Source organism: Pectobacterium zantedeschiae, from assembly GCF_004137795.1.
GTDB lineage: Bacteria > Pseudomonadota > Gammaproteobacteria > Enterobacterales > Enterobacteriaceae > Pectobacterium > Pectobacterium zantedeschiae.
Genome location: NZ_NWTM01000001.1, coordinates 2,886,035 through 3,001,377, shown reverse-complemented (window position 1 = coordinate 3,001,377; position 115,343 = coordinate 2,886,035). Strand labels below are relative to the sequence as shown.

93 protein-coding genes, 1 tRNA gene, 1 other RNA gene and 3 pseudogenes (1 of these 98 cut by a window edge) are annotated in these 115,343 nt (G+C 51.4%); 52 read left to right on the top strand and 46 right to left on the bottom strand.

The window, feature by feature from the left end; translation table 11 throughout:
* The 5 genes from CLR69_RS13495 to CLR69_RS13475 all read left to right on the top strand — a co-directional run.
* On the top strand, positions 1-522 hold the 3' portion of the coding sequence (locus CLR69_RS13495; RefSeq protein ID WP_129702677.1) for an NADP-dependent oxidoreductase. 516 nt of this gene lie to the left of the window's left edge; 522 of the gene's 1,038 nt are visible here — the last part of the coding sequence; the start codon falls outside the window, past its left edge; its stop codon occupies positions 520-522.
* A gap of 87 nt (positions 523-609) precedes the next feature.
* Complete coding sequence (locus CLR69_RS13490) at positions 610-1,434, top strand: AraC family transcriptional regulator (RefSeq protein WP_129713432.1); 825 nt, start codon at positions 610-612, stop codon at positions 1,432-1,434.
* A gap of 199 nt (positions 1,435-1,633) precedes the next feature.
* Positions 1,634-3,004 carry an aspartate aminotransferase family protein gene (locus CLR69_RS13485; protein ID WP_129702679.1) on the top strand — a complete coding sequence of 457 codons (1,371 nt, stop codon included), beginning with the start codon at positions 1,634-1,636 and terminating at the stop codon, positions 3,002-3,004.
* A 10-nt stretch (positions 3,005-3,014) separates the two neighbouring features.
* Complete coding sequence (locus tag CLR69_RS13480) at positions 3,015-4,169, top strand: iron-containing alcohol dehydrogenase (protein ID WP_129713431.1); 1,155 nt, start codon at positions 3,015-3,017, stop codon at positions 4,167-4,169.
* An 84-nt stretch (positions 4,170-4,253) separates the two neighbouring features.
* Positions 4,254-5,657, top strand: coding sequence for an APC family permease (locus CLR69_RS13475; protein ID WP_129713430.1), 1,404 nt, complete (start codon positions 4,254-4,256; stop codon positions 5,655-5,657).
* A 72-nt stretch (positions 5,658-5,729) separates the two neighbouring features.
* On the opposite strand, the gene CLR69_RS13470 is transcribed toward CLR69_RS13475, so the two are convergent.
* The 8 genes from CLR69_RS13470 to CLR69_RS13435 form a co-directional block, all read right to left on the bottom strand.
* Positions 5,730-6,026, bottom strand: a complete 297-nt coding sequence (locus CLR69_RS13470; protein WP_129713429.1) for a DUF2645 family protein — start codon at positions 6,024-6,026, stop codon at positions 5,730-5,732.
* Positions 6,027-6,032: 6 nt separating this feature from the next.
* Positions 6,033-6,335, bottom strand: coding sequence for a DUF2645 family protein (locus tag CLR69_RS13465; protein WP_012773149.1), 303 nt, complete (start codon positions 6,333-6,335; stop codon positions 6,033-6,035).
* A gap of 79 nt (positions 6,336-6,414) precedes the next feature.
* Complete coding sequence (locus CLR69_RS23190) at positions 6,415-6,705, bottom strand: DUF2645 family protein (protein ID WP_129713428.1); 291 nt, start codon at positions 6,703-6,705, stop codon at positions 6,415-6,417.
* A 12-nt stretch (positions 6,706-6,717) separates the two neighbouring features.
* The gene (gene tssD, locus CLR69_RS13455) at positions 6,718-6,981 is read right to left on the bottom strand and encodes a type VI secretion system tube protein TssD (protein ID WP_242451606.1); all 264 of its coding nucleotides are present in this window, start codon (positions 6,979-6,981) and stop codon (positions 6,718-6,720) included.
* Positions 6,982-7,325: 344 nt separating this feature from the next.
* Positions 7,326-8,537 (bottom strand): FAD-dependent 2-octaprenylphenol hydroxylase, encoded by a 1,212-nt coding sequence (gene ubiI, locus CLR69_RS13450; protein WP_129702684.1) that lies wholly within the window; start codon positions 8,535-8,537, stop codon positions 7,326-7,328.
* 28 nt (positions 8,538-8,565) lie between these two features.
* Positions 8,566-9,744 carry a 2-octaprenyl-6-methoxyphenyl hydroxylase gene (gene ubiH / locus CLR69_RS13445; protein ID WP_129713427.1) on the bottom strand — a complete coding sequence of 393 codons (1,179 nt, stop codon included), beginning with the start codon at positions 9,742-9,744 and terminating at the stop codon, positions 8,566-8,568.
* A 45-nt stretch (positions 9,745-9,789) separates the two neighbouring features.
* A complete protein-coding gene (pepP, locus tag CLR69_RS13440; RefSeq protein ID WP_129713426.1) occupies positions 9,790-11,115 on the bottom strand; it encodes a Xaa-Pro aminopeptidase in 1,326 nt (441 codons plus the stop codon).
* 105 nt (positions 11,116-11,220) lie between these two features.
* Positions 11,221-11,808, bottom strand: coding sequence for a YecA/YgfB family protein (locus CLR69_RS13435; RefSeq protein ID WP_129702687.1), 588 nt, complete (start codon positions 11,806-11,808; stop codon positions 11,221-11,223).
* Positions 11,809-12,000: 192 nt separating this feature from the next.
* On the opposite strand from CLR69_RS13435, the gene zapA reads away from it, so the two are divergent.
* The 3 genes from zapA to CLR69_RS13420 all read left to right on the top strand — a co-directional run bounded on the left by zapA (position 12,001) and on the right by CLR69_RS13420 (position 13,268).
* Positions 12,001-12,330 (top strand): cell division protein ZapA, encoded by a 330-nt coding sequence (gene zapA / locus CLR69_RS13430; RefSeq protein WP_039304500.1) that lies wholly within the window; start codon positions 12,001-12,003, stop codon positions 12,328-12,330.
* Positions 12,331-12,404: 74 nt separating this feature from the next.
* Positions 12,405-12,588, top strand: a non-coding RNA gene (gene ssrS / locus CLR69_RS13425) — 6S RNA.
* 38 nt (positions 12,589-12,626) lie between these two features.
* The gene (locus tag CLR69_RS13420; RefSeq protein WP_129713425.1) at positions 12,627-13,268 is read left to right on the top strand and encodes a 5-formyltetrahydrofolate cyclo-ligase; all 642 of its coding nucleotides are present in this window, start codon (positions 12,627-12,629) and stop codon (positions 13,266-13,268) included.
* Here the strand turns inward: CLR69_RS13420 and nadR are convergent.
* A complete protein-coding gene (gene nadR / locus CLR69_RS13415) occupies positions 13,265-14,518 on the bottom strand; it encodes a multifunctional transcriptional regulator/nicotinamide-nucleotide adenylyltransferase/ribosylnicotinamide kinase NadR (RefSeq protein ID WP_129702689.1) in 1,254 nt (417 codons plus the stop codon). The genes CLR69_RS13420 and nadR overlap by 4 nt on opposite strands.
* 65 nt (positions 14,519-14,583) lie before the next feature.
* On the bottom strand, positions 14,584-15,528 hold the full coding sequence (locus CLR69_RS13410) for a LysR substrate-binding domain-containing protein (RefSeq protein ID WP_129713424.1): 945 nt from the start codon (positions 15,526-15,528) through the stop codon (positions 14,584-14,586).
* 118 nt (positions 15,529-15,646) lie between these two features.
* Between CLR69_RS13410 and CLR69_RS13405 the strand changes: the two genes are divergently transcribed.
* A complete protein-coding gene (locus CLR69_RS13405; protein ID WP_129713423.1) occupies positions 15,647-16,042 on the top strand; it encodes a VOC family protein in 396 nt (131 codons plus the stop codon).
* Between the two features lie 51 nt (positions 16,043-16,093).
* Here CLR69_RS13405 and radA read toward each other — a convergent pair whose 3' ends face one another.
* Together radA and serB are read right to left on the bottom strand one after the other, a co-directional pair.
* Positions 16,094-17,476, bottom strand: a complete 1,383-nt coding sequence (gene radA / locus CLR69_RS13400; protein ID WP_129713422.1) for a DNA repair protein RadA — start codon at positions 17,474-17,476, stop codon at positions 16,094-16,096.
* A gap of 17 nt (positions 17,477-17,493) precedes the next feature.
* Complete coding sequence (gene serB, locus CLR69_RS13395; protein ID WP_129702693.1) at positions 17,494-18,471, bottom strand: phosphoserine phosphatase; 978 nt, start codon at positions 18,469-18,471, stop codon at positions 17,494-17,496.
* Between the two features lie 158 nt (positions 18,472-18,629).
* On the opposite strand from serB, the gene CLR69_RS13390 reads away from it, so the two are divergent.
* The gene (locus CLR69_RS13390) at positions 18,630-19,322 is read left to right on the top strand and encodes a YtjB family periplasmic protein (protein ID WP_129713421.1); all 693 of its coding nucleotides are present in this window, start codon (positions 18,630-18,632) and stop codon (positions 19,320-19,322) included.
* 50 nt (positions 19,323-19,372) lie between these two features.
* Here CLR69_RS13390 and CLR69_RS13385 read toward each other — a convergent pair whose 3' ends face one another.
* Positions 19,373-20,296, bottom strand: a complete 924-nt coding sequence (locus CLR69_RS13385; protein ID WP_129702695.1) for a hypothetical protein — start codon at positions 20,294-20,296, stop codon at positions 19,373-19,375.
* Positions 20,297-20,585: 289 nt separating this feature from the next.
* On the opposite strand from CLR69_RS13385, the gene prfC reads away from it, so the two are divergent.
* From prfC to CLR69_RS13350, 7 genes are all read left to right on the top strand, one after another.
* Complete coding sequence (gene prfC, locus CLR69_RS13380) at positions 20,586-22,175, top strand: peptide chain release factor 3 (protein ID WP_129713420.1); 1,590 nt, start codon at positions 20,586-20,588, stop codon at positions 22,173-22,175.
* 517 nt (positions 22,176-22,692) lie between these two features.
* Complete coding sequence (osmY, locus tag CLR69_RS13375) at positions 22,693-23,301, top strand: molecular chaperone OsmY (RefSeq protein ID WP_129702697.1); 609 nt, start codon at positions 22,693-22,695, stop codon at positions 23,299-23,301.
* Positions 23,302-23,451: 150 nt separating this feature from the next.
* Positions 23,452-23,613, top strand: coding sequence for a DUF1328 domain-containing protein (locus CLR69_RS13370; protein WP_003019081.1), 162 nt, complete (start codon positions 23,452-23,454; stop codon positions 23,611-23,613).
* A 181-nt stretch (positions 23,614-23,794) separates the two neighbouring features.
* Complete coding sequence (locus CLR69_RS13365) at positions 23,795-23,983, top strand: CsbD family protein (RefSeq protein ID WP_129704798.1); 189 nt, start codon at positions 23,795-23,797, stop codon at positions 23,981-23,983.
* A gap of 114 nt (positions 23,984-24,097) precedes the next feature.
* Entirely contained in the window at positions 24,098-24,895 is a 798-nt protein-coding gene (locus CLR69_RS13360) for a TatD family hydrolase (RefSeq protein WP_129713419.1), read from the top strand.
* Positions 24,896-25,278: 383 nt separating this feature from the next.
* The gene (locus CLR69_RS13355; protein WP_129713418.1) at positions 25,279-26,556 is read left to right on the top strand and encodes a NupC/NupG family nucleoside CNT transporter; all 1,278 of its coding nucleotides are present in this window, start codon (positions 25,279-25,281) and stop codon (positions 26,554-26,556) included.
* 150 nt (positions 26,557-26,706) lie between these two features.
* On the top strand, positions 26,707-27,423 hold the full coding sequence (locus tag CLR69_RS13350; protein WP_129702700.1) for a 4'-phosphopantetheinyl transferase family protein: 717 nt from the start codon (positions 26,707-26,709) through the stop codon (positions 27,421-27,423).
* Positions 27,424-27,475: 52 nt separating this feature from the next.
* On the opposite strand, the gene CLR69_RS13345 is transcribed toward CLR69_RS13350, so the two are convergent.
* Together CLR69_RS13345 and CLR69_RS13340 are read right to left on the bottom strand one after the other, a co-directional pair.
* Complete coding sequence (locus tag CLR69_RS13345) at positions 27,476-29,422, bottom strand: TonB-dependent receptor domain-containing protein (protein ID WP_129713417.1); 1,947 nt, start codon at positions 29,420-29,422, stop codon at positions 27,476-27,478.
* A gap of 74 nt (positions 29,423-29,496) precedes the next feature.
* Positions 29,497-30,744: an MFS transporter gene (locus CLR69_RS13340; protein ID WP_129713416.1), complete on the bottom strand. Its 1,248-nt coding sequence runs from the start codon at positions 30,742-30,744 to the stop codon at positions 29,497-29,499.
* 343 nt (positions 30,745-31,087) lie between these two features.
* On the opposite strand from CLR69_RS13340, the gene CLR69_RS13335 reads away from it, so the two are divergent.
* From CLR69_RS13335 to CLR69_RS13305, 7 genes are read left to right on the top strand one after another with little or no spacing between them, the layout of a single operon-like run.
* Entirely contained in the window at positions 31,088-32,284 is a 1,197-nt protein-coding gene (locus tag CLR69_RS13335; protein ID WP_129713415.1) for an isochorismate synthase, read from the top strand.
* Positions 32,281-33,906 carry a (2,3-dihydroxybenzoyl)adenylate synthase gene (locus tag CLR69_RS13330; protein WP_129713414.1) on the top strand — a complete coding sequence of 542 codons (1,626 nt, stop codon included), beginning with the start codon at positions 32,281-32,283 and terminating at the stop codon, positions 33,904-33,906. The genes CLR69_RS13335 and CLR69_RS13330 overlap by 4 nt, the downstream gene beginning before the upstream one ends.
* Before the next feature lie 10 nt (positions 33,907-33,916).
* A complete protein-coding gene (locus CLR69_RS13325) occupies positions 33,917-34,792 on the top strand; it encodes an isochorismatase (RefSeq protein WP_129713413.1) in 876 nt (291 codons plus the stop codon).
* Positions 34,789-37,932: a non-ribosomal peptide synthetase gene (locus CLR69_RS13320; RefSeq protein WP_129713412.1), complete on the top strand. Its 3,144-nt coding sequence runs from the start codon at positions 34,789-34,791 to the stop codon at positions 37,930-37,932. The genes CLR69_RS13325 and CLR69_RS13320 overlap by 4 nt, the downstream gene beginning before the upstream one ends.
* A gap of 5 nt (positions 37,933-37,937) precedes the next feature.
* Complete coding sequence (gene dhbA / locus CLR69_RS13315) at positions 37,938-38,723, top strand: 2,3-dihydro-2,3-dihydroxybenzoate dehydrogenase (RefSeq protein ID WP_129713411.1); 786 nt, start codon at positions 37,938-37,940, stop codon at positions 38,721-38,723.
* 22 nt (positions 38,724-38,745) lie between these two features.
* A complete protein-coding gene (locus CLR69_RS13310; RefSeq protein ID WP_129713410.1) occupies positions 38,746-45,078 on the top strand; it encodes a non-ribosomal peptide synthetase in 6,333 nt (2,110 codons plus the stop codon).
* Positions 45,075-47,189 carry an amino acid adenylation domain-containing protein gene (locus CLR69_RS13305; protein WP_129713409.1) on the top strand — a complete coding sequence of 705 codons (2,115 nt, stop codon included), beginning with the start codon at positions 45,075-45,077 and terminating at the stop codon, positions 47,187-47,189. Before CLR69_RS13310 ends, CLR69_RS13305 begins: the two co-directional genes overlap by 4 nt.
* Positions 47,190-47,277: 88 nt before the next feature.
* Here CLR69_RS13305 and CLR69_RS13300 read toward each other — a convergent pair whose 3' ends face one another.
* The 9 genes and pseudogenes from CLR69_RS13300 to CLR69_RS23425 all read right to left on the bottom strand — a co-directional run.
* Entirely contained in the window at positions 47,278-48,786 is a 1,509-nt protein-coding gene (locus CLR69_RS13300; protein WP_129702709.1) for a TolC family protein, read from the bottom strand.
* 109 nt (positions 48,787-48,895) lie between these two features.
* The gene (locus tag CLR69_RS13295; RefSeq protein WP_129713408.1) at positions 48,896-57,457 is read right to left on the bottom strand and encodes a putative Ig domain-containing protein; all 8,562 of its coding nucleotides are present in this window, start codon (positions 57,455-57,457) and stop codon (positions 48,896-48,898) included.
* A gap of 210 nt (positions 57,458-57,667) precedes the next feature.
* Positions 57,668-58,408, bottom strand: coding sequence for a phage tail protein (locus tag CLR69_RS13290; RefSeq protein WP_129713407.1), 741 nt, complete (start codon positions 58,406-58,408; stop codon positions 57,668-57,670).
* Between the two features lie 493 nt (positions 58,409-58,901).
* On the bottom strand, positions 58,902-61,007 hold the full coding sequence (locus CLR69_RS13285) for a site-2 protease family protein (RefSeq protein WP_129713406.1): 2,106 nt from the start codon (positions 61,005-61,007) through the stop codon (positions 58,902-58,904).
* Positions 61,004-62,332, bottom strand: coding sequence for an HlyD family efflux transporter periplasmic adaptor subunit (locus tag CLR69_RS13280; protein WP_129713405.1), 1,329 nt, complete (start codon positions 62,330-62,332; stop codon positions 61,004-61,006). Before CLR69_RS13280 ends, CLR69_RS13285 begins: the two co-directional genes overlap by 4 nt.
* A complete protein-coding gene (locus tag CLR69_RS13275; protein WP_129713404.1) occupies positions 62,329-63,132 on the bottom strand; it encodes an efflux RND transporter periplasmic adaptor subunit in 804 nt (267 codons plus the stop codon). The genes CLR69_RS13280 and CLR69_RS13275 overlap by 4 nt, the downstream gene beginning before the upstream one ends.
* 300 nt (positions 63,133-63,432) lie before the next feature.
* Positions 63,433-65,514, bottom strand: coding sequence for a DUF4034 domain-containing protein (locus CLR69_RS13270; protein WP_129713403.1), 2,082 nt, complete (start codon positions 65,512-65,514; stop codon positions 63,433-63,435).
* 315 nt (positions 65,515-65,829) lie between these two features.
* Positions 65,830-66,432, bottom strand: a complete 603-nt coding sequence (locus CLR69_RS13265; protein ID WP_129713402.1) for a LysE family translocator — start codon at positions 66,430-66,432, stop codon at positions 65,830-65,832.
* Between the two features lie 133 nt (positions 66,433-66,565).
* Positions 66,566-66,742: pseudogene (locus tag CLR69_RS23425) on the bottom strand (DUF4034 domain-containing protein); the annotation flags it as partial.
* Positions 66,743-67,467: 725 nt separating this feature from the next.
* Here CLR69_RS23425 and aepX point away from each other — a divergent pair.
* The 14 genes and pseudogenes from aepX to CLR69_RS13195 all read left to right on the top strand — a co-directional run bounded on the left by aepX (position 67,468) and on the right by CLR69_RS13195 (position 81,591).
* Positions 67,468-68,400 carry a phosphoenolpyruvate mutase gene (gene aepX, locus CLR69_RS13255; protein ID WP_129702717.1) on the top strand — a complete coding sequence of 311 codons (933 nt, stop codon included), beginning with the start codon at positions 67,468-67,470 and terminating at the stop codon, positions 68,398-68,400.
* Between the two features lie 229 nt (positions 68,401-68,629).
* Positions 68,630-69,787, top strand: a complete 1,158-nt coding sequence (gene aepY, locus CLR69_RS13250) for a phosphonopyruvate decarboxylase (RefSeq protein WP_129713401.1) — start codon at positions 68,630-68,632, stop codon at positions 69,785-69,787.
* A gap of 49 nt (positions 69,788-69,836) precedes the next feature.
* Positions 69,837-70,730, top strand: a complete 894-nt coding sequence (locus CLR69_RS13245; protein ID WP_129713400.1) for an NAD(P)-dependent oxidoreductase — start codon at positions 69,837-69,839, stop codon at positions 70,728-70,730.
* Positions 70,731-71,174 (top strand): phosphonate C-P lyase system protein PhnG, encoded by a 444-nt coding sequence (gene phnG, locus CLR69_RS13240; RefSeq protein ID WP_129702720.1) that lies wholly within the window; start codon positions 70,731-70,733, stop codon positions 71,172-71,174.
* A gap of 6 nt (positions 71,175-71,180) precedes the next feature.
* Positions 71,181-71,762: a phosphonate C-P lyase system protein PhnH gene (phnH, locus tag CLR69_RS13235; protein ID WP_129702721.1), complete on the top strand. Its 582-nt coding sequence runs from the start codon at positions 71,181-71,183 to the stop codon at positions 71,760-71,762.
* Positions 71,762-72,865 carry a carbon-phosphorus lyase complex subunit gene (locus tag CLR69_RS13230; RefSeq protein ID WP_129702722.1) on the top strand — a complete coding sequence of 368 codons (1,104 nt, stop codon included), beginning with the start codon at positions 71,762-71,764 and terminating at the stop codon, positions 72,863-72,865. The genes phnH and CLR69_RS13230 overlap by 1 nt, the downstream gene beginning before the upstream one ends.
* Positions 72,865-73,770 (top strand): alpha-D-ribose 1-methylphosphonate 5-phosphate C-P-lyase PhnJ, encoded by a 906-nt coding sequence (locus CLR69_RS13225; RefSeq protein ID WP_129702723.1) that lies wholly within the window; start codon positions 72,865-72,867, stop codon positions 73,768-73,770. Before CLR69_RS13230 ends, CLR69_RS13225 begins: the two co-directional genes overlap by 1 nt.
* Positions 73,767-74,555, top strand: coding sequence for a phosphonate C-P lyase system protein PhnK (gene phnK / locus CLR69_RS13220; protein ID WP_129702724.1), 789 nt, complete (start codon positions 73,767-73,769; stop codon positions 74,553-74,555). Before CLR69_RS13225 ends, phnK begins: the two co-directional genes overlap by 4 nt.
* Positions 74,556-74,576: 21 nt before the next feature.
* On the top strand, positions 74,577-75,293 hold the full coding sequence (gene phnL, locus CLR69_RS13215) for a phosphonate C-P lyase system protein PhnL (protein WP_129702725.1): 717 nt from the start codon (positions 74,577-74,579) through the stop codon (positions 75,291-75,293).
* Positions 75,283-76,419 carry an alpha-D-ribose 1-methylphosphonate 5-triphosphate diphosphatase gene (gene phnM / locus CLR69_RS13210; protein WP_129713399.1) on the top strand — a complete coding sequence of 379 codons (1,137 nt, stop codon included), beginning with the start codon at positions 75,283-75,285 and terminating at the stop codon, positions 76,417-76,419. The genes phnL and phnM overlap by 11 nt, the downstream gene beginning before the upstream one ends.
* 2 nt (positions 76,420-76,421) lie before the next feature.
* On the top strand, positions 76,422-76,988 hold the full coding sequence (gene phnN / locus CLR69_RS13205; protein WP_129713398.1) for a ribose 1,5-bisphosphokinase: 567 nt from the start codon (positions 76,422-76,424) through the stop codon (positions 76,986-76,988).
* Between the two features lie 61 nt (positions 76,989-77,049).
* Positions 77,050-77,802: a phosphonate metabolism protein PhnP gene (phnP, locus tag CLR69_RS13200; protein ID WP_422762871.1), complete on the top strand. Its 753-nt coding sequence runs from the start codon at positions 77,050-77,052 to the stop codon at positions 77,800-77,802.
* A 140-nt stretch (positions 77,803-77,942) separates the two neighbouring features.
* A pseudogene (locus CLR69_RS23185) lies at positions 77,943-78,119 on the top strand (type II toxin -antitoxin system TacA 1-like antitoxin); the annotation flags it as partial.
* Positions 78,120-78,630: 511 nt separating this feature from the next.
* Entirely contained in the window at positions 78,631-81,591 is a 2,961-nt protein-coding gene (locus CLR69_RS13195; RefSeq protein ID WP_129713396.1) for a TrlF family AAA-like ATPase, read from the top strand.
* A 91-nt stretch (positions 81,592-81,682) separates the two neighbouring features.
* On the opposite strand, the gene CLR69_RS13190 is transcribed toward CLR69_RS13195, so the two are convergent.
* Positions 81,683-81,931 carry a helix-turn-helix domain-containing protein gene (locus tag CLR69_RS13190; RefSeq protein WP_129712395.1) on the bottom strand — a complete coding sequence of 83 codons (249 nt, stop codon included), beginning with the start codon at positions 81,929-81,931 and terminating at the stop codon, positions 81,683-81,685.
* 84 nt (positions 81,932-82,015) lie between these two features.
* Entirely contained in the window at positions 82,016-82,270 is a 255-nt protein-coding gene (locus tag CLR69_RS13185; RefSeq protein ID WP_129712394.1) for a helix-turn-helix domain-containing protein, read from the bottom strand.
* A gap of 104 nt (positions 82,271-82,374) precedes the next feature.
* On the opposite strand from CLR69_RS13185, the pseudogene CLR69_RS13180 reads away from it, so the two are divergent.
* Positions 82,375-82,617: pseudogene (locus CLR69_RS13180) on the top strand (helix-turn-helix domain-containing protein).
* Between the two features lie 83 nt (positions 82,618-82,700).
* On the opposite strand, the gene CLR69_RS13175 reads toward CLR69_RS13180, so the two are convergent.
* From CLR69_RS13175 to aspA, 6 genes are all read right to left on the bottom strand, one after another.
* A tRNA-Phe gene (locus CLR69_RS13175) sits at positions 82,701-82,776 on the bottom strand.
* 126 nt (positions 82,777-82,902) lie between these two features.
* Entirely contained in the window at positions 82,903-83,478 is a 576-nt protein-coding gene (locus tag CLR69_RS13170; protein WP_129702732.1) for a transcriptional regulator, read from the bottom strand.
* A 42-nt stretch (positions 83,479-83,520) separates the two neighbouring features.
* Positions 83,521-85,254 (bottom strand): protein-disulfide reductase DsbD, encoded by a 1,734-nt coding sequence (locus tag CLR69_RS13165; protein ID WP_129713395.1) that lies wholly within the window; start codon positions 85,252-85,254, stop codon positions 83,521-83,523.
* Complete coding sequence (gene cutA, locus CLR69_RS13160) at positions 85,230-85,562, bottom strand: divalent cation tolerance protein CutA (RefSeq protein ID WP_129713394.1); 333 nt, start codon at positions 85,560-85,562, stop codon at positions 85,230-85,232. The genes CLR69_RS13165 and cutA overlap by 25 nt, the downstream gene beginning before the upstream one ends.
* A gap of 151 nt (positions 85,563-85,713) precedes the next feature.
* A complete protein-coding gene (locus tag CLR69_RS13155) occupies positions 85,714-87,015 on the bottom strand; it encodes an anaerobic C4-dicarboxylate transporter (protein WP_129713393.1) in 1,302 nt (433 codons plus the stop codon).
* Between the two features lie 122 nt (positions 87,016-87,137).
* Positions 87,138-88,577, bottom strand: coding sequence for an aspartate ammonia-lyase (gene aspA / locus CLR69_RS13150; RefSeq protein WP_129713392.1), 1,440 nt, complete (start codon positions 88,575-88,577; stop codon positions 87,138-87,140).
* A 496-nt stretch (positions 88,578-89,073) separates the two neighbouring features.
* Here aspA and CLR69_RS13145 point away from each other — a divergent pair, with 496 nt between their 5' ends.
* The 5 genes from CLR69_RS13145 (at position 89,074) to ubiA (ending at position 93,454) form a co-directional block, all read left to right on the top strand.
* A complete protein-coding gene (locus CLR69_RS13145) occupies positions 89,074-89,544 on the top strand; it encodes an FxsA family protein (protein WP_129713391.1) in 471 nt (156 codons plus the stop codon).
* A 237-nt stretch (positions 89,545-89,781) separates the two neighbouring features.
* The gene (locus CLR69_RS13140) at positions 89,782-90,075 is read left to right on the top strand and encodes a co-chaperone GroES (RefSeq protein WP_005971295.1); all 294 of its coding nucleotides are present in this window, start codon (positions 89,782-89,784) and stop codon (positions 90,073-90,075) included.
* 45 nt (positions 90,076-90,120) lie between these two features.
* Entirely contained in the window at positions 90,121-91,767 is a 1,647-nt protein-coding gene (gene groL, locus CLR69_RS13135) for a chaperonin GroEL (RefSeq protein ID WP_107170159.1), read from the top strand.
* A gap of 277 nt (positions 91,768-92,044) precedes the next feature.
* Positions 92,045-92,578, top strand: a complete 534-nt coding sequence (gene ubiC, locus CLR69_RS13130) for a chorismate lyase (protein WP_129702738.1) — start codon at positions 92,045-92,047, stop codon at positions 92,576-92,578.
* A gap of 12 nt (positions 92,579-92,590) precedes the next feature.
* Positions 92,591-93,454, top strand: a complete 864-nt coding sequence (gene ubiA, locus CLR69_RS13125; protein ID WP_129713390.1) for a 4-hydroxybenzoate octaprenyltransferase — start codon at positions 92,591-92,593, stop codon at positions 93,452-93,454.
* A 138-nt stretch (positions 93,455-93,592) separates the two neighbouring features.
* Here the strand turns inward: ubiA and plsB are convergent, their stop codons facing one another.
* A complete protein-coding gene (gene plsB / locus CLR69_RS13120) occupies positions 93,593-96,064 on the bottom strand; it encodes a glycerol-3-phosphate 1-O-acyltransferase PlsB (protein ID WP_129713389.1) in 2,472 nt (823 codons plus the stop codon).
* A 323-nt stretch (positions 96,065-96,387) separates the two neighbouring features.
* On the opposite strand from plsB, the gene CLR69_RS13115 reads away from it, so the two are divergent.
* From CLR69_RS13115 to CLR69_RS13105, 3 genes are all read left to right on the top strand, one after another.
* Complete coding sequence (locus CLR69_RS13115; protein WP_129702741.1) at positions 96,388-96,753, top strand: diacylglycerol kinase; 366 nt, start codon at positions 96,388-96,390, stop codon at positions 96,751-96,753.
* Between the two features lie 110 nt (positions 96,754-96,863).
* A complete protein-coding gene (lexA, locus tag CLR69_RS13110; RefSeq protein WP_129702742.1) occupies positions 96,864-97,472 on the top strand; it encodes a transcriptional repressor LexA in 609 nt (202 codons plus the stop codon).
* A 442-nt stretch (positions 97,473-97,914) separates the two neighbouring features.
* Complete coding sequence (locus CLR69_RS13105; protein ID WP_010282913.1) at positions 97,915-98,124, top strand: CsbD family protein; 210 nt, start codon at positions 97,915-97,917, stop codon at positions 98,122-98,124.
* A gap of 45 nt (positions 98,125-98,169) precedes the next feature.
* Here CLR69_RS13105 and zur read toward each other — a convergent pair whose 3' ends face one another.
* Together zur and CLR69_RS13095 are read right to left on the bottom strand one after the other, a co-directional pair.
* Entirely contained in the window at positions 98,170-98,679 is a 510-nt protein-coding gene (zur, locus tag CLR69_RS13100; RefSeq protein WP_039303032.1) for a zinc uptake transcriptional repressor Zur, read from the bottom strand.
* A 106-nt stretch (positions 98,680-98,785) separates the two neighbouring features.
* Positions 98,786-99,484: a pirin family protein gene (locus CLR69_RS13095; RefSeq protein ID WP_129702743.1), complete on the bottom strand. Its 699-nt coding sequence runs from the start codon at positions 99,482-99,484 to the stop codon at positions 98,786-98,788.
* 113 nt (positions 99,485-99,597) lie between these two features.
* Here CLR69_RS13095 and CLR69_RS13090 point away from each other — a divergent pair, with 113 nt between their 5' ends.
* Complete coding sequence (locus CLR69_RS13090; protein WP_005971317.1) at positions 99,598-100,494, top strand: LysR family transcriptional regulator; 897 nt, start codon at positions 99,598-99,600, stop codon at positions 100,492-100,494.
* A 79-nt stretch (positions 100,495-100,573) separates the two neighbouring features.
* Here CLR69_RS13090 and CLR69_RS13085 read toward each other — a convergent pair whose 3' ends face one another.
* The 10 genes from CLR69_RS13085 to CLR69_RS13040 form a co-directional block, all read right to left on the bottom strand.
* A complete protein-coding gene (locus CLR69_RS13085; protein ID WP_129712849.1) occupies positions 100,574-101,569 on the bottom strand; it encodes a glutathione S-transferase family protein in 996 nt (331 codons plus the stop codon).
* Between the two features lie 121 nt (positions 101,570-101,690).
* Positions 101,691-102,086 carry a DoxX family protein gene (locus CLR69_RS13080; protein WP_129702745.1) on the bottom strand — a complete coding sequence of 132 codons (396 nt, stop codon included), beginning with the start codon at positions 102,084-102,086 and terminating at the stop codon, positions 101,691-101,693.
* Between the two features lie 273 nt (positions 102,087-102,359).
* Positions 102,360-102,650 (bottom strand): YqjK-like family protein, encoded by a 291-nt coding sequence (locus CLR69_RS13075; RefSeq protein WP_129702746.1) that lies wholly within the window; start codon positions 102,648-102,650, stop codon positions 102,360-102,362.
* Positions 102,647-103,042: a phage holin family protein gene (locus CLR69_RS13070; protein WP_129702747.1), complete on the bottom strand. Its 396-nt coding sequence runs from the start codon at positions 103,040-103,042 to the stop codon at positions 102,647-102,649. Before CLR69_RS13070 ends, CLR69_RS13075 begins: the two co-directional genes overlap by 4 nt.
* Positions 103,043-103,055: 13 nt before the next feature.
* Complete coding sequence (locus CLR69_RS13065) at positions 103,056-103,361, bottom strand: ElaB/YgaM/YqjD family protein (protein WP_129702748.1); 306 nt, start codon at positions 103,359-103,361, stop codon at positions 103,056-103,058.
* A 190-nt stretch (positions 103,362-103,551) separates the two neighbouring features.
* Positions 103,552-103,941 carry a DUF1090 domain-containing protein gene (locus CLR69_RS13060; protein ID WP_129702749.1) on the bottom strand — a complete coding sequence of 130 codons (390 nt, stop codon included), beginning with the start codon at positions 103,939-103,941 and terminating at the stop codon, positions 103,552-103,554.
* A 5-nt stretch (positions 103,942-103,946) separates the two neighbouring features.
* Positions 103,947-104,342: an EnvZ/OmpR regulon moderator MzrA gene (mzrA, locus tag CLR69_RS13055; RefSeq protein ID WP_129712848.1), complete on the bottom strand. Its 396-nt coding sequence runs from the start codon at positions 104,340-104,342 to the stop codon at positions 103,947-103,949.
* Between the two features lie 2 nt (positions 104,343-104,344).
* A complete protein-coding gene (locus CLR69_RS13050) occupies positions 104,345-105,028 on the bottom strand; it encodes a DedA family protein (RefSeq protein ID WP_129702751.1) in 684 nt (227 codons plus the stop codon).
* 487 nt (positions 105,029-105,515) lie between these two features.
* On the bottom strand, positions 105,516-106,292 hold the full coding sequence (gene exuR / locus CLR69_RS13045; protein ID WP_039303063.1) for a transcriptional regulator ExuR: 777 nt from the start codon (positions 106,290-106,292) through the stop codon (positions 105,516-105,518).
* 207 nt (positions 106,293-106,499) lie between these two features.
* Positions 106,500-107,801 (bottom strand): MFS transporter, encoded by a 1,302-nt coding sequence (locus CLR69_RS13040; RefSeq protein ID WP_129702752.1) that lies wholly within the window; start codon positions 107,799-107,801, stop codon positions 106,500-106,502.
* A 416-nt stretch (positions 107,802-108,217) separates the two neighbouring features.
* On the opposite strand from CLR69_RS13040, the gene uxaC reads away from it, so the two are divergent.
* From uxaC to CLR69_RS13020, 4 genes are all read left to right on the top strand, one after another.
* Positions 108,218-109,627, top strand: a complete 1,410-nt coding sequence (gene uxaC, locus CLR69_RS13035; protein ID WP_129712847.1) for a glucuronate isomerase — start codon at positions 108,218-108,220, stop codon at positions 109,625-109,627.
* 208 nt (positions 109,628-109,835) lie between these two features.
* Positions 109,836-111,302, top strand: a complete 1,467-nt coding sequence (locus tag CLR69_RS13030) for a tagaturonate reductase (protein WP_129712846.1) — start codon at positions 109,836-109,838, stop codon at positions 111,300-111,302.
* A gap of 19 nt (positions 111,303-111,321) precedes the next feature.
* Positions 111,322-112,812 carry a UxaA family hydrolase gene (locus CLR69_RS13025; protein ID WP_129702755.1) on the top strand — a complete coding sequence of 497 codons (1,491 nt, stop codon included), beginning with the start codon at positions 111,322-111,324 and terminating at the stop codon, positions 112,810-112,812.
* Between the two features lie 89 nt (positions 112,813-112,901).
* Entirely contained in the window at positions 112,902-113,432 is a 531-nt protein-coding gene (locus CLR69_RS13020; protein WP_129702756.1) for a YgjV family protein, read from the top strand.
* Between the two features lie 513 nt (positions 113,433-113,945).
* Here CLR69_RS13020 and sstT read toward each other — a convergent pair.
* On the bottom strand, positions 113,946-115,193 hold the full coding sequence (sstT, locus tag CLR69_RS13015) for a serine/threonine transporter SstT (RefSeq protein ID WP_129712876.1): 1,248 nt from the start codon (positions 115,191-115,193) through the stop codon (positions 113,946-113,948).
* Between the last annotated feature and the right edge of the window lie 150 nt (positions 115,194-115,343).

The window sequence follows — 115,343 nt, the reverse complement described above, 5'->3', positions numbered from 1 at the left end:
AAAGGCTGCCGGGTTGTCGGTGTGGCCGGTGGGGCGGAGAAATGCCGCTACGCGGTTGAGGTTCTTGGGTTTGACGTGTGTCTCGACCACCGGGCGGATGATTTTGCTGAACAGCTAAAGCAAGCCTGCCCGCAGGGCATCGATATCTATTTTGAAAACGTCGGCGGGAAAGTCTTTGACGCGGTATTACCGTTGCTGAATACCTCGGCGCGTATTCCGGTGTGCGGATTGGTCTCTGGCTACAATGCCACAGGATTGCCCGATGGCCCAGACCGCTTACCGCTGCTGGCGGGTACGATCCTGAAGAAGCGTATTCGCATGCAGGGGTTCATCATCTTTGATGATTATGGTCATCGCTTTGACGAATTCTGGAAAGAGGTTTCGCCTTGGGTCGCGCAAGGCAAGATTAAATATCGGGAAGAAATTGTCGACGGTCTGGAAAATGCCCCGGAAGCCTTTATCGGTCTGTTACATGGTCGCAACTTCGGTAAGTTGGTGGTCAGAATCGGGCCGGATGCATAGTAACGGAAGCGCACTTGCGTTGACGGAAAGAGAGTTGGCGTAAAAATTGCCTGATCCCCTGTGTCATCGTTGCGGGGGAGAAGGTCAATGCATCCTGATTCTGCGTCGTTTCGCGTGCGGCCGTTGCAGCCGTGGTTTGTTATCAATGCGGCAGAAGATTACCTGAAGAAAAGCATCAGTCAGTCACCTATTGCCCATTTTTACAGTTTCACGGTCGATCGGGCTGAAGCGATGACGTTGGCTGTGCCGGACGGCAGCGTCGATCTCCTGCTGCACTGTTGTCTTGATGCCCCAAGTGGACGCGTTTGCGGCAGTACCGCATCGGCGCAGATTACCCGGCTGATGCCGGGAGAACGCTATTTTGGTGTGCGTTTTATGCCGGGGATCATGCCCGCTTTTCTCGACCTGTCTCCAGGGGAACTTGCAGGTCAGGAGATCCCTTTTGATGAGGTCGCGCCTGATACGCCACGCCTGCTGAGACGGTTGGTGAATAGCCATGACTTTAACGAGCAGGTCAGTTTGTTTCTGCACTACTTTTCCTACTGGACGAACCGCTCGGCACCGCCGCTGTTGCTGCAAATTATCGACCTGATAATGGCGCACGATGGAAAAATCAGGGTTGATGAACTGGAACGCAAAACGCTCTATTCCGCGCGCTACATTCACCGTTTGTTTCATGATAACTGCGGTATGTCGCCCAAAACATTCTGCCGCACGATTCGTTTCCAGCGAGCGCTTGCACTGCTCAATCAGGGCAATATCGACAGTTTGACCTCGCTGGCACAGCGTCTTGAATACGCCGATCAGTCGCATTTTTTCCGTGAATTCAAAGCGTTTACCTCCTGTTCTCCGCAGCATTATCTGGCTCGACTACAGGCTGTTCGCTACCAGCATCGTATTCGCCAGTGCTGAATTCATCTTTGATGATCTTCACGCAAAGACATCTCTCATCCTGCGCTGTTTTTTTTGGGGCAGTGTGCACCAAAAAGGCGCTATCGCTGCACTCTGGTGTGTGCCGATTTATTCTATTTTCTCCATCTTCCTCCTTGCTATAAACGCTTCATACCGTGCGCTATCGCACATTTCTCTTATGAACGTTGTGAGGCTTTTTATGGCACAGGCAAAAGACATCGTACCGGGTTTTTACACCATTGATGACGCGATCGCACTGGATGGCGAGACCACTCGTGCACTGCAATTAACCCACCTGAACCGCATGCGCTCTCTGGATGGCCATGCCAAATACTTTGTTCGAGCGGAAGGCAGCACCTTTATTGATGACAAAGGTGAAAAGCATTTGGACATGATTGGCGCAGTCGGGGTGGTGACTGTCGGCAACAACAATGAATTCGTGTGGTCCTGTTTGCAGAAGTGTTTCGATAACCGTCTCTTCATGATGGGGGCGATTTCCTATCACAACGTGGCAGCGGCGCTGGCGCACAACATGGCGCTGCTTTCTCCACAGGGAAAGCTGACCAAAATGGGCACGGCGACCGGAGGGGCGGAGGCGATCGAAGGGATGATCAAACTGGTCAAACTCGGTACCCGACATAAAACACACAAGACCCACCTGTTAGCGACGCTTGGCGCGTTTCACGGTAAGACGTCTGGCGCGGTGTCGCTCGGTGGCAAGGATAAATGGCGTGCGGGGCAGCAGCCGACATTAGGCAATATCGATCATGTTGCCTACGGTTCTGTTGCTGAGCTGGAAAGTGCGCTGGCGACAGGAAAATACAAGGCGTTCGTGGTGGAACCGATTCAGGGGGAAGGTGGCATTATCGTGCCTCCTGCGGGTTACCTGAAGGCGGCACGCGAACTGTGCGATCGCTATGACACGCTGCTGGTGCTGGACGAAATTCAGTGTGGAGCGGCGCGCACCGGTAAGTTCTGGTGTTGTGAACATGATGATGTGGTGCCGGATTGTATCGTTTTCGCCAAAGGGTTGTCCGGCGGGCTGGTGCCGTTTGGCGGCTATCTCTGTACGGAAGTTTTGTATGAAGCGGCATATGGCACCATCGAAACCTGCTATCACCATACCGCCACCTATCAGGAAAATACTCTGAGTGCGGCGGCGGCGCTGGGTTCCTTACAGTTCATCATCGAACACGATCTCTGCGGTATGGCGGAACGTAAAGGCGCGTTAATGATGCAGCGGCTATATGAAATTCAGGCGCGCCACCCGCAGGTGATCAAAGAAGTACGCGGCAAAGGGCTGATGATCGGCATTGAGTTTGGTCGTTTACCGGAGGCGCTGCACGCCAGCATGGGCGAATACTATTCTGCGGCGATCGCCGGTCTGCTGGTCGAAAAATGGCGTATTCAGGTGAATTTCACCATCAATAACCTGGCGGTGTTTCGCTTCCTACCGCCGCTGACGATTAGCGAAGAAGAGCTCGATTATGCGCTGAATGCGTTTGAATCCGCCCTGAACAGCGTGGTTGAGCAGGCTGAGCAGGCCAATGCGTCTGTCATGACGGCGTGAGGAAGCAGCAATGACATTTACTTATTCACAGCCGGTAAAACTGTGTATCGGCAGAGGTGAAGTTGCCCGAGTGGGCGAAGAAGTGGCGCTGTTGGGGAATAGCGTTCTGTTGGTGACGGGAAAAACCAGCTGTCGCCAAACCGGGTTACTGACGCGTCTGACCGACCTGTTGACGCAGTGCGGTGTGCACTGGGTGTTATTCGACAGCATTGAAGCCAACCCGCTTACCACGACGGTGGATGACGGTGCTGCGCTAGCGCGCGAGCAGCAGTGTGATGTCGTGCTTGGTGTGGGGGGCGGCAGCGTGATGGATGCCGCCAAAGGCATCGCGTTTATGGCATGTAATTCGGGGAAACTACTGGACTGTCTGTCTCAACCACCGACACCTGCTACAACGTTGCCGCTGGTCTTGGTGACCACGACGGCGGGGACGGGAAGTGAAGGCAACTGTGTCGCTGTCTTCACCAACCCTGAAACCCACGATAAACCCGCATTTTTCTCACCCGCGCTGTACGCCCGGACGGCAATTGTCGATCCGACGCTGATGGTTACGCAGTCATCTCGCATGGTGGCGGCAACAGGTTTTGATGCACTCAGCCATAACATCGAAGCGCGGGTTGGCAAGTTCTGTAACCCGATGACGGAAATCATGACTGAGCGCGCTATTCGGCTGCTGACTACGTATCTACCGCGTGTCTGCCGGGATGTGACCGATCTGGATGCCTGGGATCAGGTGTGTTGGGCGAATACGCTTGGCGGGATGGCGATTGGGATGTCGGCGTGCGGGCTGCCGCATGCGATGGAACACCCGCTGAGTGGGCTGTACAACATCACACATGGCGAAGGGCTTGCTGCGTTATATCCCGAACTGATGCGTTTTTCCTGTTCTGAAAATGTCGCGGGGTTTGCTGCCGTTACCTGTGCGATGAGCGATAGCGTGACGCATCTTAATGACACGGAGCGGGCGAGACACAGCGTCTATCTGGTACAGCGTTTTCTGGAAAATATCGGGCTGACGTTTACGCTGCGCGATCTCGGCGTGCGTGAGCAAGATATTCCCTGGCTGGCGGACAACTGCGTGCAGACGATGGGAGTGAGCCTGGAGCAGAATCCACGCAGTGCCTCACGTCAGGACATCGAAGGGCTGTATCGCACCTGCCTGTAAGGTGGCGCGGCGGCAAGGAATTTACCATCGACCTGATTGCGCGACATCACGCTATCTGGTTCGTTTTGTGTATCCGGGGGCAAGATGAATACTCATCAATTGAAAAAGAACAGCCTGGGGCTGTGGTCGTTGGTCTTCTTTGTTGTGGCTGCTGCTTCGCCGCTAACTGGCGTGGTCGGTGGCCTGCCGGTTGCGATCTCCGCAGGCAACGGTGCGGGGATTCCGGCTGTGTACCTAATGGCTGGTGGCATACTGCTGATTTTCTCTTTTGGTTATATTGCCATGAGCCGCTATGTGACGAACGCTGGCGCATTTTACAGCTACATCACGCTAGGGTTGGGACGTCGTGCGGGGTTTAGCGCCGTATCTGTCGCGCTGTTGGCCTATTTCGCCATTCAGATCGCGGTGGTTGCGATGTTTGGTTTCTTTAGCAGTATGTATCTACAGGAACATCTCGGTATTGAACTACCATGGTGGCTTTACAGCGTGATGATGTTGCTGCTGATGTGCCTGTTGGGGATTGAGAGTGTGGAGGTCGGCGGGCGCGTGCTCGGCGTACTGATGCTGATGGAAGTGGGCATCATGCTGGTGGTGGATATTGCGGTGCTGCTGTCCCACGATACGCCATCCCTCACGCTGGAGGCGTTTTCGCCCAGTGTGATTAATCAGGGAAGCATTGGCATTGCGCTGATTTTCAGTATCGCTGCTTTCATCGGGTTTGAATCAACGGCGATCTACGGCGAAGAGTGCCGCAATCCTGAAAAAACCATACCTCGGGCGACGCTGGCTGCGGTTATCTTGATTATGCTGTTCTTTGCCTTCACCAGTTGGATGATGGTGCAAGCCTATGGGGTGGATCAGGTACAGCAACAGGCGATCAACGATCCCGGACGTTTTATCTTAAATGTATCGACCGCGCTGGTGGGGAAATGGTCTGAGCAGATGATATCGCTGCTGTTGATCACCAGTCTGTTCGCCGCGGCGCAGGCGTTTCACAACAACATCTCACGCTATCTGTTTAGTATCGGGCGTGATGGTGTGCTGTCCTCCAGGTTGGCGCTGGTCAGTAAAAGTAAAGGTACGCCTTACGTGGCGAGCATTGTGCAGACGGTCTTTGTGCTGGCCGTGTTGGGTGCGATGGTGGTGGCGGATCTTGATCCGATGATGCAGATCTTCGCGTTGGGATCGGCGATCGCGACGATGGCGATCCTGCTGCTTCAGGTTGGTGTTTCGCTGGCGGTTATTCGCTTCTTCCAACGTGAAACGCAGCATCCGGTCTCGGCATGGAGTCGTCTGTGGGCACCGATTATCTCGACGGTGGCTATGCTCTCGGCATTGATTATGGTCGTCAGAAACGTTGATGTACTGAGTGGCTCATCCTCCCAGCTTGTTTCTCTATTGCCTTGGGGTGTATTCGGTATTGCCGTATTGGGCTATTTGTCCGCCAGCCGTATGCGCATCCCATCACCGCAGGGAAATATGCAGTAAATTCCACTGTAACCAACCGGACTTATGAGGGGGATATGAGTCCGGTTTGTTGGTGAGTGTTTTTTTAAATGATCAGCAGAAATTAAATCGGATATAAAAACTCCATAAATAATAAAATAAAATTATAATGTAAGTGATGATTCTAGCTATGCTCTTTTTGACAAAAAAGAAAGGGATAGATAGCGGGATGATAATAAACGCAAAGAATCCATCGGAATCACCTTCAGGTATCTCACAGAGGTTTCTTATTTCTACCCCATCAACCATCCCTTCATAATCTCTGATTGATGTGATCAGTATGATCAGAGCGCAGAGAATTGAATAAATATAAAAACAGAGGCTAAAGAGTAATGTATTTACGTTTCTCATCGTGTTTTATCTGTGCGGGCAGAGGCTAACTCGCGTATAGAAACGGTATGAATGATATATAAGGATAGCAAGATAGGTGACGATTCTGGGAGGCGTCCTTTTCACCAGAAGAAAAGGGATAGATAAAGGAACAATGATAAAAATGAGAAAACCATCGGCATCTGCTCTTGGCACTTCACAGAAGCTGTCAAGCGAACCGTCATCCAGCATCCATTCATATTCGATGGTAGAAAAAGCGTTGATTAAAAAAAGGCATAAGGCAGAATAAGCATAAAAATAGACATTATAGATATAGTTTTTTTGAAACATGCTTTAAAATTCCTTTTTTAATCTTTATGGAAAATAAATAAAATCCACTGTCTAATAAATGAGGCATCTATTGTTTTATCTACATAATCGGGCACATGCTAATTCTCGTATAAAAACTGTCTGAATGATATATGAGAATGATGAGATAGGTAATAATCTTGGGGATGCTTCGTTTAACCAGAAAAAAATGAACGGATAAGGGAACGATAATAAAAATAAGGAAACTATCAACGTCGCCTCTCGGTGTTTCGCAGAACCGTTCAAGTGAGCCATCATATCCGATTGTGGAAAATGTATTGATCAAAAAAAAGCATAAAGCGGAATAAGCATAAAAATAAACATGATAGATGGATTCTTTTGCTCGTGACATTGATATTATTCCTTATCTTAACTCAACCTCCAATAGTTCATTATTGGCGATGCTGGTGAGTAGAAGAGGTGTCGACTTATCAACGACTTTAGTCACGGAAAAGGGGTGATGATTGACGTGTCGATCCCTTGATAGGTCATAATTTGTCGCATAAACAAAAATTTCATCTTCGTGTCCAGAAATATGTTTGTTTCCTACAGAATCAATACTTAAACACCCTTCAGAAATTAACCCCTGAATTTTACCTGTTATCTTCATAAAAATAGAATTAGCCATTCGTGTAACTCCCTGTTAAAGCGTCCTTGCTGGAGTCGTTATAACGTAAATTCCTATTAAATAAAAGAGTGGGATCACTCTTTAATAAATAATATTATCTGACTCAGAAAGCAACCTTCTAAAAAATAGTTAATTATTTGTTTTTAATGATTAATTTTTTAATGGACGGCCTTTCTTATTATCATGCTAATTATATTTATATGATTAATTATATTATGGAGTGAGATTATAGTAGTTGATTAAATAACAGGGTGAGTAATAGTTGATTACTGATTTAAGTAAAAAATAAGCGTTATTGATAACTCGCCGCTTAGCGGCGAGGTTTATTATCTGTTCTGAATCTATTATTTTCCGACGCTAAGCCAGTCTGGCAGATCGTGTAATCCCATTGCCTGACGTACCAGCGTCGGTTTAATTCCGGGGAGCTTATCCGCCAGTACCAGACCGACATCACGCAGTAGTTTTTTCGCCGGATTGTCGCCGTCAAACAGTTCGCGGAACCCCTGCATGCTGGCGAGCATCACGGCAGCGCTGTGCTTGCGGCGGCGTTCATAGCGCCGCAGATAAAGGTGTTGGCCGATATCTTTACCCTGTGTCTGTAAACGCTTCAGCTCTGCAATCAGTTCAGCGACATCCATGAAGCCCAGGTTGACGCCTTGTCCTGCAAGCGGATGAATGGTGTGGGCTGCATCACCGACCAGCACCAGTCGGTGTGCTGCGAAGCTGCGAGCGTAGCGCCCCGTCAGCGGGAAAGTCTGGCGTTCGCTTTCCAGTTCACACAGCCCTAACCGCGTATCAAACGCCATGGCGACCTGGCGGTTGAACTCCTCTACTGGCAAGTTTTGCATCGCCAGTGCCTGCTCGGGCGAAAGTGACCAGACAATCGAACAGAGGTGTGGATCGTCCAGCGGCAGGAACGCCAGAATGCCATCACCGTGGAACGCCTGACGTGCCACAGACTGATGCGGGTGCTCAGTACGAATATTGGCGACCAGCGCGTGGTGCCCATAATCCCAAAAGGTCAGCGGAATATCCGCATGCTGGCGTAACCACGAATGTGCGCCGTCTGCGCCGACCACCAGCCTGGCAGTCAGCATGCTGTCGTCTTGCAATGTAATAAAGGCTTCGTTCTCGCCCCAGGCAACCTGTTTTAACGACGCAGGGGAGAGCAGGGTGATGTCACTTAACTGTGAGGCGCGCTGCCACAGCACCTGCTGAATCACTGGGTTTTCAATGATATGCCCAAGATGGGAAAAGCCAAATTCTTCACCGCTAAAGCTGATTTTGCCGAAGCTGTCTTTGTCCCAGACCTGCATATCGTTGTAGGGGCTGACACGCTGCGCCACGAGATTCTCCCAGACGCCGATATGACGCAGCAGGCATTCGCTGGCGGCATTGATGGCGGAGACGCGCAGGGCATGGTCTTTCCCGAGCGGTTGAGGCTCGGTAGCCTGTTTTTCCAGCACGGCGATGCGCAGGCCGCTACCCTGTAGGCCGCAGGCCAGCGCCAGACCGACCATACCGCCGCCGGCAATAACCACGTCGAATGATTGCATTTCCGTATTTTCCTGTTGGCGAGCTTAATTAACGTTCTACCCAGCCCAGCGTGCGACGGGCAAACGCATCGCGCATCAGCGGCAGGTTATTCATGGCGATGAGACCCAGATTGCGGCCGACCGCCAGCGCGGTATAGCGGTTAGCGAACAGCCTGACCAGACCATCGGTGATCGCGACGGTGGTCTGTTGGTCGGGTTCGCGCCGTTGCTGATAGCGGCTGAGTACACTGTACTGGCCGATATCCTGCTGGTTTTTCGCCGCATCGACGAGCGTTTCCGCCAGCGACATGACATCGCGAATTCCCAGATTGAAGCCTTGTCCGGCAATCGGATGCAGCGTTTGTGCCGCGTTGCCGACCAGTGCCAGCCGATGGCTGATGTGCTGGCTGGCGGTTAGCAAGCGCAGCGGATAGCTATGGCGTTCGCCGGTGTGGATAAATTGCCCCAGACGCCAGCCAAAAGCCTGCTGTAGCTGTTGGCGAAACTCGGCTTCGCTCCATCCATCAACGTCGTGTTGACGATGTTTATCATGGCACCAGACGAGTGAGCTTCTGCCGTTACTCATCGGTAACAGCGCCAGCGGACCGTGCGGAGTAAACCGCTCAAATGCGCGCCCGCGGTGGGGTTCTGTCGTGGTTACGTTGGCAATGACCGCAACCTGATCATACTCATGCTGCTGCCAGTGAATCCCGCAGGACTGCGACAACATGGAGTGTGACCCATCGGCGGCAACCAGTAGTTGACCTGTGAGCACAGTGCCGTTATCCAATGTTAGCGTAGCGCTCTCTTGCATCCGCGTGACGGCAACCACCTTGGCCGGACAGTGCAGGCGCACGCCAGGTGCCTGCTGTAGCAGGGAAAACAGGCGCTGCCCGACCTCATGCAGTTCAACCACATGGCCTAATGCTTGAACGTGATAGTCCGATGCGTGCAGATTGACTACGCTGGCATGTCCGCGTTCGCTGACGTGAATGTCGGTTATTGCTGTTGCATTGCCAGACAGTGCTTGCCAGATGCCCAGCGCCGCTAGCTGCTGGCGTGTGCCATCAGACAGTGCGATGGCGCGTGCGTCAAAACCCGGATGTTCCTTGCCGAGTGGTGAATATGCCTCGATAAGGTCAACCGGTATTGTGCCTTGTGAAAGCCGTGATATCGCCAGCGCCAGCGTCGCGCCCGCCATCCCACCACCGACAATCATGACCGCCATGTTGTTGTCCTTTGCAATGATGTCGCTGACCTTTGAAAAAGCGGCCTAGTGCTGAGTATCATGCTGTTGCGCCATCAGCGCTTCGATGGCATCAGCGTCTTTGATTACGCCCGCTGTCAGATTTTCGTTACCGTTTTCGGTGATCACGATGTTGTCTTCAATACGCACACCGATGCCTCGATACTGCTGCGGCACTTTAGCATCGGGCGCGATGTAAAGACCCGGCTCGATGGTTAACACCATACCGGGCTCAAGCGGACGGCCTCGGTCGGTGGTGCCGTAATTGCCCACATCGTGCACGTCCAAACCTAACCAATGGCTGAGGCCGTGCATGAAGAACTGACGATGTGCCTGTTCAGCAATCAGCTCTTCCACTTCACCCTTCATCACGCCGAGCTTGATGAGCCCGCTAACCATGATGCGTACCACTTCTTCATTGACTTCGCGGATGCTACGACCCGGTCCAAAAAGCTCCAGTGCCCGCAGCTGTGAACGCAACACGATGTCGTAAATGGCACGTTGCGGCGCAGTAAACTTACCGTTTACCGGGAAGGTGCGGGTGATGTCGCCAGCATAGCTTTTGTATTCACAGCCCGCGTCAATCAGCACCAGATCGCCGTCGCGCATTTGCGTTTCGTTTTCGGTGTAATGCAGGATGCAGGCATTTTCACCGCTGCCGATGATGGTGTTGTAAGACGGATAGCGTGCGCCGTGACGGGTAAATTCGTGGTGAATTTCGCCTTCAAGCTGATATTCATACATGCCAGGACGGCATTTCTGCATCGCTCGTGTATGAGCCAGCGCTGTAATTTCACAGGCGCGACGCATGACGCTGATTTCTGCAGGCGATTTGAACAGGCGCATTTCATGCACCCAAGGACGCCAGTCAGTCAGCGTAGCGGGGGCAGCAAATCCTTGGCGGGTGCCGTTGCGCAAGGTATCCAGCGCAGCGAAAACCAGCCTGTCGGCGTAATCGTACTGCCCTTGCGCGTGGTATACCACGTCCAATCCGTTCAACAATAAATGCAGCTGCGCGCTGATTTCGCCAAATGGCAGTGCACGGTCAACGCCGAGTTTGGTGGGGGCTGCGTCTTGGCCCAGGCGACGGCCAAACCAGATTTCAGCGGTCAGGTCGCGCACGCGGTTGAAGATTACGCTGTGGTGATGTTTAGCATCACTTTTTACCAGCAGCAGAACGGCTTCTGGTTCGTTGAAACCCGTGAAATACCAAAAATCACTATTTTGACGATAAGGGTAATCACTGTCAGCATTGCGCTGCGCTTCCGGCGCAGCAAAAATAATCGCCGCACTGCCCGGTGCCATTTTTTCCAACAGACCCTGACGACGACGAAGAAATTCTTGTGGATTCATCACCTGCTCCTGAAAATTGTCCGTGCGGTTGCCTTTCCCTTCCGCCTGCATAAGGCATGATTTTTATAAAATAACGTCTTTCGTAAGACTGCCTTGCATCAAAAATCAATGCAGCGTTGGTTTTTGCTGCTCGGGGGCAGTGACAACGCGTTGGCTGGTAAATTCGGTATGGCACAAAATGGCAGAAACGCGAACATACTCAATCACTTCTTCCAGCGATTGCTCCAGTTCTTCCTGATCTTCGTCTTCGTCGTAGCCAAGCTGTGCGATGTTGCGCAAATCTTCGATGGCTTCTTTCAGCTCGCCTTTAACCTTGTTCAACTTCGGCTGAGCGACGCCCAGACCCAGTAGGAAGTGGTTGACCCAGCCTGCCAGCGCATCGGCGCGATCGAAAACGCTCACGTCGTCCAGCGAATCATCAGGCAGGAAAAGCTGAAACAGGAAACCATCATCTTCCAGCGCTTCGCGCGTGGCCTGATACAGGTCCTGAAGCGGCTGCGACAGCGTTTGAGTAAACGCCATACCTTCATTGGTCAGTTCAAAAACCAGCGTTCTCCAACTATCATCATGGTTTCCACCACACAGCATTCCGCTGATCAAGCCGTGCATTTCTGCTGCGGTCAGCGCGACTTGCTGTTGATGAAGCAGTTGGTCAAGGCCTTCATAGGCAGGAAACGTGTTCTCTATAGACATGCGGATTCATCATCGTTGGCTGGATTGGTTCGTGCTATGCTACCACCAAGCTCCCTTTGGATTCCAGAAAGGGCTTGTATCTTAGATCTCGGCTATATATAGTGGCGCCCGCTTTAATGAACCCGATGTAACGGGTAATGCTCATGCTATGCGACTCGCGGGCGCAAGAACGAAAAAAGGCAGGAAGGTGGTATGTCTGCACAACCAGTAGATATTCAAATTTTTGGCCGTTCGTTAAGAGTGAATTGTCCGCCAGAACAACAGGAAGCGTTGAATCAGGCAGCGGAAGATCTTAACCAGCGGTTGCAAGATCTTAAAGTTCGCACAAGAGTGACAAACACCGAGCAACTGGTGTTTATTGCCGCGCTGAATGTGTGCCATGAACTGGCGCAGGAGCGGGGTAAGACGCGTGATTATGCGTCGAATATGGAACAGCGTATTCGTATGTTGCAGCAAACCATCGAGCAGGCGTTGCTGGAACAAGGCAAGATCACGGAACGTCAGGGTGCACAATTTGAATAACGTCGTATTTTGACAAAAGTACGGTGTTTTTACGCGATAAGACGTGCTAAGGTTTATCGCGAGTAACGAATAAAATTTCTCTGAGATGTTTGTCAGCGGGCCAGTCCCCTGAGCCGATATTTCATACCAACAGAATGTAATGCTCTGCGGTTGGTGAGCACGCTCGGTTCGTCCGAGAAGCCTTAAGACTGCGACGTTATGTTCACCTTGAACCAAGGGTTCAAGGGTTACAGCCTGCGGCGGCATCTCGGAGATTCCCTTTCTTTTATCACTTTTGACCGTGGCGAATGCAGCCCATGTCATCTTCTGATTTACCAATTCTTCCCGATAATTCACCTTCCTCCACGGCAGTATCACGTCAGCAGATCCGTCAGGTTGTGCGCCAGCAGCGGCGTTTACTGACGCCGGAACAGCAGAGATTATTTGCGCAACAGGCGAGTGAACGTGTCATGGCGCACCCGAAGATCATACGGGCAGATAGCGTGGCGGTATTTCTGTCGTTTGATGGTGAGCTGGATACGCATCCGTTAATTCAACAGCTATGGCTGCGGGGGAAGCGCGTTTACTTGCCGGTTCTTCATCCGTTTCGCACCGGGTATCTGCTGTTTCTGCGCTATGCACCGGACACCGAGCTGGTGCGCAATCGTCTGAAGATTATGGAGCCGCGTCTGGACGTACGGCAGGTGCTGCCGTTATCGCAGTTGGATATTCTGCTGACGCCGCTGGTAGCGTTTGATCATCAGGGGCAGCGCTTGGGCATGGGCGGTGGTTTTTACGATCGGACGTTGCAGTATCGCAACCAGATGTCTCGCGGGCCTTATCCGATTGGACTGGCCCACGATTGTCAGATGGTTGACGCACTGCCAGTGGAAAGTTGGGACATCCCGCTACCGGAAATTATCACGCCCTCCCACCATTGGCAGTGGAACACGCGCTAGTTTTTTATTTGTTCGGGCGATCGATCGTGGCCCAACATCTGCTGTACCAATTCCACACAGTGCAGGAACCGCGAATCGTAGTCCGACTCTTTGATGTAAACGTACGGGATATTATTTTTAGCCAGCATCGTTTTCAGCAGGTTCTGGAATTCTGAACGCGCGGTGGTGCTGCCTAAGCTGCGCAGCCCATCGGCTACCCACGGCGTGTTGTTCTCCAGCAAAATCACCAGATCGAAGCGGTATTCATCGATCAGCGCCTGTACGAATGGGTGTTCACGGCCTTCATATTTCTTGCAGAACGCCTGCGTAGTGACAAAATCGGTGTCGATAAAGGCGACTTTATTGGCATATTTGACCGCAAAATCAATGTACTGTGCCTGACCCAGTGCAATCTTGTCGTAGTCGGAATACTGCAACGCCATCTCGTCGCCACCCAGATGGGAGAACACGTAATCGCGGCCATATTCCCAGGCGCTGGTGGTGTTGAAGATATTAGCCAACTTGTTTACCAGCGTGGATTTACCACTGGATTCGCCACCAAGAATGGCTACGGTACGCACAAAGAACGGTTTCACTTCGGTTGGGATATAGTCCCAATAGCGGAAGGGATCGTGGCGGATCTGCGAACCGCTAATGTTCATAAAGGATCGCTGCGGGTCGATCAAAACAGCTTCAATACCGAGATGTTCGCGGTATTGCGGCGCATCCTGTTCTTCACTGGTGTAGACGAAATTAGGCGTGATACTTTTTTCCTGCATGAACGCCTGAATTCCTTTACTCCACACATCCCAGCCGTGTGGGTAAGGCTCCATCCCTTGCTCATTAAAGGCGTGAATATGAATATTTTTCTGATATTTAAAGGTCTGCAATAGCCAACGCAGGCGGTCGCTGACGGTGGGCTGCTGTGACATCGAACTGTTCTCAAACAGCAAACGGTCGCGCGGCTCGTCGTAACCTAAAATCACATGCAGTTCATCGACCTGGCTGCATGCGCGCTGAATCAGATAAATGTGGCCGGTGTGTAGTGGATAGAACTTGCCGAAGACGACGCCAATATTCTTTTCGTAGCGAGGGAATTCCAGCTCAAGAAACCGATGTAGCGCTTCCAGCTTCTGTGCGCTAGGGCTTTTGATTTTGGCATTAAGTAACTGACTGAGATAGCCTTTGGTCATATCGGTCGCGTCGGCAACCTGCTGTAGGGTGCAACCCTTCTGGCGGATAGCGGATTTCAGGTAATCAAATGATGACATGGTGCAACACTCTTGTTTAGCCTACTAAACAAAATACCACAAGATAAGGCAATATCTGCTTTTTTTCAGGATACTCGTTGGTGTCCCTCATCGCCTGAGCGACCATTTGGCCTGCCAGCCTCTGAACTCTCAACTATCTCTGCTGTTAACCAGTTGCGAAACCGCGTGATAAGACTGTGTTTCTTACTGCTTGGATTTTCAACGAAGTAGTAGCAACCTCCATCAAGTGCAGTAGCAAACGGCGCGTAAAGCACACGGCTGCGTAATGCATTCTGTAAGATTAGGCGACTGGCGATCACTGCGCCTTGTCCGGCGATTGCGGCCTCAATGGCGTGCGTTTCATCGTTGAAGTGTGAACCGTGCGTAATATCTAGCGCTGATGGCCCGTGCAGCTCTCGCCACAAGCTCCAGTCAGGCGTTAATGATGGGATTCGTCTGCCATCAACGTGAATAAGTGGGACCATTAGCAAATCTTCTGGATGTGTTATCGCGAATTTTGGGCTCACTGCGAGGATAAATTTATCCTCGAAAAGACACGGTGACGCTACTGCCCCATCAGGCACGTTGCCATAGCGGATAGCGATATCAATCGCGGCTGTTTGCATGTCGACGATGCGATCGTCAGCATGCAGGCGTAGATCAAGGTCTGGATAAGCGTGGCGTAACTGTGCCAGACGAGGCATGAGCCAGTGAGAAATAAACGCTGTCGTGGCGGTCAGGGTCAATATGTTGTCCACGGGGGACTCTATAACTTTTTCCACTGTATCCTGAAGCAACATAAATGCCTGACGAGTCCCTGCATAGAGCAATTCGCCTTTGTCCGTGAGCGCCACGTGGCGAGGTGTCCGATCCAACACGCGTTGGCCTAGGTGTTCTTCTAGTAGACGAATCTGGTGGCTAACCGCCGTGGCGGAAACACCGAGCACGTCGGCGGCGTGTTTGAAGCTGCGTAGCTCCGCTACTTTGTCAAAGGCTCGCAGCGACCCAAGGGGAGGTAGTCTTTTTTTCATGCTGATTTTTATTCATCTTATGCTGAAAAGGATGACTTTGAATGTGTCATTCTAGCGGGAGTATTCTGTCTCTGGCAGTGAATAATGTGAAAATTAATTCATCAATGAGGAGATATTTATGTCTGAGCAGAAGGTGAAAGAACTCAGGTTGGTGGTCACGACAGAAGACTTCGATAACGCCTTGGCATTTTATCGCGATAAGCTGGGACTGCGGCAGCAGGATGCAGTACCGCCGGACAGTGGTCGTGTCGCTATTTTGGAGGCGGGTAGGGCAACGCTGGAATTAGTCGAACCAGAAACAGCAGCATTTATCGACCGTATTGAAGTTGGGGAACGGGTATCTGGCTGGATTCGCGTGGCGTTTGAAGTTGAGGATGTGGTGCAGACCACGGATACATTGACTGCCTCGGGTGCGGCACTGCTGGGAGCGCCGAAATCGACGCCTTTCCGGTCTATAAATAGCCGGTTAGATGCCCCAGCAGGCTTACAGCTGACACTGTTTCAGCGACAGTAATAAAACAAAAACGGCCTGTTTGTTGGCATAAGGCTATTCACTTAAGCCCGTTTAGAGATCGTCGAGGATCGCCAAAGCATCGGCCAGCTTTTTCACACCGAAAACCTGCATGCTGGCCGGGGCTTTCTTCGGCATATTGGCATGAGGAACGATGGCGCGTTTGAAGCCGTGCTTGGCGGCCTCAGTAATCCGCTCCTGGCCGCTGGGAACCGGACGAATTTCGCCTGCCAGACCGACTTCACCGAAGATGACCAGATCCTGCGGTAGTGGGCGATCGCGGAAGCTGGAAACCAGCGATAGCAGCAGCGCCAGGTCGGCGCTGGTTTCGGTGACTTTGACGCCGCCGACGACATTCACAAACACATCCTGATCCGACATTTGCAAGCCGCCGTGGCGATGCAACACCGCCAGCAGGATCGCCAATCGGTTTTGTTCCAGCCCGACCGCGACGCGACGCGGATTGGCCATCATAGATTGATCTACCAGCGCCTGAATCTCGACCAGCAGCGGACGTGTACCTTCCCACACCACCATGACTGAACTGCCAGATGTCACTTCGTCCCCACGGCTGAGGAAAATGGCTGACGGGTTGCTGATCTCACGCAGACCCTGCTCCGTCATGGCAAATACACCCAGTTCGTTAACGGCACCGAAACGGTTCTTATGGCTACGCAGCGTGCGGAAGCGCGAATCGGCATCACCGTCCAACAGCACGGAGCAGTCAATGCAGTGTTCCAATACTTTCGGCCCGGCGAGCGAGCCGTCTTTGGTGACGTGGCCGACCATGACGATAGCAACGCCGCGCGTTTTAGCGAAGCGCGTCAGGTAGGCGGCGGTTTCACGTACTTGCGCCACGCTGCCGGGAGAAGATTGAATGTCGGCGAGGTGCATCACCTGAATGGAGTCGATCACCATCAACTTCGGCTGTTCTTGCTCGGCAATCAGGCAAATCTGCTCAATGCTGGTTTCTGACAGCATGTTGAGATTTTGAATCGGTAGGTTGAGACGGTGTGCCCGCATCGCCACCTGCTGCAATGATTCTTCGCCAGTGACGTACAGGGTTTTCATATTTTCTGACAGCTTGCAGAGCGTTTGCAGCAGCAGCGTACTCTTACCCGCGCCGGGATTACCCCCGATCAGAATTGCGCTACCTGGAACGACACCACCACCCAGAACGCGATCAAACTCCTGAAAGCCAGTGGAAAAGCGAGGTAACGCTTCAAGGCTGATTTCCGAGAGCTTTTGTACCCGGCTGACGCCAGCACTCTCACCGGCATAGCCAGTGAGACGGTCGGAGCGTGATACGGATGCAGACGCCAGGCGAACTTCAGTAATGGTATTCCAGGCATGGCAGGCGCTGCACTGCCCTTGCCAGCGCGGGTAATCAGCCCCGCATTCATTACATACAAACGCCCGTTTGATGGCTTTTGCCACGTATCACCTCCTACTAATTAACGCTTTTCGTGTCTCATGCTGCCGCTGAGGATGCACAGCACGCCGGTTAGATCGGCATGACGGATAGTCACCGAAGACTGCTCATTGACCTTGGGTTTGGCATGATAGGCAATGCCTAAGTTGGCTGTCTTGATCATCGGCAGATCGTTTGCGCCATCGCCGATAGCAACGGTCTGGTGCATTGGAATCTCGAGCTTTTCTGCCAGCTGTTGCAGTGTAGTGGCTTTATATTTTGCATCGACAATCGTGCCGATGACTTCACCTGTCAGTTTGCCATCTTGCATGCCTAATTCGTTGGCAACGGCGGCGACCAGACCTAGCTCGTCACGCAAATAATCAGCAAAGTAGGTAAACCCGCCCGATGCAATCGCGACGTGCCAACCCGCTTCCTGAAGCTGGCTAACCATATTGCTCAGGCCCGGCATCAGCGGCAGCGTTTTGAGTACCGTTTGTAATATATTGGCGTCGGCACCTTTTAATGTCCCAACCCGCTGACGCAAGCTGGCGGCGAAATCCAGTTCACCGCGCATCGCGCGTTCGGTGACGTCGGCCACTAGCTCGCCTGTGCCTGCCAGCTTAGCAATTTCATCAATACATTCGATCTGAATCGCAGTGGAATCCATGTCCATAACCAATAAACCCGGCGAACGTAGCGTCGGCGCATTACGCATGGCTGCGACGTCGATACCCAGTTCATGAGCCAGCTTGGTGGCGCGCGGCGTCAGCGTGCCCGCTAAACGGACAACCTGATAATCGCCAACGTTCCAGGCGCTGACGATAACCATGGCGCTCCCCAGCTTACGCTGGTAGCGAGAAATCAGGTTTTTATCGAGGACGTCGCTATAAATCAGCCAGCCGGTATCGCCAGCGCGGTAGTCAAGCGGCATCACTTCGTCACCGCTCAGTGATAATGGCAGTCCCGGCCAACAGTTGATCTCATTCGGGAGATCACGATAGGTCAGACTATTCGACATGGGGTAAATCCTCTGCTGGCAGTAGTGCGATAAAGTCGTGCGATAAAAAGAGGGATGTGGTGTCGACCAAACATATCCCTCCAAAAACTGGGCAACAAGCTATCCTATCGTCGGCGCTTCTGGCAACATGAAAGTATCCAAATCGTGTAAGGATTATCATGGTTCGCGCCCGGGTGAAATTTCGTCTACACCGCACGGCAATTGTGCTGATTTGCCTCGCCCTGCTAGTGGTATTAATGCAAGGTGCGTCCTATTTCAGTTTGAGCCACCAGATGGCACGTTCTGAACAGGTTGAAGATCTGGCGCGCACGCTGTCCAGACAGGTGGCTTATAGCCTTTCACCGCTGATGGGCAGCGTGGATGATAACGGCCAAAAAATTACTACCATCCTCAAACAGCTTACCGATCACAGCCGTATTCTGGATGCTGGCGTGTACCAGCAGGACGGCTCGCTGGTGGCGCATGTCGGTGAACAGGTTCAACTGCGAGACCGGCTGGCGCTGGACGGCAATCGGGTCGGTAGCTACTTTAACCATCAACTGGTGCAGCCGATTGAGGGAAAAGAGGGGCCTATCGGCTTCCTGCGCATCACGCTGGATACCCATGTATTGGCGACCGAAGCCAGACAGGTGGATAACACTACCAATATTCTGCGTCTGATGATTTTACTTTCACTGGCTATCGGCATCATTCTGACCCGAACGCTATTGCAGAATCGTCGTACCCGCTGGCAGCAATCACCTTATCTTCTTACTGCGAGTACGCCAGTGAAAGAAGAAGAGGATGAGAGTGAAACGTTGTCGGACGGCAGCACGATAGTGAAAAAAGATGGGGAAGAGAAAAGCCTCTGATGTGCTGACGTCTCCCCGTAAAAACGTTCTGCTTTTACGGGGCAATCTGGCTATTTCAACGCGAGTTGAAATCCTAACCAATGGTTATAGAATTCACTGACGATGGAATTGTATTCGCTCTTGGTATAACGATCGAAATCGGAGGCAGCAATATAGTCGCGAAAGTTACCGAACCAGGTAGAAACATCGGTTGAGGCTGCACGCGAGAAGATTTGCTGGCGCTGAAGTTGGGTTGTTGACGTGCCTTCCGCGTTTTTTTGTAGTTCCAGAAACGTGGAGTTTGCTTTATCGGTATCTCCCGCGTCGACGCTGCGCTGATATTCATCTTGCAGAATGTTTTTTTCCAGATTACTCAATGCATTAGATTTATATTCTACAAAGTCCTGTATATCTAAATCCGCTCTTTTCTGGTAATCGCTGTCAACGTAGCGATTTTTCAATGTTTCTAACTTATTGGCAGTTAGCGTGATCTCAATACTATCCGTCGTGTAGCTCCATAGGCTGACATCGGGGGGAGAAGATAGCGCTTTTTTTACAAGCCCAAGGAATTCTTCTTTACTGATGCCGCTGTCGGCTTTGAGATGGCCTGACCAGTTTTCTATCGCTATTTCATTAGAACCCATTTCATCAATGTAAATGGTCATAAACTCATTGCTAACATACGGTTTACTGGTATCTGTTTGCCTTATTAAATTACGGTCGGCATAGATATCCACTGGCTCTTTGGTTTGCGCTTCTTTGCCTGGCGTAAGTGAAGGGGCGGTAGCAATCGTTTCTTTTAAACGAGTCATCGCTTCCGCAGAGATTTTTATATTGTTGGGGAGGGTGACTGTTTTTCCGGTAATAGGATCGACGATCTGCACGCTGTCGGTTGTGGTGGATTCTGTTGTTGTAGATTGCGCTGTAGCAGAGGGGATCGCGGTGCTTTGGGCCTGAGAATTGCTATAACCCGTATTACTTACAGACAAGCTCATACTCTCTCCTTAAGTGCGATTAAGTGATTAAATATTGACCCAAGCATTATCGGCAAACATAAATGATAACTTTATAAATGATTTATGACGTAATTGTTGATAGAGGTATCAGAATCGCGACTACGGGAGTGAGATCTCCGCGTTGTTTATGCCATCACCGATTGTGTCTGCACGTTAAATCAGGGAAAATGCTCGGCTACAGTTTATTTCCGCTTTGCCTGACGATCTCATCGGTGTGTTGTTGACTTGATGCTGGCGCCGGGTGGCTAACAAAAGAAACCTGAAAATCATGTCTCCAAGTGAATACGCCCGCGAAGTCTCTAAAAGAAGAACGTTCGCTATCATTTCTCACCCCGATGCCGGTAAAACCACGATTACCGAAAAGGTCCTGCTGTTCGGACAGGCGATTCAGACTGCCGGTACAGTAAAAGGGCGTGGTTCGAACCAGCATGCGAAATCTGACTGGATGGAGATGGAAAAGCAGCGTGGTATTTCAATCACCACGTCTGTGATGCAGTTTCCCTATCGTGAATGTCTGGTTAACCTGCTGGATACCCCAGGGCACGAAGACTTCTCCGAAGATACCTATCGTACGCTGACGGCGGTGGACTGCTGCCTGATGGTGATCGACGCCGCAAAAGGGGTCGAAGATCGTACGCGTAAGCTGATGGAAGTCACTCGCCTGCGTGACACGCCAATTCTAACGTTCATGAACAAACTCGACCGTGACATCCGCGAGCCGATGGAAGTGCTGGATGAAGTTGAGAGCGAGCTGAAAATTGCCTGCGCGCCGATCACCTGGCCGATTGGCTGCGGCAAACTGTTCAAAGGCGTGTACCACCTTTATAAAGATGAAACCTATCTGTATCAGACCGGTAAAGGCCATACGATTCAGGAAGTGCGCATCGTTAAAGGGCTGGATAACCCAGAGTTGGATACTGCCGTTGGTGAAGAGCTGGCTGCGCAACTGCGTGAAGAGTTGGAATTGGTTAAAGGGGCATCGCACGAATTTGAGCTGGAAGCGTTTCTTGCTGGTGAACTGACGCCGGTCTTCTTTGGTACCGCGTTGGGTAACTTTGGCGTCGATCACATGCTGGACGGCTTAGTCGCTTGGGCTCCTGCGCCGATGCCGCGTAAAACGGATACCCGTGAAGTGACGGCAGCGGAAGAGAAATTCACTGGCTTCGTGTTTAAAATTCAGGCCAATATGGACCCGAAACACCGTGACCGCGTGGCGTTTATGCGCGTGGTGTCCGGTAGATATGAAAAAAGTATGAAGTTGCGTCAGGTTCGTACAGGCAAAGACGTGGTGATTTCAGACGCGCTGACCTTCATGGCGGGCGACCGTTCCCACATTGAAGAAGCCTATCCAGGCGATATCATCGGGCTACACAACCACGGCACGATCCAGATTGGCGATACGTTTACGCAGGGTGAAGATATGAAATTCACCGGTATCCCTAACTTTGCGCCGGAGCTGTTCCGCCGTATTCGCCTGCGCGATCCGCTGAAGCAGAAACAACTACTGAAAGGGTTGGTACAGCTGTCTGAAGAAGGCGCAGTACAGGTATTCCGTCCATTAACCAACAACGACCTTATCGTCGGTGCTGTCGGTGTGCTGCAGTTCGATGTGGTAGTTGCTCGTTTGAAAACGGAATACAACGTTGAGGCGATTTACGAGTCGGTTAACGTTTCTACCGCGCGCTGGGTTGAATGCAGTGATGCGAAGAAATTCGAAGAGTTTAAGCGTAAGAACGAACTGCACCTGGCGCTGGATGGTGGGGATAATCTGGCCTATGTGGCTCCGACGATGGTGAACTTGAATCTGACGCGTGAACGTTACCCTGAAGTGACGTTCCACCAAACGCGAGAGCATTAATTTTTTTATAACGACATGGGCTGATAACGTCATGGTTTCACGAAAAATAGTGACTGTGCTGTTTAAATAATGACCATGTTGTTAAAATAATCATCACCCGGTTATATTTGGTTTCAAGCCAAAAATGCCGGGTGTTTTTATTTTTAAATTGGTTAAAAATCAATACCTTAATTTATTATCTTTTCCTGAAATCTTTCCCGCCTTAGTGCAACAGACAAATCTGAATTGCTGCACATATTTCTTTGCTCCCCTGTGATTTTCCATTCTGTGGGCTATAGTTAACAGCGTGTTAACTGATTTGGCTTGTTCAACTGTTAACGTAATTTAAGTTGGTTCATTATTTTGATTTGTTTCGCCTTTGCGATTTAATACTCTGATTTTTTATGCAGGAAGAGAGAATCATCGGAGTGTTGGTAACGTCATTATCACCTTATTTGCTGATGACTGTGCAGGCGTTAACGTGGCCCACACACAGACTGTGTCGGGCTTAGAGAAAAGCATAAGAAGGAAAGCATCGATGAAAAAGACCAAATTGACACAATCGCTGATCGTAGTTGCTCTGGGTTCTATTCTGGCTGGTGGTGCAATGGCGGAAGAAACGTTAGGGCAGAAGGTAGAACGTATCGCGGATACAACTGGTGCAAAAATCGATAGTTCCGCTAATAAAGCATCTGGCTACATGGGTGACAGCGCTATCACGGCAAAAGTGAAGAGTGCACTGCTGGAAGACAAATCGATCACCAGCAGTGACATTTCAGTCGAAACGTCAAAAGGTGTCGTCACGTTGAGCGGCTTTGTAGGTAGTCAGGCACTCAGCACTCGAGCGGTGGAAATTGCCACGCAGGTTGAGGGCGTCCAATCTGTAAGTGATAAATTGCAGGTTAAAGATAATCCATCACAATCGGTTGGCGCGTATGCCGATGATGCCGTGATTACCAGCACGATTAAGGCCAAGCTGCTGGCAGATGACATTGTTCCGTCCCGTAAAGTGAAAGTCGAAACTCAGGAAGGCGTTGTGCTACTGAGCGGCGAAGTGGACAACAAAGCGCAGTCCGAGCGGGCTGAAAGTATTACGAAGGCCGTTGACGGTGTGAAAAGCGTCAAAAACGACCTGACTGTTAAATAACTGTCGCCATTTCGCACAGGGTTATCCGTATAGCGGATAACCCTACCTAATCCGCACAATAAAACACTACCTGTGGATACGCAGTCAGGACGCAAGCAGTGCGTCAGGATGACCACCATGATTTTTCATTTTGTCTGGTAAGGAGAGCGTATGTTTCGTTGGGGCATTATATTTTTAGTTATCGCACTGATCGCGGCAGCACTGGGTTTCGGCGGTTTGGCCGGTACAGCAGCTGGCGCGGCGAAAATTGTCTTTGTGGTCGGTATTATTCTGTTTCTGGTTAGCTTGTTCACTGGTCGGAAACGGCCGTAGCACAGCACAGTGCATTATCTACTCTAAATCATTCAAGTAACGCAGCACACGCAACTTGAAGTATGACGAGTAGAACGAAATGTCATACAGAGCACACAGCCGCGCCATGCGGCTGTCACATTTTACCGGCACACTGTTTTATGTATTTGCTGCATTTCGACAGTTTATCAGGAGGTTCATGATGAATAGCGATATCGTTGTTGGCAAATGGAAACAGTGGAAAGGGAATTTCCTGGCGCTGTGGGCCGATTGGTTTGACAGCGACTGCGCCTGGCTGGAAGGGAGTAACGATTACTTGTCCGGCATTTTGCAAGAGGGTTACGGAAAAGCGCACGAAGAGGTATCCTCAGAGAAAACCACGTTACACTGAGGCTGCACCGCAACGACAAGTCCGATTCTGCCATGATGTTTTGGCAGGATATTACTTGTACGTAGATTAGGTCGCTTCATCTTGACGGGCTTAATCTTAGCGGAGAAAAGCGACGTGCTTTCTGAACGATACCGTTTTATCGATACTCACTGTCATTTCGATTTCCCCCTGTTCTATGATGATGCACCGGAAAGCTTGCGTCTGGCGCAAGACGCTGGCGTTGAGCGCATCATTATCCCAGCTGTGGCTTCCCAGCATTTTGAACGCGTATTGACGCTCGCTCGTACCTACTCTCCGCTTTACGCTGCACTTGGTCTTCACCCGCTTTATATCGCTGAACATCAAGAGAACGACCTGCTCCGTCTGGAAGAGGAACTGCGCCAATGGCCTGCAAAATTGGTAGCGGTTGGTGAGATTGGGTTGGATCTCTATATGCCGGAACCACAGTTCGAGCGACAGCTTACCTTTCTTGAGGCCCAACTTCGGCTGGCGAAAAAATACGATCTCCCGGTAATCCTGCACTCGCGACGCAGCCACGACAGGCTGGCGCAATTACTTCGCCGTATTGACGTGCCGCGTACCGGCGTGGTTCACGGGTTTGCGGGCAGTCTGGCACAGGCGCAAGCCTTCATCCGGTTGGGTTATTACATCGGCGTAGGGGGGACGATTACCTATGACCGAGCAAATAAAACGCGTCAGGCGATCGCACAACTGCCGCTAGATAGGCTGCTGTTGGAAACCGATGCACCCGATATGCCGATGAGTGGCTATCAGGGCCAGCCAAACCGGCCTGAACGCATTTTGTGTGCATTTCAAACGCTGTGTGAGTTGCGAACTGAGCCACCTGAAGACATTGCCGAGGCGCTCTTGCAGAATTCGCTCAGGCTGTTTGGAAGGCTGACTCCGGCGTAATGCAGCTTCTGCTTTTCTCTTATTTCTGTGGAACAACAAACAGAACATCCATTTCAATTTCATATACCAACCACAAAATTGTGATCAAGATCACTATTCGGTGTTTTTGACTGTTCGATGTTGTATGTATTTGTGACATAAATTAGCGACCTTCAGGGGCCACTCTTTATACTCGTCATACTTCACGTTACAGGTACGTTGGCTACTCTAGGTCACCCGAATCACTTACTTGTGTAAGCGCATCGGGATTCCCTTGCTTGCCGCCTGTCTGAAACTTGAACTATTTAGCGTATAGGGTTAGTTCGCCAGCGCGTGTTTATCACTCTGGCGAAATGGTTTTTTCTTATGATTTCACTTTTTTCACGCGTTATAGGGAACTGTACATGCAACTCGTTATGAGTCTCATCGGCATGATTGTTCTGATACTGTGCGCGGTTATGTTGTCCAATAACCGTAAAGCTATCAGATTGCGCACCGTAGCCGGTGCATTCATTCTTCAGATCGGTATTGGCGCATTGGTGCTGTATGTACCAGTAGGGCGCAAGATTCTGGAGGGTTTGACGGGTGGTGTAGCAAACGTTATCGCCTACGGAAATCAAGGCGTATCGTTCATGTTTGGTGGTTTGGTCTCCGACAAAATGTTTGAGGTATTTGGCGGCGGCGGATTTGTTTTCGCGCTTCGCGTATTGCCGATTATTGTCTTTTTCTCTTCCCTTATCGCCGTGTTGTACTACATGGGCATTATGCAGTTGGTCATCAAGGTACTCGGTGGCGGGTTGCAGAAACTGCTGGGAACGTCCCGTACTGAATCGCTCTCTGCGACGGCAAATATCTTTGTCGGCCAAACAGAAGCGCCGCTGGTGGTTCGTCCGTATATTGCCAACATGACGCAATCAGAGCTGTTTGCGGTGATGTGTGGTGGTCTGGCATCCATTGCCGGTGCTGTGATGGCAGGCTATGCCCAAATGGGTGTGCCGTTGGAATACCTGATTGCGGCCTCCTTCATGGCTGCACCCGGCGGATTGCTGTTTGCCAAACTGATGGTGCCAGAAACGGAAAAAACGCACGACCATGATGAGATGGTTGGCTTTGTTGATGAAGACGATCGTCCGGCTAACGTCATCGATGCAGCGGCAAGCGGTGCCGCTTCCGGTATGCAGCTGGCGCTGAATGTAGGTGCGATGCTGCTGGCGTTTATTGCTCTGATTGCTGTGTTGAATGGCATTCTGGGGGGGATTGGCGGCTGGTTTGACTACCCGCAATTATCGCTGGAGCTGATTCTAGGCTGGTGCTTTGCGCCCGTTGCATTCCTGATCGGTATTCCGTGGAGTGAAGCAACCGTTGCGGGGTCGTTCATTGGTCAAAAACTTATCGTTAATGAGTTCGTTGCTTACTTGAATTTCAGTGAATATCTGAAAGCAGATGACGTGGTACAAGCCGCTGGTTTGCAGGTTCTGTCGGATCATACCAAAGCTGTGATTTCGTTCGCGCTGTGTGGCTTTGCTAACCTTTCTTCTATTGCTATTCTTATTGGAGGTTTGGGCAGTATGGCACCGACTCGGCGTCAGGATATTGCCCGCTTTGGTTTGAAAGCGGTTGCGGCAGGTACGCTTTCTAACCTGATGAGCGCCTGCATCGCAGGGTTCTTTTTGGCTCTGTAAATGTAACCAGGCATTCTTGCAGTAGCGAGATGATGGGCGGCGAAAGTCGCCCATTGTTCGTTTAAATCCCTCACGTTTTTCAGGGTTTAAGCGCGGTCTACGCGATGTTTACTGAATGTTGGTGCGATATGCTTGCCTGAGTGGAGTGACATGCTTTCTGCTTTTATTGATGATGTTGAATGGATTACTTTTCCACGGGCAACGGACGGTGCCGCCTACCCAGGTATTACTGCTCGCTGCCATTTCCATTTATCTGCCTATGACGACGCGCTTTTTGCTGAGGCAAACATTCCTTTTTCCGACGCCCTAGAGCGTGCCGTGCCGAAACGACGCGCTGAATTTCTGGCGGGACGTTGTCTGGCCAAACGCGTATTGGACAAGCTGGGTCATCCCGATTTTATTCTACATAGTGGGGAAGACCGCTCGCCGCAGTGGCCGGGAAACGTTGCAGGTTCACTGAGCCACAATAAAGACAGCGTGCTCTGCGCCGCACATTTGCGTAGCGACGAGGTGTCGTGTGTGGGGGTTGATATTGAAGGATTTATATCCGACGAGCGTGCACAATCACTATGGCCCGGCATCATTGGCGATGAAGAGTTCCAGTGGTTTCAGGAGCGAGAAGAGGGATTTAGCTGTTTGCTTACGGTCAGTTTCTCGGCGAAAGAAAGCCTATTCAAGGCGCTTTACCCGCAGGTTCGGCACTACTTCGATTTTCTGGATGCCAGACTGGTGGCGCTGGATATCACCAAACGCGAATTTGAGCTGGAACTGCTGACCGATCTGACACCGACGTTTTACGCCGGACGCCGTTTTAAAGGCGCGTACCTGCTGAGAGAGTACGACGTCACCACCTTCATCTGCTGCTAATAAAAAAGCCCGCGTTAGCGGGCACAGAGCTATTTATGAGAGCTGGCAGGCATCAGAACTTATAGCTAACGCCGCCGTACACTGTCCGTCCAGACAGGAAATAGTCGATATCGGTAGCAACGTAGTCCCGTTTTTCGTTGGTCAGGTTAGTCACGCCCAGCTTAAGGTCCACGTTTTTAACTGGCGTATAGGTGGCACCGATATCCACGGTGTTAAAGCCGCGTGTTTTATATGTCTCTTTATCACGCAAAAATTGGTTACTGGTGTACTGGTAGGACACGTAGGTAGAGAGGTTATCCAATGCCTGCCAATTCAACTGAGTGTTAACCGTGTTTTTTGGCGTCTGCTTCAGGCGCTTTCTGGTCGTGCGATCTTCTGCATCAACCACCGTCCAGTTGGTGGTCCAGTTCAAATCCTCTGTTACATCGACCCAGAATGAGGTCTCGATTCCTTGCACACGCGCTTTACTCACGTTTTCATAGGTTCGTGTTAGGGAATTGGTTTGAATCATATCCTTGATGTCATTATTAAACAGGGTAACACCCGTGCCGAAATGCTCAGACTCGTAGGCAGTGCCCAGTTCATAGCTGATGGATGTTTCAGCCTTCAGGTCAGGGTTACCGACGATGTAGCATTGACCGCGGCATGCTGCTTTTGTATAGCCTTTGGTAAATTGAGCGAGGGTTGGCGCTTTAAATGCCTTATTCACGCCGCCTTTTATAACCCAGTTATCGGTCAAACTATACGTGGCGTAGGCGCGTGGGCTGAATTCGGTGCCGTAGACCTCGTGGTGGTCGACACGACCACCAAAGGTGAGGGCTAAATCAGCGAGCTTGAACTCATCCTGTAAGAATAGGGCGCTCTGATTAACGTCCACTTTGCCATTTTTCAGGTTCATGCTGTGTTCTAAGGAAGTGATGCGGTATTCACCGCCGCCAGTCAGCAGGTGGTCGCCTAAATAGCCAGAAATCTGCCCATCAACCGTCTGATTATTCTGGGTAATATCGGCAATGCCTTTATTAAGCTCAGAATTATCCATTAAATCGATTTTTTCATAGTAGTAGCGCAGCCGAGTATCGATATTTTCCCAGCTACCGTTATGCGTTAGTCCCAGACCGAGGCGATCAAGTTTTTGCGTATTGTGAGCTGTTGCGCCAGAGTTATTCCAATCGACGAAGCGATCATCTTTGGTATAGGTCGCATCAAAATCCAGGCTCTGCTGGGAATCGATCAACCATGTCAGGTTACCTAGAACGCTGTAGTTATCGCGTTTTTCCAAGGCATCTGAGTTGCGATTCTTGGATTGCTCGGTACGCCAGGCGTCACGTTTACCGCCGTCGACAATCAAACTACCCAGCAACGTATTTTCTATCAATGGCCCGCTGATGTAGCCATTTAGACGATTATGATCGCCGCCTGAGCCTTCGGTCGGTGCTTCAAAGTTATAGCCAAGTTCGCCAGCCACTTTCTCTCCCGGCTGGCGTAGAATTACGTTTACCACACCGCCCAGCGCATCAGCACCGTAGAGGGAAGACATCGGGCCACGAATGACTTCGATACGTTCAATCGCCGACATAGGAATGGAGCTAAGGTCGAAATCATTCCCCATATCGGTCGCGAGAGATTCTTGAGCATTGATACGGCGGCCATTCACCAGCAGCAACGTGTAGTCAGCCCGCATACCACGGATCTTGATTTCGTTACGACCATAGGTGGTAGAGGGGTTGATATTAATGCCCGGCAGCTTTTTCACCGCGTCGGAAACGTTATTCACCGACATCTTTTCCAGTTCGGCGCGAGTGATGACAGAGACGCTGGCTGGAGCGCTCAGCGTCGTGTGTTTCGTCTGCGTGGCTGTCACGACGATTTTTTCATCTGCTGCGTTTTCTGCCTGTGCGAGCGCAGGCAGTGCCAGTAACCCGGCCACCAGCAGGGCGCTATACACCTTGCTGTGTGGGAAATGATGATGTGAACAACGACTTTCCGATTTTAGCTGCATGTCAAAAACCCCATCAAATAGTAGAAAAAACATCCCCGTAAGTTATTCACTGCCGACCCACTCGTTGCGTGAGTCTATCGGTTTACCTGTGCTGGCTGGCGTGCTGCCATTTTTCGGCCGCGTTCAGCCAACTGTGGAATCAGGCGCATGGTCAGCAGCATGGCAGCCAGCGCAAAAACGGTGCTGGCGATGGCGAGCTGTGAGAATCCGTTAATTCTTCCCTCTGCTGAGGTGCTTAGATAAGCGGCAGAGGCGACACTGGCTAGCCCCGAGGCCACGTTGGCTGCGGTTCCCTGATAGGACATGAATGCAGCGCGCTGATGCTGCATTGGAATACCTGCGGTAATCGCCAGCGTGCTGCTGGAACGTGCCGCACTGAGTGCCATGAATAGGGTGAATACCAGATACAGGGAAAGCGAAAAGGGCAGAACAAAACCGCAGAGAATGACAACGGCCAGCAGCAGTGTCGTTACCACGATCGTCCTACTGGCATAGCCTCGATCCAGCAAATTGCCGCACAGTTGCATGGTCACCATGCTTGCCAGTCCGCCGCAGAGGTAAAGCAGGGAAATATCATCCCGCGGGAAAGCGAGATTGAACTGAAAATAATTGGAAAAGTGAGGGATTAGCAGGAAGTGTCCGAACATTTGTAACGAAATCACCGTCAGCCCCAGCACAAAAAGGGGAGAGGCCAGCAAGTCATGTAATACCGAGGTCGGTGCTTTACTGGGTGCAAGGTTTTGTTGAACCCGGCGTGTCGGTGGCATGGAAGGGAACAGCCACAGCACTAACAACACCAGCAGCAGGCCGCCGAGGCCGAACGTGTAAAACGGTGCTTGCCAGTTAATACGGTGAGCCAACTCCAGCGACAGCGGCATGATAACAATGGCCGCGAGTGAAAAACTCATGCCGACATAAGCTAACTGCTTTCCACGTTCGTTGGCTGGCACAATATCGACAACCGCTGCCATCAAGACGCCGGATGCTGGCCCTGCAACACAGCCCGCCAGAATGAATAGCAGCAAAAGATGGGTTTGGCTGGTGGCAAACATGCATGCCGCTGTCAGGCCGAAACGCAGCGTCAGTAGAACGATCAGGGCATGTTTACGATTAAATCTGTCTAGATAAGGAGCGGCGAGGAAGCCGACGATGGCAGAGGCAAACGTTGCACCGCCGCTAATGTAGCCAATGTTCTTGGCATCCATGGACAGGGCGCTGATGAAATCGGGACCTAACGGCATCACCATCATCAAGCTACCGAGGGAAAGCATGTTGATGAGCAACGCCAGATGCACAACAGATCGGGTGTGCGGGCGGTACATGCTTTCATCCATGACAGGCTCACATTTAGACACAGTTAGTAAAATATTTTCGCAGTCTAGCGCAGCTTAATTTTACTGACAACAAATGATAACCATTTTCATTATCATTTGTGATGTGGGTTTTATAATCAATACATTCTTATTGCTAACCATTAACGGTTGTGAAAGATGAACAATAAAATTGATTAACATCAATATAACCCCCAATAAATGGGCGTGAATGACTATTCTGTGGAAGGATTGACCGAACGCGTTACTTCAGTGTAATTTAACTGCGCTTAATATAAATGATAATGATTTTAATAATCATTGGTATTTAATTTGCGAGCGCAGGAGCTGTCTTGTGGATACACTGATTACAAAAACTGAAACATTTAGCGGGCTAACCTATTCGGAACAGACCGCTTTTTTATATGCATCTGAACACCGAAGCCTTGCTACTTCCGGCCTATTTGAACGTATTTCGTCCCCTGTTTGTGTTCCCGGCTCGCATGATGATGGGTTTAGTTCTGCCATTGCGCAGGCGTTCCAGCGAGCGCGTCAGGCTGGGCAGTCACTGCCTATTGCTGTGGGGGCGATTCCTTTTGATACCACGCAACCATCTTGTCTCTATATCCCTGATAGTTATACCGTTACAACGAAATCTGAACTCGTTAGCCGTGCTCGTAAGCACACGGCTGCGGCGCCTAACGTGTTAACGCTAAACAGCGTCCCGGGCGAATGTCAGTTCAAGTCCATCGTGGCAGAGGCCGTTGAACGCTTTCGCCGTGGTGAACTGAGCAAGGCAGTGCTGTCACGAATTCTGGATATTGAACTGGCGAGCCCCATTAAGGCGCAAACGATCCTCAACAACCTGATGGTGCAGAACGCGGGGGGATACCACTTCTCGCTGCCGCTCCCGGATGGTTCGGTGTTACTGGGTGCCAGCCCGGAACTGCTGTTGCGCAAGCAGGGGAATGTGATTGTCTCTAATCCGCTGGCGGGTTCGGCACGACGGATGAACGATGAATATCTGGACTATCTGAACAGCCAGCGTTTGCTGAATTCCGTAAAAGACAAGCACGAGCATAAGCTGGTGGTAGACGACATTCGTCAACGCCTGATTCCGCTGTGCGCGTCGTTAACCGTTCCTTCCGCTCCTTCGCTGATGAGCACTGCCTCAATGTGGCACTTATCCACTGCGATCAGCGGTGAACTGGCGAACCCGGATATGACGGCACTTCAGGTCGCCTGTCAGCTACATCCTACCCCTGCTCTGTGCGGCTTCCCCACGCAGGAAGCACGCCAACTGATCGCCGAACTGGAACCGCACGATCGTGGCGTGTTCAGTGGCATCGTCGGCTGGTGTGATGCCAATGGCGATGGTGAATGGGCGATAGCCATTCGCTGCGGCACCATCAAACACAATAAAGTCCGCCTGTTTGCTGGTGCGGGCATTGTTGAGGCATCTGTTCCCGAGGATGAATGGGCTGAAACCGCCGCTAAATTAAACACGATGTTGAATGCGTTTGGGCTTAACTCAGATGTGGATGGACTATGAGCATTGAATTTACGCCTTGGCCCGAGGAGTTGGCACAGCGTTATCGCAACAAGGGGTACTGGGTCGGTTTGCCGTTAACGGATTCTTGGGAACGTCATCTGTTGACACAGCCAGATGCGGTTGCTGTCGTGTGCGGCGAACGTCAGTGGAGCTATCGGGAATTGGATCAGCAATCTTCAGCTCTGGCATCCCGCCTGACGGAAAGTGGCCTGCGCGGTGGTGACACAGCGCTGGTGCAGTTGCCGAACGTGGCCGAATTTTACCTGACCTTTTTTGCGTTGCTGAAAATGGGAGTCGCGCCAGTTAACGCGCTATTCAGCCACAACAAGCTTGAACTACTGTCGTACGCCACGCAGATCGAACCACGTTTGTTGATCGCATCGGCCGAACATCCGCTGTTTGGCAACGGTGAGTTTTTGGATCGGATACAAACGCAGGTCCCTGGTCTGAAAACCGTGGTGATGCTTGGCGACAGCCCGCTTGGGCATAGTCTGGTGGACTGGCTGCAACCGCAGCCGTCGTCTAGCCAGTATCAGCCTTCTGCACCGGGGCAAGTTGCCTTCTTCCAGCTTTCTGGCGGTAGTACCGGTACGCCGAAGCTGATTCCCCGTACCCATGACGATTACTACTACAGTGTGCGCCGCAGCGTGGAAATCTGCGCGCTGACGCCACAAACCCGCTATCTGTGTGCGTTACCTGCGCCGCATAACTTCCCGTTAAGTTCACCCGGTTCACTGGGTGTTTTTTACGCTGGTGGACGCGTCGTGCTGGCGCCCGATCCGGGGGCAATGACCTGTTTCCCGCTGATCGAACGTCATCAGATCGATATGACTTCGCTAGTGCCGCCCGCTGCTGCGCTGTGGATTCAGGCAGCAGAGCAGTTTGGAAAAGCGCTGCGTAGCCTGAAGCTCTTACAGGTGGGTGGGGCGAAGCTGAGTGAAACCGTTGCCCGTCGTATCCCGGCGGTACTGGGCTGTCAGTTGCAACAAGTGCTCGGGATGGCAGAAGGGTTGGTGAACTACACCCGACTGGATGACAGCGACGAGCATATCTTTACCACGCAGGGCTACCCGATGAGTCCAGACGATGAAGTGAAGGTATTAGACCGAGACGGTAATCCGGTGGCGAAGGGAGAGGCGGGGTTATTGGCGACGCGCGGCCCGTATACCTTCCGCGGCTATTACCGCAGCCCGGAGCACAATGCCCGCGCTTTCGACAGCGAAGGTTTTTACCACTCGGGCGATGTGGTGCAGATGACCGAGGATGGCTATTTGCGCGTGGTCGGGCGGGAGAAGGATCAGATTAACCGAGGCGGTGAAAAGATCGCTGCCGAAGAGATTGAAAACCTGCTGCTCAAACATGACGGCATTCTCCATGCCGCGCTGGTCTCCATGCCCGATCCGGTCATGGGTGAAAAAAGCTGTGCTTTTCTGGTGGTTAGCGACGCCTCACTGAAAGCCATCACGTTAAGAAAATATCTCCGCAATCAGGGTATTGCTGAATTCAAATTGCCGGACCGCTTCGAGATGATCGACACCTTGCCCGTCACACCGGTCGGCAAGATTGATAAGAAATCACTCCGTCAGCGCATTCAGACCCAACTTAGTATTCAAAATAAATAAGGATTTTTTGATGGCAATCCCTTCTATTGCTTCTTACCCCCTGCCGTGCGCACAGGATTTCCCAGAAAACAAGGTTTCCTGGGCGTTTGAACCTGAACGTGCAGTGCTGCTGATTCACGACATGCAGGACTATTTCGTGAATTTCTATGGTGCGGGTAGTCCGCTGGCACAGCAGTTGATTGAGAATATTTCTGCGCTGCGGACCTACTGTAAATCACAGGGGATTCCGGTGGTATATACCGCGCAACCTAACGCGCAGAGCGCCGCCGACCGTGCGCTGCTGAACGACATGTGGGGCGCAGGGCTGAATAATCATCCTGACAAACAGCGTGTTGTGAGCGCCTTGGCACCAGATGAGCATGACACGGTGCTGGTTAAATGGCGCTACAGCGCATTCCATCGTTCCCCGCTGGAACCGATGATGAAAGAGATGGGCAAAGACCAGCTGATTATCTGCGGCGTTTACGGGCATATCGGCTGCATGATTACTGCAACGGATGCCTTCATGCGCGATATCAAACCCTTCATGGTGGGCGATGCGATTGCGGATTTCTCACTTCAGGAACACCAGATGGCGCTGAAATATGTCGCGACGCGCGCCGGACGGGTTGTTAGTACGGCAGAACTCACGGGAGCGAAAATGGCACAGGCACTGACGAAACAAGGATTGAGAGCGCATCTGCTGAGCTTAATCGACGAAGAAGAAGATCAGTTCGATGAAGATGAAAACCTGATCGACTATGGTCTGGACTCGCTCCGTATGATGGCGCTGCTGACCGAGTGGCGCAATCAGGGCATTACGTTGAGCTTTGTCGATCTGGCGCGTAATCCCAGCTTGAATGCCTGGTGGGCGCTGATCGAAAAACAGCAGGGAGCGGCATCATGAAGCCGTTGAGCGTTGCGCAGCGCGGGCTGTGGTTAGGTCATGCCCTGAACGAGGATAAGGCGACGTTCAACACGGCGGAGTGCATCGCATTTGATGGCAAAGTCGATATTGAAGCCATGCTGAGTGCCATCCGCCAGGCCGTGATGGAGTGTGAGTGTCTTTACTGCCAGTTTGTTGAGGTTGCGGGTGAACATGCGGAGCAACCAGAGATTGGCTTTGTGGCTTCGCAACTGCCAGTTCCGATCGGTGTGCTGCCGATTGTAGAGCTATTGCCTGCGCCGATGACGGATGAAGAACAGACGATACGCCAGTGGGCGCGTGACGAAATCTCCCTGCCGCTGGATTTACTGAACGGATTACCCTGCCGCTTTGCGCTGCTGTGCGGCGAAAAACGCGATTTTCTCTACAGTTGCGTTCATCACATTGCGTTGGACGGTTTCGGCACCACGATGCTGTTTCAACGCATCGCCCAGATCTACTCCGCCTTAACGGCCGGGCAACCCGCGTCGGTGGCCGAGTTTGGCCCGTTCAGCGACGTGCTGGAAGAGGAACGGCAGCGCGATATCTGCGGGCAGACGGCGCAGGCGCGTGATTTCTGGCTGGAAACGCTGAACGCGATGCCGGAACCGGCCAGTTTCAGCGAGAAGAAAGCACCGATAGCCGCGCGTTTTTTACGCCAAAGCTGTGATATGCCTGCGGAGCTCTGGCAACCGCTAACGGCGCTGTGCGAAGGCAATAAAATCAGCTGGCCGGATCTGTTTCTGGCGATGCTGGCGACCCACCTGAAACTGGTATCTGGCAGCGACCGACTGACATTCGGCATGATGGTGATGAACCGCATCGGTTCCGCCTCGCTGACGGTGCCGAGCATGCAGATGAATATTGTGCCGCTGTGTATTCAGGTGGATGAACAGGCGGATTTTGTGGCGCTGGCTCAACAGGTTGCCCGCACCAAACGCACGCTGCGCCGTCATCAGCATTATCGCTATGAGCATTTACGTCGCGATCTAAATCGTGTTGGCGGCGAACAGCGCCTCTTCGGGCCGCTGATCAATATCATGCCGTTCGATCATCCGCTCAATTACGGATCGCTGTCGTCCAGCACGCTGAATCTCAGCGCTGGGCCGGTAGAAGATCTGACGATCGAGATCCATTTCAAACCGGATGGCACACCGGTGTTGGACTTTGATGCCAATCCAGCCTGTTACAGCGCGGAAGCGCTTGCCAGCCTGCAAGAAACCCTGTTCACACTGCTCCAGCGCTGGCTGGCGCAGCCGCAGCAAACCAGCGGCGAACTGCTGGGGGGCTGGCTGCGTGAAGAACGTGAACTGGCACTGATCACCAGTCGCGAACCTGAACCATGTGTTGAGCCGGTTCTGACGGAGATTGCCAGGCAGGCGTGTAAAAACCCGGGTCATATCGCGTTGGTGCAGCGCGATCGGCAATATAGCTATCAGCAACTGCTGGATCTGAGCGGTCAGGCCGCTGCGATGCTACATGAGCGCGGTGTACAGCCCGGTGAACGCATCGGCATTATGCTGAAACGCAGCCCTGAAGCCATTATCAGTTTGCTGGCTGTGATGCAGTGTGGTGCGGTTTATGTGCCGCTTGACCCAGAACAGCCGCGTGAACGGCAGCAGCACATCATCCAGATTGCCGGGTTGCGTACGATTGTGACGCAGGCGGATTACCAACATCGGCTGGCCTCAGTCTTTTCCGGTGAAATCATTCTGGCGGGGCATCTGCTGTCATCCAACGTGCAGGCCGCGGTGCTGCCGACTGCGGAATCGAGAGAAGGACAGATTGCCTATGTCATGTTTACTTCAGGGTCGACCGGATTGCCGAAAGGCGTGGAGATCGGTGCTAGCGCGTTGGATCACTTCACGGCGGCAGCACGTCAGCGCTACGACCTGCGTGCAGCGGATCGCGTGCTGCAATTTGCCCCGTTTAACTTTGATGCCAGCATCGAAGAGATTTTTGCCACATTGACCAGCGGCGCGATGCTGGTGCTGCGCACCGATGAAATGCTGGAATCGATTCCCACCTTTGTTGAACAGGTAGACGCACAGGAGATTACATTGCTCGATCTGCCGACCGCATTCTGGAACGAATGGGTGGTGGGGCTGAAAACCGGTACGTTGACTATGCCTTCGGCACTGCGCGCGATCATCATCGGCGGTGAAGCCGTGTATCCCGAACAGCTGGTGCAGTGGCAACGCCATGCGCCGGACACGTTGCGCTTAATCAACACGTATGGCCCCACTGAAACTACGGTGGTGGCGACCAGCTGCGATCTGCAAACTCAGTCTGCGGATGTGGCACAGCTTCCTATCGGTCTACCGCTGGCAGGGGTAAACGCGCTGATTCTGGCGGCGGGCGATCGTCCTGCGGCGGAAGGTGAACTGGTGCTGTTAGGGCCAACGCTGGCGGCGGGTTACATCGGCACAGAGCACACTGCGTTTACGCAGTTGGCGGTGGGCGATCGGGATCTTCCTGCTTACCGCACAGGCGATAGAGTGCGTCTGGAAAAAGGCCAACTGCTGTACCTTGGACGTATGGATAACGAATTTAAAATCAGCGGTTATCGGATACAGCCAGGGGAGGTCGAAGCCCATTTGTTGGCGCAGCCGGATGTCGATGAGGCCTGCGTTCAGGGCATTGTTTACCCCAACGGAGTGCGGCGTCTGGTGGCGTTTGTTGCCACAAAAGAGGGTGAGTTAGATGCGCGTGCGCTGAAGCAGCGCCTGAGTAGCGTGCTACCGCCTGCCATGATCCCCACCGATTATCGGGCTTTCCGCCAATTGCCAAAAACCGGATCCAACAAGGTCGATCGCAAACGTCTGCTGGCGGAATATCACGATGATGCACCGACGCAGGCACTAGCCAGCGAAACCGAGAATCGGGTCAGTGCCATCTGGCAACAGATCCTCGGTGTGTCGGGGATTCAATCGCGGGATAACTTCTTCGAACTGGGCGGGCAGTCATTGCAGACCATTCAGATCGTCAATCGTCTGGCCGCAGAGTTTTCCGTCAGCATCAAAGTCTCAGATGTGTTCGATCATCCACAGCTCAGCGATTTCTGCCGCTATCTGGACGACAGGCTGTCACAGGATGAAAACAGCGTGGAAATGGTGTGGTAGGGAAAATGATGAACAAGACACAATCTCTTCAGTTTGATTTCAGCGGCCAGACCGTCTGGGTAACGGGCGCGGCGAGCGGCATTGGTGAAAGCATTGCTTGCCAGTTTGTCGCACTGGGCGCGAACGTGATTGGATTCGATCGCGCATTTCAACATAACGCTTCTCCGTATAACGATCGTCCGTTTCGCTGCGTGACGCTGGATATTAGCGAACCGAACAGCGTGGCAGCGGTGTGCCGTCAGCAATTGGCGGAAACAGGGCTCGACGTTCTGGTTAACGCAGCCGGGATCCTGCGTTTAGGTGACATCGATACGCTGAGCGTGGACGACTGGCACCAGTGTATTAACGTCAATGCTTCCGGTGCATTTTATCTGCTGAATGCACTTGTGCCGCACTTTAAGCGGCAGCGCCGCGGCGCGATTGTTTGCGTCGGCTCTAATGCTGCACATGTTCCCCGCATGCAGATGGCGGCGTACTGCGCCTCGAAAGCGGCGCTCACCAGCCTGTCTCACTGTGCTGGTTTGGAGCTGTCGCCTTACGGCGTGCGCTGCAATCTGGTGTCGCCAGGATCGACGGATACGCCGATGCAGCGCGGCATGTGGCACAGCGCCGATGCGGAACAGCGCACTATCGCGGGCTTTCCAGACCAGTACAAGCTGGGAATTCCGCTGGGCAAGATTGCTCAGCCGGAAGAGATCGCCAATACCGTGGTTTTTCTGGCTTCCGATCTGGCCAGCCACATCACCATGCAGGACGTGGTGGTGGATGGCGGGGCAACGCTGACGGCCTGATTTGCTGAGAGAGTGACAAGTCATGAAAGATATCGTAACGCTGTTAAAGCAGCTAGAACGGCAGGGTGTGCGTCTGGCGTTAAATGCGCAAGGGCAGCTGATTTCACAGTCTAATAAAGACGCGATCACGGCAGAGATTGGGCGCACGATTAAGGAAAACAAAGACGCCATCGTGCGCTGCCTGACGGCGCAGCAGGCGTTTGAGCGACCGATCACACCGCAGAATGCGACGTCTGGCCCGTTGTCGTCATCGCAAAGCGGACTGTGGTTTATCGAACAATACGAAGAGCAATCACACCTCTACAACATGCCAGTCTATTTTCGTCTGACTGGCACGCTGGATGTGGCCGCGCTGGAGTTTGCCTTTGACGCGCTGGCGCAGCGCCATGCCAGCCTACGCACCCGTTTTGTGGTCAATGAACAGGGTAAGGGTGAGCAGCGTATCGATGCCTATCAACCGTTTGTGATACAGAATGATGACTTCTCGCTGTTGCCGGAAGCCGAGCGGGAAGGGCGTTTACAACAGCAGGTGAAAGTAGAAATCAGCCGCCCATTCGATCTCACGGCGGGCGATCTTACCCGCGTGCGTCTAGTGAAGATGAGCGAGCGCATACATGTTCTGATGATCACCCAACACCACATCATTTCAGATGGCTGGTCGGTGAAGAATATGTTTGCGGACTTCAAACCGGCTTTTTTGGCTTGCCAAAACCGCCAGCCTTATCCCGTCGAGACCACTCAGCTTAACTATATCGACTACGCACACTGGTTCAATTCCGATGCATTTCTGGATTACCACAACGAATTCAAACCGTTCTGGATTGAGCGGCTGACGGGGATCCCAGAAGTACATAGTCTGCCGTTGGATAAACCACGTCCAGCGTACCAGAACAGCGGCGGAGAGGTGATCTTCTCCGCGATCAACAACGATCTATGGGATAAATTCAAGCGCCTGTGCCAGCGCTACAATACGTCTAACTTCATTGGTCTTCATGCGGTGTTCTCTCTGATGTTAGCGCGCATCAGCGGTGAGAAAGACATTGTGATTGGCTCTCCGCTCGCCTATCGCGAACGGCCGGATATCGAAGATGTGGTCGGCTTCTTCGTTAACACTATCGTGCTGCGTACCCAGTTGCAGGACCGTCAGAACTTTATTGATTATCTGCAATATTGTCGCGAACAGGATTTATCGGCATTCGATCATCAGCTCTATCGCTTTGAAGCACTGAGCGAGGCGATCGGTTCCGATCGCACCACGGCGATCAACCCGATCTTCCAGGTGATGCTGGTGTATCAGGCCAAAGTGGATTTCAACGATCTGATCCCTGGCTGTGATGCGGCGGAGGAAACCTCGCCGGTGTTGCCCGCCAAGACGGATATCTCTGTCAAGGTGACGGAGCTGATGGGTGAGGTACGGCTGGACTGGCTATTTGCCACTGCGCTGTTTGAACGTCAGACGATCCAGTATTACGCTGACCGCTTTATCCGGTTGATCGAAGCCGTGGTTGAGGCCCCGGAAACCGATGTCTGGCATCTGCCGTTGATGGAATCGGATCGCTTTGCTGCCGTGCTGGCGGAAAGCCAGCAGTTACCGCGGAGCTATCCGCAGCCGCTGTTAACCGTAACCGACGTGATTGAAGCCGTGACACAGCGCGATCCACTGCAGTTGGCGATTGCCTTTGATGGTGATCAGCGTACCGACACGCTGACGTATGCCGAGCTGAACAGGCAGGCCAATCAGTTGGCGCACTGGCTGCATCGTCAGGGACTGGACGAACAATCGCTGGTTGGCGTGCTGGCGAAACGCGATCGCTATTTTGTCATTGCGTTACTGGCCGTTTGGAAAGCGGGTGCCGCCTATGTACCGCTGGATCCTGACTATCCGCCTGAGCGGCTGCGCCACATCATTACCGATGCCAATCTTACCGTTATTCTCGGCGGTGATGGGCAACAACTGGCGCAATGGTCAGCCGAACATCGCATCGATCTGACCGATCCTGCTGTTCTCGCGCAGTGGCAGGATCTGCCGGGTGATGAGCCTCCTGCTATTCTGCGCCATGCACAGCAACTGGCTCAGGTGATCTACACGTCGGGATCGACCGGCTTGCCGAAAGGCGTGATGATCGAACACGGTTCGTTGATCAATCTGCTGGACGATCACCGCGATCGCATCGCATTCACACCGCAAAGCACTATGTTCAACTGTATGTCGCTCTCGTTTGACGCGGGTAACATGACGACGCTATTGCCGCTGAGCAGCGGCGGAACGCTAGCGTTTGGTGAGCCCAACGATCGGGCGATCGTGCAGGCCGAACAGGCAGGGGCGACGCACCTGATCCTGCCGACAGCGCTGATGTCGATTCTCGATCCTAAGCAGGTTAATGGCATTCAAGCCATTGGTATGGGCGGGGAAGCCTGTCCGAACGCGGTGGTGGAAAACTGGGCAGAGAAAGTGGCGCTGTACAATATGTACGGGCCGACGGAGTGTACCGTCACGGCGTTGAGCACCCGTCTGTGCAAAGGCCAGCCTGTCACCATCGGCAAACCGCTTACCCATATTCAGGCGCTGATTCTGGATACTGCTGGACAATTGTGTCCGGTGGGGGTGCCAGGCGAACTGTGCCTTGCGGGGCTTGGTCTGGCGCGTGGCTATCTCAATCAGCCGCAGATGACCGCCAGCCGTTTCGAGCACATCACGCTGAATGACGTGAACAATACTGGACGTGGCGTGGCGACGTTACGCATTTATCGCACCGGGGATAAAGCCAGACTACTGAACAACGGTGATTATGAATACTGTGGCCGTATTGATGAGCAGATCAAGCTGCGTGGTTACCGCATCGAACCGGGTGAGATCGAGGCGCAGCTGGCGACAGTCTGCCCATCGCTGAAGCAGATTAAAGTCATCGTGGCGCAGGTGGGAAGCCGTCCAGCGCTGGTCGCTTATGCTACGGTGAAAGCCGACATCAGCACGCCGGAACCTGCCGCCGTGCTGATTGATGTTGCAAAGCACTTACCGGAATACATGGTGCCTTTCCGACTGATTCTGCTGGAAAACATGCCGTTGACGCCAAACGGCAAGCTCGATATGAAACAACTGCCGCCAGTGCTGGAAGTGAACGAGGGCGACGGTGAGGCTGACAACCCGCTGGAAGCGGACGTGTTGGCGATTTGGCGCAGCGTGCTGAATACGCCGCTGGGCGTTGAGGATGATTTTTTCCGCTTAGGCGGTGATTCCATCCTCAGTATCCAACTGACGACGCGACTGCGCAGCGCAGGTTATGCCTGCACGGTGAAAGACGTTTTCGAGGCGAAGAGCGTGCGGCGTTTGTGCCGTGTGCTGGCGCAGAATAATCGAGACACAGGCATTGTGGCAGAGCAGGGGGCGCTGGAAGGCGAGTTCGCGCTGCTGCCGATTCAGCGTTGGTTCATGGAACAACCATTGGCACGCCCTGAGCACTGGAATCAGGCGGCGATGATCCAACTGCCAGAGGTAGATACCGAACGGCTTGCCACGATGTTGCAGGCACTGATAGCGCAACACGATGCGCTGCGTCTGGCCTGTGATGCTGAAGGACAACGCTATCTGGCAGATGTGTCTTGCCCTGCTTTGCAGACGCTGGATTATCGCCAGCTTGGCGACGACGGCCTGCAACAGGCGTTTACCGCCTTGCAGAGTGAATTTGATCCCGCTCAGGGAAGAACGATGGCCTGCGCGCTGGTGCAGCATCATCCGCAGGCAGACACCGCCTTGTTCCTTGCTTTCCACCATCTGGTGATTGATGCCGTGTCCTGGCGCATTCTGGTGGACGATCTGGAACGGTTGTACCTCGATGAGCCGCTGCTGCCGAAAACCTCAAGCTATCGTCAATGGGGGGCCGCGCTGCAACACTACGCCACCGAGCATGCGGAACAACTGACGTACTGGCAGGCTCAGGAAGACGGCGTGGATCAGACCGCGCTGCTGGCGGCGCAAGATCCGCAGGGCCATGCCAGTGCCGCCATTATGATGCTGGATGTGGACACTACGGGCCAACTGGTGAGCGAGGCCAATCGTGCCTTTAATACCGACGTTAGCGATTTGCTGCTGGCGGCGCTAACTCGCACGCTAAACGATCTCGGCTGGGGCGATAAAGCACGCATCATGCTGGAAGGGCATGGCCGCGAGGCGATTGATCCGACGCTGGATGTCAGCCGCACCGTCGGGTGGTTTACCAGCACTTATCCGGTATGTCTGCAAGATAAGCCTGACTGGGCTTCTCTGATTCAATCCAGCAAGGAACAGCTGCGCCAGGTGCCGGATAAAGGCGTCGGGTTTAATCCGCTGCGCTACCATCACCCGCAGGGAAATTCGCTGACGCTGTCGCCGATTGTGTTCAACTATCTTGGGCTGTCGGTTCAGGCCGCTGGTACATGGCGTCCGGTTGATGTCGCGCCGGGATGCTGTGTATCACCGGAGAATAAACCGGCAGAGGTTATCAGTCTCCACGGCGGTATTGCGGGCGGACAGTTGACGTTGCGTCAGGTTGGTTGCCTCAACCAGCGTGATAGCGAACGCCTGATGGCGCGGTTGGTGGAGAATCTGCGTGCGCTGACGGAAGCTTGTTTGATACAGCTAAGCCACGGAATCGCCTATACCCCCAGCGACTTCCCTGCTGTCAATGTGAGCCAGGCGCAGCTCGACAGCCTGTCGCAGCGGTATGACATCGACACACTGTTGCCGCTGTCATCGCTCCAGCAGTCAATGCTGTATCACCGCTTACGCTGCCCGCAGGACGATGCTTATCATCTGCAAACGCCGATTCGCTATGCACAGGCGCTGGATGTGGATGGCTATCGCCAGGCGTGGCAGCGCCAGATTCAGCGGTTCCCGGCGCTGCGTGCCGCGCTGGAAAGCGAGTTTGCCAGCGTGCAGGTGCTTGTAAAGCAGGCTTCGCTGCCTTTTTACTATCAGAACTTGATGCAGGATGTCGATCCGCACGCGGTCATCGAACGCTATCGCCAGCAGGATTTACGGGATGGATTTGATTTGTCGCGGCCGCCGCTGTTGCGCATTGCCTGTTTCCGTTTGGGCGAGCAGGACTATCGGGTACTTCTGAGCTGTCATCACAGCGTGCTTGATGGCTGGAGTGGCCCGCAGTTACTCGGAGCGGTACATCGTGATTATCAACGGCTAATGCATGATGATGCACCAGCGATTCAGGTGGATCGTGCCTATGTGGATTACGCGCTACACGCTGTAGCACAGCAGCCCGCCGTCGATGCCTTCTGGCAGCAGCGACAGCCGTTACTGGCACAGACGAACGATGTGTCCGTGCTATTTGCGGCAGCGGGGAAACGCGCCGATCTCAGTCAGCATTTGACGCAAGTTGAGCCACAGGTCACCAGCGTGAGCCTGAACGAAGAGGAGCAGGCGACATTAACCGCTTTTGCCCGTGAAGTGGGCGTTACGCACAGCATTATTGCGCAATACGCCTGGCACCGGCTGCTGGCTCGTTCGACTGGTGATGCGGTCAGTATTGTCGGGAACGTGCTGTCGGGCAGGGAAAGCCCGGTGGAAGACGTAGCGAGCAGCGTGGGTCTGTACATTAACAGCCTACCGTTGGCGCTGAGTTGGCAGCAGCCCGTGTCACTGCAACAGCATTTGGTTCAGTTGCAGAATGAGCTGATGGCGATGAATCAGCATGCTACGCAGTCGCTGATTGCCCTGACGGCCGGACGCCAGCGTCTGTTCAACAGCCTGTTTATTTATGAAAACTATCCCGGTGCGAAAGCAGAACCGGGCCAACGCGCTGACGATCCGCATCGATTATCTCCCGAATTTTCAGCCGCCTATGAAAAAGTCGAGATGCCGCTGAATCTGGTGGTACGCGAACAGGCGGGCTGCATGCTGCTGCGCTTCGAGTTTGATGCAGATGCGCTGGACAGCGCACAGGCACGTCGGGTGTTGATGCGCTGGCATGACGAAGTGGTGGCGCTGATCAATAGTGCGCCGCAGCAGCCAGCCGAGATCATCGGGCATCAGAAAGCGACAGGCTCGATGGCTGGACAGAAAGCCGTGCCGGATAGCGGTATTAGCCAGCCGGATACGCCGTTTACCCAGGCGCTGCTGCGCGTATGGGCGCAAACGCTACATCCCGGTGAACCCGGCTTCGGTGAGTCTGGCCTCTGGGCTCGGACGTTATGTGAAAGTGGCGTCGATTCGCTCCAGCGTATTGCGCTGGCACAGGCGCTGAGCCGTGCGCTTGGGCAGCCAGTGAGCGTGGCGTTATTGCAACGCTACCCTTCACCGCTGGCGCTGAGTGGATATTTGGCACAGTCGAGAGTTACTGCCAATGAGGAAACGCTGTCATGACAGAGAGTAACGATGTTATCGGGACTCTGTTGGCGGACATCCAACAACCGACTGCCTTCGGGCAGCGGGTAGGTGCTGCACACGGTGAACAGCGCCACAGTAGTGAGCTGTCCCGACAGTATCCTGCGTCGCTGGTGTGTGCGGCGTGGAGTTGGCTGCTGTACAAGTACAGCGGTGAAGAGCTGGTATGTGCGGCGCTTGTCACGTCCGACCTTCCTGACAGCGTAATGCCACTGGTTGCTCATTTTCAACGGCGCGATCGTCTTGTCAGTGAGTGGATCGCAGAGGTGGGAGCGTCGTGCGATCCACAGCCTGCGCCAGCGGTTCTGGCAGCAGAAACCCTGCATGCGCTGTTTAGCAGTGTGTTGAGCGTCGGAGAAATGGCATCACTACCTGTTGTGACGCAGAAGATGGGGCAAAAAGTGGCGCTGATCGTAGAGGTTCAGGACGCTCGGCTAATTCTGACCGCGCCTGATGGGCAACTCGATAATCAGCAGCTTCAGCGCATTGCCCGCGATCTAACACGGCTACTCGATGGCCTGCTGGCACAGTGCTGGGAGTGGCTGACGCAAATTCGCCTTAGCCCGCAGGTAGTACCGTTACCCCACAGGACGCGAGCGAGCGCACTGCATGACGAATTGCTGGCGCGTCTTGCCCAGGCTGCACGTCAGGATGGTGTCGCGATCCGCTTTCAGGAACGTGCAATTAGCTATCGGGAACTGCTGCAACGTGTAGCGCTGATTCAAGGGATGTTAGCTGCGCAGGGCATTACTGCTGGTCAGCGGGTGGGGCTGCACCTTAGCCGTCAGCCTGACACCGTGGCGGCGTTACTGGCCTGCCTGTTTTCTCAGGTGACATTTGTGCCGCTGGAGCCGGATTTTCCGGGGGAACGGCTACAGGCGATTCAGCAGGAAGCGGCACTGGCCTCGGTCTTGCAGGACAGCTATACCGCTGGTTCGCTGACGTTTGACTGCCCGATACTGAACCTCTGCGATTTACCGGATGCAGATCGTGCCCTTTCCGCGAGCGTACAATTGGCTCAGGCTGGTGGACCGGAAACGGCGGCCTACATGATGTTTACCTCCGGTTCGACGGGGAAACCGAAAGGCGTGGTGATTGGTCAGCGAGCGCTGCAAACCTTTATCCATGCCAGCGTAGAGCGACTAGCCTTAACGGATAACGCTAACTGGTTGCTCATCACTACACTGGCCTTTGATATCTCCATGCTGGAAGTTTTCGCGCCGCTGTGGGTCGGTGGCGTGCTGCACCTGACCACGCATGAGGAATACAAAGATCCGCAGGCAGTTGCGGCGTATTTGCAGGATCGACCTGAAATCAACGTGTTGCAGGCTACTCCCGCTTTCTGGCGCATGATGTTCAAAGCGGACTGGCAGGGTAAACCCGATTTGGTGGCGCTATGCGGTGGCGAAGCGTTGGATCTGCGGCTGGCACAGCGCTTGGTCAGCCGTTGTAAGACGCTGTGGAATTGTTATGGGCCGACCGAAGCGACAATTTGGTCACAGATGGCGCAAATCGACGGTGCAGCATTGGAGAATCAGCACACGGTCGCGTTGGGTAACACGCTGGCGGGCTATCAACATCTGGTGATCGATTATGATCGTCATCCTCTGACTGAAGGAATGGTGGGTGAACTGTGCATCCTCGGTGACGCTCTGAGCAGCGGGTACTGGCTGCGTGACGATCTGACGCAAGAGCGTTTTATTCAGCAAGGGGAATCTGGGCAGCGAATGTATCGCACGGGCGATAAAGTCCGGTTGCTGGAGGACGATCGTTATCAGTATCTCGGACGTTTCGATGATCAGGTGAAATTACGGGGATTTCGCATCGAGTTAGGGGAGATCGAGGCGCAATTGAAACGGATCGAACAGGTACAGGATGCGGCCGTCAAACTTCAGGGCGAAGGGGATGATGCGGTACTGGTCGGTTATGTTGAATATAAACCCGGTTCAGAGATGACCAAACTGGCATTGCGTAAACAACTGCATCAGTTTCTACCGGCTTACATGGTGCCGGGGCGCATTGTGACGTTGGATAAGCTCCCCAAAACCGGCAGTGGCAAGGTCGATCGTAAACGCCTGAGCGACGTCTGAAAGTCATAAAGGGCAGCGTCGCTGCCCTTTATGTATCGTGTAAAAATGACATTCTCAGGTATGGCAATGTGCGATTGCCACACGCTTATCAGAATGATTGTAAGGTACTGATTTTGCCCTGCTGCCAGTTGATATCAGATTGACGCAGCGACTGGCTGATATCTGCAAGGCTATTGGACGGCAGTGATTTCGGCAGCAAATCCAATCCGATTGTCGAGAATATCTGGCCGTAGGAATTACGTAGTTCTGCATAGGCCAGATCCTGACGCAAACTGGCATTGAGGGCGTTTAGCTCACCTTGAATCAACTGTAGTTCGCCAATGCTGTTAGCCTTATAGCGGTTTCTCAGCTGTTCGACGATTTTAGTGTCAAGATTGCGCAATTCTGCACTGGTTTTGTACTGCCGTTGTGCCTCATTGAAGTTGGCCCGTGCGATATATAGCTGAGCCATAATTGCCAGAGACATTGCCTGACGCTGCATTTCCGACACGGATTCGTTAGCCTGAGCAGCTTTACGCGCGGCTGGGCCGGACAACAGATTGAACAGGTTCCAGGTCGCTTTCACGCCGACGTCAGCCCAGCTGTTGTTGACCAGGAAGGAGTTGCTGTCATAGTGGCCGCCTGCGCTGATTTCCACGCCGGGCAGCATACGCAGCAGCGCTTTACGGGTTTCAGCGGCATGAATTCGCACCTGATAATCCTGCTCGCGCAGTTCTGGACGACTGACCAGCGCCGCTTCTTCAAGCACCTTCACATCGACATTCAACTGCGGTACGGTTTCGTCGCCGCTTTGTGGCAACGCCAGCTTGTAGGCCGTATCCAATGGTAGGTTCATCAAGGTCGCCAGCTCAGTCTTGGCCAGCGACAGCGCGCGACGCTGTTCTTCCAACTGACGTGTGGCGTCGATCAGCGCACGTTGATAGCTCAGCGATTCAATGGGATCGCCAATCTGCTGTGATGACATGTGTTCACTCGCGTCGCGCGCCGTGTTGACGCGGGCGATCAGGCCATCAATCTGCCCCAACAAGCGCTCGGCAGCCACGGCGCGCCAGTAGGCGGAGCGCACATCTTGCAAGATGGTGTGCACAACTTTGCGCTTACGCTCTTCGGCAATCCAGCGCTGATCTGATTTTTGCTGGGCGGTCACGTAGCTGACGCCAAAGTCGAGCACGTTCCACACCATGGTCAGATCGGCCACATCGCGGTCACGATCCTGTGAGGTAGACGGTTCAAGAGAGGTACGTCCCGTTTCCACACTGCGGCTACTAGAGGCGCTCATATTATTACGCCCCACATAGCCTGCCGATGCCGCGATCTTGGGCAGCATATCGTAACGTGCCAGTTCCACTTGCTGCTGGCTCAGTGCATATTCCATCACTTTTAAGCGTGATTCGAGGTTGTATTTCAACGCACGCGCCATGGCATCATACAGCGTGATCGGTGCCGTGACGGGCTCCTGCTGGCTGAACATGGCGACTCGGTCCTGCTGGCTGCGTTGCCCGCTTTCGACCTTGCTGATCGGCTGGGTGGTCACGGCACAGCCGCTGGCGGCTAGCACGATGGCGCTAAGGCTAAATAGTTTCCGACCCTTTAACACGATTCCGCTCCTCGTCATTGTCATTATTACCAATTTTGTTCTTGTGATGGTTCTGGCTGTTAGTGCGATCGCCTTGCATATCGCTGATTGCTGCACTGTTGTGCAGGGCTTATCCTTGTTGCTGACCACTTTCCTGCAACGCTTGCTCAATAGCAGCCAGACGTTGCAGTTCCGAGTCACCTATCTGTTGTAATTGCCGATGGAGCGAGGGCGTAAATGCCACGGAGCGCCCAGTGTTGTCATCCGTGCTATTCATTGCGTTATTCGCCCCATCTAGCGGAATGTCTTTCCAACTGCCGCCGGAGAAGACCTCCATTGGCGTCAGCGAAGGCAGGTAGATCCCTGAGAACGTGCTCGCCAGCGATGAGGTTCCGCCTAAAGCGGGATCTTTGCTAAAGCTGGGGAAGGATCCCAACGTGCTGTCGAAATTAACGCCAATACCGCTGGTTACTCCACGTCCGAAAGCACCCGCCACCTGACTGACTGGGAGGGTACCTGTCTCTGTGTTTTGGCGTCCGGTGGCGAAGATGGCAGACATCACTGATTTTGGTGCACCATCGTTACCCACGGTAAAACTGCCGAGCGATGGATTGGCAACCAGACCATCGAAGGTCGGCGGTGCTGTTGCGGCATCCTGCATGGACAACTGGCGCGTATCGCTGAATGACGATGGTGTTCGGCCAATACCGTCGTTGGCTTTGAATTGAGGATCGCCACCCACACTGCTGCGTGTCACCGTCAAGCCAAAGCTGGTACTAATTGAGGTGTTGCTGCCGTCAGTGGCGGTGACTCTAATCACCAGATTGCCCACATCACTATTGCCTGGTGTGCCGGAGAAGGTTGCTGTCGCGGGATCGAAACGCAGCCAGCTTGGCAGCGGTGAGCCGTTGGCGAGGGTGGCGCTGAGCGTCAGGGTATCGCCATCCGGATCGACAAATGTGCCCGCAGGCACGGTAAAGTTGAAGCCGCCATCCTGCGCTACACTTTGCGCTGGGATTGGGGTAGCAACCACGGGCGCATCGTTAACGTTGGTTACCGTCAGACCAAAGCTGGTGCTGACGGAGGTATTACTGCCGTCGGTGGCCGTTACCCGGATCACCACTGTGCCGACATCACTATTGCCCGGTGTACCGGAGAACGTGCCGATCGCAGGATCGAAACGCAGCCAGCTTGGCAGCGGTGAGCCGTTGGCGAGGGTGGCGCTGAGCGTCAGGGTATCACCATCGGGATCGCTGAAGGTGCCCGCAGGGACAGTAAAGTTGAAGCTGCCATCCTGCGCCACACTTTGCGGCGGGATCGGGGTGGCAACCACAGGCGCATCGTTAACGTTGGTCACCGTCAGGCCAAAGCTGGTGCTGACGGAGGTATTGCTGCCGTCGGTGGCCGTTACTCGGATCACCACTGTGCCAACATCGCCATTGCCCGGCGTGCCGGAGAACGTGCCGGTGGCCGGATTAAAGGTGATCCAGCTTGGCAGCGGTGAACCGTCGGTGAGGGTGGCGCTGAGCGTCAGGGTATCGCCATCGGGATCGCTGAAGGTGCCCGTAGGCACGGTAAAGTTGAAGCCGCCATCCTGCGCCACGCTTTGCGGCGGGATCGGAGTAGCAACCACTGGCACATCGTTAACGTTGGTCACCGTCAGGCCAAAACTGGTGCTGACGGAGGTATTGCTGCCGTCGGTGGCCGTTACCCGGATCACTACCGTGCCCACATCACTATTGCCCGGCGTACCGGAGAACGTACCGATAGCAGGATCGAAACGCAGCCAGCTCGGCAGCGGTGAACCGTCGGCGAGGGTGGCGCTGAGCGTCAGCGTATCGCCATCGGGATCGCTGAAGGTGCCCGCAGGGACGGTAAAGTTGAAGCCGCCATCCTGCGCCACACTTTGCGGCGGGATTGGGGTGGCAACCACTGGCGCATCGTTAACGTTGGTCACCGTCAGGCCAAAGCTGGTGCTGATTGAGGTATTGCTGCCGTCGGTGGCCGTTACCCGGATCACCAGAGTACCCACATCGCCATTGGCCGGCGTGCCGGAGAAGGTGCCGATAGTGGGATCAAAGTGCAGCCAGCTCGGCAGCGGCGATCCGTCGGCGAGGGTGGCGCTGAGTGTCAGGGTATCGCCATCGGGATCGCTGAAGGTGCCCGCAGGGACGGTAAAGTTGAAGCCGCCGTCCTGCGCCACGCTTTGTGGCGGGATTGGCGTGGATACCACGGGAGCCTGGTTCGATGGCGTGACTGTCAGGCTGAAAGTGGTACTGATCGAGGCATCGCCATCGTTGGCGGTGACCTTAATACTCAGATTGCCGATATCACTATTCCCCGGTGTACCGGAGAAAGTGCCAGTGGCCGGATTAAAGGTGATCCAGCCCGGCAGCGGTGAGCCGTCGGCGAGGGTGGCGCTGAGCGTCAGCGTATCACCATCCGGGTCCGTGAAAGTGCCCGGCGGTACGGTGAAGTTCAGGCTGCCATCCTGTACCACACTCTGTGCCGGTATCGGCGTGGCGACCACTGGAGCGTCGTTGACGTTGGTGATGGTCAGGCTGAAATCAGTATGCACCGAGGCGTTGCTGCTATCGGTGGCGGTGACGCGAATAGACAGGCTACCGACATCTGCGTTGCCGGGCGTGCCGGAGAAGGTACCGGTGGCTGGATTAAAGGTGATCCAGCTCGGCAGCGGCGAGCCGTTGGCCAGCGTAGCGCTCAAGGTCAGGGTATCGCCATCTGGGTCCGTGAAGGTGCCTGCCGGTACGGTGAAGTTCAGGCTACCATCCTGTACCACGCTCTGTGCCGGTATTGGCGTTGCGACCACTGGGGCGTCGTTGACGTTGGTGATGGTCAGGCTGAAATCAGTATGTACCGAGGCGTTGCTGCCGTCGGTAGCGGTGACGCGGATAGACAGGCTACCAACATCGGCGTTGCCCGGCGTGCCGGAGAAGGTACCGGTGGCCGGATTAAAGGTGATCCAGCTCGGCAGCGGCAAGCCGTTGGCCAGCGTAGCGCTCAAAGTCAGAGTATCGCCATCAGGGTCAGTGAAGGTGCCTGCCGGTACGGTGAAGTTCAGGTTGCCATCCTGTGCCACGCTCTGTGCCGGTATCGGTGTCGCGATCACTGGCGCATCGTTGACGTTGGTGACGGTCAGGCTAAAGGTGGTGCTGACAGAGGCATTGCCATCGTTGGCGGTAACCTTAATGCTCAGGGTGCCGACATCCGCATTGCCCGGCGTGCCGGAGAAGGTGCCGGTGGCCGGATTAAAGGTGATCCAACCCGGCAGCGGTGAACCGTTAGCCAGCGTGGCGCTCAGAGAGAGAGTATCGCCATCCGGGTCCGTGAAGGTGCCTGCGGGGATGGCGAAGTTCAGGCTGCCATCCTGTGCCACGCTCTGTGCGGGTATTGGCGTTGCGACCACGGGTGCGTCGTTGACGTTGGTGACAGCCAAACTAAAGGTGGTACTGACAGAGGCATTACCATCGTTGGCGATAACCTTAATGCTCAGGGTGCCAACATCCGCATTGCCTGGCGTACCCGTAAAGGTGCCGGTAGCAGGATTAAACGTCAACCAACTGGGCAACGCCAAACCATTTGCCAGCGTGGCACTCAGGGTCAGGGTATCGCCATCCGGGTCCGTGAAAGTGCCTGCCGGTACGGTGAAGTTCAGGCTAGCATCCTGCGCCACACTTTGCGCCGGAATAGTGGCAGAGACCACCGGTGCATCGTTAACATTGGTGACGGTCAGACTAAAGGTGGTACTAACGGAGGCATTGCCATCAGAAGCGGTGATCTTGATCGACAGAGTACCCACATCTGCGTTACCCGGTATCCCGGAGAAGGTACGGACGGTGGGATTAAAGCTCAGCCAACTGGGCAACGCGGAGCCATCCGCCAAGGTAGCGGTGAATGTCAGGCTATCGCCATCGGGATCGGTAAAGGTGTTTCCAGGCACGGTGTAAATCAGGGGGCTATCCTGTGCCACGCTCTGTGCGGGTATTGGCGTTGCGACCACGGGCGCGTCGTTGACGTTGGTGACGGTCAGACTAAAGGTGGTGCTGACCGAGGCATTGGTGGTATCTGTGGCTGTAACTTTGATGCTCAGGATGCCGACATCCGCATTGCCCGGTGTGCCGGTGAAGGTGCCTGTGGCCGGATTAAAGGTGAGCCAGCTCGGCAGAGGTGAACCGTTGGCCAATGTGGCGCTCAGTGTCAGCGTATCGCCATCCGGATCCGTGAAGGTACCTGCCGGTACGGTGAAGCTCAGGCTTCCATCCTGCGCCACGCTCTGTGCGGGTATTGGCGTTGCGACCACTGGAGGATTGCCAACAACGACCGTCAACGTTGAGGTCGCACTGCTGCTGGCATCGTCATTGGCGGTAACCGAAATGGTGCGATTGCCTGCGGTGGGTGTGGTGGCGACATTAACATAAACGATGGCGCGTAACGCTGTCTGGAAGGCGTCCAGCGTGGCACCACCGGTGAGGGTCACCGTTTGGCCGCCATCTCCTGACACGTTGATGCCTGCGGCATGGGCAGCCAGTAATGCCTGTTGCGATAACGTCAAATATTCGCTGCTGCCATTGACGTTGCCCGCCAGCGAGAGCGTCAGTGTCCACAGGCGTGTGTCGCCGTCGGTTTGCGAGAGTGTTGCCAGCATATCGGTTATAGGCACGCCCGTGCTCAAACCGCTGGAGACGGTAGCGCTATAGTCACTGCCTGAGCCTGCACCGTTCAGGTCTAACTGCGGACTCACGCCTGAGGCAAACTGTGATTCGTAAGCACCAATATCTACCGTACCCTGGCGTATGCGATCCAAACCCCGCGCATCACTATTGCCGGTAACATAGAAACGGTCACCCTGATTAATGGCATTGCTGGCTGTAGCAGCCAGCCGTGGATCTGATGATGACACCAGATTAACGCTACTGCCGATCAGGTTATTACCGCCATTTAGGGTATAGGAACCGTTAGTGGTGGTGTCGTTATGGACGACAATATCGACAGTATTGCCCGATATAATCGAGTTGCGCACACTGGCAACCCAGCTTGACGCTGCGTTGGTGAAGTCAAACTCAATACCGGCATCCTGACCGGTGATGGTGGTGTTTATCAAGGTGATATGGGTGTTGATGGCGTTGGTGCTGCCGCTTGATGCCAGATAGAGACCTGCTACACCGACCGCCCCATTGGAGGGGTTGAAACTGCTGTTGTTGTAGATGGCCGAATTGGTGAGCGACAGCGAGAGCGTTTGCTGGGTGCCTGACACGAACAGCTTGATCACGCCTTCGCTGTCGTAGCCCCCCACCAAGGTATTTTTATAAATATTGACCTGATCCAGATCGATAACATAGGTGCCTGGGGAGACACTGCTGAGGTCAATCATGCCATTGCCCCAGCCATAATCGATGTTGTCATGAATATCAACGTTATACAGCCTTAAATTGACATCTGACGCGCTATAACTGAGCCCCAGTACGCCCCCCGTATCCATGCTATTGGTGGTGGTGAAATTGGTCAGGGTCAGGTTTTGAATGGCGAAGGTAAAGGACGAACTGGTGATTTGAAAGCCGGAATAGCCACCGCCATTCAGGGTGAAGCTTTGCCCGTCGATCAGCAAGGTGCTGGTGGGGACCAAAATGTTTTCAGCCAGCGTGACATTGGTTTGAAATACGATACGGTCAACGCCTGCGGTATTATTCGCCCAGTAAAGCGCCTCGCGTAAGCTAAGGCCACCGCCATCACTTTCATCTTCCGCCAGGCTGCTACCAAAGGTGGCGTCATCGCCCGAATCTCCTGCTGCGGTCACATACAGGGTGCTGTTGCTGGCCAGCACGTTCACTGATGACGTTAGGCTTAACGCTGTGGTGTTGTTGCTGGTACCGCTATCGCTGACGGCGGTTAAGGACACATCTCGTGTGGCCGCTGTGACGCTGCTGTTGCTATTGCCGTAGCGTAAGCCATCTACCAGACCGGCAAATTGCGTGTTGCTGGCGCTCATCCCGCTCAGTTGTAGCGTCACGGTGTTGCCGACGCGCGTTACCGTATAACTGCCGATGCCAGTCAGCGTGCCGCTGCCATTGCTCGCCAGACTGATGGTGTTGCCTGCCACGCTGATAAATTCACCGCTGTCGCTGACGTTGGACACGGTCAGGGTCAGTGAGTTAAAGGTTTGCCCGCTGTCCCGCGTGTCTGCGCTGACGCCGCTGAACAGATCGATGGATCCCGCCATACCGGCGATAAAGGTAGGATTGCTGCCCGTGGCGGACAATGTCGGGGCGGTGCTGCTTGCGGCGGTGGTGACATCAAGCTTGACCACGCTGACGGTGGCATTACCGGCACTGTCTCTGGCGACCACATACACATCATAGGCGGTTGCTGCGGCTAAACCCGTCAGGGTCAGGGATTGACTGTAGGGCGCGCTGCTGGATATCTGACTGCCGGAAGCCAATGCCGCGCTGCCAGTGGCGTTCTGCCCGTTAATGACCTGAGTGACGCTCGGTGCGCTGGCGCCATCCGACACCACCACGTAATAGACGGTACCAGCTTCGCTCAGATCAGTGTTAAGGGTAAAACCGCTGGTGGTCGGTACGGTGATCGTTGGGGTGGCGTCAAAGGTGGGGGCGATATCGTCGGCCACCATCAGGGTGACGACCTTCTCATAGGTCGCTTGTCCGTCGGAGACCTGGATACGCACGGAATAGGTTCCGGCTGCCATGGTGGCGGCATTAACCGCTCTCAGCGTGCTGCCGCTGAGGGTAAAGAGTGCATTATCAGTACTGCCGACGCCACTCACCAGACTGTAGGTAAACGTGGTGGAGTCTACGTCGGTTGCCGACAGCGTCCCAACGATACCGTTGCTGCCCAGAGACTGACCGAATGTCGTGTTGGAGAGAGCCAGATCCGTTGGCGCATCGTTGACGGCAACCACGGTGACGGTGCTGGCGATATTGCCGGGGCTGTAGCTGTTGTTGCTGGCGCCGGAATCAGTGACCTGAGTCAGGGTTACGACCCGTGCGGTGGTATGGGGATTGTCACTGCTGTTGCCGTAAGTCATGCCGGACAGCAAGGTGCCCATATTGGCATTGCTCAGCGTTCCTCCGCTTAGGCTGATGGTGGCCGTGCCTGCGCTGAGGGAAACACTGGCCGACCCGTAACCGCTGCCGAGACTGACGCTATTACCATTGATCAAGGACACCTTGACACCGTTGATGTTTAAATATTCTGTGCTATCCGCGACATTGGAGATGGTCAATGTGGCGCCAGTAAAGGTTTGTCCACTGTCGTTGGTGTTAGCGATTACGTTGGTAAATAAGCCGACGTCGGTGCCGTTTTCTGTATAGGTAGGGTTTGTCGCTGAGCCCGCTATGCTGGGAACGTTATCGGTGGAAGCGACGACAGGTGCGGTGACGATATTATCCCATTGGACAGTACCATTACCGAGTGTCGCTGTTGTTAATCTCACCTCGTCAATATTTTGAAAGGCATTGGAGAGTGTCGCCGTCTGGAATGCGGTCGTGAGGGTGATGGTTTGCGTTGCACCCGCCACCGCGCTACCGTCTTTATACCCAGTGATGGTGAACGTTGATGCGTAATTGCCCAGCCCTCTAAGATCAATATTCGATAGGTTGAATTCGCTGCCATCCGTCGATTTAATTGCAAAATAGTTAAGATTTCCCCCAGGAGCAACAATCGTATTCAGGACCTGGTTACCGCTTATCGCAACAGTTTGAAGTGTTACTCTGTCAGTACTGGAAGCAACGTAGGTAAAGCCGTTGTTGATATCATCATAAGATTGGACACCAGACTGGCTGCTAACAAATGTATTCGTGCCTGAAAATTGCGAGAATGTGTTAGTGCCGAGAGTTGGGGACGCGAGTAAATTATTGTAATTTGAGGTTATTTCACCCAATGCAGCATTGTTCGTTTCTATGCTGCCAACCGTTGTTTCCAGTTGCCAGTTGCCACCTTTGGCTATGGCGCCAGTTAAATCATCCGAGGCTGCAATATCTGCCTGAGTGAGCTGTGATAGTAAAGAGACAAAGCTTTTTCCGGTGTCCTGTGCAATATCACAGCCATAGAGCAGTAGATCGCCATCCTGTGTTAACGCTGTGCCGAGTTTAGCCAGGTCGGCCGAACGTGCCTCCGCCGTAGCGCTATCAAGCGTCAGATTGCCAAGGCGAACTTGCCCTTCGTTGCCATGGCTCAATATATGGATCGCATCGTAACCAGTATGGGTTTCAGCCCATACCGCCATCTGCGTCAGTCCGTCTTTACTGCTATCCAATAAAAACACATCAACCCCAGCGGGGACACTGTTGACCAGTGTTTGGTAATCCGTCAGCGCCGTATCAATAAATACCGCTTCTTTACGTATTGTTTCGCCTGCAACAGCCTGTACAACGACGTCAGTTGTGATGTCATGCGTGGCACTATTCTGATCGGATGATGTGTTGCTCTCCGATGCGGCTTCAGCAGAATGATTGGCAGTCTGTGCAGAATTAGGATTAGAAGAAGCCGTGGCATCACTCGAATTACTGGTTTCGGCCTGAGTGGCCGTTGCGGCTATTGCGCCGTCAAATAAGACGCGGGATTCAAGGACAAAACCAAGAGGAGCGGAATAAGCCTGCTCAATGTGGTCAGTTGGATGGTCACTTTTCTTACTGAATAATTGGCGCCACAGCATAAGACATACTCCAGAGTGGTGTTAGTACGTATAATTTTTCTACAGCTAATATCGGGAAGTCATCACTAAATACGGACTATCGGTACGCTTGCCATCGTGACTACCAACAGACCACTCCTATGTCCATCATTAGGTTATATATTACGTTTTTACTTTCAAAATCTTACAGATGTCGCGCTCCCCTAAAAATGAGGGAAGCGCGTAGTTATATTAGTTTGGGTTTACAGGATAAACGCCCATAGTAGCGATGCACGCAGTGAGACCTACACTGGGGTTACGAACACTAAAAGGTATACCGCCAATATTAGGGGAAATGGTTATACCCGTTAGGTTGCTCACACTAAACGGGGCTGAAAATGGTTTCAACGTTGTTGTAGGTGTTGCATTACTGTAAATTTTAGCTGGTGAGTCAACCCCACCAACGGAACTTAAATCAAACGAAGGAGACGTTGTCGCCAGTGATGTCGTGTTGTCTGGTACGTTGGCTGTTGCCGCACCATTTACCACAGGAATAGCGATAGATGCGGTACCGCTCACGCTTCCAGAAGAGGCAACAGTGGCCGGATGTATGTGTGGGGCAACGTTGCTCGTCGTCAATGAGACATTCTCTGCCCCAAATACTTGTCCACGAGTGACATTCGCTAATCCTGTTCCTTGTCCAGCCCCTACCGGTACGCGCCCACGCATGTCGGGGAGCATAAAGTTCCCCTGCTGTGGAGAACCTCCCCAGATATTTCCGATCAAGGCATAAAGCGCCTGATATTGATTGATAGTCACTGTTTGCCCATTTGCAGGCAGATAGCCCTCTGGGCAATAGCTGGTGACCATATAACAAATAGAGCCAATGTAAGGCTCAGTACTGCATGCAGATGCGGTAGCTGGTTGCGATAAGCCTACAGCTAACACAGTTGCGATCGCAGATTTGGCAAACAGACGCTGAACGCATTTCATAAACATCTCTCCTTGGAATGGGGGATAGTTCCACGCTGGGTGAAATATATCTGATGATTTTGATGCTTGGTCTTGTGATGCCTAACTTCACTTGCTAAGTAACATGTAATTTTATGTAAACAATAAAAACAAAATTACATATAAAAAGTGAAACTAGCAATAGGCTTTTACGTAAGCCGATAAGAAAAAGATTTGTTTTTTTAATTTGTTGATTTTATTTGATATTTAATGGGTTTAATTTGGCTTATCAAAGGAGGGATGTGCTGAAATTGCTGCGATATGTATATGTTGTCAGCGTAATGAAAAAACCAGAGAGAAATTTATTTGTTAATAAAATGTAGTGTATGTTCGACGCAATAGACATGTGAAAACGTTAAGTAATCTTATTAACTGATGAAATCAGAAAGGGTGTAGCGCTTTTCTACAGAGTCTGGAGCATCTCCTGCTCCAGATACCAGCTAAGGTAGGCGTATATGTTGAGGATACCAACTTACTAAAAACCACTTTCCCGGATACCCAATGCCGCTACCCGACGCCACACCGTGCCAAGAATAGATTCCTTTTCTCCTTCCAGAATGACGCTACCGCGCAGAGGCTGTTGTGGTAACAGTGCCTGAGGGGACAGGGTAAACTGCACGCGGTATTGTGCTTGCACGGGCTGCGGATTACGTTCGTTATCGCGCCGCACGGCAATCGGGCCGTGGCGATCGGACGCGAGCATTTCTTGTTGCAGATAAGCGCTGCCCGTGGGGGCGATCTCATGAAGCGTAACGTCAAGACGTGGGAAAGCGGGATCGTCGGCAAGGAATACGCCGTGCATGCCCTCTTGAGTGCGCTTGAGTGATTCCTCGGGGATATAGCCAACCACTCGGCCTTGTGCGGGTTCCACCACACGTAGTAATGGCGTATCCGCCGTTAGCCAGCGTCCTGCTGTCATGTCACGCGCCAGATCGCGTACTACGCCCGTTTGCGGCGCCCGAATCGTTAAGCGTTGACGCTGTGCTGCCAACCCTCGATAGCGTGCTAGCGCCTCCGCTAACTGCCGATCCATGACCTGAATTTCACTCGCGGTTTCCTGTCGCGCCGCTCCACGCTGCCGCTGCTGTTGTAATTGGGCGATACGTTGACGCTCAATATCGAGACGGTAATCCAGGTCGACTGACGTCAGTTCCAGCAGAATGTCTCCGGCATCCACCCGCTGACCATCTGTAACGTGTAGCTGGTTCACCTGTGCCGGTACCGGACTGTAGAGGGTACTGACCTTCTCGGCTTCCAAGACGGCAGGAATGCGGATACTGCCACCCCATGGATAGAGCAAGATAAACAAGAGGGCCGAGCACAGCAGGGCACTGCGCAAAAAAGCGATAGGGTGTATTGATTTGCGCATTGACCACCAGGCATAGGCTTCTTTGGCTATCGGTAGCGCGATAAACCAGACGATCTCAACCAGCATTAAACCAATGCCGATCACCTTGATAAAAAAGTGATAAACCACCAGCGCGATGCCAAAGAACAGGAAAAAACGCCATATCCAGGAGGCATAGCCCCACACCAGCAGTTTGCGTTGCAGAGACGGGGAAAGGTTTTCCGGCGCTGGGTGACCATGACCGAACAGACTTTCCCGCAACCGCCAGCGGCAGAGCGCATAGGCGCGTTCTTGCAGATTTTCTACGCGCCAGAAATCGCTCAGCAAAAAGTAGCCATCGAAGCGCATCAAAGGGTTAAGGTTTACGACTAACGTGGTCAGCCACGTCGCGCTGGAAAGCATAAAGGCGGCCGTTCGTGCTGGTCCATCTGGCAGTAATGCCCAGGCCAATAGCGCAATCACCGCCAACATCAGTTCGGCCAGAATGCCGCCCGCGCCGATCAGCAAGCGTGCCTGACGATCTTTCAGTTTCCAGGCGTCGGTAGTGTCAGTATAAAACAAGGGAAATAACACGATAAAGGCAACACCCATGCTCTGCACACGGCAGCCCGCCCGTTTAGCCATAAAAGCATGGCCTAGCTCATGGATAAATTTGGCGAACACCAGAGAAATACCGAACACGGCCATGCCAGACAGGCTGAAAAGGTGTGGAAACGAATGGGTATAACGTACCCAGTCTCGACTGACCAAAAATAAACCCAGCAGCAGGATAAATGGAAATACCCAAATCAGAAAGGGCGTGCCATAGCGCTGTAGCCACGGCCAACAGCGGTTAAGTACCGGATCGGGTCGCCACAGAGGAATACGGAAAAATAGATACTGGTGCAGCACGCTTTTCCACAAGCTGGTGCGCATCGCGTGGGCTTTGCCCAGATAGCGCTGACGTTGTTCTGGATCGCTTGCTGCGACCAGATCGTGCTGGCGCAGGAACTGCATCAGTTGCTCCAACTCTTTCACTCGCAGTGGCAGGCCGGGCTCACTGTTGGCAGCGGCCAGGATTTGCTGCGGCTGGCGCAGTGACCAATGACGCAGCAGGCGGATAGCCGACGGGGTCAGGGTAAAATAACGTCCGGTTATAGGATCGGACAGCACCCACTGCGGGGCCCCGTTGATGCCAGGCGCCGATTCTGCCAATTGAAGATCGGCGCGCAGAGGAGGCAGATGCGGATTCATAGCCCAATCGCCTGACGGATCACTGCCAGCGGTCGACGGAACAAATAAACGGCAAGGGGAACATAGTCGCCTGAAATTTTTGCCGTGCCGCGCAGGCCGATACGTGGTGGTGTGTCAGTAAAGCGTGCATCCAGACGGTAGGCCAGATTGCCGGCTGGTGTCTGTTCTGACTCATAGGCGATACGTTCTAACAATGCGGCATGCGGCGTTAGTGGATCGCTGTCCAGAAACAGGGTAATGGGCGCTTCTTGCTGCAACCGGATGGCGTCGCCTACGTCCAACTCGATGCGTAACGCGGTGAGAGCAGGGTCTGCCAACTCCATCAAACGTTCGCCAGTGCGTACCGGTTTACCCATCCAGCGCGTAGCGTCGGCAAATACCGCGATGCCATCCCGTTCGGCGCGGATTTCTGCGCGACTCAGCAAGGCATTGGCGTAATCGCGTTCCGCGCGTTTTTGTGCCACCTGGGCGGCGAGAAAGTCGAGCCGGGCTTTGGAGTCCGCATCCTGAAACGCACGTTGAGAACTCGCACGATGCTCCGCTTCGGCGACATTCAATGCGCGTTCGGCCACATCTGCCTGGGCTTTCAGGGTGGTACTGTCAAAGCGAACCAACACCTCACCTTTACGTACACTCTGGTTCGGTAACACGGTAAAGGATTGGATTACGCCGTCCAGTGGCGCGGCGACGACACGGCCCTGATGAGGAATAACCTCTGCGGGTGCCAACACGGACTGGCGCACCGGAATGAACAGGCAAGCGAGCAGTAGCAGCGCAGGGACGGCGATTTTCCACCGAGTCTGTCGGCGACGCCAGCGTGTCGTTTGTGGCTCGAGTGCCAGCCATGCATGGCTAAAAGCCCCACTGAGCTGAGCTGCCAGCACCTGATCGGTACTCTGCCATGGTTGCTCTCTTGCATACCAAATAGCACCGAAGGGGTTCCCCTGACGATCGTTGAGAGGGGACCACAATGCCTCAGGGGCAGACAGCGCCTGCCAATCTTTACGGCTTTGTTCATCAAGCTGTGAGGCTTCAATCACCGCGCATTTAGCTAACGCTTTCTCATCGACTGATGACAACTGGGTGCAGGCACGTTCGATAAACGCAACAAAAGGGGCGTGGGGAGCGGGTTGGGTGACGCCAGTCACCGCGCGAACCCGGCCATTGATGATCAGTGCCGCATGGCGAAAACCAAACAGCGGCTGGCTGTCGTTGACGATGCAGTAGGCCAGCTCTTCTGTGCTGTTTGCCGCCCGTGCTTGTCGTTCAACGTCAAGAAAGCGGGCAAACGCGGCGGTACTTGCAGAGGTTGGCGTGGTGCTCACTGCGCCTCCGAAAACTGTGCCGTTCCGCTCATACCGGCCATTAAGGTATTGTCCGCGTGAGCCAGCGTACCGGTGAGTCCCAGGGTTTGGCTGCTCTCATCAATGCGTGCACCAAGCCGTGTGACTTTGGCTTGTAACGGTTTTCCGGTTTCATCCGGCGTGAAGGTAAAGACTAACCCAGGTTTGAGCACCGACAGAAGTCGTGATGGGACTAGTAGGTTGATTTCTAGATTGCGGTTATTCACCACGTCCAGCAGTGGAGCACCTTGCGCCACGCTCTCAAATGTCTGCGCACGGCGTTTCACCACCTGGCCGTCGAAGGGGGCTGTGATGCGACAACGATTGACCTGAATTTGGTAAACCTGACTTTCTGCCTGAGCTTGTGCAAAGTGCGCTGCTGATAACGATACCGCATGTTTCCCTACCGACTTCATCTGCGCCAGTTGCTGATTTTGGCTCAGCTCCGCTTCTGCGGCTCGCGTGGCGGCAGAAGCCGCAGCCAGTTGAGCTTGGTAAATAGAACAGTCAAATCGCACCAACAGATCGCCTTTCTTAAAGGATTCCCCTTCTCTAAACGGTATTTCCACAATTCGTCCAGCCAGTTCGCTGGACAGCGTGGCTTGTTCCACCGCTATCAGAATGCCGCGAGCCTGATTGTCGGCGGGGGCAGCGGTTTGATTATCATGAGAAGGCATTGCCAAGAGTGGGTCGCTCGTTTGCGCATGGGCCGTAAATGCGAATAAGCAAAGTGCCAGCAATTGAAAAGCGTGGCGAAATATTACGTTATTGAAACCATTCACACTGACCTGCCTTATTTGTTGAGGTGTGTGCCACGCCAGAAAAGATAAAGGGACTTTCTGAATTTTCACTTATTAGCGGTGCTTATTTTGAGGAATATAATGGTACAAAATACGCTGAATTGACAACTGCAATAGCGTGCCGTTCTGGCCTCCGTTTGTCACTTTAGCTCATGTTTGTGCGATGTGAGGTCTGAGGGATATTAACACCTGAAAATAACAGGGGCAGTGTTGCCGCCCCAATCGTACGATACTGTGATTTCCCACCATGAGGAGAGGAAGAAACCGGTGTGTGGCTGTGGTCTACTGATGTTCCTGATGGGCGTCATCACCAAACGTGATTGCACGTCCACGCGCATCTATTTTCGCTTTATCACGGTTGAAACCCATCTTCGCTCGAACGCCACCCAGCATACCGCCCCGTTGATAGATCTCGTTCGCCCGATCGTGGTTGTACTGGCTATCGGGGGTGATTTCCAACGCGCGATCGATCCATACTTTGGCCAGATAGCTATTTTGGGCTACGCCCGCACCGTTACGGAAAGCATACGCGTAATAACCTGCTGCATAATCGCGGTTATCATCATCTTCGTCGTTCCATAATTCCGGGAGTACGCTATCGACACAGCGCGCCTGATCTTCTGGGATGTTGCTAAACAACAAGAGTGTACTTAGCTCTCTTGCTGAACGTTGCCAGACGGTCCTGCCAAGATTCGGGCTACGCAGTACGCTAAACAGCAGTGTGCTCGCTTGCTGATACTGTTCCGGCGTCAGCGTGTCATTTTCATTGATTAGATTATAGGCAACGTTGTACATGCTGACGACATGACCTTTCTCTGCCGATACACCCTTCCAATAGCGTGATTTTTCGTGATCTTCATAAGGTGAAGGGTCGCGGCCATACATGCGTGATAGATAGCCGGAATAGAGGTCACCGAGTGACGCCATTGAGGAGACTTCTCCCCAACTTGCGGCTTCGTGTAACAGAAAGACGCCTGCTTCTTCGGAAACTGATTCGAACAGGTTAGCGGCGGCCTGGCCAAAATTGACATCGGATTCAAGAGTACTGCAACGCGCAAGTAAGGCATCACTGTCGAACTGGCCTTGAGCGATGCCATAGAAACCAAACTTGCTGGCGAGCGCGGCGATAGTGGTTTCATACGCCGAATCTGCCCATGCCTGACAGCGTTCCAGAAATTTTGGCATCAAATTGAAGCTGTCTTCGATACCGGCAAAATTCACACAGCTTATTAACGTGTCGAGTGCGCCCTCATCAGGGTGTGATTCCGGGAGATCAACCTGCCAGGCTTCAACCATCAGGTCATAGGCTTTCTGCATATCGGCCTTATTCCAGCGGATCTCGTCACCTTCTTCGGTGCGCGCATACGTGCTGAGGAAGCTGGCGTATTTGCGTAGTACCCTGGCCCGAACATCCACATCAAGTTCAAGCGTCAGTAACCAGTCAAAGGTTTCTCGGCAGTACGCCACGTTTTCTGTGTCCTGAGCATCAGGCAGGAGCACGTCATAGCCAATGTAGTCCCAACACTGCGTAACACGCAGGCTGTTACGTTCGGACTCTGTCAGTGCTTCACACAGTGGCCCATCAATAAATTGTGTCATCGCCTCATGGCTGCCGCCCCAGCGTGGATACAGGAAGTAAACGTACTCATTACGAATGGCTAAGTCCTGTGGACGAGTGGCTAATGTGACACGCAGCCAGTAGTGCATGGGCTCTTCCCATTCGTGTTCTTCTCTTGCTGGCAGCGGAGTAGGCAGCGCAGCAGGAAGCTCAACAAGCGCCTGTGCACCCTCATTACGCAAGTGCTGTAGACCCGCTTCCCAAAGCTCGGGTTCAACCTGCGCCTGACGCTGTGTGTAGGTCAGTGGTTCACCGCCTTGCAGTAAGACTCCCAGCCACTGCGGTTCGCCTAAATAGCAGGTCAAACGAAACAAGCGCGAAAAGGTCAGGGCAGGTCGCTGATGTAACGCACTGGCGCGAAGGTAAGCCGCGACGCCCAGATCGCGTGCCAGCTCGGCGCCCATCCAGCGATCGTCTTCTACATATTGTCCGCCATTTGAGGTACGAATCCGTGCTGCGGCATTTTCCCAGTACTGACCGGTTAGGTGATGGGCGTGATAGCTCTCAGGACGTGCGGCAACCCAGGCCTGCAAGTGCGACAATATGTCAGCATGAGAGACGGCTGGGTCAAAGATGGAATTAATGTTCCAGTTATAGGTATAAGGCAGATTAGGGCCATCCAGCCAAACCAGGTGCTCTTGCTCCAGCAGGCGATCAAGTGCATCGAATTGATGTGTCGCGAACATCTCACGCAACTGAGCACGACGCTTAATCAATACGGTGAGTGATTCAGAGATTGATGTCATAGAGTAAATTCTTAGGCTGTTGTTGAGTAGTCATAGTGCCGACAACATCGTGCTTTATCAGCAGCATGCGCAGGCAGGTTTTTGGGGGAGTAATCGTGTTGTATCTATTTGATAATGATTATAGTTATACCAACAATTGGGTGAGTAGACATCGTTTTTTACATAAATGTAAATAACTATTTAAAATGGTGTGGCTGTGGACAAGAAAGGAGATGAATTGGGGGGGGGCGAGTTTAGATTGCTGAGAGACTGACAGTAAATTCTCCGGCAATCATTGTAGTCTGGCTAAAGTGGAGCGGTAATAGGCAACGTTATTTAGTGAATGAAACTGCTTGAAGAGAAAAAGATGAGCATCATTCCTCCACCTATATTGACGTATTTTTTTAGTGTTAAAGGATTAGCTTTTTTGGCAGAAAAGACTAATGCATTGCTGACAGCGATAAGCCATATACTCATAATTACAATATGCACGGAAGCCAAAGCCAGATAATCAGCAACATCCCCGTTACTGCCAGCAAACTGTGAGACCACCGTTAGATAAAACATAACAGCTTTTGGGTTAAGCACATTTGCTAGCCATGCATCTTTCACCGTAATGGTAATGACGTTTGCATTAAGCTCCATACTTTTCGCTTTCATACCGCTGCGGATGAGTTGGACGCCTAACCAGAACAGGTAAATTGTCCCTGCAATCTTCAGAATGTTAAATATCGTAGGAGAGGCAACGAGTATGGCTGTTATGCCGAGGCCGATAAGTGTTGCATGGGTATATATACCAAGGGCCGTTCCGGTGAGAGTCTTGATCAGTCCGCGTCGTCCGCCTGAAATGGCGCTGTTCATGGCGAGAGTATAGCTCGCCCCTGGAGAGAGCGCAACGGGGAGTAGTGCGGGTATAAAGCCAAAAAGGTTTATTTCCATATGTCCTGGATGATAAGTAAAGTGCATTGTGGATTGGCAAAATCATTTTTGTGCCAACTGAAAAATTAATCCTCAGTACTTTCGTTCTGCAATATAGGGGAGTGCTGAAACCATTTGCAAATGCTCTATCAATTCACCCTATATACCTTACATTAGAGCAACTTATAAAAAAAGGTTGTGCCATCCAGTGTGCCAGCTCAGCGCCCATCCAGCGATCGTCTTCTACAGACTGCCCGCCATTTGAGGTACGAATCCATGCTGCGGTATTTTCCCAGTACTGCCCGGTTAGATGATGGGCGTGATAGCTCTCAGGATGTGCGGCAGCTCAGACCTGCATTTGCAGGCAGTTTTTTGGGGGCATAATGTGTTGTATCTATTTGATAATAATCATAGTTATACCAATAAATTGGTGAAGAGATATCGATTTCCACATAAATATAAATAACTGTTTAAAATGGTTTATTACGAGGAGAAAAGTGGGTTGCCCGGTTCAGGTCGCCGTCTGAATGTCTTTTCTGGATAAACAAATCGCCAAGTTTTTAAACCGTCATGCTATCCAGCCATACCGTTACCGTGAAGCAGAAATCTGATTGTCATAAAACCATGAGAATTTATAAGTATATCTTAGTCTTCACATGCTAATCATTCACTGTGGAATTATATATTCAATGATGAATATATATAAGAATAGTATTTCCTTTCTCTACCTCCTATCCATAGAACATGTTTTGAAGTAAAAAACCAAAAGTGACTATTTTTTTAGTTTTTTAACATGAATAAATCATTTTTTTTAAACTGAAATCCTGTTTTTGGCGTTTTCCTCTCGTTTAAATCGATTCTATTTCAATAAGGTAGGTGAAATTAGAAAATAAACAAAAAATTTTTAACCCTATTGAAGTGTTGTTTTCAAGGAATAGAATCACCCTGTTGGTATATTTAATTTAAATAAATATAACGTTGCAGGGTCTCTTGATTGTCACGCTTGGTTTACTAGGGAAAGTATACCCCCAACTCTATGGTACATAGGAGATAACCATGTCTATCATTTTACCTAATCATACCCCAATAGATTCATATAAGGGGTGTACACCTGGCTCACGCCGCAGTGCGCTCCGCGAATTATTACAGCAGCAAAAAGGCATTCGTGTGATGGAGGCTCACAGTCCACTTTCTGCCTTATTAATAGAACAAGCCGCTTATGAAGATGGCGATATTCATTATCAATTTGATGCATTTTGGTCTAGCTCACTCACTGATTCTACCTTGCGGGGAAAACCCGATACGGAATTGGTCGATATCAGCCATCGTTTCCATGCGATTACGGAAATATTTGATGTTACCACCCGACCATTAATTTTTGATGGCGATACTGGCGGACAAACTGAACATTTGGCACACCGTATTCGAGCTGCTGAAAATCTGGGCATTTCTGCCATGATTATCGAAGATAAAACTGGCCTGAAGAAGAACTCTTTATTTGGTAACGATGTAAAGCAAACGCAAGCTTCTGTGGCTGACTTTTGCGAAAAAATTACGACTGCTAAAAAAGCACAGCTGACGCCCGAGTTTATGCTGATAGCGCGTATTGAGAGCCTGATTCTGGATGTCGGTATGGAAGATGCGATAAATCGTGCCCTGCATTATGCGGATGCCGGTGCCGATGGAATTATGATCCACAGTCGGCATAAAAACCCTTCTGAGATTTTAACGTTCGCCAAACAATTCCGCGATCATTACCCACATTTACCTTTGGTTTGTGTCCCTACCAGTTTTAACGATATTACTTTCGATCAACTTATTGATGGCGGGTTCAATATCGTTATTTATGCGAACCATATGTTACGTGCGGCTTATCCGGCAATGAAATCAATTTTGCCAGAAATCCTCAAGCATGGTCGAACGCTGGAAGTTGAGGATAAATGTATGTCGATAAAAGATATTCTGGATCTTATACCTGGTACACGCTAACAGAATATATTGGGTGTCAGTATGATTATTTTATAGCGTTATTATTTGACGCTAGAGGCTTATTATTTTTTTATTGTAAGCCATTTGCATGAATTTCGTTATTCTTTTAAGAAACTGTCTGTTTTTGGTTAAATAATTATATTGCCCCTTGTGGCTTTTATCACGTAATGAAAAATTAGAACGTCATCATCGCAGTTAAATACAGCATGATGCGAAGGGGAGGTTTATTGTGATTGACCCTGATAAGTTTATCGAATTTCTTACTCAACGCGGCGTACATTTTTTCAGTGGCGTCCCTGACTCATTATTAAAGGCATTTTGTCTGGCGATTGAAAGTAATCACAGTGGGCTTGCGCACCGTATCGCGAGTAATGAAGGTTGTGCGGTGGGTATGGCGATTGGGCATTATCTGTCTACTCGAACACTGCCCGTAGTCTATATGCAAAACTCGGGATTAGGCAATGCGATCAACCCCCTCTGTTCTCTGGCTACGCCGGATGTTTATGGTATTCCGCTGTTACTGATTATCGGCTGGCGTGGCGAGGTTGATGATAGTGGTAAGCAGCAGCACGATGAGCCGCAGCATGTTATGCAGGGGCGAGTCACCTTACCTCAACTTAATGTGCTTGATGTTCCTCATATTGTGCTGGATAGCCATAACCCACCCCCGTGGGATGATATTCAGGCTTTGCTTCAGCGTGCGCATGATGAACATCGTCCTGTTGCACTGGTGGTGAGAAAAAACACCTTTTCCTCGCCAGCAGCACCTGCTAACCCTGCCGCTGAGACAGCCTTGATGCGGCGAGAAGCTATCGTCGCCGCATGCCTGAAAGCGCTGCCATCCACGATCCCCATGGTGAGTACCACGGGCATGTTATCCCGTGAGCTCTATGAACTACGTGAACAGCGCGGTGAAGGACATCAGCGGGATTTTCTGACAGTCGGTGGTATGGGCCTTGCCAGCCAGATTGCTCTGGGTTTGTGTGACGCGCAGCCGCAGCGGAAAGTTGTCTGTCTGGATGGGGATGGGGCGCTATTGATGCACATGGGTGGGCTGACAAACACTGCTCAGGCAAGCAACCTGATACACATCGTCATCAACAACGGTGCGCATGACTCTGTGGGAGGGCAGCCCACGGCGGCGTCCCGCTTACCGCTGGCACCCATCGCTGCCGCTAGCGGCTATGGAAAAACCTACTATGCCGAGACGGAAGAAGCCTTGCAGGCTGCGCTGCAACAGGCTTTGCGGGCACAAAGCAGCCAATTTATCGAGGTGCAATGCCGCGTAGGTCATCGCAGCGATCTGGGGCGGCCTGCGACGTCTCCTGCTGAAAACCGCGATGCGTTTATGCAGTTTCTTAATACAACCCCTAAGGCCTCTTTATGAGCGGCAATACCCTGAGTATTGCCACCCCTTAGCGACAAGGATTGCCGATATGACTCATTCTATTTCTTTAGTTGGCGTTGGTGTATTAGGAAAAGCTATCTCGCTGAGACTATTACAGCGTCATTTCTCGCTCAGCGTGTTCAACCGCACTTACCATAAAGCGAACGAGGTTGCCGCCGAAGGTGCTCAAGCCGTCCCCGAACTGCACCAGCTGTTTACGCAGGAAAAACAAATTGTGCTTATCTGTCTGAAGGATGCGGAGGCGATACGTGACGTTTTTCAGTCGGAAGAAGTGATACACAAGCTGACTCTCTATCGTCCTTTGTTTCTCAATATCAGCACGATAGGGCCTGAAGAGAGCCGCTGGATGGAAACTTTTTTTCATCAGCACGGTGCGCATTATGTGGAGTGCCCAGTCTCAGGTGGGCCAGAGGGCGCACGACAGGGGCGACTTGCTGCCTGGGTAGGGCCGTATGCTGACGATTTTGCCAGCGTGGTGAATGCTGTCATCAGCAGCCTGTCAGATCACTATGTACTGATGGAGAGTAACCACGGTGCACAGACCATGAAGGTGATTAATAATTATTGTGAGGCGGTGCATCTGCTGGTGGCTGCGGAAGCGCTATTGCTGGCGGGAGCTCACGGCATCGCCCCTGATGTGCTGGCAAACGCGTTGACGCTGGGACGCGGACGTTCGACCTATATGGAAGTCATGCTGGATCGCTATCTGAACCCGCGTGAAACCGTGTCAGTTCCTTTATCTATCCGTTTGAAAGATCTCGATCTTGCTAACTCGCTTTTCCAGCGCTCGGCGATCCACAGTAAATTCTTCGATACGGCGCGCCAGCTGTATCAAAGCACGGCCGATCTTTCTGCCGATCCTCAGGATCAAACCGCCTGTTTTACTTATCTCTCACGTACCTTGCCGACGGGGAGGTACTAGATGTCTGAGTTAACACAGCGACAACGCTGGATGTCCATTCTCGCTCACAGCGACCCTGCCGAATTGGAAGAACACTGGAATACGCTGCACTTCCCTGCGCACTACCAGCTATTACGCCCAACGCAGATTGGTTTGATCCAACTACAGGGAAGAATGGAGGTTGATGGTCCGCGTTTTATTGTGGGGGATATGACGGTGACCCGTGCTGCGGTGCAACTGGAGGACGGAACGTGCGGCTACAGCTATATCGCAGGCAGAAACAAGCCGCATGCCGAGCTCTGTGCCTGGATCGATGCACTTCTGCAAACCCGAGCCTATTTCCATGAAATATGGGAGCGAATCATCACACCGTTAGCAGACCAACAGCTTGCTCATCGGGAACAGCAACAGAGTGAAGTGGCTGCCAGTCGAGTGAATTTCTTTACTTTGGTCAGGGGAGAATGATTTGTCATGACAACGATGACGGGCTTCGCCCATCCCGTATTTGGTACACAACTCTGCTTTCGCAAAATCGTGAAGGCCATGAGCGAGCCGGGTTCTCTGGTCACGGTTCCGAATGTCTCTGGCCTGGAATCTATGTCGTCTGCAACGGCCGCCACGCTGCTCACGCTGACCAGTCACACGACACCGCTGTTTATAGATCCCAAGATCGGTAATCCACTGCTGTTACGCACACTTTGCCTGCATACGAACGTGCCGATTACCACGATGTTCGAAGAGGCTTACTTTGTGCTGCTAAGTGGAAACCGTTTTTCTTATGACCTGATGGCGCTCTCCTGCGGCAGCGAAATAGAACCGGAAAAATCCACCACCGTTATTTTAGAAGTGGAAGGTATGCACGACGGACCTTGTCTAAAGCTGACTGGGCCGGGCATCAAGACACATCGCATTATTTCTCCCCGTCTGCCCGGTAGTATCAGGCACTACCTGTGCAACCGCCCTCATGCCTTCCCTACAGGGTTGGATTTTCTCTTTACGTCTGGGAAAAAGCTCTTTGCAATCCCCAGAAGTACCCACGTGGAGGAATGCTAATGTATGTTGCCGTCAAAGGTGGGGAAAAGGCCATTGAGGCTGCTCACCAGCTACAATCCTGTCGCCGCCGTGGGTGTACGGATATACCAGAATTAGACTGTTCACAAATAGAGCAGCAGCTTAATTTAGCCGTCGATCGCGTGATGACCGAAGGTAATATTTACGACCGCCAACTCGCTGCGCTGGCCATCAAACAGGCCAGTGGCGATCTGGTAGAAAGTATCTTTCTTTTACGAGCCTACCGTTCCACGCTGCCACGCTGGGGAATCAGTCAGCCGCTTAATACGCCTGATATGCGTCTTGAACGCCGTGTTTCGGCCATTTTCAAGGATTTACCGGGTGGGCAGCTATTGGGCCCGACCTATGACTATACCCATCGCTTGCTGGATTTCTCTCTATTGGCTGACGGAGAGGATCCTGTCGTACCACAGTCTGACGCAGTTGATGAGGATGAAGGAATTCGTGAACACACTCCTCATGCGTTTCAGTTCCTTTCCCAGCAGCACTTCGTGCCTGAACGGAGTATCAGCGACGACAGCGATCCGCCAGATATCACGATGGATCCACCGAGTTACCCCGGCACACGTGCGGCGCGCCTTCAGCAATTGTTCCGCGGCGATGAGGGGTTTCTCTTGTCGCTCGGGTATTCAACCCAACGCGGTTATGGTCGTAACCATCCGTTTGTCGGCGAGATCCGCACGGGATACATCACCGTCAGTATCGTCGCTGAAGAGGTCGGCTTTGCCATTGATATCGGCGAGATCTTACTGACCGAATGCGAAACCGTGAACGGTTTTGTTAAACCTACCAACGACGCGCCGCATTTTACCCGTGGTTACGGACTGGCATTTGGCCGTTCGGAGCGTAAGGCTATCACGGTGGCATTAGCCGATCGCGCGCTTCAGGCCGCCGATTATCAAGAGGAAATTCGCGGTCCGGCTCAGGATGAGGAATTCGTTCTTTCTCATGCTGACAATGTCGAGGCGGCAGGTTTTGTCTCGCATCTGAAGCTTCCGCATTACGTCGATTTCCAGTCAGAGCTGGAGCTATTAAAACGACTACGTGAGGAATACCTCGCTTCTGTGCCAAGGAGTAAAGCGTAATGGGTCAGACAACGATCTCACGACAGAAAGACAGCCAGCCAGAAACGGCATACAACGATTCAGAAACGGCATACAACTATGGCTATCTGGATGAAAGCACGAAGGGAATGATACGGCGTGCGATTCTGAAAGCGATTGCCATTCCCGGCCATCAGGTGCCGTTTGGTAGCCGGGAAATGCCAATGCCCTATGGCTGGGGGACTGGCGGTATTCAAATCACGGCCAGTATTATCGGGCCGGACGATACGCTTAAAGTGATCGATCAGGGTTCCGATGATACGACCAATGCGGTATCGATCCGCGCCTTTTTCCGCAAGGTGACAAACGTGCCGACCACGGAGAAAACAAGCGAAGCGACGCTGATTCAAACGCGACACCGCATTCCTGAAACGCCGCTTAAGGAGGATCAGATCCTGGTTTTTCAGGTGCCGATCCCCGAACCTCTGCGCTTTATTGAACCACGTGAAACCGAGACGTGCAAAATGCATGCGCTAGAAGAATACGGTGTCATGCAGGTGAAACTCTATGAAGACATTGCACGCTTTGGACACATTGCCACGACTTACGCCTACCCGGTAAAGGTGAATCATCGCTATGTCATGGATCCTTCGCCCATCCCGAAATTTGACAACCCAAAGATGGATATGATGCCCGCGCTGCAACTCTTTGGTGCCGGACGTGAAAAACGGGTCTATGCCGTTCCTCCGTATACCGTGGTGAAAAGCCTCGATTTTGACGATCACCCCTTCAGAATACAGCAGTGGGACAAGCCGTGTGAGCTGTGTGGCGCGCGCGATAGCTTCCTTGATGAAGTCGTGATGGATGATGACGGTACACGTATGTTTGTCTGCTCCGACACCGACTATTGTCAGCAGCGCCAGAGTCAGGGAGGAGAAACGTCATGACGACAGAACATCACGTATCCGACAGTCCTCTGCTTGATGTGCGACACCTCACACATTTATATGCGCCGGAAAAAGGCTTCCGCGACGTGTCGTTTCAACTGTGGCCGGGGGAGGTTTTAGGGATTGTTGGCGAATCGGGTTCAGGGAAAACGACGCTGCTGAATGCGATCTCCGCACGTTTGGCACCGCAGGAAGGTGAGGTTATCTATCGCAACGCCGAGCAGCAGGCGCTCTCGATTTATGACATCAGCGAACGGCAGCGTCGAGCACTAGTGCGAACCGAGTGGGGAATCGTCTGGCAGCACCCGCTGGCAGGATTACGCCCCACAGTGTCTGCCGGTGGAAATATTGGCGAACGGCTTATGGCTATCGGTAATCGGCACTACGGTGATATTCGCAGCAAGGCGGCACAGTGGATGGAAAATGTTGAGCTGCCCGAAAACCGTCTGGACGATCTTCCCACCACATTTTCCGGCGGGATGCAGCAACGCCTTCAGATCGCGCGCAATCTGGTGACGGCACCGCGGCTGATATTTATGGATGAACCCACTGGCGGATTAGACGTGTCGGTACAGGCTCGGTTGCTCGATCTGCTCAGGACGCTGGTTGTGGAGATGCAGCTTTCTGTCGTTATTGTGACACACGATCTCGGCGTCGCTCGCCTGCTATCACATCGTCTGCTGGTGATGCAGCGTGGGCGAGTTGTCGAGCAGGGATTAACGGACAGGGTGCTTGACGATCCGAGCCACCCCTATACTCAGCTACTTGTTTCTTCCATTTTGTAAATCCAGCCAAAAGGACGCTTGATGGATACTCAATTACGCATCGAGAACGTTGATAAAACGTTCGTGTTATATAATCAGCAGGGTACGCGACTGCCCGTTTTCCACGATGTCAGTCTGTCCGTGAAGTGCGGTGAATGCGTTGCGCTTCATGGGCATTCAGGGACAGGAAAATCCACGCTACTGCGCTCTCTATACGGCAACTATCGACCCGATGGCGGCCATATCTGGGTTCGCCATCGCGAACGCTGGGTCGATATCGTCAACGCAGACGCACGACATGTACTGGAAATTCGCCGTGAAACGGTAGGCTGGGTAAGCCAGTTTTTGCGAGTCATTCCGCGTATTAGCACATTGAACGTGGTCATCCAGCCTTTACTGGAACGCGGCATGTCGCGTCAGGAAAGCGAGATTCGCGCCGGTGAATTGCTGACGCACCTGAACGTCCCCGAGCGGCTCTGGTCGCTCGCGCCCGCCACCTTTTCAGGCGGTGAGCAGCAGCGCATCAATATTGCTCGCGGATTTATTGGTGATTACCCGATTCTGCTATTAGACGAACCGACGGCCTCGCTGGATACCAAAAATCGACTCGCCGTCACACAGCTCATCGATGATGCAAAAAGTAAGGGGTGTGCTGTCGTCGGCATCTTTCATGATGATGAAGTTCGCCAACACGTCGCCGATCGCCTTTACTCGATGGCAATGACTTCCCGCACTCAGGAGAACGTAAATGATCATTAATAACGTCAATATGGTGTTCTCAGAGGAAATCATTCATGGCTCATTGGAAGTGCGCAACGGCGTAATTCACCATATCAGCGATAGGCCCAGCCGCCATCCCGGTGCGTTGGATGGTGAACAGGCCTGGCTCCTGCCGGGGCTTGTCGAGCTACATACGGATAATCTTGATAAGTGTTTTACACCGCGTCCCGGTGTTAATTGGCCTTCTGAAGCGGCGATGCGCAATCACGACGCGTTGATTATATCCAGCGGGATCACCACTGTTTTGGATGCGGTCGCGGTCGGGGATGTGCGCGATGGTGGGCATCGGCTTGAGAACCTGCGGCGCATGACGGATGCGATATTGCACAGCCAACAACATGGCACCAATCGGGCTGACCACCATTTGCACCTCCGCTGTGAGCTGCCGCATCAGGATACATTTCCCCTCTTTGAACAACTAGTGGATATTCCACTGGTCGCGCTTGCATCGTTAATGGATCACTCTCCGGGGCAGCGGCAATTTTCTTCCCAGGAGAAATATCATCAGTATTACAAAGGTAAGTATCACCTGAATGATGAACAAATGGCTGCGTTTGAGGAGGAACAGCTTGCCGGTTCACGTCGTTGGTCGCAACCGAACCGTGAGGCTATCGTTCGCCTTTGTCACGAAAAAGGTATCACGCTGGCCAGCCATGACGATGCGACGCCTGAACATATCACCGAGTCCCACCAGCATCGTGTCGCCATCGCTGAATTTCCCACCACCGAGATCGCCGCGCAGCAGGCACACCGCGTCGGAATGAACGTGCTGATGGGGGCACCGAATGTCATCTGCGGCGGTTCTCATTCCGGGAATGTGTCGGCGCATCATCTGGCTACGCTTGGCGTGCTTCACATTCTGTCTTCGGACTATTATCCGGCCAGTTTGCTGGAGGCGGCATTCATGATCGCAGAGGATGAGCGCAATGATTACGATCTGCCGCGAGCCATAGCTCTGGTTAGCAGTAACCCCGCTCAGGTGCTGAAATTTGACGATCGTGGCTGTATTGAAGAGGGACGGCGAGCCGACCTGTTGCTCGTAAAACGGCGAGCGCCGCAAATGAAGCTGATGCGAGTGTGGCGTCAGGGCGTTCGGGTATTCTGATCATGACGAGACTCATCTACCTTATTGGCCCTTCCGGTGCAGGCAAAGACAGCCTGCTTCGGGCGATCCGTCAATTGCCGCTACCACGCCTGCTGGTGGCGCATCGGTACATTACCCGTCCCGCAGAAATTCAAGGAGAGAACCACATAGCGCTTACCCCCGAAGAGTTTGCGTTCCGCCAGCAGCTTGGCATCTTCGCACTTAATTGGCAGGCGCATCAGTGCCATTACGGTATCGGGATTGAGATTGATTACTGGTTACAGCGGGGAAGCAACGTCATCGTTAACGGTTCGCGGGCTTACCTGACTCAGGCGCGTGAACGCTACGGCAATACGTTGTTTCCGATATGTTTGACCGTATCTGAATCGGCACTACGGCAGCGGCTACGTGCCAGAGGACGAGAAAGTGAACAGCAGATTGCCACACGTTTGCAGCGTGCTGAGGAAGAGCAAAGCCGCTTACAAAGCGACTGTGTGTTATTGAATAACGACGGCGATCTGCAACACACTTTATCTGTTTTTCAGTCGCTGCTGCCGTTCGATAAGGCTTGCGCGGCGCACCGCGAATAATAGCTGAATGGCGGGCATACCGGAGAGCAGGAGAAAGCCGATGACAGCGGATAATGACGAGATCGTTTTTCACTTTCTGGGAACGGGCGGCGCGCAGCAGGTTCCCGCATTTGGCTGTGAATGCGAGGTTTGTCAGCAGGCGCAGCAAGATGAAAGGAAACAGCGGCGCGCCTGCTGCGCAGCAATCACAACAAAAGACCGCATCGTGCTGATTGATGCCGGATTACCCGAGCTAGCGCCTTATCTACTTCCCTATCCGCATCGGCATATTCTATTGACCCATTATCATATGGACCACGTCCAGGGATTATTTCCCCTGCGCTGGGGCTACGGCGATCCCATTCCGGTCTTTGGCCCACCAGATGAGATGGGTTGCGACGACCTCTTCAAGCACCCAGGGATTCTGCATTTCCAAAAACCGCTGATAGCTTTTCAGCCCTTTGAACTGGACGGCATCAGGATCACGCCGGTTCCCTTAATCCATTCCAAATTAACCTATGGCTACCTCATCCAGACGCCGACGCATACGCTGGCCTACCTGACCGACACCGTTGGGCTACCGCTTGAAACTGCTCAATTTCTCTCAGCACACACGATCGATTATGCGGTTGTCGATTGCAGCCATCCTCCCCAGACAACGCCCCCACGTAACCACAATGACGTCCCCCGTGCGCTGGAGATCTTCACCCAGCTTAATCCCAAACAGATGTACCTGACCCACATCGGCCACGAACTGGATCGCTGGCTTCAAACGCAAACGTTGCTGCCTGAGAACGTTCAGGCTGCTTATGATGGGGTGGAGTTGGGGCTGTAGGGATGGGGGTTATACGGGAGAATGCGGTTTGGTGGGTATTTTGATTTACCGCGCTACCTGTAGTCGTAATGACATTAGCGATGAGCGTTTTGTATGGTTTATATCCCGGATCCAGTGCCGAGGATAGTGTTATGCCAACGAAAGTAAAAGGAAAAAATCGTACTGATTTTGTTCTCTAAGCTGCCCACTCTGCCAGAGAGGAAACGTTGATTGATCTGCGAATCATCATGGATGCTCATGAATTTCTTGCCCGTTTCTGCCGGGCCACCTTCCCAAATGCCGCCATCCGCAAACTATGTAAACTCCTCAGAGTGTAGATAGGATTAATGCTCTCCGCTCTTGGGCTACTCCGTGCTGAACATGAATTCTCCTTATTTAACTACTGTGCGATTTCTATGGACAACTAGCAGAAATGATGAGTGATGTTCGTAGAACAAATTATTGATATTCGTATAATGGTAGTTCATATTTTATCTTGTTGGGTGATAGATTTTTTTCCAGTGAGTGGGTTTTGCCCTTCACTGATTACTCCTATTTTTGTGATATTGATAGGAATGTGTGAATAGTTATTTTGATCTTTTATCTAATTTAATTTAGCATTAGTTTAGGGAGGGTTTTAGAAAAATGTAGCAAGAGTTTGTAATTTTTGGAAATAATAAAATAAAAATAAATAGGTTAATTTAATTGTTGCGATAATAATTATCGTTCTATGAAAAGAAATAATTCATTTACAATTTTATATTATTGATGCTAATTTCTCATTTTGTTTATAACAATGGGGGTGTAGCATTCAGATGAAATTATCTAACAGTTTGCTAAGGAGATGATATGATTAACCGAGGTTCTGATTGGAGAAAATGGGATTTACATGTTCATACAAAAGGCACAAATAAGAATGATCAATTCAAATCATCTTCAATAGAAGTTTTTTTTCATTATTTTTTTAAAAAGGCTTTCGATAACGGAATTTTTGCACTTGGAATAACTGATTATTTCTCAATTGAAAGATATTTGGAAGCGATTGAGTATCAAGAAAATATAGAAAATAAATTAAATGAATATGGTGGTGCTCTTTTTAGTGATGATGAGGTTAAATTTATAAAGAATATTTTTCTTTTCCCAAATGTAGAGTTGAGACTGTTGCCAACAACAAATAAGAGTAAGTTAATCAATATTCATTGTTTATTTAACCCAGACTATATATCCAATCTAGAGCATGATTTTTTTACTAGAATAAAAAATGAATCATTATATCAAATGACTCGTCATGGAATTATAAATTATGGTAAAAACTTAGATCCTTCGATTCAAAATGAGGGGGAGCAATATAAAAAGGGGGTTGATAATTTTACCGTAGACATTAAATCACTAAATGAAGCTATTTCTGGAAATTTAAAGAATAACACTATTTTAGTCGTTAGTAATTCTAGTAACGATGGTGCATCTGGAACACAGGGACACTATGAACTATTCGAGAATGAACCTGGGAGTTTAGATGGTGTACGTAGGTCTATTTATAACTTATCAGATGCAATTTTCTCATCAAACCCTAAAGATATTAAGTATTTTCTTGGGAGAAAGTCTCAAGGGAATGAAAATTATAGTGAACAAGTGTATAGAAGTGAAGTAGAAGAAATAAAAAGAGATAAAGGTTCGTTAAAACCTTGTATTGTCGGTTGTGACGCGCATACAGAAGATGAATTATTTACTCGATTTACGTGGATTAAAGCTGATTTAAATTTTGAAGGGTTGAGACAAATCTGTTTAGAACCGGAGTGTAGAGTTAAAATTCATCCTATAAAACCAGATTTTAAAGAAGGGAAATTTATAATTGAAAAGGTTAGATTTATTTCTCCTGATAACATTTTCTCTGACCGTGAAATTTACCTTAATCCGAATCTTAATGTTATTATTGGTGGTAAGTCTTCTGGTAAATCCATTTTGTTGTATGCTATTGCAAAAACACTATCTTCTGATTTAGATATTTTAAAAAATAAAAATGATAATTACTTATATGAGTTAGATGAAATTGAAAAAGGATTGGATTTTGAAGTGACAACCAGAGGCGGTTTTAGCCAGAGACTAAATTCCCGAGAAGATAATGGTGAGAATTCTATTATTCCTGAAATAAAATACATTCCTCAAAATTATTTAGTGAAACTTGCAGAGCCAGAAGTGAATAAAACCGGAGCATCGCTTAATAAATTAATTAGAAATTTAATTATTGAAAATAACGATGCTAATAAATTATATGTTGATTTTATTAGTAATGTTACTCAAAACGATAAATTCAGAAATAATCTGATTGATTTGTACTTTAAAATATCCAAAGAAATAACGACTTCAGAAGATGAGCTAAAAAGTAAGTCGAATAAAGAAGTCCTTACTGGAAACATTAATGCGAATACAAAAAAAATAGAAGAGTTAAATAAAATCATTAAATTAACACAGGAGGAAATTGATAGCTTTAAATTATTACAAAGTAAACTTGAGGTAAATAAAAATAATATAAGTGGAGTTAATGATGATTATTTTTATGTAAAAAATGCTAACTCTGAATTACTACAGATATCAGGTAATTTAAAATTTAGAAAAGATAGTTTATTATCGAATTTAAAGTCGCCAAAAATAATTGAATATTATAAAGATATCTATTCCATAGTAGATATGCTGCTCGTTAAAATTAATGAAGTAGAGGGTTTATTACAGTTAGAGACTAAAGATGACGGTGTGAGTTATTTTAAGTCAGATTGCAAATTTAATGAAATACTGAGCATTTTGTATGCTGAAAATAAGGAAATAACTAGTAGTATTCAGCCATATTTAAGCGATCGTGATGTAGGGAAAGATATTGAAAAAATTAACGAATCAATCACTAATGATAAAAGATTATTGACAGACATTGATATATTAGTGAAAAAAATAAAGGATAATAAAGAAAAATTAGAAGAAACTAAAAATAAAATACTAGAGGTATACGAATCCAGTTATCAAGAGTATATCAAGGTAATTGAAGGATTGAAAACTAGAACAAATGAGTTGGAAAAAGATGGTTTAACTATTGTTGGAAAGGCTAAATTTAACTTTACAAAAATGAAAAAATCACTACTAAGTGTTAGTGATGGAAGAAAATCATCATACAAAGGATATTCAATTCTGTCAGATGATATTGAATCAACGAGTGAGGTCGAATACCAAATAATTATAAGTGATATTAAGAGGCTTTTTGATGACATAACAGCAGGTAAATATTATTTTAATCGAAATGCTAATATTGAATCTGTTGTTAAAGATGTGTTAGATGATTATTTTTTTGATTATTGGGAGATTACGTATAAAAGTGACAAATTAGGTGAGATGTCCACAGGAAAAGCAAGTTTTGTTATTTTAATGTTGATCGTTGGTCTGAGCACTTCAAAGGCTCCTATTTTAATAGACCAACCAGAAGATAATCTTGATAATAGATCTATTACCACTGATTTAGTTGGTTACTTACGTAATAAAAAACTTGAAAGGCAAATCATTGTTGTAACCCACAATGCAAACATTGTTGTTAATGCAGATGCAGAGAATGTAATCGTTGCAAATCAAATTGGGCAAAATAATGACAGGAATTCTAGTTCTTTTAGATTTGATTATATTAATGGTGCTATTGAAAACTCTTTTGAAAAAATAAATAATGAGAAAGATATATTAAATTCTATGGGGATTCGTCAGCACATTGCTGATATCGTTGAGGGTGGGAAAGAAGCATTCAAAATGAGAGAGCGAAAATATAGGTTTAACTAATTTCAATATTATTTATATGTGACTGCTTTATTTTAAGCAGTCTTTTTGTAAGAGTTAAATAATTTCTTATTATCACCAAAAATTTAAATCATTAGCCAAGCGTTTTATGTTTAGAAGGGATTTTAGCAATAATACTAGCGGGGTCTAGCGAGAGTAAACGGGCGATATGGGTAAATTCTACGATGTCTAACCTTCTTTCCCCGTTCTCAACCTTGGCGATAAACGATTGAGGACGATCTAGCGCTAACGCCAGGTTTCCCTGCGTGATCCTTTTGGCAATGCGTGCTTCACGTAGTGCCTTGATAACGGTTTGATATTCATCAGAGTAAACAGAAGCCATCGATTCAACCCCATAAAATTTGGGATCAAATATCAGTCGCTCGTTGCTTTATCCCAAAACGGGATAAGTAAGGGTTTGTATTGATTACTTAATGTTATCTGTTTGTATTTTATGTGCTATTTTTTCTAAAACAGTGGAAGCGTCTACAGATAGCAGTCGAGCGATATGGACAAATTCAACAACATCCAGCCTACGTTCCCCATTCTCGATTTTGGCTACAAAGGACTGAGGCCGACCTAAAACGTTCGCCAAATTTTCTTGGGTCATGCCTTTTTTGATTCTGGCCTCTCGCAGTATTTTTATAACTGATTGATATTCATTTGAATAAATAGATGCCATTTTGGTGACCTTGATAGATATCCCAAAATCGAATATCAATCATTTTCTTTTTTATCCCAAAATGGGATAATTGAGCCGATTTATCATAGGGAGAGATTAGAGAAATGGATAAGCACGATTGGCATCCGGCAGACATTATTGCTGGCTTGAGGAAGAAGGGCACAACGCTGGCGGCGGTTTCAAGGGCATCTGGGCTAGCGTCTTCAACACTTGCCAATGCGTTGACAAGATAGTGGCTGAAAGGTGAGGGGTTAAGCGCCTGTGCATTGGGAAAGCAGCCGGAAGAGATCTGGCCGTCGCGCTATCAGGGTATGACCCCGAATCATGGGGAAGGGGAGGCGGGATAGCACTCTCTCAGAGAATCGAATCAGTTCAGAATCCAATCCCCAAAAGCAAAAAACCAGCCGTTAGGCTGGTTTCTTTAAATAAGTGGTGCCCGGACTCGGAATCGAACCAAGGACACGAGGATTTTCAATCCTCTGCTCTACCGACTGAGCTATCCGGGCAACGGGGCGCATTAAACCGTATTGGCCGCGTGGCGTCAACGGGTTTATCAACGAAAGCACGGAAAACCCTACTGACTGCCGACTTTTCAGTCAATGTGTGGGGCTTCTCGCGTTTGATGCCTGAAATCAGGTGAGTGCGCCGTTTTTTCGGCACAGCGCGAAGCGTAATACATCCTCTGCTAGGCGTTGTGCGGTGGCAATGCTGGCGGCCTGATGTTTGACCAGCAGGTTACTCAGGCAGCCTTCCAGAATCAATTCCATCTGCTGTGCGACCATCTCGGGATCGTCCGTTTCCAGCTCTTCCAGCAAATCGCGAGTGTAGCTGTAGGAAGCCAGCTTCTGTTGTTCCGCAATCTGGTGGATAGGGTGATTGATATCAGGGAAGAAGCTGCACGCTGCGATAAACAAGCAACCCGGATATCGCTGTTTGTTCACCGATTCATGCAACACCTGATAGCGTGCCAGCAGCTTTTGCTCAATACTCTTCTCATCGTCCAATAGCAACTGACGCCGCCAGGTATCGACCTGTTGGCTGTGGTGACGCAGGCCGTCGTACAGTAGCGCCTCCCGATCCGGCCAAAATGGTGTTAGTTCCTCGACAGGAACACCCAGTTTCTCCGCCAGCATATCCAGCGTCGTCATGGCAAATCCGTGCTGCTCCAGCAGAGTAAGCGCATGTTCAAGAACATCTTCCCGTTGCATTAGGTCTCCTCCAGAAGCACAAAATCGAATAGAAAGTGTCGTTTATGGGCTGAACTTCTGTAAATGTGCCTGAAATTGTTCAGCATTCATAAAACCGGTGATGCGTGAGCCGGGGATCTCTTTCCCCTGAGCGTCAAAAAATACGATGGTCGGCAACCCTAAAACCTGTAGCTTTTTCAGCAGCGCGTTCTGTTCTTCGCGGTTCGCGGTAACATCCGCCTGTAGCAGCGTGATGCGCGACAAATGGTTTTGCACCGCCGGGTCGCTGAACGTGTATTTCTCAAACTCTTTGCAGGCCACGCACCAGTCAGCGTAAAGATCGAGCATAACAGGCTGAGAGCTCTTTGCCAGCGCGCTGTTGAGATCGGCAATATTAGCGACAGGAGCGAAGTTCAGTGCCGAGGTGTGGGTTTGCGCAACGCCAGTTGGGGGGAATACCCAGTCTTGCAGCGGTTTGGCGCTGATCACCACGCCTGCCAGCAGCAGTAACTGTACGCCACGCATCCAGCCTTTGCCGTTGCGCAGCGTCAGCATAAGCGCCCAGCCGAAGAAGGCGATACCCAGCGCGCTCCACAGCCTCATTCCCCAGACTTCGCCAAGAATACGTTCCAACAGGAAGACAGGTAGCGCCAGAATGATGAAGCCAAAGGCCTCCTTAACGTACTGCATCCACGGGCCGCTGCGCGGCAGCAGTTTGTTACCGAATAGCGTGACCAGAATCAGCGGTAAGCCCATGCCTAGCGCGTAGAGATAAAGCGTGCCACCGCCTGCCAGCATGTTGCCGCTCTGAGCGATGTAAAGCAGGATGGCGCTGAGCGGGGCGGTGGTGCAGGGAGAGCAAATCAACCCTGCTAGCGCACCCATGCAGAATACGCCGGTGACGGAACCGCCCTGCTGGCGGTTGCTCCACTCTGTCAGCCGGGTTTGCACCGATGATGGGAGTTGGAGCGTATACAGGCCAAACATCGACAGCGCCAGTGCGATAAACATCACCGACAGGCCGATCAGAATGTACGGATGCTGAAGCGCCGCCTGAAAGCGTAATCCCGCAGCGGCGACAACCAGCCCGAGCAGCGTGTAGGTCAGCGCCATACCCTGAACATAAGTCATCGACAGCAGCAGCGTGCGGCGCGGCGTCAGCTGCTCTTTTCTGCCTAGTACCAGGCTGGCAATTAGCGGATACATCGGCAGTACGCAAGGGGTAAAAGCGACGCCGATACCAATCAGCAACGCCCACCACGGCGAGAACGGCATCGGCGTGGTCTGCGGCGGTACGATCTGGCTCGATGTGGTATTGAGTGGTACATCCATACCTACGTTAGCAAGCACCTGGCTGAGGGGAACGGTTCGCGTTTCTGGCGGATAGCAGAAACCCGCATCGGCGCAGCCTTGATAGGTCACTTTGATGGTCGCACTGTTCTCGGCCTGTTCAATGGGAACGGTGAGCGCCAGCCGATCCCGCAGGATAAAGACCTGGCCGAAGAACTCGTCGTTATGGCTTTCACCCTGTGGCAATTCCACCTTGCCAAGCGTAGCGCCGTTTCCTTCGATCTTGATTTGAGCGCGGTACAGGTAGTAATCGGGATGGATGTCCCAACGCAGATTGAGCTGGTTCCCCTGCTGCTGAAACTCAAAGGCGAATGCGTTATCGACCGGAAGAAACCGTGACGTCGTGCTGTTGCCAAACAGTTTCTGACCAAAAGAAGAAGCGGCCACATTGGGTGTGCCGACAGCCGTCCATAACAGGAAAATCAGCGTAAAGATGCGTTGAGCCATGTTAGATAATCGCTATCGCCCCCAGATACCGGCAGGACGAGCAGCTCCGGCGTATCATAAGGGTGTTGTTGTTTCAGATGAGTCAGCAGAGTTTGCTGATGTGAGGTATCGCTTTTTATCAGCATTTGTACTTCTGATTGCTGTTCGAGCTTGCCTTCCCAATAGTAGAGCGAATGCGCGCCGGGCAGCAGGGTGACGCAGGCAGCAAGCCGCATTTCCAGCAGCGAATTGGCAAGCTGCTGCGCACAGGCATCGTCAGGTGCGGTACATAATATGACGACGGCATCGCAAAGCGGACTGTCAGACATCATATCCTCCGTGTCAGATGAACAAAATCCCAGCTAACCAGAGCCACACTATACCTTGCTTTATTGTTTGAAGGGAATGAACCGCTCGAAGGGAAATGATGCGGATTGACCTGTCAGGCCAATCCGCGAGGTACTGCTCGAAGAGCAATCTTTAGATCAGTATGCTGCCGAGGATAAAGCCAAATATCACCGATAGCGTAATGGCGATCACGCCGGGAATCAGGAAGGAGTGGTTAAACACAAACTTGCCGATGCGCGTTGAGCCCGTGTCGTCCATCTCCACCGCTGCCAGCAGAGTGGGGTAGGTCGGCAGAACAAACAGGGCGGAAACCGCGGCAAAAGAAGCGACGGCCGTGACCGGAGAGACGCCCAGCAGTAATGCGGCAGGCATTAGCGCTTTCGCCGTTGCTGCCTGAGAGTAAAGCAGCGTGGCCGCAAAGAACAACACCACGGCAAGCATCCACGGGTAGCTTTGCAGCAGTGCGCCAGCGGTATCCTGAATATCGGAAATATGCGCTTTAACAAAGGTATCACCCAGCCAGGCTACGCCCATCACGCAAATACAGGCGCTCATGCCTGACTTAAACGTGCTGGCGGAGAGGATGCGAGCGGTGTCTATTTTGCAGGTGATGCAAATCAGCGTAGCGATAGTCAGCATGAAAACCACAATCGCTTCGTTACGTGGCAGGACCGGGTTCTGGATCAGCCCGACGGTGCTGCTGATTGCGGTGGCATACAGAACGACAGCAACGATACCAATCAGAAACAGTGTCACGGACAGTTTGGCACCGGGTTTGATCTCATGCTGGCTATTACCACGCAGCGTGGTTTCCCCTTTCTTAAGACGTTCCTGATAAATCGGATCGTCTTTCAGCTCTTTACCCAAGAAGTTAGTCACGATCGCCGTCAACATGATCGCTGCCAACGTGGTGGGAATACAGATCCCTAACAGCAGCAGGTAGCTAACGCCATGCGGTTCAAGAATACCGGCGACAAACACCACCGCTGCCGAGATCGGTGAGGCAGTAATGGCGATTTGCGAGGCAACGACGGCAATCGAAAGCGGACGAGAAGGGCGAATGCCCTGCTCTTTGGCGACTTCGGCGATAACCGGCAGGGTGGAAAACGCGGTGTGTCCGGTTCCGGCCAGAATCGTCATGAAGTAGGTGACCAGCGGCGCGAGAAAGGTGACGTATTTCGGGTGTTTACGCAGCAGTTTCTCCGCCAGACTGACCAGATAATCCATTCCGCCCGCCACCTGCATTGCGGCGATGGCGGCGATAACGGCCATGATAATTTCAATAACATCAAAAGGGATTACGCCGGGCTTTATCTGAAACCCTAGCGTAAGTACAAGCACCCCTAGACCACCGGCGAAACCAATGCCGATGCCTCCTAGTCGTGCCCCCAAATAGATGGCGAGCAGAACAATAAGTAACTCAAGACCAAGCATGACTATGCTCCTTAATTAATAATAAAAATTGCATAACTTATTCTTATGGCTGAATGCAGCAAAAAATAAAGGCACGCCGTTCTCCGTGAACGGACGTGCCTGAAAAGAATTAAATGTTGGTGTTAAGGAAGCTCGTTTTCATCGGTATAGCGTTTGGCTTTGTAAGCCGGATGCATCAGGTTCTGGATGGAGAAAATGTCATCTAGCTCAGCTTCTGTCAGCAGGCCGCGCTCCAGTATGACTTCACGCACGCTCTTTCCTGTTTCCGCACAGATTCTACCGACGATATCGCCATTGTGGTGACCGATGAACGGATTCAGGTACGTTACAATTCCGATGGAGTTGAAAACATAGGCTTCGCAGACGCTCTTATTAGCGGTGATGCCATTGACGCATTTCTCCAGCAGGTTGTAGCAGGCGTTGGTCAGAACGTGGGTCGATTCAAACATCGCCTGACCGATAACCGGCTCCATCACGTTTAACTGTAATTGTCCGGCTTCCGACGCCATGGTGACGCAGGTGTCGTTACCGATGACTTTGAAGCACACCTGATTGACGACTTCCGGCACCACGGGATTCACCTTGGCGGGCATGATTGAGGAACCCGCCTGCAACTCCGGCAGGTTGATTTCATTAAGGCCAGCGCGAGGGCCTGAAGAGAGCAGACGCAGGTCATTACAAATCTTCGATAGCTTCACTGCCAGACGCTTTAGCGAACTGTGGACCATGACATAAGCACCACAGTCTGATGTGGCTTCGATCAAGTCTTCTGCTGGTACGCACGGCAGACCGCTGACTTCCGCGAGGCGTTGCACTGCCAGTTGTTGGTAGCCGTCTGGCGTGTTCAGACGCGTACCGATCGCGGTGGCACCCAGATTGACTTCAAGCAGCAGTTCTGACGTACGCAGCAGGTTTTTGATTTCCTCCTGCAACAGCACGTTAAATGCATGAAATTCCTGACCGAGCGTCATCGGCACGGCGTCCTGCAACTGGGTACGCCCCATTTTCAGCACGTCTTCAAATTCTTTGGCTTTACGCTCGAAGCCATCGCTCAACTTCGCTATTGCATCCGTCAGTTTCAGTATGGCCGCGTAGACCGCAATACGAAATCCGGTAGGGTAGGCATCATTAGTGGACTGGCATTTATTCAGGTGGTCGTTGGGGTTCAGATACTGGTATTCGCCTTTCTGGTGGCCCATCAGTTCCAGACCAATATTGGCTAATACTTCGTTGGTATTCATGTTGACCGACGTGCCTGCGCCTCCCTGATAGACATCTACCGGGAACTGGTCCATGCATTTACCGTTATTCAGCACTTCGTCGCAGGCGCGAATGATAACGTCGGCAATTTTTTTCGGGATGGTTTGCAGCTCTTTGTTCGCCATCGCTGCGGCTTTCTTCACCATGACCATGCCGCGTACGAACTCGGGAATGTCACTGATTTTATTGTTACTGATATAGAAGTTTTCGATGGCGCGCAGCGTATGAACGCCATAATACGCGTCTGCGGGAACTTCTCGGGTGCCTAACAGGTCTTCTTCAATACGGATGTTTTCTGACATGAAAATTCCTATCCTGTTGTACGACTAGTGATGTGACTAGACGTTGTGGGCTGGTTTTTCGGATGGCCTTACTTCGGAAAACGCCTTATTTGGGAACATAGTGCGACTACGGATAAACCGTCTTCTCTCGGCAATAGTATTGGGATGTTTGACCAACCATATATCCATTGCCGTGAGGATATGTCGTTACGGCAGTGAAAAACAGGTGTTTAGATCACTATACTGGCGTTCTCTGCCGTTACGGTAAATGAACTGTGATTGTAGTCACGAGTCACTATTTTAGAACAATAATCGTGGGGTGGCGGCTTGAAAATGGGCAAAGGCACACCCATTTCACTAAATCATGATGTAGCGGATCGCAGAGCAACGCAGGTACTTTACCTAATTCATTGGGAGTATCGTGTATCTGGATTTTCAATCGCGATGGCTTAACACGTTTTCATTAACACACGTTCTTATTAACGACAGTACGCGTAAAAAAACACAGGAGAACCGGGTGCGCTGGTTACCGTTATTACTTATTTTTCTTTTAGCTTACATCGAGATATCGCTGTTTATTCAAGTGGCTGAAGTGCTGGGTGTCGCTATGACGCTGCTGCTGGTGGTCTTCACGTCCTGCGTGGGCGTCTCGCTGGTGCGAAATCAGGGGATGAAAACGCTGGTGCAGATGCAGCAGAAAATGGCAGCAGGTGAAAGCCCTGCGGCCGAAATGGTAAAAAGCGTTTCGCTGGTGCTGGCTGGCTTCCTGCTCCTGATTCCGGGCTTCCTGACTGACTTTCTGGGGCTGTTGCTGTTGCTGCCGCCTGTACAGAAAAGCCTGACGTTAAAGCTGATGCCTCATTTGCACATCTGGCGTTCCGGTTCCAGTACACCGTCTTCCGGCGGGAATACTTTTGAAGGTGAATACCAGCGGAAGGATGGCGGGCACGGAAATATTGAACATCGAGACGACCGGGACGACCGTTAACGTCGCGACAGTCTGAAAAGCAGCTAAGGATTATCATATTGATAATCCTTATTTTTTATCCGCAGTTGGTAACACTTAGCCGCCTAACGCAAAAAAAATGAATTTTCTCCCTTGAAGGGCAGCGAAACGCCCCCACTTAGAACACCACAAGGCCGATTATGAAAAGCATAGTCGTTATGAACACATAGTCGGCGTTTATCCTAAACCGATATGGACTTTCTCAAAGGAGAGCTATCAATGAATATTCGCCCATTGCATGACCGCGTGATCGTCAAGCGCAAAGAAGTCGAGTCAAAATCTGCTGGCGGTATCGTACTGACTGGTTCCGCTGCTGGTAAATCTACCCGTGGTGAAGTTCTGGCCGTAGGTCACGGACGTATCCTGGAAAATGGCGAAGTGAAGCCGCTGGATGTGAAAGTGGGCGACATCGTTATTTTCAATGATGGCTATGGCGTGAAAGCAGAGAAGATCGATAACGAAGAAGTGTTGATCATGTCTGAAAGCGACATTCTGGCAATTGTTGAAGCGTAATTGCGCGTAATCATCTGAACTGAACGAATTTAAGGGAAATACACCATGGCAGCTAAAGACGTAAAATTCGGTAATGACGCTCGCGTAAAAATGCTGCGCGGCGTGAATGTACTGGCTGATGCAGTGAAGGTTACCCTGGGCCCGAAAGGCCGTAACGTGGTTTTGGATAAATCCTTCGGTGCACCGACCATTACTAAAGACGGCGTATCTGTTGCGCGTGAAATCGAACTGGAAGACAAGTTCGAGAACATGGGCGCACAGATGGTGAAAGAAGTTGCCTCTAAAGCGAATGACGCAGCAGGCGACGGCACCACGACCGCAACCGTATTGGCGCAGGCAATCATCACTGAAGGCCTGAAAGCTGTTGCAGCGGGCATGAACCCGATGGATCTGAAGCGCGGTATCGATAAAGCCGTTATCGCTGCTGTTGAAGAGCTGAAAGCACTGTCTGTACCGTGCTCTGACTCTAAAGCTATTGCTCAGGTTGGTACCATCTCTGCTAACTCCGACGAAACCGTAGGCAAAATGATTGCTGAAGCTATGGATAAAGTCGGTAAAGAAGGTGTTATCACCGTTGAAGAAGGTACTGGTCTGCAAGATGAGCTGGACGTGGTTGAAGGTATGCAGTTTGACCGTGGCTACCTGTCTCCGTACTTCATCAACAAGCCAGAAACCGGTGCAGTAGAGCTGGAAAGCCCGTTCATCCTGCTGGCTGACAAAAAGATCTCCAACATCCGCGAAATGCTGCCAGTACTGGAAGCGGTAGCGAAAGCGGGTAAACCGCTGGTTATCGTTGCTGAAGACGTTGAAGGCGAAGCACTGGCAACGCTGGTGGTTAACACCATGCGTGGCATCGTGAAAGTTGCTGCGGTGAAAGCACCGGGCTTCGGTGACCGTCGTAAAGCGATGCTGCAAGACATCGCCACGCTGACTGGCGGTACCGTTATCTCTGAAGAGATCGGTCTGGAGCTGGAAAAAGCGACGCTGGAAGATCTTGGCCAGGCAAAACGCGTTGTTATCAACAAAGACACCACCACCATCATCGATGGTACGGGTGAAGAAGCTGCGATCCAGGGCCGTGTTGCTCAGATCCGTCAGCAGGTTGAAGAAGCAACCTCAGATTACGATAAAGAAAAACTGCAAGAGCGTGTGGCTAAACTGGCTGGCGGCGTAGCCGTTATCAAAGTTGGCGCAGCAACTGAAGTTGAAATGAAAGAGAAGAAAGCACGCGTTGAAGATGCTCTGGCTGCGACTCGCGCCGCAGTAGAAGAAGGCGTGGTTGCTGGTGGTGGTGTGGCGCTGGTTCGCGTTGCGGCCAAACTGGCTTCTCTGACTGCTCAGAACGAAGATCAGAACGTGGGTATCAAAGTTGCGCTGCGCGCGATGGAAGCTCCACTGCGTCAGATCGTTTCCAACGCCGGTGAAGAGCCGTCTGTAGTTGCGAACAGTGTTAAAGCGGGCGAAGGTAACTACGGTTACAACGCGGCAACTGAAGAATACGGCAACATGATCGACTTCGGTATCCTGGATCCGACCAAAGTTACTCGTTCTGCGCTGCAATTCGCTGCTTCCGTTGCGGGTCTGATGATTACCACCGAATGTATGGTAACCGACCTGCCGAAAGGCGATGCACCTGACTTAGGTGCTGCTGGCGGCATGGGCGGTATGGGTGGTATGGGCGGCATGATGTAATGTGACACCTCGTCGCCGGAAGCCGTTTTCCGGTGGCAGGGAGTCAGGTTACAGAAGCTCGTCTTTCTGTCCTTTAAAGAGCACTATCCGGTTGTGTACCGGGTAGTGCTTTTTTTATGCGCCGCATTGCTGAAATGTTGCCACATCGGGGATGAATTGGTTTATAGCGTGTTATCAGGGGAGCATTCTGCGCTACAATAGGGACGCTTACTTTATTTACGAATGCTTTATTGACGAATACTTTCATTTGCAAAGTAACCCTGTTCGGAGTAGGGAAATGTCTGACGATGCGTCAACGCTTCTGCGCACCATATCCTGGTTTACTGAACCCCCTTCGATGTTGCCTGAGCACATTGGTGACTGGCTGATGGAAACCAGTTCCATGACGCAGCGGCTTGAAAAATATTGTGCCCAACTGAGGGTCACGCTTTGCCGTGAGGGGTTCATTACGCCACAGATGCTGGATGAAGAGCGCGATCAGTTACCACCTGACGAGCGTTATTGGCTGCGTGAAGTGGTGCTGTATGGTGACGATCGTCCCTGGCTTTTCGGTCGAACGATTGTCCCGCAACAGACGCTCGATGGTTCCGGCGCGGCTTTGACGAAAATAGGCAATCAGCCGTTAGGTCGTTATCTGTTTGAGCAAAAATCGCTGACTCGTGACTACATTCATACTGGATGCTGCGAAGGCTTATGGGCGCGGCGTTCCCGCTTGTGTCTTTCAGGCCATCCGTTACTGTTGACTGAGCTTTTCTTACCAGAATCACCGGTTTATTACACACCCGGTGATGAAGGTTGGCAGGTAATTTGAGGAGATAAATCCTTGGAAAGAAGTGTTACAGCAGGGAAATGGCTGGCTTATTGTCGCTTGATGCGGATTGATAAACCGATAGGTTCTCTGTTACTGCTGTGGCCAACGCTATGGGCGCTGTGGCTGGCAGGAGGGGGAGCACCTGCACCGTGGACGCTCTTTGTTTTTGTCGCTGGCGTTTTCTTAATGCGTGCGGCGGGCTGTGTCATTAATGATTATGCCGATCGACATTTTGATGGTCATGTAAAACGAACGGCTTCTCGCCCATTGCCAAGCGGTGAAGTGAGCGAGCAATCTGCTAAAGTTCTGTTTGTTGTGCTGGTCTTGCTGGCGTTTGGCCTGGTGCTGACGCTGAATAAGATGACGATCCTGTTGTCTGTCGCAGGGCTTGCTCTGGCATGGATCTATCCGTTCATGAAACGCGTCAGCCATCTGCCCCAGTTTGTGCTGGGGGCGGCATTTGGCTGGTCGATCCCCATGGCCTATGCTGCGGTGAGTGAAAGCCTGCCAGCGACCTGCTGGATGATGTTTCTGGCGTATATCTGCTGGACGGTGGCTTACGATACGCAATATGCGATGGTCGATCGTGATGATGATCTGAAGATCGGTGTGAAGTCTACAGCGATCCTGTTTGGACGTTTTGACAATATCATTATCGGATTATTGCAGTTCAGTATGCTGGCGTTGCTGTTGGCCTTGGGAAGCATCATCGGACTGGGAATCCCCTACACTATTTCGCTGTTGGTGGCCGCTGGGATGTTTATCTATCAGCAAATACTGACTGCCGGGCGCGAACGTGATGCCTGTTTCAAGGCATTCCACAATAATAAGTACGCGGGTATGGCGATATTTATTGGCGTGTTGTTTGGTCTGTAGGACTAATTACCAGATACAAAAGAGCAGCGATGAATCGCTGCTTTTTTTATAGCGGAATGTTCTGTGCATCTATCATGCAAGACTCATCCACGGCTTGATGACGGTGTTTCTCCGCCATCTTCCCGTGACTTTTTCGCGCTATTCCTGCGTTGTCTCTTCCACTGTTTGACTACTCCTTGCTTCCATTTCAGTGGATGAGCTGGCGCTTTCAATAGTCAAGCGAACTTCTGGCGTGATCAGATCCCCAAGGATGTTATAGATTGCCACGATATCGCCTTGCGCCGCTTCCGCACTGTCGGTGATATACCCTTCTGTACGTAAGGTGGCAACCAGCGTTGAGAACACGGCTTTATCAAAGAATTCCGGTGCGTTGATGCCGTGGAGGACGGACAGACGCTGTGCCATGTTCCGGCTCTCTTTCTCCAGCGTCCCACGATTGATTTCTGGATTCGCGCAGAGCAGCGACAGCGTAATCGCATAACGTTGCAGTGTTTCACGTACGCCTGCCGACAGCAGTTGCAGCGTACGTATACGTGGCGGATTAATAGCTAATTGACCGTCACGGCTGCACAGTAACTCTTGTCGCGTCAGTTCATTAGCCAACGTTTCCAGCACGTCCGGCAATTGTTCTTTGGAATAGTGCAGGAACAACTCAGCTTGCAGTAGCGGATAGATCAGTGTGATTTGTCGTACGACTTCAGCAAGCGTAATCCGGCGGTGGTGGATGACGATACTGGCGATCAGCGACGGTAATACCAACAGATGCTGGATGTTATTACGGTAATACGTCATCAGAACCGCCTGCTCGCGCGGCAGAATGATGATGTCGCCAATGTTGTCCTTCTCCACTTCGAACTTGTTCATGCCCAGCGCGTGTTCCAACAGCTCATCCGCTGTCTTCTTAGGCGCGGTAATATCTTTGTGGTAAGGAACCTGACGCAGCAGTTGCAGGTAGCAATCCAGCTGTTCGTGCATTTGCTCACGAGTCAGTGAGCGCTGGCGCGATGCTAACAGTGCGGTGGAGCACAGGTTCATCGCGTTTGCTGCCGCGGAATTATTGATGCGCACCATGATATCCATAGAGATATCCTGCACCGTCGGCGTTAGCCAACTTGGCCGCTGTGCTTCAATTGGATCAATCGCGTCACGCCATTGAGGGACATGTTGATTCAGATAGGTTGTCAGTGGGAGCGGTTCACCGAAGTTAACATAACCTTGACCCAGATTACGCAGCTTGCGCAAACCACGCACCATCTGCATAAAGCCTTCTTTTTCCTTCACTGCACCACGCAACTCTTTTGCATAGGTGCCGACTTCCATCACATGCTCGTAACCGACATAAATCGGCACCAAGGTGATAGGACGCGTGCCGCCTCTGAGCATGGCCTGAATGGTCATGGCTAGCGTACCGGTTTTGGGATCCAGAAGACGTCCCGTGCGGGAGCGCCCGCCTTCCATGAAGTATTCAACCGAATAACCACGGGCAAACAGCTCACCCAGATACTCACGGAAAATCGTGGAATAGAGCTTGTTGCCTTTGAAGGTACGACGAATAAAGAACGCACCAAGACGGCGGAAGATAGGACCCGCAGGCCAGAAATTCAGATTGATACCTGCGGCGATATGCGGTGGTACTAAGCCTTGGTGGTACAAGACATAGGAGAGCAACAGGTAATCCATATGGCTACGGTGGCAGGGCACATAAACAATGCCGTGTCCATCCTGCGCCAACTGACGAACACGTTCGGCATTATGGACGTTAATCCCTTGATAAAGGCGGTTCCACGTCCAGCTCAATACGCGATCCGACAGACGTACGGCTTCGTAGGAGAAGTCGGCGGCGATTTCCTCCATGAGCGCAATGGCGTTTTGCTGTGCTTTCTCATGAGAAATCTTTTTACTGCGCGCCTCATCGTCTACGGCTTTCTTGATCGCTTTGGAATCCAGCAGCTTGTTAAACAGCTCCTGACGCACCGGCAACCGCGGGCCAACTGCTGCCAAACGCTGGCGGGAGAAGTGCATACGCGCGACACGTGCCAGTTTGTGGGCTATGGTTTTGTCAGTGCCATGCTCGGTCGCCATATAGCGCAGCGACACGGGGCTGGAGAAGCGGACAAAGCTATCACGACCTAACCACAGAACGGCGAAGAATTTCTCAATGCCGTTGAGCAATCGCAGGTGTGGTGTGGCCTGAGTGTGGCCTTCCCGACCTGGAGAGCGCCCAAACATCACGGAAACTGGCACCATCTGTACGTCTAAATCTGGATTGGCACGATGCAGATCCAGATAGTCGTGGAATAGCTTGACGGATTTCTGTTTGGGAACGTAATAGCGGAAGACGCGCGGCCCGTCATTAATAAAGACGTGGCTAGGGAGTTCAACGCCATTGAATTCGAACGACTGCGACGGATCGGGTAACCCCAATGCCAAGCATTTCGCACGTAGCGTCAATAGGTCCGCCTGAGAGTTATAAGGCAGAACATAAAGTATAGGACGTGAGGGATCTAACCCCAACTCGACCACCGGATCTGCGGGAATAACTTTGCTTTTAACCAGCAGTTTCAGCGGGAGATTCAATAGTTTATAGTAAATTTTACGCCAACCTGACATAACAACTTGGAGCCTCTTGTTAGCAATGCGCCGCAAGGATACCAGAAACTGCGCCGGAGATCTGTGGTGATGAGACAACGTAGGTGCGTTAAAATGCGAACTATTTTGCATATACTCGTCATACTTCAAGTTGCATGTGCGTTGGCAGCATTCAGTCACCCGAATCACTTACTTGAGTAAGCTCATCGGGATGAAATGAGAGACAGCCTGTCTCTCACCAGAGGCCAGCCGTTGGCTGGTCAAATTCGTTCCCGACGAATTTGTCCCTCTCTTGCCGCCTGCCTGAAACTCGAATTATTTAGAGTCTAAATAACGGAGGATAAATGAATAAAGCAACGGGGATAACCCGGATTATTAAGGCTACCGGTTATTCCTTTAAGGGGCTGAAGCAGGCATGGCAGCATGAGGCCGCGTTTCGTCAGGAAACCATATTGACGATTGTCGGCGTTATTATTGCTGGTCTGCTGCCGGTTACGCTGGTTGAAAAACTGCTGCTGATCGGGTCTGTGGTATTGATTATGTTATTTGAACTGGCCAACAGTGCTATTGAAGCAGTAGTCGACCGTATTGGCCTTGAGCATCATGAATTATCCGGTCGGGCGAAAGATATCGGGTCGGCAGCGGTATTTGTTGCCATCTTGTTAGCCGCTGTCGTATGGGGCAGCATCCTCTGGCAGCATTTTGCCTGACGGCACGCAGAAATGAATAAAAGTCAGGGACTTTGCCTATATCCCGATTCCCAATTGTGCCTTACCTGTATATACTCACAGCAAGACTGTATAAACAACCAGGGGGCGGAATGAAAGTATTAACAGCAAGGCAGCAGCAGGTTTATGACCTGATCCGCGATCATATTGCGCAAACCGGGATGCCGCCAACGCGCGCGGAAATTGCTCAACAACTGGGATTTCGCTCTCCGAATGCGGCTGAAGAACATCTGAAAGCGCTGGCGCGCAAAGGTGTGATTGAAATTGTATCGGGCGCTTCTCGTGGTATTCGTCTGCTGATGGAAGAAGAAACGGGTATTCCTCTGGTTGGTCGCGTGGCGGCAGGTGAACCCCTGCTAGCACAGGAACATATCGAATGCCGCTATCAGGTTGACCCTGCAATGTTTAAACCCAGCGCTGATTTTTTGCTACGTGTCAGCGGTATGTCGATGAAAAACATTGGCATTATGGATGGCGATTTGCTGGCCGTACATAAAACAGAAGATGTGCGCAACGGGCAGATTGTGGTGGCGCGTATTGAAGATGAAGTGACAGTTAAACGCCTGAAAAAACAAGGTAATACTGTGCATCTTCTCGCTGAAAATGAGGAGTTTGCCCCCATCGTTGTCGACCTGCGTCAGCAGAGTTTTTCGATAGAAGGTTTAGCGGTTGGTGTTATTCGTAATAGCGACTGGAGCTAACCGTTACTGATGCACTGCTCTTGTCTGGATCAGTGCATCATGTTTTATGTGTTAATCTGCTAGAGATATATTTAGTTACATTTAACGAGCGTTCTCTACTACTCCGCATTACCGCCTGTTTTTTCACTGCTTTCTTGCGGTGATTTTTTCTATCTTTACTCCATTCCAGTTACAGATACTTGTATTTTTATTTTAAGTGAAATATTCGACTATAATTTTTATCAAGGTAAGTGTTTTTATCTTGATTGATCGTTTAGTGATTGATCATGAGCTATCACATTTAGGTCAGCCCAGTAATCAAGGGAGACAGTGGCGAAGGACACTGTGATGGCTCACATATTTATGATGCTGCTTACTGAATAAAACTATTTATCTGAAACTGACGCATAAGTCGGTAGTTACGATTTTTTATGCGCAATGCACCTAAGGTATGGAGATTCTTATGAATAAAGACCAAGCCAGCGGTAACTGGAAACAGTTTAAAGGTAAAGCGAAAGAGCAATGGGGTAAATTAACGGATGACGATCTGACAGTCATCGAAGGTAAACGTGACCAACTGGTCGGTAGGATCCAAGAACGTTACGGGTACGAAAAGGAAGCGGCAGAGAAAGAAGTGAAACACTGGGAAGAGCACCACAAATATCACTGGTAGCAAACGTGATGCTTCTCCACAGGAAACGAACGATAGCCCTCAGGGCTATCGTTTTTTGATAGGAACGGTATGGTCGTGATCGCAATGATCCGGCTGCTTGCATGTCGCGACTTCCTGACAGCCTCCGCATAACCCGTGTGCTTCCACAACGCTGTGACGCAGTGTAAAACCTGATTGCTGCGCCAGGCTGCGTAGCGTTTCTTCCACACCCTCGGTTTGACGCTCAGTGACCTGCCCACAGCGATCGCAGATGAAAAGGGCAGACGTATGGCTGTGGTCTTCGATATGGTGACACAGCACGTAGCTGTTGTTTGATTCGACTCGGTGAATGAAGCCTTGTTCCAGCAGAAAATCCAGCGCGCGATAGACGGTCGGTGGTTTGGCCTGGGGCTCGGAAACTCGCAGCAGGTCCAGCAGGTCATAAGCGCTGATAGCGCCGGACTGCTGTGCCATAAGGCGTAAAACCTCTAACCGCTGTGGAGTGAGACGCACAGCGCGCTGCTGACAAATCTGTTCAGCCTGGGCAAGAAGTTTGTCCTGTTTGGTTGAATCCATTGTCATATCACCCTGACGCATTGAGGAACAAGACGGATATCTTACCACGGCTGAGTAAAAACGCCGAGTGAGTGGCGTTTTCCTGCGAAAACAACGAGCGGAAGAACTATACGACCAGATCGATGAGCAACGCCCGCAACGGTGATTCTGCCTGTAGCGTCAACGTCGTTTCTTCCTTGATGAAGGCTCCGTCACCACAGTGCAATGTTTCGCAGTGCTGGTTGCCTTTCACCACCATTGAACCGTGGATCAATTGGAGGTACGCCTGATTTCCTTGTAGTGCGATCGTACTCTGCTCATTCGACTGGAGATCGACATGATGGATCCAGACCTGCTGGCGCAGTTGCAGACTATCCTGCTCACCTTCTGGCGAGGCAAGTAGAGTATGATTTGATGAATCCAGCCCCATACGCTGTAACGGGCTATTCTCTCTTGTCTGGCAAGCATTCAACCATAATTGCAGGCGAGTCAGTGATTTACTGGCATTGGTATTGTGTTCGCTATAGCTGACGTTCGGCTGCGTGGCGAGTAACAGCACATCTCCCGCTTTAGCCTGAATGTGGCAGCCGTTGCTGTCGCGGTATTCCGCTTCACCCTGAAGAATAATGTTCAGGATATCTACGCGTGGGTAGGTTCGAGGCTGGAATGAGGCTCCCGGCGCCAATACTTCCTGATTGAGCACGCGAAGAGAAGCGTAGCCCAGTAACTGTGGGTCAAAATAGTGACCGAAAGAGAATGTATAGCGTGCCTGCAACCAGCCATAGTCGGCTTGGCCGCATTGCCCCGCTGCTCTTCGTGTGATCATAATCTTTATCCCCCCAGAGAATTATTTATTAAACTGATAGTAATTGTGTGGACGTTGGATTGTTAGCTAGTTAATCTGGTGGGTATATTCAAAATTCCTGAATGAGTACGAAGATGGCGAGAGAACGAGCACTGACGCTGGAAGCCTTGAGGGTGATGGATGCGATCGATCGTCGTGGCAGCTTTGCCGCCGCGGCAGACGAGCTGGGTAGAGTGCCTTCGGCACTGAGCTATACCATGCAAAAACTGGAAGAAGAGCTTGATGTCGTGTTGTTCGATCGTTCTGGGCATCGTACTAAATTCACGAATGTTGGACGAATGCTGCTGGAACGTGGACGTATCCTGCTGGAAGCTGCAGATAAGCTCACCACGGATGCGGAAGCACTGGCACGCGGTTGGGAAACGCATCTGACTATTGTGACCGAAGCCCTGATCCCGACTCAGCGGATTTTCCCATTAATCGATAAACTGGCGCTCAAAGCGAATACGCAGGTATCGATCCTGACGGAAGTGCTGGCAGGGGCGTGGGAGCGCCTTGAGCAAGGGCGCGCTGATATCGTAATTGCGCCGGACATGCATTTTCGTGCGTCTTCCGAAATGAATACGCGCAAGCTGTACACGATGAATAACGTTTATGTCGCCAGCCCAGAGCACCCTATTCATCAGGAGCCTGAGCCGCTGTCGGATGCGACTCGTGTGAAATATCGTGGGATTGCGGTGGCGGACACCGCGCGTGAGCGCCCGGTGTTGACCGTGCAACTGTTGGATAAACAGCAGCGCCTGACAGTGAGTTCACTGGATGATAAACGGCGTGCGTTACTGGCTGGATTAGGTGTTGCAACTATGCCTTATCCGATGGTGGCACAAGACATTGCGGAAGGGCGTTTACTGGTCATTGGGCCAGAGCATCAGATGGAAAGTCAGATTATTATGGCGTGGCGGCGAGACAGTATGGGCGAGGCGAAGTCCTGGTTCCTGCGTGAAATTCCAAAACTGCTGAACCAGCCCTAAATCCCGCACTTTCTGAGACAAGGAGTGAAACTACACCTTGTCTCAGCACTTCATACTGTACGTGTCAATCGACAAACCCTTAGTATAAAGCGATAAACGTCTTATCACGGTGGTGAGGCTGGTTCAGATCTTGTTCTGGGCCTAGCGAAATCACGCCGTGTGGATTTATCGTACCGTGACTACGATAGTAGTGGTGACGAATATGCGCCATATTGACGGTATCGGCGATGCCAGGCATTTGATAAATATCACGCAGAAAACCGAACAGATTTGGATAATCGCTCAGGCGATATTTATCGCACTTAAAATGCGTGTGATAGACCGGATCGAAACGGATCAATGTCGTCCATAGCCGCAGGTCGGCTTCGGTTAACCGTTCTCCGGTCAGGTAGCGCTGCTTTGCCAGTATGGTTTCCAGATCGGACAACGCGGCGAAAACGGTCGTAGCTGATTCATCATAGGCTGGCTGAGTCGTTGCAAAACCGGCTTTATAAACACCGTTGTTGACCTTGTCGTAAATCCAGCTATTCAATTCGTCAATCTGAGTTCGTAGTGTCTGCGGGTAGTAATCTCCCGCGGTTGCACCTACGCCATCAAAAGCGCTGTTCAGCATGCGGATGATATCGGCGGATTCGTTACTGACGATGGTGTGTTGCTCGGTGTCCCACAGGACAGGCACGGTGACTCGACCGCTGTAGTCTGGTTTGGCGTGCAGATAGAGTTGATAGAGGAATTCGTGCTGATAGAGTGAATCACCTGTTGTGGCCTCAAAATCGGTACCGAACGTCCAGCCATGATCGAGCATGAGCGGATGAACAACGGAAACTGCGATGTGATCTTCTAACCCTTTCAACTGCCGCATTAACAGCGTGCGATGTGCCCAAGGGCAGGCGAGAGAAACATAGAGATGATAACGGCCTGACTGGGCAGGAAAGCCACCTTTGCCGGTGAGACCAGGTGAACCATCGGGCGTTACCCAGTTGCGGAATACCGATTCCGAACGCTTAAAGTGACCGCCGGTAGATTTGGTTTCATACCAGGTATCGTGCCATACGCCGTCAACCAGTTGTCCCATAAATCCTCCCGTTAGTGAATGATGATAAAACGACGGCAAGCATTGTTGTGCTTGCCGTCGCTATTTTGAATGTATTCGCTATTCAACTATTAAGTGTAGTACAGGCTGGAGAAGGCCCGTCTTACCACTTTTTACCCAGCAGACGGTCGATGCTGAATGCGCCTGGGCCAGTTACAGCCAGCAGGAGGTAGCCACCTGCGATGGTCAGGTTTTTCATGAACATCAGTTGGTTCATGCCTTCCGCAAAGTTAGAGTGGAAAAGCAGTGCGGTCAGCAGCGTAAAGCCCGCGGTGAACAGTGCGACGGTACGAGTCAGCAGTCCGAACAGAACCGCCAGACCACCGCCCAGTTCCAGCAGAATGGTCAAAGGCAGCAGGAAGGTCGGTACGCCCATCGCCTGCATGTATTGTTGCGTGCCTGCATAGGCATCGCCCAGCTTACCGTAACCTGCAACGATAAACAGAATTGGCATTAAGATACGTGCAATCAGTAGTGCAGTGCTTTCTAAATTTTTCATCATCTCTCCAATTAACTTTGTTGTGGGCGATATCGCCCTGTTGTGTTTGTTGTAGCAGGTGTTGTCTGAAAACTTGGCCTGCCATCAGGTTATGGGCAGATAGTATAGAGAGATGATTTATGCTACCAGCGAGTATAATTGTTGTTTTATTTCAGAAAAATTGATGTTCGGTTAAATGTACAAGAACGCGCTGTGATAATGTGAGCGCGTTAGGCAAAAGTGAGACGAAAATCGTCGTACAGGGAAGGCGAATAGCTGATGTAATAGAATGGATTACGGACGATGGTCAAATGTTTTGCGGACGAGCCTGAACGTTCCCCACAGCCCGACAACGCGGCGTCCCCAGCGAATCATGCGGCTAGGATGGCGCACACCATAGAGCGCCACGAGGCTGGAGCCAACAATCCAGTATTTACGCCATTGCATCAGGCTTTGCCAACCGCGATCGTAACGGGCGGTAGTATTCAGCCAATTTTTCTTACCTGCCGATAAATCCAGCCGCTGCTGCTGTATCCGGCGCAGTAGCTGGGCTTTTTCTCTGTCTCGCTGCTGGTGCTGGCTCATTTGGGATCATCCTCAAGCAACGATCTGTCGGTTGCCAGCTCTTTACGCGTCGCTTTGAGCAAGGTGGAACGGCGTACCTTCAGGAGTGTCCATATGCAACCTATCACCGCCAACCCAAGCAATGTGGCGGTAATACACCCCAATGCAAAGAGACGGTATTGCGGATCGATGCCCCAGATGATCAGCGCAATCAGGCTCATAATGCCAAAAGTGGCAAAAAGCAGCGTTAGCCCGACCATGATCAGCAACTGAATCAGATTGGCTTTCTCTTCCTCTAATTCAATTACAGCTAGTCGAACACGGCTTTCCACCATGCTGACAATAATGGAGATGATGCGCTGAGCAGAAGCCATGACCCCGCTCGCGGGGCCTTGTTGAGATTTATCCGTCATAACAATCCGCTAATTAGCGACGAGACAGCAGGACGCCAAGCACGACACCGACTGCTGCGCCAATGCCGACACCAGTCCACGGGTTCTGGCGTACATAGTCGTCCGCAGATTCAACCGCTTCTTTAGTTTGGGATGCGATGCGTTCACCCGTATCGCTCAGACGGTTGCGTGTTTCTTTCAGTGCGCTTTCTGCCTTATTACGCAGCTTGTCCAGTTCCGCTTTAGATTTATCGCTGGAGGTACTTAATACTTCTTCCAGCGTGTCCGCCAGTGATTTCAATTCGGCGCGTAGGTATTCAGAATTTTGATCTTTAGCCATATTAATAACCCTTCATGTTATAAACCTGAACGTTAACTATAGCTGAAGCTGAGATTTATGCCGCCCTAAATGGGTACGGACAATTCTGATAACTCACTGTAAATTTTAGTGATTTGGTTTTTGAGTATAAAACGAACAGTTGTTGCGTGTTTTATATGGTCAATGTTTACAAGATCGGTGGGGTGATGAGTTATTGCGATGTGCCATTTTCCGCTGCGCGTAATGCCTGTTCAGCTTCAGCTAGCTTTCTTTCTCGCTTGAGGATCTTCTCTGCGTCATCCTCTTTCTGACGACTTTCGCTCAGTTCCTGCTGTCGTTCGGCGACTTCTTTACGCTTTTCCTCAATCGCTTTCTGATGTTTCTCTACTAGCCCGGCATCTGTGCAATGGTTTTTTACACCGTCCAGTGCCTTTTCTAATCCACTGATACGATTCTGGTTACCGTGCTTGTGTGCTTCATCGATTTGGCGCTGAATATCGTGCGCTTTCTGCTGACAGGTTTCCACCTGACCAGCGGTATTCGCAAGAGCATGACCGGAAAAAAGGACAGATAGTACAATAACAGATGGAGACAGTTTCATATTCGTCACCCCAGTTTGGATTGTTTCTGTGTCAGTTTCTGCTGCCAAAATGGTGTCGGGTTTGTCGCCTGTTGCGCGGTAATCGTGACTTTAGGCAGAGATAAACGCAGGACATCTCTGGCAGCGATACTCTGTTCTGGCGAAGCAAGACGGACGATCAGGCTATCTTGCTCTGGTGTAATGCTTTTGATCGCAATCCCTTTTTCATTGAGACGTTGATATACGTAAAAGCCATCTGGCAATGCGGCACCATCATAAGGCTTGATGTGTAGCATAGCATCGTCTTGGGAATGACGTGGTGACTGCGACTGTGTCAATACGATAATGGGTAGAGCAAGCAGTAGCAGTATACGGCCTACTTTTCTGGGCGATAACGTAGGGAATAACCAGCGGATTGACACGGTTAGCTCCCTTTTTCTGCATTATTTGCGCTAGCGTCGCGTTTTTTACGCCAAAGTACAAAGAGCGATCCAAACAGACCGATAAACAGTAGCGCCAGTGGCAGCATCATGAGGAAGAACATCAGTTCGTCTTCATACTTCATGAAGACCGTTGTTTTTCCTAAGGCGAAGCCCAGCGTAACCAGAATAAACACCCACAGGAACCCGCTCATCCAGTTAAAGAACTGAAAGCGCGCGTTATTCAGGCCTGATAAGCCAGCGATGGTGGGTAACAGTGTTCGTACGAAAGCCAGAAAACGGCCAACTAAAAGCGCGGACAGGCCGTGACGGTGAAAGAGTTGGTGGGCGCGCTGGTGATAGTGTGCAGGCAAATGTGATAGCCAGCCCTGAACAATTCCCGTATTGCCAAGCCATTTACCTTGGACATAGCTGGCCCAGCAGCCGAGGCTGGCGGCTGTCGTCAGTAAAAATATCGTAAAAGGGTAATTCATTGTGCCTTTGGCGACGAGGACACCGACTAAAATGAGCAAGCTATCGCCAGGTAAGAAAGCGGCGGGGAGCAGGCCATTTTCCAGAAAGATAATCAGAAACAGCAATATATAGATGGTCCACACCAGCTTTGGGTCGGCTAAAATATCGAAATCCTGATGCCAGAGTGCGTTTAACAGTTCTTTGATTAATTCCATCCGGTATTCCTAATACTGCTGTTGCATTTTAGCCTTGGCGACAATCACGCTTCTAGACATGACAAGAGTGAATACAGTTTTATACCCGTCATACTTCACGTTATTTCGGGTATATCAGGACACAGGATTGTGATTTTTTGATGATCTCTGTTTTTTCCGCCTGATAGTGACGCTGGTGTCTGACTTGATGCTCATTTTTCGCTGCGCACCTGATAAACAGGCAGCTTGGGGATTGTTTGGTCTTGGCAGACTTTGCATCCAAAGCGACGGATTAAGCGTAAGAAAGACGCGTTAACTGTAACAAAATAGGTGTTGCTGAGACAGAAAAATATTACGACAACTCGGGCGGTTTAGGGGGATTTTTCGAGGAAGAGTTGGGATTTCTGCGATATTTTACACTCGCTGACAGAAATCAACGTTTTCTGACTTTTTCCCTCAGGTTCAAAATTTTCCCCCTTTGTTCAAAACGAGGGGGAAAATGCATATTTTAGGACTTGCCAGTGTGTATTTGGTCGAGATGAACGACCGGATTTTCGGCAAACATATAGCGATCGACGTTAAACTCGAAATCATCCGTTGTGGCGCGAAACAGCATCTGCTTGGTGTTTTCCAGATGTTGCCACATCGCCAGTTTTGCAGCGTAAGGATCTTTGCGAATCAGTGCTTTAAGGATGCGATCGTGTTCTTCACACCAGCTTTCAATCGACTTATCGTCAATGTGCTCATGCAGTTTGCGCCAGTATGGATTGTGAATCCGTTGGCTCCACATTTTCTCGACGATGGTTGCCATCGCGGAATTTTGTGTTGCGAGCGCGACCTGAACGTGAAATTTGAGATCCCACTGAGAATCACGGAAACGATCTTCCTGACGTGCATATTCCTGAATTTCCATCAGTTGGATGATGTCCTGACGGGTCACCTGCGTTGCTGCAAATTCGGCAATATTGCTTTCAATGAGCTGGCGTGCCTGAAGCAGCTCAAACGGACCGGCTGCGACAAATTCAATGTCACCGCTATTAATGAACGGGTTCTTCTGCTGGTTGGAAATCACATGGATGCCTGAACCCTTGCGGACTTCAACGTAACCTTCGACCTCCAGCATGATGATGGCTTCGCGTACCACGGTGCGACTAACGTTCATTTCTTCAGAAATATAACGCTCTGCCGGTAATTTTTCGCCGACCTGATACATACCGCTTTCGATGCGCTGTTTTAATTCTGCGGCTAACTGCTGGTATAGCCGTCGGGGTTCAGTGAGTGCCATGATGATGTCTACTCTCGATAGATGACGGTCCATGTGCCACGTCAGGGCCTGAGTGTCTATCTCGTTAATCTTTGAGGGATGATTTGTTATACCACTTAATCATAGCAGCAACCAATGTTGTGGTCACAGTTATTACAATGTGTTACTGGGGAGGTGGCTCACCCGGTATCAAATCATACCGGATGAGTCAGGATAATGCAGGAACTATCAGTGCTGGTTGGCTTCTTTCAATGTTTCAGCCGCAGCGGCGACTTCTGAAGCAGGTTGGTTTTTCAACACAGTCCAGATTACGACGGCGCCCAGCAGGTCAAAGACCGCGAGTGCAGCAAACAGTGGGCTAAAGCCCAGCGTATCAGCCAGTGCGCCCACAACCAGTGCAAACATGGTACTTGCCATCCAGGCAGCCATACCTGTTAAGCCGTTTGCCGTCGCGACTTCATTGCGGCCGAATACGTCAGATGACAGAGTAATCAGCGCGCCGGACAGCGACTGGTGCGCGAAACCACCGACACACAGCAGCGCAATGGCGACATAAGGACTGGAAAACAGCCCGATCATCCCAGGAGCAATCATCAGTATCGCACCCATGGTTACCACGAGTTTGCGAGAAACGATCAGGTTCACTTTGAAATGTTTCTGGAACAGCATCGGCAAATAGCCACCTAGAATACAGCCGATATCGGCGAACAGCATCGGCATCCAGGCGAACATAGCGATTTCTTTCAGGTTAAAGCCATAGGCTTTAAACATGAACAGCGGGATCCATGCGTTGAAAGTTCCCCAAGCTGGTTCAGCCAGAAAGCGCGGCAGTGCGATACCCCAGAATTGGCGATTACGCAGGATCTGCCAGGCAGACATTTTCTTCGAGTTATTGGTTTGGTGCTGCGCTTCTTGGCCGCTAAGAATGTAGTCGCGCTCTTCGTCGCTGAGCTTTTTCTGATCTTTCGGGTGTTTATAGAAAACGAGCCAGCAGATGGCCCAGACCATGCTAAGCCCACCGGTAATGATAAAAGCCATTTCCCAACTGTGTGCCACAATGGCCCATACCACCAAAGGTGGAGCGATCATCGCACCGATGGATGATCCCACATTGAAGTAACCGACCGCGACTGAACGCTCTTTTGCCGGGAACCACTCGCTGCTGGCTTTCAGGCCCGCAGGGATCATCGCTGCTTCTGCCATACCGACCGCGCCGCGGGCGATAGCCAGGCCGCCCCAGCTGTTTGCCAACGCAGTTCCCATACAGAAGATTGCCCACAGAATGGCAAACATGGCATAGCCGACTTTTGTGCCAAGCAAATCCAGTACATAGCCGGCGATGGGCTGCATAATGGTATAACAAGCTGAGTAGGCTGCAACGATGTAAGAATATTGCTGTGTGGTGATATGCAATTGGTCTTGTAGCGTCGGTGCGGCGACGGAAATTGCATTACGCGTCAGATATCCCAGCACGGTGCCGATGGTCACCAAGCCGATCATATACCAGCGTAATCCTTTGATTTTACGCATTTAACTTTCTCTCCGAGTCAATAAAAAACACAGTGGTGGCTCTTGAGTAGCGTCACGGTGTGATGTGTCTTGTGATGTAATGCGACACGTTTTTTTGTTGTGCTGAACAGGAAAACCCTTCTCTTTGTGAGATAGCGATTGAATCCCTGCTTAAGGCAGCGCTACAATAATTTGTCATACAACTTTAAAAGTTGAGTGATATCACAAAACCATTATTTTTATGCGGAATAATGAATTCTTCGTTTAAATAGAGAAGAGTCAGCCGTACAGGGCCAAAAGTGCTGAGTTATTGTACTGCTTGTTACATTTTTGCGATCATGACCTCACAAATGCTGTGAGATATTGCGCATAATTGGTGTGATATCTTTTAACGACCAACCCATTTGGTGCACAAGAAGCACGGTAAGGAAGAAAACATGCCCCAGTTTCTGAGTGAAGATTTTCTGTTAGATACTGAATTTGCTCGCCGCCTTTATCATGAGTATGCCGTCGACCAACCTATCTTTGACTACCACTGTCATTTACCGCCTGAACAGATCGCGGAAAACTATCGTTTCAAAAATTTGTATGACATCTGGTTGAAGGGCGATCACTACAAATGGCGTGCGATGCGTACTAACGGCGTGCCTGAGCGCTTGTGTACGGGTGATGCCAGCGATTGGGAAAAATTTGAAGCCTGGGCTGCAACCGTGCCGCACACCATCGGCAATCCGCTTTATCACTGGACACACCTGGAACTGCGCCGTCCGTTCGGCGTCACTGGTACGCTGTTATCGCCAGGCACGGCAAAAGACATCTGGGATCGTTGCAATGCCATGCTGGAGCGCGATGACTTTACTGCGCGCGGTATCATGCAGCAGATGAATGTGAAAATGGTCGGTACGACAGATGATCCCATTGACGATCTGCGCCACCATAAAACGGTTGCTCAGGATTCAAGTTTCTCTATCAAAGTGTTGCCGAGCTGGCGCCCAGATAAAGCGTTCAACATTGAGTTGGCAACCTTTAACGACTATATGGCGAAGTTGGGTGAAGTTTCTGACACCGACATTCGTCGCTTCAACGATCTGCAAACGGCGCTGACCAAGCGTCTGGATCACTTCGCAGCACACGGCTGTAAAGTGTCCGACCACGCGCTGGATGTGGTGATGTTTGCCGAAGCGGATGACGCAACGCTAGATAAAATTCTGGCGCGTCGCCTTGCGGGTGAAGCGCTGAGCGACCATGAAGTTGCACAGTTCAAGACCGGTGTTCTGGTTTGGCTGGGTGCGGAATATGCGCGTCGCGGTTGGGTTCAGCAGTATCACATTGGCGCACTGCGCAACAATAACCTGCGTCAGTTCAAGCTGCTGGGGCCGGATGTGGGCTTCGACTCCATCAATGACCGTCCGCTGGCTCAAGAACTGTCTCGCCTGCTCAGCAAGCAGAATGAAGAAAATCTGCTGCCGAAAACCATCCTTTACTGCCTGAACCCACGCGATAACGAAGTGCTTGGCACCATGATCGGTAACTTCCAGGGTGAAGGTATGCCGGGCAAAATGCAGTTTGGTTCCGGCTGGTGGTTCAACGATCAGAAAGATGGCATGCAACGCCAGATGACCCAGCTAGCGCAACTTGGTTTGCTGAGCCGGTTCGTTGGTATGCTGACCGACAGCCGTAGCTTCCTGTCTTATACCCGTCATGAATATTTCCGCCGCATTCTGTGCCAGATGATTGGCCGCTGGGTGGAAGATGGTGAAGCGCCAGCAGATCTGCCTCTGCTGGGCGAAATGGTGAAAAACATCAGTTTCGATAACGCTAAAAATTATTTTGCCATCGAGCTGTAATTCCGCCGCGTCATAAGGTGTGAATTGCGCGAGAGGCGCGGCGGTAATATTCCCCAAGGGAGTGACGCCGCGGCTCTCGATGTCTCGGTCTTTTGTCATCAGCGTGCGTGGTTATTGATACGGTGCTGGTGAATATGAATGAGAGGGCAAGGATGACGGTTTATCGGTCGTGCCCTGAATGTGAGATTCGTCCTGAGGTAGCCTGTTAATGCAAACGTTAAATCGTCGTAATTTCCCCGGTCGTCAACACCCGGATCGTGTTATTCAGTTTGGTGAAGGCAACTTCCTGCGTGCTTTTGTCGATTGGCAACTGGACTTGCTGAATGAGCATACCGATCTGGATGCGGGTATTGTCGTGGTTCGCCCGATCGATTCTGATTTCCCGCCCGCGCTGGATACTCAGGATGGGCTGTACACCACCATTATCCGTGGCCTGAACGAGCAGGGTGAAGCGGTTCGCGAACCGCGTCTGATCCGTTCGGTAAACCGTGAAATCAACGTGTACCGTCAGTTCGATGAATATCTGGCTTTGGCGCACGATCCAAACATTCGCTTCGTGTTCTCTAATACCACCGAAGCGGGTATCAGCTACCACGCCGATGACCGCTTGAGCGACGCTCCGCCTGTTAGTTTCCCGGCAAAATTAACCCGTCTGCTGTACGAGCGCTTCTGCCATTTTGACGGTGCCGCGGATAAAGGCTGGGTGCTGCTGCCGTGTGAACTGATTGATTACAACGGCGTGGCGCTGAAAGAGCTGGTGCTGCGCTATGCCGCACAGTGGGAACTGACGCCAACGTTTACCGCCTGGTTGAATGATCACAACACGTTCTGCTCGACTCTGGTGGACCGTATTGTTACGGGTTACCCGCGTGCCGAAGTTGAGGCGCTACAGCAGGAAATGGGCTATCAGGATACATTCTGGGATACGGCGGAGCACTTCTATCTGTTTGTGATTCAAGGGCCACAGTGGTTGGCAGAAGAATTACGTCTGAACAAGCTGGATCTGAACGTACGTATCGTTGATGACATCAAGCCATATAAAGAACGCAAAGTGGCAATTCTTAACGGTGCCCATACCGCGCTGGTACCGGTCGCATTCCTGGCGGGTCTGGATACCGTTGGCGAATCGATGAATGATGCCCTGATTGGCAAATTCGTGGAAAAGACCATTGCCGAAGAGATTGTACCGGTATTGGATTTACCTCATGACGAACTGACCTCGTTTGCTCAGGCCGTGCTAAGCCGCTTCCGTAACCCGTTCATTCAGCATCAGCTGTTATCTATCTCGCTGAATGGCATGACCAAATTCCGTACCCGCATTCTGCCGCAACTGCTGACTTACCGTGAACGTCACGGTGAATTGCCTGCGCGCCTGACGTTTGCGCTGGCGGCTCTGATTGCATTCTATCGCGGCGAGCGCAGCGGTGAAGGCGATGTGTTACAAACCTATCCGTTGCAGGATGACGCACACTGGCTGGAGCGTTATTCCACGCTGTGGGCGGGCGTAAAAGAAAACACCGTCAGCTTGGCTGAGTTGGTGAATGTAGTACTGCGCGATGCAGATCACTGGGAACAAGATTTAACACAAGTTCCTGGTCTGGCTGCGCAAGTGACTGAACAGTTGCAAACCATTGTTGAGCGCGGTATGCGCGCAGCCGTGGAAGGTTATTGCTAATCAGCAAGAAGGGTTATCCATGCAAAGTATTATAAAAATTCATTCTCTGGACAATGTGGCTGTCGCCCTGCGTGATGTCGAGCAAGGCGAAACGGTGTCGGTGGATAGCCATACGGTGACACTTCAGCAACCTGTCGTGCGCGGACATAAGTTCGCGCTAGAAACCATCGCACCGGGAGAAATGATTACCAAATATGGCCTGCCGATCGGCCATGCATTGGTGTCTATTGCTCCCGGAGAACATATTCACTCCCAGAATGCGAAAACCAATCTGAGCGATCTGGATGAATATCAGTACCAGCCTGAGTTTCTCGAATTGCCGCCACAGATGGGCGATCGAGAGGTGCAGCTTTATCGCCGTAAAAATGGCGATGTCGGTATCCGTAATGAATTGTGGATTCTGCCAACCGTTGGCTGTGTGAACGGGATTGCTCGCCAGATTCAGCAGCGTTTCCTGAAAGAAACCAATGATGCGGAAGGTATCGACGGCGTTTACCTGTTTAGCCATACCTTTGGCTGCTCACAGCTCGGTCAGGATCACGAGAATACCCGTACGATGCTGCAAAACATGGTGCGTCACCCCAATGCGGGTGCGGTGTTGGTGATCGGCCTGGGCTGTGAAAACAACCAGGTTGACGCGTTCCGCACCACATTGGGTGGTTTTGATTCCGATCGTGTCACGTTCATGGTATGCCAGCAGCAGGACGATGAGGTTGAAGCCGGCCTGGAGCGTCTGCACACGCTGTATGAAGCGATGCGCCATGACAAACGCGAGCCGGGCAAGCTGAGCGAACTGAAGTTTGGCTTGGAATGCGGCGGTTCAGATGGGTTGTCCGGTATTACTGCCAACCCGCTGTTAGGTCGCTTCTCCGACTATCTGATCGCCAATGGCGGCACCACTGTTCTGACCGAAGTACCGGAAATGTTCGGTGCGGAACGTATTCTGATGAGCCGCTGCCGTGATGAAGCCACGTTTGAGAAAACCGTGCACATGGTGAATGACTTCAAACAGTACTTTATCGCGCACAATCAGCCGATTTATGAGAACCCATCGCCGGGTAACAAGGCGGGGGGGATCACTACGCTGGAAGAGAAATCACTGGGCTGTACGCAAAAAGCAGGGCAGAGCAAGGTCGTGGACGTGCTGAAATATGGTGAGCGCTTACACACTCCTGGGCTTAATCTACTCAGCGCGCCGGGGAATGATGCCGTAGCTACCAGCGCGCTGGCGGGTGCGGGTTGTCATATGGTGCTCTTCAGTACCGGACGTGGCACGCCTTACGGCGGATTTGTGCCTACCGTAAAACTGGCAACCAACAGCGAACTGGCGAAAAAGAAACCGCACTGGATTGATTTCGATGCGGGGCGTCTGATTCACGATATGCCAATGGATGAACTGCTGAGTCAGTTTGTAGAACTGATTGTCGAGATTGCCGACGGTAAGCGTACGAAGAATGAAGTAAACGACTTCCGCGAATTAGCCATATTTAAGAGCGGCGTGACGTTGTAAATATTATTTATTCCAATTAAAATAAAACGGCGTTTCATTTTTATAATGACGCCGTTTTTTTTCGCAGCAACTTTTTAGAGGCAGGGATCATGACACAGTATTGGATTGCCCAGTCTGTTGGTGTATTGGCGTTTCTGGTCGGTATCACCATGTTTTTCAACCGTAACGATCAAAAATTTAAAATACAGCTATCGGCATACAGCGCTGTGATTGGCCTGCATTTCTTCCTTATGGGAGCAAATGCGGCGGGTGCCAGCGCATTGTTGAACTCGGCACGTACGATCATTTCATTGAAAACGCACAATATTCTTGTGATGTTTGTTTTTATCTCGCTCACGCTGCTCTTTGGTTTATCGGGCATGCATCATGCGATGGAACTGCTGCCGATAGCGGGTACTGTCGTCAGTACCTGGGCGCTGTTCCGCACCTCTGGGTTAACGACTCGCTGCGTGATGTGGTGCTCAACCGCTGGCTGGGTCGCGCATAATATCTGGCTGGGCTCGATTGGTGGCTCGCTGATCGAAGGCAGCTTCTTGCTGATGAATGGTTTTAACATTATCCGCTTCTGGCGTATGCAGCAGCGCGGCATCGATCCTTTCAGCGTAGAGAAGAAGGCATAATTTCAGGTTTTTCGCTGGTCGAGATGCGGGAGTAAATCTGTTTTCTACATAACTACGTTCCTCCTTCTGCGAGGAGCTGCTTCTTAGTAATATTTTATGTAGATGTGGAAAGGGTTTCGTGCGCAAGAATACCTCCATTTCCATGCTACCTCGTAGCACGCGCCGACACAGGGCGGCTCAGTCGCCGTCGCCCTGTGAACCCTGGCTTCCGGCTAAATTATGTCGCTGCGCGATACCTTCGTCGGTATCAGGCTTAACGGACCGCTTGCGACACGGTTACTCGCCCCATAAATGGGACTCGCCCTTCGGGCCAGCACAAGTGCTGTTCAAAAACGTCTCTGACGTTTTTGTCCTGCGTGGCGCAAGCTTGAGCCGCGTCCATGCGGCTCATCCTAGCCAGCTATCTCCTCAGCATAATTTCTTACGCCGAATGACTGACAACCGACTTGCTCTACTACACTACGCGTGGCTAAAAGGCCGCCTATCGTAAAGGGGGGAGCTACCCCTAATCGGTTACAGCAGATTTAGGCGCTCTTTTTCCGCCAGTTTGGCATCTTCCGCGTGACACACGGCGGCGATGAACATCACGTCCGTTGAGGAGTTCACCGCGGTTTCTGCCGAGTCCTGTAAGACGCCGATGATGAAGCCAACGGCGACGACCTGCATGGCGATATCGTTGGAAATACCAAACATGCTGCACGCCAGCGGAATCAGCAACAGTGAGCCACCCGCTACGCCCGATGCGCCACAGGCGCACAGCGACGCCACGACGCTGAGCAGCAGCGCGGTTGGTAAGTCGATCTGAATGCCCAGCGTATGTGCAGCGGCCAGCGTCAGTACCGTGATGGTAATCGCCGCACCTGCCATATTGATGGTGGCACCCAGCGGGATGGCGACAGAGTATGTGTCTTCATCCAGATTCAGCTTACGGCATAGCTCCATATTTACCGGAATATTAGCGGCAGAGCTGCGGGTGAAGAAGGCGGTCACGCCGCTCTCACGCAGGCAGCGTAGCACCAGTGGATAAGGGTTGCTGCGAATTTTCCAATAGACGATGAGTGGGTTGACTACCAACGCGACCAGCAGCATACCGCCGATCAGTACCATCAGCAGATGGGCATAGCCCCATAGCGCGCCGAAGCCAGTCTCCGCCAACGTTGACGCCACCAGACCGAAAATCCCCAGCGGTGCGAAACGAATCACTACACGTACAATCATTGTGACCGCGTTGGAGGCATCGTTAATCATGTTTTTTGTACTGTCCGAACCGTGTCGGAACGCAATGCCCAGCCCAACGGCCCAGACCAGGATACCGATGTAATTTGCATTCAGCAGAGCGTGAATGGGGTTGGCGATGACGCTCATCAACAGCCCCTCCAGCACTTCGACAATTCCTGATGGCGGCGTAATGTCGGTGGCCTGCGCGTTGAGCGCCAGCGTGGAAGGGAAAAGAACGCTTAGCACCACGGCAATCAGCGCCGCAGAGAAGGTTCCGATGAGGTAGAGAAACAGGATAGGGCGGATATTGGTTTTCTGCCCTTGCTGGTGGTTGGCGATAGAGGCCATGACCAGTACCAATACCAGAACGGGCGCGACGGCTTTCAATGCGCCGACGAACAGCGTTCCCAATAAACCGGCAGCCAACGCGGCCTGCGTAGACAGAGAGGCCAGGATAATACCGGCCGCAAGCCCCAGAAGGATCTGCTGAACCAGACTACCGCGAGTAATGTACTGCAAAAAACGAGACTGTTGAGTTTCCATAATTTTGACGGTGTAACCGTTCCGTTTAGTGATTGTGTGCACGGAGCTGACACCTCTGGCATGTACCGGGTGGCTTTTTCTTTCCGTAACTAAATGTGTTTACATGTATCAGTATATGAAAATTTGCTTTTGAGAAAAGCGGCGATGTGG

Coding starts and splice junctions, on each gene's coding strand:
- CLR69_RS13385 (WP_129702695.1), bottom strand. CDS start 20,296: ATGAGCTTGTCTGTAAGTAATACGGGTTATAGCAATTCTCAGGCCCAA.
- CLR69_RS13350 (WP_129702700.1), top strand. CDS start 26,707: ATGCTTTCTGCTTTTATTGATGATGTTGAATGGATTACTTTTCCACGG.
- zur (WP_039303032.1), bottom strand. CDS start 98,679: ATGGATTCAACCAAACAGGACAAACTTCTTGCCCAGGCTGAACAGATT.
- exuR (WP_039303063.1), bottom strand. CDS start 106,292: ATGGCACTCACTGAACCCCGACGGCTATACCAGCAGTTAGCCGCAGAA.
- ubiI (WP_129702684.1), bottom strand. CDS start 8,537: ATGCAATCATTCGACGTGGTTATTGCCGGCGGCGGTATGGTCGGTCTG.
- CLR69_RS13230 (WP_129702722.1), top strand. CDS start 71,762: ATGTATGTTGCCGTCAAAGGTGGGGAAAAGGCCATTGAGGCTGCTCAC.
- CLR69_RS13410 (WP_129713424.1), bottom strand. CDS start 15,528: ATGAAAAAAAGACTACCTCCCCTTGGGTCGCTGCGAGCCTTTGACAAA.
- CLR69_RS13295 (WP_129713408.1), bottom strand. CDS start 57,457: ATGCTGTGGCGCCAATTATTCAGTAAGAAAAGTGACCATCCAACTGAC.
- CLR69_RS13060 (WP_129702749.1), bottom strand. CDS start 103,941: ATGAAACTGTCTCCATCTGTTATTGTACTATCTGTCCTTTTTTCCGGT.
- CLR69_RS13345 (WP_129713417.1), bottom strand. CDS start 29,422: ATGCAGCTAAAATCGGAAAGTCGTTGTTCACATCATCATTTCCCACAC.
- CLR69_RS13040 (WP_129702752.1), bottom strand. CDS start 107,801: ATGCGTAAAATCAAAGGATTACGCTGGTATATGATCGGCTTGGTGACC.
- zapA (WP_039304500.1), top strand. CDS start 12,001: ATGTCTGCACAACCAGTAGATATTCAAATTTTTGGCCGTTCGTTAAGA.
- osmY (WP_129702697.1), top strand. CDS start 22,693: ATGAAAAAGACCAAATTGACACAATCGCTGATCGTAGTTGCTCTGGGT.
- CLR69_RS13070 (WP_129702747.1), bottom strand. CDS start 103,042: ATGACGGATAAATCTCAACAAGGCCCCGCGAGCGGGGTCATGGCTTCT.
- aepX (WP_129702717.1), top strand. CDS start 67,468: ATGTCTATCATTTTACCTAATCATACCCCAATAGATTCATATAAGGGG.
- serB (WP_129702693.1), bottom strand. CDS start 18,471: ATGTCGAATAGTCTGACCTATCGTGATCTCCCGAATGAGATCAACTGT.
- phnN (WP_129713398.1), top strand. CDS start 76,422: ATGACGAGACTCATCTACCTTATTGGCCCTTCCGGTGCAGGCAAAGAC.
- phnL (WP_129702725.1), top strand. CDS start 74,577: ATGGATACTCAATTACGCATCGAGAACGTTGATAAAACGTTCGTGTTA.
- CLR69_RS13435 (WP_129702687.1), bottom strand. CDS start 11,808: ATGTCTATAGAGAACACGTTTCCTGCCTATGAAGGCCTTGACCAACTG.
- phnM (WP_129713399.1), top strand. CDS start 75,283: ATGATCATTAATAACGTCAATATGGTGTTCTCAGAGGAAATCATTCAT.
- ubiC (WP_129702738.1), top strand. CDS start 92,045: ATGTCTGACGATGCGTCAACGCTTCTGCGCACCATATCCTGGTTTACT.
- CLR69_RS13190 (WP_129712395.1), bottom strand. CDS start 81,931: ATGGCTTCTGTTTACTCTGATGAATATCAAACCGTTATCAAGGCACTA.
- CLR69_RS13485 (WP_129702679.1), top strand. CDS start 1,634: ATGGCACAGGCAAAAGACATCGTACCGGGTTTTTACACCATTGATGAC.
- CLR69_RS13305 (WP_129713409.1), top strand. CDS start 45,075: ATGACAGAGAGTAACGATGTTATCGGGACTCTGTTGGCGGACATCCAA.
- CLR69_RS13390 (WP_129713421.1), top strand. CDS start 18,630: ATGGTTCGCGCCCGGGTGAAATTTCGTCTACACCGCACGGCAATTGTG.
- CLR69_RS13030 (WP_129712846.1), top strand. CDS start 109,836: ATGCAAACGTTAAATCGTCGTAATTTCCCCGGTCGTCAACACCCGGAT.
- uxaC (WP_129712847.1), top strand. CDS start 108,218: ATGCCCCAGTTTCTGAGTGAAGATTTTCTGTTAGATACTGAATTTGCT.
- phnH (WP_129702721.1), top strand. CDS start 71,181: ATGACAACGATGACGGGCTTCGCCCATCCCGTATTTGGTACACAACTC.
- CLR69_RS13105 (WP_010282913.1), top strand. CDS start 97,915: ATGAATAAAGACCAAGCCAGCGGTAACTGGAAACAGTTTAAAGGTAAA.
- CLR69_RS13050 (WP_129702751.1), bottom strand. CDS start 105,028: ATGGAATTAATCAAAGAACTGTTAAACGCACTCTGGCATCAGGATTTC.
- CLR69_RS13355 (WP_129713418.1), top strand. CDS start 25,279: ATGCAACTCGTTATGAGTCTCATCGGCATGATTGTTCTGATACTGTGC.
- CLR69_RS13270 (WP_129713403.1), bottom strand. CDS start 65,514: ATGACATCAATCTCTGAATCACTCACCGTATTGATTAAGCGTCGTGCT.
- phnK (WP_129702724.1), top strand. CDS start 73,767: ATGACGACAGAACATCACGTATCCGACAGTCCTCTGCTTGATGTGCGA.
- prfC (WP_129713420.1), top strand. CDS start 20,586: ATGTCTCCAAGTGAATACGCCCGCGAAGTCTCTAAAAGAAGAACGTTC.
- CLR69_RS13470 (WP_129713429.1), bottom strand. CDS start 6,026: ATGAGAAACGTAAATACATTACTCTTTAGCCTCTGTTTTTATATTTAT.
- CLR69_RS13170 (WP_129702732.1), bottom strand. CDS start 83,478: ATGCAACGGGAAGATGTTCTTGAACATGCGCTTACTCTGCTGGAGCAG.
- aspA (WP_129713392.1), bottom strand. CDS start 88,577: ATGTCAGAAAACATCCGTATTGAAGAAGACCTGTTAGGCACCCGAGAA.
- CLR69_RS13370 (WP_003019081.1), top strand. CDS start 23,452: ATGTTTCGTTGGGGCATTATATTTTTAGTTATCGCACTGATCGCGGCA.
- phnG (WP_129702720.1), top strand. CDS start 70,731: ATGTCTGAGTTAACACAGCGACAACGCTGGATGTCCATTCTCGCTCAC.
- cutA (WP_129713394.1), bottom strand. CDS start 85,562: ATGTCTGACAGTCCGCTTTGCGATGCCGTCGTCATATTATGTACCGCA.
- CLR69_RS13140 (WP_005971295.1), top strand. CDS start 89,782: ATGAATATTCGCCCATTGCATGACCGCGTGATCGTCAAGCGCAAAGAA.
- CLR69_RS13465 (WP_012773149.1), bottom strand. CDS start 6,335: ATGTTTCAAAAAAACTATATCTATAATGTCTATTTTTATGCTTATTCT.
- CLR69_RS13090 (WP_005971317.1), top strand. CDS start 99,598: ATGGCGAGAGAACGAGCACTGACGCTGGAAGCCTTGAGGGTGATGGAT.
- CLR69_RS13085 (WP_129712849.1), bottom strand. CDS start 101,569: ATGGGACAACTGGTTGACGGCGTATGGCACGATACCTGGTATGAAACC.
- CLR69_RS13420 (WP_129713425.1), top strand. CDS start 12,627: ATGTCATCTTCTGATTTACCAATTCTTCCCGATAATTCACCTTCCTCC.
- CLR69_RS13490 (WP_129713432.1), top strand. CDS start 610: ATGCATCCTGATTCTGCGTCGTTTCGCGTGCGGCCGTTGCAGCCGTGG.
- pepP (WP_129713426.1), bottom strand. CDS start 11,115: ATGAATCCACAAGAATTTCTTCGTCGTCGTCAGGGTCTGTTGGAAAAA.
- CLR69_RS23190 (WP_129713428.1), bottom strand. CDS start 6,705: ATGTCACGAGCAAAAGAATCCATCTATCATGTTTATTTTTATGCTTAT.
- ubiH (WP_129713427.1), bottom strand. CDS start 9,744: ATGGCGGTCATGATTGTCGGTGGTGGGATGGCGGGCGCGACGCTGGCG.
- CLR69_RS13330 (WP_129713414.1), top strand. CDS start 32,281: ATGAGCATTGAATTTACGCCTTGGCCCGAGGAGTTGGCACAGCGTTAT.
- CLR69_RS13155 (WP_129713393.1), bottom strand. CDS start 87,015: ATGCTTGGTCTTGAGTTACTTATTGTTCTGCTCGCCATCTATTTGGGG.
- CLR69_RS13265 (WP_129713402.1), bottom strand. CDS start 66,432: ATGGAAATAAACCTTTTTGGCTTTATACCCGCACTACTCCCCGTTGCG.
- CLR69_RS13405 (WP_129713423.1), top strand. CDS start 15,647: ATGTCTGAGCAGAAGGTGAAAGAACTCAGGTTGGTGGTCACGACAGAA.
- CLR69_RS13340 (WP_129713416.1), bottom strand. CDS start 30,744: ATGTACCGCCCGCACACCCGATCTGTTGTGCATCTGGCGTTGCTCATC.
- groL (WP_107170159.1), top strand. CDS start 90,121: ATGGCAGCTAAAGACGTAAAATTCGGTAATGACGCTCGCGTAAAAATG.
- CLR69_RS13310 (WP_129713410.1), top strand. CDS start 38,746: ATGAAAGATATCGTAACGCTGTTAAAGCAGCTAGAACGGCAGGGTGTG.
- CLR69_RS13115 (WP_129702741.1), top strand. CDS start 96,388: ATGAATAAAGCAACGGGGATAACCCGGATTATTAAGGCTACCGGTTAT.
- CLR69_RS13245 (WP_129713400.1), top strand. CDS start 69,837: ATGACTCATTCTATTTCTTTAGTTGGCGTTGGTGTATTAGGAAAAGCT.
- CLR69_RS13075 (WP_129702746.1), bottom strand. CDS start 102,650: ATGAGCCAGCACCAGCAGCGAGACAGAGAAAAAGCCCAGCTACTGCGC.
- CLR69_RS13225 (WP_129702723.1), top strand. CDS start 72,865: ATGGGTCAGACAACGATCTCACGACAGAAAGACAGCCAGCCAGAAACG.
- CLR69_RS13095 (WP_129702743.1), bottom strand. CDS start 99,484: ATGATCACACGAAGAGCAGCGGGGCAATGCGGCCAAGCCGACTATGGC.
- CLR69_RS13480 (WP_129713431.1), top strand. CDS start 3,015: ATGACATTTACTTATTCACAGCCGGTAAAACTGTGTATCGGCAGAGGT.
- CLR69_RS13185 (WP_129712394.1), bottom strand. CDS start 82,270: ATGGCATCTATTTATTCAAATGAATATCAATCAGTTATAAAAATACTG.
- CLR69_RS13475 (WP_129713430.1), top strand. CDS start 4,254: ATGAATACTCATCAATTGAAAAAGAACAGCCTGGGGCTGTGGTCGTTG.
- CLR69_RS13165 (WP_129713395.1), bottom strand. CDS start 85,254: ATGGCTCAACGCATCTTTACGCTGATTTTCCTGTTATGGACGGCTGTC.
- nadR (WP_129702689.1), bottom strand. CDS start 14,518: ATGTCATCATTTGATTACCTGAAATCCGCTATCCGCCAGAAGGGTTGC.
- CLR69_RS13080 (WP_129702745.1), bottom strand. CDS start 102,086: ATGAAAAATTTAGAAAGCACTGCACTACTGATTGCACGTATCTTAATG.
- CLR69_RS13285 (WP_129713406.1), bottom strand. CDS start 61,007: ATGAATCCGCATCTGCCTCCTCTGCGCGCCGATCTTCAATTGGCAGAA.
- CLR69_RS13020 (WP_129702756.1), top strand. CDS start 112,902: ATGACACAGTATTGGATTGCCCAGTCTGTTGGTGTATTGGCGTTTCTG.
- CLR69_RS13195 (WP_129713396.1), top strand. CDS start 78,631: ATGATTAACCGAGGTTCTGATTGGAGAAAATGGGATTTACATGTTCAT.
- plsB (WP_129713389.1), bottom strand. CDS start 96,064: ATGTCAGGTTGGCGTAAAATTTACTATAAACTATTGAATCTCCCGCTG.
- CLR69_RS13290 (WP_129713407.1), bottom strand. CDS start 58,408: ATGAAATGCGTTCAGCGTCTGTTTGCCAAATCTGCGATCGCAACTGTG.
- sstT (WP_129712876.1), bottom strand. CDS start 115,193: ATGGAAACTCAACAGTCTCGTTTTTTGCAGTACATTACTCGCGGTAGT.
- lexA (WP_129702742.1), top strand. CDS start 96,864: ATGAAAGTATTAACAGCAAGGCAGCAGCAGGTTTATGACCTGATCCGC.
- dhbA (WP_129713411.1), top strand. CDS start 37,938: ATGATGAACAAGACACAATCTCTTCAGTTTGATTTCAGCGGCCAGACC.
- CLR69_RS13065 (WP_129702748.1), bottom strand. CDS start 103,361: ATGGCTAAAGATCAAAATTCTGAATACCTACGCGCCGAATTGAAATCA.
- CLR69_RS13365 (WP_129704798.1), top strand. CDS start 23,795: ATGAATAGCGATATCGTTGTTGGCAAATGGAAACAGTGGAAAGGGAAT.
- CLR69_RS13025 (WP_129702755.1), top strand. CDS start 111,322: ATGCAAAGTATTATAAAAATTCATTCTCTGGACAATGTGGCTGTCGCC.
- CLR69_RS13320 (WP_129713412.1), top strand. CDS start 34,789: ATGAAGCCGTTGAGCGTTGCGCAGCGCGGGCTGTGGTTAGGTCATGCC.
- tssD (WP_242451606.1), bottom strand. CDS start 6,981: ATGGCTAATTCTATTTTTATGAAGATAACAGGTAAAATTCAGGGGTTA.
- CLR69_RS13325 (WP_129713413.1), top strand. CDS start 33,917: ATGGCAATCCCTTCTATTGCTTCTTACCCCCTGCCGTGCGCACAGGAT.